Annotated in this window: 109 protein-coding genes and 3 pseudogenes (2 of these 112 only partly in view); 62 read left to right on the top strand and 50 right to left on the bottom strand. The window is 66.3% G+C overall.

All coding sequences use genetic code 11. From position 1 onward, the window contains the following. The 4 genes from ACNQS7_RS03020 to ACNQS7_RS03005 form a co-directional block, all read right to left on the bottom strand. On the bottom strand, positions 1-707 hold the 5' portion of the coding sequence (locus ACNQS7_RS03020) for an SDR family oxidoreductase (RefSeq protein ID WP_418011370.1). It extends 124 nt beyond the left edge of the window; only the first 707 of its 831 coding nucleotides appear in the window; the start codon lies at positions 705-707; its stop codon lies beyond the left edge, outside the window. A 23-nt stretch (positions 708-730) separates the two neighbouring features. Then, positions 731-1186, bottom strand: a complete 456-nt coding sequence (locus ACNQS7_RS03015) for an SRPBCC family protein (protein ID WP_418011369.1) — start codon at positions 1184-1186, stop codon at positions 731-733. Between the two features lie 51 nt (positions 1187-1237). After that, positions 1238-1654 (bottom strand): transglycosylase family protein, encoded by a 417-nt coding sequence (locus ACNQS7_RS03010; RefSeq protein WP_055578961.1) that lies wholly within the window; start codon positions 1652-1654, stop codon positions 1238-1240. 107 nt (positions 1655-1761) lie between these two features. Continuing rightward, the gene (locus tag ACNQS7_RS03005) at positions 1762-2343 is read right to left on the bottom strand and encodes a chorismate mutase (protein ID WP_418011368.1); all 582 of its coding nucleotides are present in this window, start codon (positions 2341-2343) and stop codon (positions 1762-1764) included. 48 nt (positions 2344-2391) lie between these two features. Between ACNQS7_RS03005 and ACNQS7_RS03000 the strand changes: the two genes are divergently transcribed. Continuing rightward, a complete protein-coding gene (locus ACNQS7_RS03000; RefSeq protein ID WP_418011367.1) occupies positions 2392-2958 on the top strand; it encodes a hypothetical protein in 567 nt (188 codons plus the stop codon). A gap of 80 nt (positions 2959-3038) precedes the next feature. On the opposite strand, the gene ag85B is transcribed toward ACNQS7_RS03000, so the two are convergent. After that, complete coding sequence (ag85B, locus tag ACNQS7_RS02995) at positions 3039-4019, bottom strand: diacylglycerol acyltransferase/mycolyltransferase Ag85B (RefSeq protein WP_055578929.1); 981 nt, start codon at positions 4017-4019, stop codon at positions 3039-3041. Positions 4020-4595: 576 nt separating this feature from the next. Between ag85B and ACNQS7_RS02990 the strand changes: the two genes are divergently transcribed. Continuing rightward, positions 4596-5741 (top strand): hypothetical protein, encoded by a 1146-nt coding sequence (locus ACNQS7_RS02990; RefSeq protein WP_418011366.1) that lies wholly within the window; start codon positions 4596-4598, stop codon positions 5739-5741. 4 nt (positions 5742-5745) lie between these two features. Here the strand turns inward: ACNQS7_RS02990 and ACNQS7_RS02985 are convergent, their stop codons facing one another. The 3 genes from ACNQS7_RS02985 to ACNQS7_RS02975 are packed head-to-tail and all read right to left on the bottom strand — an operon-like array spanning position 5746 to position 8631. After that, the gene (locus ACNQS7_RS02985; RefSeq protein WP_418011365.1) at positions 5746-6303 is read right to left on the bottom strand and encodes a YceI family protein; all 558 of its coding nucleotides are present in this window, start codon (positions 6301-6303) and stop codon (positions 5746-5748) included. A 3-nt stretch (positions 6304-6306) separates the two neighbouring features. Then, positions 6307-7320 carry an alcohol dehydrogenase catalytic domain-containing protein gene (locus ACNQS7_RS02980; RefSeq protein ID WP_418011364.1) on the bottom strand — a complete coding sequence of 338 codons (1014 nt, stop codon included), beginning with the start codon at positions 7318-7320 and terminating at the stop codon, positions 6307-6309. Between the two features lie 15 nt (positions 7321-7335). Further along, the gene (locus ACNQS7_RS02975; protein ID WP_418011363.1) at positions 7336-8631 is read right to left on the bottom strand and encodes a cytochrome P450; all 1296 of its coding nucleotides are present in this window, start codon (positions 8629-8631) and stop codon (positions 7336-7338) included. A 204-nt stretch (positions 8632-8835) separates the two neighbouring features. Here ACNQS7_RS02975 and ACNQS7_RS02970 point away from each other — a divergent pair, with 204 nt between their 5' ends. The 4 genes from ACNQS7_RS02970 (at position 8836) to ACNQS7_RS02955 (ending at position 11391) form a co-directional block, all read left to right on the top strand. Then, positions 8836-10242 carry a PE family protein gene (locus tag ACNQS7_RS02970; protein ID WP_418015859.1) on the top strand — a complete coding sequence of 469 codons (1407 nt, stop codon included), beginning with the start codon at positions 8836-8838 and terminating at the stop codon, positions 10240-10242. A 162-nt stretch (positions 10243-10404) separates the two neighbouring features. Next, positions 10405-10812, top strand: a complete 408-nt coding sequence (locus tag ACNQS7_RS02965; RefSeq protein WP_310766654.1) for a hypothetical protein — start codon at positions 10405-10407, stop codon at positions 10810-10812. A 16-nt stretch (positions 10813-10828) separates the two neighbouring features. Then, the gene (locus tag ACNQS7_RS02960; protein WP_418011362.1) at positions 10829-11110 is read left to right on the top strand and encodes a hypothetical protein; all 282 of its coding nucleotides are present in this window, start codon (positions 10829-10831) and stop codon (positions 11108-11110) included. Between the two features lie 62 nt (positions 11111-11172). Then, positions 11173-11391 carry a hypothetical protein gene (locus ACNQS7_RS02955; protein ID WP_055578922.1) on the top strand — a complete coding sequence of 73 codons (219 nt, stop codon included), beginning with the start codon at positions 11173-11175 and terminating at the stop codon, positions 11389-11391. Between the two features lie 3 nt (positions 11392-11394). Here the strand turns inward: ACNQS7_RS02955 and ACNQS7_RS02950 are convergent, their stop codons facing one another. The 3 genes from ACNQS7_RS02950 to ACNQS7_RS02940 all read right to left on the bottom strand — a co-directional run bounded on the left by ACNQS7_RS02950 (position 11395) and on the right by ACNQS7_RS02940 (position 13579). Beyond that, complete coding sequence (locus tag ACNQS7_RS02950; RefSeq protein WP_055578921.1) at positions 11395-12525, bottom strand: nitronate monooxygenase; 1131 nt, start codon at positions 12523-12525, stop codon at positions 11395-11397. A gap of 111 nt (positions 12526-12636) precedes the next feature. Beyond that, positions 12637-13107, bottom strand: a complete 471-nt coding sequence (locus ACNQS7_RS02945; protein WP_418011361.1) for a hypothetical protein — start codon at positions 13105-13107, stop codon at positions 12637-12639. A gap of 76 nt (positions 13108-13183) precedes the next feature. Continuing rightward, on the bottom strand, positions 13184-13579 hold the full coding sequence (locus tag ACNQS7_RS02940; RefSeq protein ID WP_418011360.1) for a hypothetical protein: 396 nt from the start codon (positions 13577-13579) through the stop codon (positions 13184-13186). A 78-nt stretch (positions 13580-13657) separates the two neighbouring features. Between ACNQS7_RS02940 and ACNQS7_RS02935 the strand changes: the two genes are divergently transcribed. Genes ACNQS7_RS02935 through ACNQS7_RS02925 form a run of 3 tightly spaced genes read left to right on the top strand, consistent with a single transcriptional unit; the run spans position 13658 to position 17546 of the window. Then, complete coding sequence (locus tag ACNQS7_RS02935) at positions 13658-15586, top strand: flavin-containing monooxygenase (RefSeq protein WP_418011359.1); 1929 nt, start codon at positions 13658-13660, stop codon at positions 15584-15586. Positions 15587-15590: 4 nt separating this feature from the next. Beyond that, positions 15591-16616: a zinc-binding dehydrogenase gene (locus tag ACNQS7_RS02930; protein ID WP_418011358.1), complete on the top strand. Its 1026-nt coding sequence runs from the start codon at positions 15591-15593 to the stop codon at positions 16614-16616. A gap of 9 nt (positions 16617-16625) precedes the next feature. After that, positions 16626-17546, top strand: coding sequence for a carbon-nitrogen hydrolase family protein (locus tag ACNQS7_RS02925; protein ID WP_418011357.1), 921 nt, complete (start codon positions 16626-16628; stop codon positions 17544-17546). A 4-nt stretch (positions 17547-17550) separates the two neighbouring features. Here ACNQS7_RS02925 and ACNQS7_RS02920 read toward each other — a convergent pair whose 3' ends face one another. Further along, positions 17551-18459, bottom strand: coding sequence for a class I SAM-dependent methyltransferase (locus ACNQS7_RS02920; RefSeq protein WP_418011356.1), 909 nt, complete (start codon positions 18457-18459; stop codon positions 17551-17553). 16 nt (positions 18460-18475) lie between these two features. Continuing rightward, entirely contained in the window at positions 18476-18907 is a 432-nt protein-coding gene (gene dtd, locus ACNQS7_RS02915; RefSeq protein WP_418015858.1) for a D-aminoacyl-tRNA deacylase, read from the bottom strand. Positions 18908-18947: 40 nt separating this feature from the next. On the opposite strand from dtd, the gene ACNQS7_RS02910 reads away from it, so the two are divergent. Further along, on the top strand, positions 18948-19253 hold the full coding sequence (locus ACNQS7_RS02910) for an MTH1187 family thiamine-binding protein (RefSeq protein WP_418011355.1): 306 nt from the start codon (positions 18948-18950) through the stop codon (positions 19251-19253). Here ACNQS7_RS02910 and ACNQS7_RS02905 read toward each other — a convergent pair. Next, positions 19250-19649 (bottom strand): annotated as a pseudogene (locus tag ACNQS7_RS02905) (macro domain-containing protein). The gene ACNQS7_RS02910 and the pseudogene ACNQS7_RS02905 sit on opposite strands and share 4 nt — an antisense overlap. Positions 19650-19889: 240 nt before the next feature. Between ACNQS7_RS02905 and ACNQS7_RS02900 the strand changes: the two are divergent. Further along, the gene (locus ACNQS7_RS02900) at positions 19890-20198 is read left to right on the top strand and encodes a hypothetical protein (protein WP_418011354.1); all 309 of its coding nucleotides are present in this window, start codon (positions 19890-19892) and stop codon (positions 20196-20198) included. A gap of 9 nt (positions 20199-20207) precedes the next feature. Here the strand turns inward: ACNQS7_RS02900 and ACNQS7_RS02895 are convergent, their stop codons facing one another. Next, on the bottom strand, positions 20208-21554 hold the full coding sequence (locus ACNQS7_RS02895; protein ID WP_418011353.1) for an adenylate/guanylate cyclase domain-containing protein: 1347 nt from the start codon (positions 21552-21554) through the stop codon (positions 20208-20210). Positions 21555-22022: 468 nt separating this feature from the next. Between ACNQS7_RS02895 and ACNQS7_RS02890 the strand changes: the two genes are divergently transcribed. The 4 genes from ACNQS7_RS02890 to ACNQS7_RS02875 are packed head-to-tail and all read left to right on the top strand — an operon-like array spanning position 22023 to position 32049. Continuing rightward, positions 22023-29990 carry a PE family protein gene (locus ACNQS7_RS02890; protein WP_418011352.1) on the top strand — a complete coding sequence of 2656 codons (7968 nt, stop codon included), beginning with the start codon at positions 22023-22025 and terminating at the stop codon, positions 29988-29990. A gap of 21 nt (positions 29991-30011) precedes the next feature. Then, the gene (locus tag ACNQS7_RS02885; protein WP_418011351.1) at positions 30012-31307 is read left to right on the top strand and encodes a competence/damage-inducible protein A; all 1296 of its coding nucleotides are present in this window, start codon (positions 30012-30014) and stop codon (positions 31305-31307) included. Between the two features lie 60 nt (positions 31308-31367). Further along, complete coding sequence (locus ACNQS7_RS02880) at positions 31368-31625, top strand: ribbon-helix-helix protein, CopG family (protein WP_418011350.1); 258 nt, start codon at positions 31368-31370, stop codon at positions 31623-31625. Further along, the gene (locus ACNQS7_RS02875; RefSeq protein WP_418015857.1) at positions 31612-32049 is read left to right on the top strand and encodes a TA system VapC family ribonuclease toxin; all 438 of its coding nucleotides are present in this window, start codon (positions 31612-31614) and stop codon (positions 32047-32049) included. The genes ACNQS7_RS02880 and ACNQS7_RS02875 overlap by 14 nt, the downstream gene beginning before the upstream one ends. Positions 32050-32072: 23 nt before the next feature. Here ACNQS7_RS02875 and ACNQS7_RS02870 read toward each other — a convergent pair whose 3' ends face one another. Then, positions 32073-33332, bottom strand: a complete 1260-nt coding sequence (locus tag ACNQS7_RS02870) for a sialate:H+ symport family MFS transporter (RefSeq protein ID WP_310766683.1) — start codon at positions 33330-33332, stop codon at positions 32073-32075. 67 nt (positions 33333-33399) lie between these two features. On the opposite strand from ACNQS7_RS02870, the gene ACNQS7_RS02865 reads away from it, so the two are divergent. From ACNQS7_RS02865 to ACNQS7_RS02855, 3 genes are all read left to right on the top strand, one after another. After that, on the top strand, positions 33400-34467 hold the full coding sequence (locus ACNQS7_RS02865) for an amidohydrolase family protein (RefSeq protein ID WP_418011349.1): 1068 nt from the start codon (positions 33400-33402) through the stop codon (positions 34465-34467). Between the two features lie 35 nt (positions 34468-34502). Beyond that, positions 34503-34901, top strand: coding sequence for a phage holin family protein (locus ACNQS7_RS02860; RefSeq protein WP_418011348.1), 399 nt, complete (start codon positions 34503-34505; stop codon positions 34899-34901). 118 nt (positions 34902-35019) lie between these two features. Further along, positions 35020-35442: an anti-sigma factor antagonist gene (locus tag ACNQS7_RS02855; RefSeq protein WP_055581708.1), complete on the top strand. Its 423-nt coding sequence runs from the start codon at positions 35020-35022 to the stop codon at positions 35440-35442. A 1-nt stretch (position 35443) separates the two neighbouring features. On the opposite strand, the gene ACNQS7_RS02850 is transcribed toward ACNQS7_RS02855, so the two are convergent. The 3 genes from ACNQS7_RS02850 to ACNQS7_RS02840 are packed head-to-tail and all read right to left on the bottom strand — an operon-like array spanning position 35444 to position 37111. Next, positions 35444-35938, bottom strand: coding sequence for a hypothetical protein (locus ACNQS7_RS02850; protein ID WP_418011347.1), 495 nt, complete (start codon positions 35936-35938; stop codon positions 35444-35446). A gap of 49 nt (positions 35939-35987) precedes the next feature. After that, positions 35988-36482, bottom strand: a complete 495-nt coding sequence (locus ACNQS7_RS02845; RefSeq protein ID WP_418011346.1) for an SRPBCC family protein — start codon at positions 36480-36482, stop codon at positions 35988-35990. Continuing rightward, the gene (locus tag ACNQS7_RS02840; RefSeq protein WP_418011345.1) at positions 36482-37111 is read right to left on the bottom strand and encodes a nitroreductase family protein; all 630 of its coding nucleotides are present in this window, start codon (positions 37109-37111) and stop codon (positions 36482-36484) included. Before ACNQS7_RS02840 ends, ACNQS7_RS02845 begins: the two co-directional genes overlap by 1 nt. A 178-nt stretch (positions 37112-37289) precedes the next feature. Between ACNQS7_RS02840 and ACNQS7_RS02835 the strand changes: the two genes are divergently transcribed. Both ACNQS7_RS02835 and ACNQS7_RS02830 read left to right on the top strand, forming a co-directional pair. Then, positions 37290-37979, top strand: coding sequence for a hypothetical protein (locus ACNQS7_RS02835; RefSeq protein ID WP_418011344.1), 690 nt, complete (start codon positions 37290-37292; stop codon positions 37977-37979). Positions 37980-37985: 6 nt separating this feature from the next. Further along, complete coding sequence (locus ACNQS7_RS02830; protein WP_418011343.1) at positions 37986-39425, top strand: class I adenylate-forming enzyme family protein; 1440 nt, start codon at positions 37986-37988, stop codon at positions 39423-39425. Here the strand turns inward: ACNQS7_RS02830 and ACNQS7_RS02825 are convergent. Both ACNQS7_RS02825 and ACNQS7_RS02820 read right to left on the bottom strand, forming a co-directional pair. Further along, positions 39422-40402 carry an NAD(P)H-dependent flavin oxidoreductase gene (locus ACNQS7_RS02825; protein WP_418011342.1) on the bottom strand — a complete coding sequence of 327 codons (981 nt, stop codon included), beginning with the start codon at positions 40400-40402 and terminating at the stop codon, positions 39422-39424. The two genes, ACNQS7_RS02830 and ACNQS7_RS02825, sit on opposite strands and share 4 nt — an antisense overlap. Further along, complete coding sequence (locus ACNQS7_RS02820) at positions 40399-40806, bottom strand: tautomerase family protein (RefSeq protein WP_418011341.1); 408 nt, start codon at positions 40804-40806, stop codon at positions 40399-40401. Before ACNQS7_RS02820 ends, ACNQS7_RS02825 begins: the two co-directional genes overlap by 4 nt. Before the next feature lie 95 nt (positions 40807-40901). Here ACNQS7_RS02820 and ACNQS7_RS02815 point away from each other — a divergent pair, with 95 nt between their 5' ends. Next, complete coding sequence (locus ACNQS7_RS02815) at positions 40902-41768, top strand: LysR family transcriptional regulator (RefSeq protein ID WP_418011340.1); 867 nt, start codon at positions 40902-40904, stop codon at positions 41766-41768. A gap of 11 nt (positions 41769-41779) precedes the next feature. On the opposite strand, the gene ACNQS7_RS02810 is transcribed toward ACNQS7_RS02815, so the two are convergent. Further along, complete coding sequence (locus ACNQS7_RS02810; RefSeq protein WP_418011339.1) at positions 41780-42367, bottom strand: TetR/AcrR family transcriptional regulator; 588 nt, start codon at positions 42365-42367, stop codon at positions 41780-41782. A 159-nt stretch (positions 42368-42526) separates the two neighbouring features. Between ACNQS7_RS02810 and ACNQS7_RS02805 the strand changes: the two genes are divergently transcribed. Beyond that, positions 42527-44089: a phytoene desaturase family protein gene (locus ACNQS7_RS02805; protein WP_418011338.1), complete on the top strand. Its 1563-nt coding sequence runs from the start codon at positions 42527-42529 to the stop codon at positions 44087-44089. Here the strand turns inward: ACNQS7_RS02805 and ACNQS7_RS02800 are convergent. The 4 genes from ACNQS7_RS02800 to ACNQS7_RS02785 are packed head-to-tail and all read right to left on the bottom strand — an operon-like array spanning position 44086 to position 46332. Beyond that, positions 44086-44529: an SRPBCC family protein gene (locus ACNQS7_RS02800; RefSeq protein ID WP_418011337.1), complete on the bottom strand. Its 444-nt coding sequence runs from the start codon at positions 44527-44529 to the stop codon at positions 44086-44088. The genes ACNQS7_RS02805 and ACNQS7_RS02800 overlap by 4 nt on opposite strands. Before the next feature lie 42 nt (positions 44530-44571). After that, the gene (locus ACNQS7_RS02795; protein WP_418011336.1) at positions 44572-45576 is read right to left on the bottom strand and encodes a synaptic vesicle VAT-1 family membrane protein; all 1005 of its coding nucleotides are present in this window, start codon (positions 45574-45576) and stop codon (positions 44572-44574) included. A gap of 28 nt (positions 45577-45604) precedes the next feature. Then, a complete protein-coding gene (locus tag ACNQS7_RS02790; RefSeq protein ID WP_418011335.1) occupies positions 45605-46009 on the bottom strand; it encodes an SRPBCC family protein in 405 nt (134 codons plus the stop codon). Next, complete coding sequence (locus tag ACNQS7_RS02785) at positions 46006-46332, bottom strand: ArsR/SmtB family transcription factor (RefSeq protein WP_418011334.1); 327 nt, start codon at positions 46330-46332, stop codon at positions 46006-46008. Before ACNQS7_RS02785 ends, ACNQS7_RS02790 begins: the two co-directional genes overlap by 4 nt. A gap of 178 nt (positions 46333-46510) precedes the next feature. Here ACNQS7_RS02785 and ACNQS7_RS02780 point away from each other — a divergent pair, with 178 nt between their 5' ends. Together ACNQS7_RS02780 and ACNQS7_RS02775 are read left to right on the top strand one after the other, a co-directional pair. After that, positions 46511-47695, top strand: a complete 1185-nt coding sequence (locus tag ACNQS7_RS02780; protein WP_418011333.1) for a PucR family transcriptional regulator — start codon at positions 46511-46513, stop codon at positions 47693-47695. After that, on the top strand, positions 47695-48399 hold the full coding sequence (locus ACNQS7_RS02775; RefSeq protein ID WP_418011332.1) for an MBL fold metallo-hydrolase: 705 nt from the start codon (positions 47695-47697) through the stop codon (positions 48397-48399). The genes ACNQS7_RS02780 and ACNQS7_RS02775 overlap by 1 nt, the downstream gene beginning before the upstream one ends. A gap of 10 nt (positions 48400-48409) precedes the next feature. On the opposite strand, the pseudogene ACNQS7_RS02770 reads toward ACNQS7_RS02775, so the two are convergent. After that, a pseudogene (locus ACNQS7_RS02770) lies at positions 48410-48783 on the bottom strand (hypothetical protein). Between the two features lie 259 nt (positions 48784-49042). Between ACNQS7_RS02770 and aceA the strand changes: the two are divergent. Then, entirely contained in the window at positions 49043-51331 is a 2289-nt protein-coding gene (gene aceA, locus ACNQS7_RS02765) for an isocitrate lyase ICL2 (protein WP_418011331.1), read from the top strand. Between the two features lie 78 nt (positions 51332-51409). Here the strand turns inward: aceA and ACNQS7_RS02760 are convergent, their stop codons facing one another. Then, entirely contained in the window at positions 51410-55429 is a 4020-nt protein-coding gene (locus tag ACNQS7_RS02760; protein WP_418011330.1) for a PPE domain-containing protein, read from the bottom strand. A 1321-nt stretch (positions 55430-56750) separates the two neighbouring features. Here ACNQS7_RS02760 and ACNQS7_RS02755 point away from each other — a divergent pair. Next, positions 56751-57176 carry a hypothetical protein gene (locus tag ACNQS7_RS02755; protein WP_418011329.1) on the top strand — a complete coding sequence of 142 codons (426 nt, stop codon included), beginning with the start codon at positions 56751-56753 and terminating at the stop codon, positions 57174-57176. Between the two features lie 158 nt (positions 57177-57334). Next, on the top strand, positions 57335-58498 hold the full coding sequence (locus ACNQS7_RS02750; protein ID WP_418011328.1) for an LLM class flavin-dependent oxidoreductase: 1164 nt from the start codon (positions 57335-57337) through the stop codon (positions 58496-58498). Positions 58499-58524: 26 nt separating this feature from the next. Here the strand turns inward: ACNQS7_RS02750 and ACNQS7_RS02745 are convergent, their stop codons facing one another. Then, the gene (locus ACNQS7_RS02745) at positions 58525-58992 is read right to left on the bottom strand and encodes an SRPBCC family protein (RefSeq protein WP_055578578.1); all 468 of its coding nucleotides are present in this window, start codon (positions 58990-58992) and stop codon (positions 58525-58527) included. Between the two features lie 99 nt (positions 58993-59091). On the opposite strand from ACNQS7_RS02745, the gene ACNQS7_RS02740 reads away from it, so the two are divergent. Continuing rightward, positions 59092-59952 carry a lysophospholipid acyltransferase family protein gene (locus ACNQS7_RS02740; protein WP_418015856.1) on the top strand — a complete coding sequence of 287 codons (861 nt, stop codon included), beginning with the start codon at positions 59092-59094 and terminating at the stop codon, positions 59950-59952. On the opposite strand, the gene ACNQS7_RS02735 is transcribed toward ACNQS7_RS02740, so the two are convergent. After that, the gene (locus ACNQS7_RS02735; RefSeq protein WP_418011327.1) at positions 59917-61542 is read right to left on the bottom strand and encodes an ABC-F family ATP-binding cassette domain-containing protein; all 1626 of its coding nucleotides are present in this window, start codon (positions 61540-61542) and stop codon (positions 59917-59919) included. The genes ACNQS7_RS02740 and ACNQS7_RS02735 overlap by 36 nt on opposite strands. A gap of 113 nt (positions 61543-61655) precedes the next feature. On the opposite strand from ACNQS7_RS02735, the gene ACNQS7_RS02730 reads away from it, so the two are divergent. After that, positions 61656-62762: a serine hydrolase domain-containing protein gene (locus ACNQS7_RS02730; protein ID WP_418011326.1), complete on the top strand. Its 1107-nt coding sequence runs from the start codon at positions 61656-61658 to the stop codon at positions 62760-62762. 65 nt (positions 62763-62827) lie between these two features. Then, complete coding sequence (gene lipD / locus ACNQS7_RS02725) at positions 62828-64105, top strand: lipase LipD (RefSeq protein ID WP_418011325.1); 1278 nt, start codon at positions 62828-62830, stop codon at positions 64103-64105. Between the two features lie 16 nt (positions 64106-64121). Here the strand turns inward: lipD and ACNQS7_RS02720 are convergent, their stop codons facing one another. From ACNQS7_RS02720 to ACNQS7_RS02700, 5 genes are all read right to left on the bottom strand, one after another. Continuing rightward, complete coding sequence (locus tag ACNQS7_RS02720) at positions 64122-64838, bottom strand: maleylpyruvate isomerase family mycothiol-dependent enzyme (protein WP_418011324.1); 717 nt, start codon at positions 64836-64838, stop codon at positions 64122-64124. 108 nt (positions 64839-64946) lie between these two features. Next, the gene (locus tag ACNQS7_RS02715; RefSeq protein WP_418011323.1) at positions 64947-65321 is read right to left on the bottom strand and encodes a hypothetical protein; all 375 of its coding nucleotides are present in this window, start codon (positions 65319-65321) and stop codon (positions 64947-64949) included. Positions 65322-65437: 116 nt separating this feature from the next. Next, positions 65438-65806 carry a thiocyanate hydrolase gene (locus tag ACNQS7_RS02710; RefSeq protein ID WP_418011322.1) on the bottom strand — a complete coding sequence of 123 codons (369 nt, stop codon included), beginning with the start codon at positions 65804-65806 and terminating at the stop codon, positions 65438-65440. A gap of 3 nt (positions 65807-65809) precedes the next feature. Next, positions 65810-66514, bottom strand: coding sequence for a thiocyanate hydrolase subunit gamma (gene scnC, locus ACNQS7_RS02705; protein WP_418011321.1), 705 nt, complete (start codon positions 66512-66514; stop codon positions 65810-65812). Positions 66515-66532: 18 nt separating this feature from the next. Beyond that, on the bottom strand, positions 66533-67372 hold the full coding sequence (locus tag ACNQS7_RS02700) for an SH3-like domain-containing protein (protein WP_418011320.1): 840 nt from the start codon (positions 67370-67372) through the stop codon (positions 66533-66535). Between the two features lie 218 nt (positions 67373-67590). On the opposite strand from ACNQS7_RS02700, the gene ACNQS7_RS02695 reads away from it, so the two are divergent. The 3 genes from ACNQS7_RS02695 (at position 67591) to ACNQS7_RS02685 (ending at position 72604) form a co-directional block, all read left to right on the top strand. Beyond that, positions 67591-69417 (top strand): fatty acyl-AMP ligase, encoded by a 1827-nt coding sequence (locus ACNQS7_RS02695; RefSeq protein ID WP_418011319.1) that lies wholly within the window; start codon positions 67591-67593, stop codon positions 69415-69417. A 188-nt stretch (positions 69418-69605) separates the two neighbouring features. Continuing rightward, a complete protein-coding gene (locus tag ACNQS7_RS02690; protein ID WP_418011318.1) occupies positions 69606-71930 on the top strand; it encodes an arylsulfatase in 2325 nt (774 codons plus the stop codon). A gap of 2 nt (positions 71931-71932) precedes the next feature. Next, on the top strand, positions 71933-72604 hold the full coding sequence (locus tag ACNQS7_RS02685) for a GAP family protein (RefSeq protein WP_418011317.1): 672 nt from the start codon (positions 71933-71935) through the stop codon (positions 72602-72604). 22 nt (positions 72605-72626) lie between these two features. On the opposite strand, the gene ACNQS7_RS02680 is transcribed toward ACNQS7_RS02685, so the two are convergent. After that, entirely contained in the window at positions 72627-73367 is a 741-nt protein-coding gene (locus ACNQS7_RS02680; protein ID WP_418011316.1) for a peroxiredoxin, read from the bottom strand. A gap of 98 nt (positions 73368-73465) precedes the next feature. Continuing rightward, positions 73466-74002 carry a hypothetical protein gene (locus tag ACNQS7_RS02675; RefSeq protein WP_418011315.1) on the bottom strand — a complete coding sequence of 179 codons (537 nt, stop codon included), beginning with the start codon at positions 74000-74002 and terminating at the stop codon, positions 73466-73468. A 76-nt stretch (positions 74003-74078) separates the two neighbouring features. Between ACNQS7_RS02675 and ACNQS7_RS02670 the strand changes: the two genes are divergently transcribed. Together ACNQS7_RS02670 and ACNQS7_RS02665 are read left to right on the top strand one after the other, a co-directional pair. Next, a complete protein-coding gene (locus ACNQS7_RS02670) occupies positions 74079-74447 on the top strand; it encodes an STAS/SEC14 domain-containing protein (RefSeq protein WP_418011314.1) in 369 nt (122 codons plus the stop codon). A 57-nt stretch (positions 74448-74504) separates the two neighbouring features. After that, entirely contained in the window at positions 74505-75272 is a 768-nt protein-coding gene (locus tag ACNQS7_RS02665; RefSeq protein ID WP_418011313.1) for a YqjF family protein, read from the top strand. A 71-nt stretch (positions 75273-75343) separates the two neighbouring features. Here the strand turns inward: ACNQS7_RS02665 and ACNQS7_RS02660 are convergent, their stop codons facing one another. Continuing rightward, the gene (locus ACNQS7_RS02660) at positions 75344-75697 is read right to left on the bottom strand and encodes a hypothetical protein (protein WP_418011312.1); all 354 of its coding nucleotides are present in this window, start codon (positions 75695-75697) and stop codon (positions 75344-75346) included. 46 nt (positions 75698-75743) lie between these two features. Next, the gene (locus ACNQS7_RS02655; RefSeq protein WP_418011311.1) at positions 75744-76511 is read right to left on the bottom strand and encodes an SDR family oxidoreductase; all 768 of its coding nucleotides are present in this window, start codon (positions 76509-76511) and stop codon (positions 75744-75746) included. Between the two features lie 18 nt (positions 76512-76529). Here ACNQS7_RS02655 and ACNQS7_RS02650 point away from each other — a divergent pair, with 18 nt between their 5' ends. Then, entirely contained in the window at positions 76530-77006 is a 477-nt protein-coding gene (locus ACNQS7_RS02650) for a nuclear transport factor 2 family protein (RefSeq protein WP_418011310.1), read from the top strand. On the opposite strand, the gene ACNQS7_RS02645 is transcribed toward ACNQS7_RS02650, so the two are convergent. Beyond that, entirely contained in the window at positions 76996-77733 is a 738-nt protein-coding gene (locus tag ACNQS7_RS02645; RefSeq protein ID WP_418011309.1) for a DJ-1/PfpI family protein, read from the bottom strand. The genes ACNQS7_RS02650 and ACNQS7_RS02645 overlap by 11 nt on opposite strands. Positions 77734-77747: 14 nt before the next feature. Further along, the gene (locus ACNQS7_RS02640; RefSeq protein ID WP_418011308.1) at positions 77748-78698 is read right to left on the bottom strand and encodes a GlxA family transcriptional regulator; all 951 of its coding nucleotides are present in this window, start codon (positions 78696-78698) and stop codon (positions 77748-77750) included. Between the two features lie 110 nt (positions 78699-78808). On the opposite strand from ACNQS7_RS02640, the gene tpx reads away from it, so the two are divergent. Beyond that, positions 78809-79303 (top strand): thiol peroxidase, encoded by a 495-nt coding sequence (tpx, locus tag ACNQS7_RS02635; protein WP_055578565.1) that lies wholly within the window; start codon positions 78809-78811, stop codon positions 79301-79303. Here the strand turns inward: tpx and ACNQS7_RS02630 are convergent, their stop codons facing one another. The 5 genes from ACNQS7_RS02630 to ACNQS7_RS02610 form a co-directional block, all read right to left on the bottom strand. Next, positions 79304-79456 carry a hypothetical protein gene (locus ACNQS7_RS02630; protein WP_418011307.1) on the bottom strand — a complete coding sequence of 51 codons (153 nt, stop codon included), beginning with the start codon at positions 79454-79456 and terminating at the stop codon, positions 79304-79306. Between the two features lie 116 nt (positions 79457-79572). Beyond that, complete coding sequence (locus ACNQS7_RS02625) at positions 79573-81207, bottom strand: AMP-binding protein (protein ID WP_418011306.1); 1635 nt, start codon at positions 81205-81207, stop codon at positions 79573-79575. 2 nt (positions 81208-81209) lie between these two features. After that, positions 81210-82262 (bottom strand): acyl-CoA dehydrogenase family protein, encoded by a 1053-nt coding sequence (locus tag ACNQS7_RS02620; RefSeq protein WP_418011305.1) that lies wholly within the window; start codon positions 82260-82262, stop codon positions 81210-81212. Position 82263: 1 nt separating this feature from the next. Beyond that, positions 82264-83493 carry an acyl-CoA dehydrogenase family protein gene (locus ACNQS7_RS02615; protein ID WP_418011304.1) on the bottom strand — a complete coding sequence of 410 codons (1230 nt, stop codon included), beginning with the start codon at positions 83491-83493 and terminating at the stop codon, positions 82264-82266. A gap of 13 nt (positions 83494-83506) precedes the next feature. Next, positions 83507-84457, bottom strand: coding sequence for an enoyl-CoA hydratase (locus ACNQS7_RS02610; RefSeq protein ID WP_418011303.1), 951 nt, complete (start codon positions 84455-84457; stop codon positions 83507-83509). 238 nt (positions 84458-84695) lie between these two features. Between ACNQS7_RS02610 and ACNQS7_RS02605 the strand changes: the two genes are divergently transcribed. From ACNQS7_RS02605 to ACNQS7_RS02580, 6 genes are read left to right on the top strand one after another with little or no spacing between them, the layout of a single operon-like run. Further along, on the top strand, positions 84696-85805 hold the full coding sequence (locus tag ACNQS7_RS02605) for an LLM class flavin-dependent oxidoreductase (RefSeq protein ID WP_065043600.1): 1110 nt from the start codon (positions 84696-84698) through the stop codon (positions 85803-85805). Positions 85806-85827: 22 nt separating this feature from the next. After that, a complete protein-coding gene (locus tag ACNQS7_RS02600) occupies positions 85828-88341 on the top strand; it encodes an FAD-binding oxidoreductase (RefSeq protein WP_418011302.1) in 2514 nt (837 codons plus the stop codon). A gap of 11 nt (positions 88342-88352) precedes the next feature. Beyond that, complete coding sequence (locus ACNQS7_RS02595) at positions 88353-89402, top strand: alpha/beta fold hydrolase (RefSeq protein WP_055578559.1); 1050 nt, start codon at positions 88353-88355, stop codon at positions 89400-89402. A gap of 2 nt (positions 89403-89404) precedes the next feature. Further along, positions 89405-89911, top strand: coding sequence for a flavin reductase family protein (locus tag ACNQS7_RS02590; protein WP_418011301.1), 507 nt, complete (start codon positions 89405-89407; stop codon positions 89909-89911). Continuing rightward, the gene (locus ACNQS7_RS02585; RefSeq protein WP_418011300.1) at positions 89908-90978 is read left to right on the top strand and encodes a 3,4-dihydroxy-2-butanone-4-phosphate synthase; all 1071 of its coding nucleotides are present in this window, start codon (positions 89908-89910) and stop codon (positions 90976-90978) included. Before ACNQS7_RS02590 ends, ACNQS7_RS02585 begins: the two co-directional genes overlap by 4 nt. A 16-nt stretch (positions 90979-90994) precedes the next feature. Then, positions 90995-91765 carry a glucose 1-dehydrogenase gene (locus ACNQS7_RS02580; RefSeq protein ID WP_418011299.1) on the top strand — a complete coding sequence of 257 codons (771 nt, stop codon included), beginning with the start codon at positions 90995-90997 and terminating at the stop codon, positions 91763-91765. 165 nt (positions 91766-91930) lie between these two features. Here the strand turns inward: ACNQS7_RS02580 and ACNQS7_RS02575 are convergent, their stop codons facing one another. Together ACNQS7_RS02575 and ACNQS7_RS02570 are read right to left on the bottom strand one after the other, a co-directional pair. Beyond that, positions 91931-93109 (bottom strand): TetR/AcrR family transcriptional regulator, encoded by a 1179-nt coding sequence (locus ACNQS7_RS02575; protein WP_418011298.1) that lies wholly within the window; start codon positions 93107-93109, stop codon positions 91931-91933. A 56-nt stretch (positions 93110-93165) separates the two neighbouring features. Further along, entirely contained in the window at positions 93166-93558 is a 393-nt protein-coding gene (locus ACNQS7_RS02570; protein WP_418011297.1) for a limonene-1,2-epoxide hydrolase family protein, read from the bottom strand. Between the two features lie 266 nt (positions 93559-93824). Between ACNQS7_RS02570 and ACNQS7_RS02565 the strand changes: the two genes are divergently transcribed. Continuing rightward, positions 93825-95141 (top strand): serine/threonine-protein kinase, encoded by a 1317-nt coding sequence (locus ACNQS7_RS02565; protein WP_418011296.1) that lies wholly within the window; start codon positions 93825-93827, stop codon positions 95139-95141. A 9-nt stretch (positions 95142-95150) separates the two neighbouring features. Here the strand turns inward: ACNQS7_RS02565 and ACNQS7_RS02560 are convergent, their stop codons facing one another. Beyond that, a complete protein-coding gene (locus ACNQS7_RS02560) occupies positions 95151-96329 on the bottom strand; it encodes a LuxR C-terminal-related transcriptional regulator (protein ID WP_418011295.1) in 1179 nt (392 codons plus the stop codon). 116 nt (positions 96330-96445) lie between these two features. Here ACNQS7_RS02560 and ACNQS7_RS02555 point away from each other — a divergent pair, with 116 nt between their 5' ends. The 18 genes and pseudogenes from ACNQS7_RS02555 to ACNQS7_RS02470 all read left to right on the top strand — a co-directional run bounded on the left by ACNQS7_RS02555 (position 96446) and on the right by ACNQS7_RS02470 (position 111554). After that, a complete protein-coding gene (locus ACNQS7_RS02555) occupies positions 96446-97702 on the top strand; it encodes a cytochrome P450 (RefSeq protein WP_418011294.1) in 1257 nt (418 codons plus the stop codon). Then, positions 97699-98115 (top strand): nuclear transport factor 2 family protein, encoded by a 417-nt coding sequence (locus tag ACNQS7_RS02550; protein WP_418011293.1) that lies wholly within the window; start codon positions 97699-97701, stop codon positions 98113-98115. Before ACNQS7_RS02555 ends, ACNQS7_RS02550 begins: the two co-directional genes overlap by 4 nt. 169 nt (positions 98116-98284) lie before the next feature. Then, positions 98285-99058, top strand: coding sequence for an MlaE family ABC transporter permease (locus tag ACNQS7_RS02545; RefSeq protein WP_055578585.1), 774 nt, complete (start codon positions 98285-98287; stop codon positions 99056-99058). 9 nt (positions 99059-99067) lie between these two features. Beyond that, the gene (locus tag ACNQS7_RS02540; protein WP_065163193.1) at positions 99068-99883 is read left to right on the top strand and encodes an ABC transporter permease; all 816 of its coding nucleotides are present in this window, start codon (positions 99068-99070) and stop codon (positions 99881-99883) included. A gap of 5 nt (positions 99884-99888) precedes the next feature. Then, positions 99889-101223 (top strand): MCE family protein, encoded by a 1335-nt coding sequence (locus ACNQS7_RS02535; RefSeq protein WP_418011292.1) that lies wholly within the window; start codon positions 99889-99891, stop codon positions 101221-101223. A gap of 34 nt (positions 101224-101257) precedes the next feature. Then, complete coding sequence (locus ACNQS7_RS02530) at positions 101258-102286, top strand: virulence factor Mce family protein (protein WP_418011291.1); 1029 nt, start codon at positions 101258-101260, stop codon at positions 102284-102286. Further along, positions 102283-103515, top strand: a complete 1233-nt coding sequence (locus ACNQS7_RS02525) for a virulence factor Mce family protein (RefSeq protein ID WP_418011290.1) — start codon at positions 102283-102285, stop codon at positions 103513-103515. The genes ACNQS7_RS02530 and ACNQS7_RS02525 overlap by 4 nt, the downstream gene beginning before the upstream one ends. Further along, complete coding sequence (locus ACNQS7_RS02520; RefSeq protein WP_418011289.1) at positions 103512-104765, top strand: virulence factor Mce family protein; 1254 nt, start codon at positions 103512-103514, stop codon at positions 104763-104765. Before ACNQS7_RS02525 ends, ACNQS7_RS02520 begins: the two co-directional genes overlap by 4 nt. Beyond that, positions 104762-105898, top strand: coding sequence for a virulence factor Mce family protein (locus ACNQS7_RS02515; RefSeq protein ID WP_418011288.1), 1137 nt, complete (start codon positions 104762-104764; stop codon positions 105896-105898). The genes ACNQS7_RS02520 and ACNQS7_RS02515 overlap by 4 nt, the downstream gene beginning before the upstream one ends. Further along, positions 105898-107340 carry an MCE family protein gene (locus ACNQS7_RS02510; RefSeq protein ID WP_418011287.1) on the top strand — a complete coding sequence of 481 codons (1443 nt, stop codon included), beginning with the start codon at positions 105898-105900 and terminating at the stop codon, positions 107338-107340. Before ACNQS7_RS02515 ends, ACNQS7_RS02510 begins: the two co-directional genes overlap by 1 nt. Further along, positions 107307-107843, top strand: coding sequence for a mammalian cell entry protein (locus ACNQS7_RS02505; protein ID WP_418011286.1), 537 nt, complete (start codon positions 107307-107309; stop codon positions 107841-107843). The genes ACNQS7_RS02510 and ACNQS7_RS02505 overlap by 34 nt, the downstream gene beginning before the upstream one ends. Before the next feature lie 5 nt (positions 107844-107848). Continuing rightward, positions 107849-108331: a hypothetical protein gene (locus ACNQS7_RS02500; RefSeq protein ID WP_418015855.1), complete on the top strand. Its 483-nt coding sequence runs from the start codon at positions 107849-107851 to the stop codon at positions 108329-108331. A gap of 10 nt (positions 108332-108341) precedes the next feature. Next, complete coding sequence (locus tag ACNQS7_RS02495; protein WP_418011285.1) at positions 108342-108683, top strand: DUF732 domain-containing protein; 342 nt, start codon at positions 108342-108344, stop codon at positions 108681-108683. A gap of 1 nt (position 108684) precedes the next feature. After that, the gene (locus ACNQS7_RS02490; RefSeq protein ID WP_418011284.1) at positions 108685-109326 is read left to right on the top strand and encodes a CAP domain-containing protein; all 642 of its coding nucleotides are present in this window, start codon (positions 108685-108687) and stop codon (positions 109324-109326) included. Positions 109327-109596: 270 nt separating this feature from the next. Further along, positions 109597-109986: pseudogene (locus ACNQS7_RS02485) on the top strand (DUF222 domain-containing protein); the annotation flags it as partial. Between the two features lie 317 nt (positions 109987-110303). After that, on the top strand, positions 110304-110684 hold the full coding sequence (locus ACNQS7_RS02480; RefSeq protein ID WP_418011283.1) for an Ltp family lipoprotein: 381 nt from the start codon (positions 110304-110306) through the stop codon (positions 110682-110684). Between the two features lie 9 nt (positions 110685-110693). Next, complete coding sequence (locus ACNQS7_RS02475) at positions 110694-111218, top strand: DUF2510 domain-containing protein (protein WP_418011282.1); 525 nt, start codon at positions 110694-110696, stop codon at positions 111216-111218. A gap of 9 nt (positions 111219-111227) precedes the next feature. Further along, positions 111228-111554, top strand: coding sequence for an excalibur calcium-binding domain-containing protein (locus tag ACNQS7_RS02470; protein ID WP_418011281.1), 327 nt, complete (start codon positions 111228-111230; stop codon positions 111552-111554). A 5-nt stretch (positions 111555-111559) separates the two neighbouring features. Here ACNQS7_RS02470 and ACNQS7_RS02465 read toward each other — a convergent pair whose 3' ends face one another. Further along, positions 111560-111737, bottom strand: the 3' portion of a protein-coding gene (locus ACNQS7_RS02465) for a hypothetical protein (RefSeq protein ID WP_418011280.1). 71 nt of this gene lie beyond the right edge of the window; the window shows 178 of its 249 coding nt (coding positions 72-249); its start codon lies beyond the right edge, outside the window — the gene reads right to left on this strand; the stop codon is at positions 111560-111562.

The following is a 111737-nucleotide window of genomic DNA, read 5'->3' as shown; positions in this document are numbered from 1 at the left end:
GTCGGATGCTGGTAGGCCTGCCACGCCACCTCGGCGACGCTGGAGGCCGGCATCAGCCGGAACATCCCCCGCTTGGGCGCGGCAGCGCGCAACTCATCGTGCGTCATCTGAGTTTCCGACCCGTCGGAGTGCTGAGGTGTCGAGGTGAGGATGGCGGTGTCAATCAGGCCGGGCAGCACGTCGGCGACCCGCACGCCGTGGCGCTGCCATTCCACGCTCAGCGCCTCCGTCAGTCCCTTGACTGCGTGCTTGGTCGCCGAGTACACGGCGATGCGCGGCATGCCGTAGGTGCCCGAGGAGGACGACGTGGAGAACATCAGGCTGCCCGGCGCCTTCTTCAGGTAGGGGAGTGCCCCGTAGGCGCCCGTCAGCACGGCCTTGAAGTTCACGTCTACGACCCGCATGGCGGCCTCGTACGGTACGTCCTCGAACCAGCCGCCTTCGCCGATTCCGGCGTTGTTCCACATCATGTCGAGCCCGCCGCCGGCGTTGCCGGCGCAGAAGTCGGCCAGGGCCGCATCCAGCGCAGCCTTGTCGGTCACGTCGACCACCCGGGTCCACAGGCCGGCGCCCAATTCCACACTGAGCGCGGCCAGGCCGGCGTCATTGCGGTCTACGGCGCCGACGCGCCAGCCCTTGCCATGGAACAGCTTGACGCCTTCCCGGCCCATCCCGCTGCCCGCACCGGTGATGAATATCGTCTTCATCGAGGTGATCTCCGCCCAGCCCCTCAGCCTGCTTCGACCACATCTTTGATGCGATGCAGCGTCTTCGTCATGTCTCTTATGTTGCGACGTTTACGTAGGAAGCCTCCCAACACCAGGTAGACGTTGTTGAACGGCGACGGAGCGAGCCGGAAAGACTCGGTGACGTCCGTCCCGTCATGAGTCGGCTCCAGCCGGTAATGCCAGTTGTTCACCACCCGGTCGCCGACCAGTACAGCAAACCCGAATTCGCGACCGGGCTCGCAGGCCGTCACCTCGCAGGTGGTCCAGTACACCGGGCCGATCTCGTTGCGGCGGACGTGGCCGCGGAACCGCGCTCCGAGCTCGGGTCCGGTCGCCCCACCCAACCATTCGGCCTCGAAGGTTTCCGGCGAGAAGCGCCCGGTATTTCGAATATCGGCAATTAATTCCCAGATCTTGTCTGCCGGCGCCGCCATATGAACCGTTGCTGAACCCTCCATAGAAGGATCCAATCACGTCGCGTGTAACGAAACGCGGCGCCCCGCCGATAATCATTGTTTGGGCGTGAACATCCCGATGATCTGGCTGATGGTCTGAGTCAGCGTTCCACCCGGCTTGGGCAGTTGCGCGATCCCCGGACCCATGCCGCCCGCGCTGGCGCACTTCGGCCACGCGCCCGGTCCCTGACCGGCCAGAACCTTATTCGCCACGGCGATTTGTTGCTGCTTGGAGGCTTTCGCGGGGTTGCCGACGCCGCCGTACTCCTCCCACGTGGCTTGCTTGAACTGCAGACCGCCGTAGGCGCCGTTGCCCGTGTTGGCCGCCCAGTTGCCGCCGGATTCGCACTGTGCGACAGCCTCCCAGTTCATGGCGTCGGCGTCGGCGGTGCCGGCGGACAGCGACATGCCGGTGGCGATGAATCCCGCGGTGATGGCGGACTTGATGAGGGGCTTTGTGATGTTCGTCATGCCCGGCATTTCGCCGAGCGTGTTCAAAGCGTTACCCACTAGAAAAAATTATGAGATCAGTTGTCTACCGCAATGAGATTGGCGCAAACGCCGTTCCGGCGGGTGCCTCAGCCGGGTGGCTGAGCCTGGCAGTAGGAAGCGGTCGCCGCCGTAAGCGCACGTTGATACAGGTTGTCCAGACTGCGCAGTCGCGTCACGTCGCTGCGGGCGTTCCGCAGCAGACCCGGGCATGCGGGAGAGTTCAGCAAACCCCAGTTAAGTGATATGTGAGACAAAATCTTAGTGTTCAGGGCGTCGATGGCGGCCCGTGAGGCGGCAAGATCGGCCGGAGCGGGAGACACGGCCGCCGGCGCCAGCTTCCAGTCCGAGAACCGGGAGTACTCGATGGCTTCGGTCGCCGCAATCTGATCGCTGAACACGCGGGCGACGTAATCCGGGTCGACCTGTGCCGAGGCAGCGTCCTCGCGCAGGGTAGCCAGCTCCTGCTGCACGCGAACCGGATCCTCGATGGCGGCGTGTGCGCCCCATTTGTAGGCGGCCACCGGCTCGGCGATCGCCAGCCGCTCGGCCAGCGCATCAACCAGAGCGGTCAGCGGGCCGGCATTATCGGCCCGGCTCTGCGGCGCGGCGCCACCGGCGAGCACGAGGGCAACCGCGACCAGAGCGGCGCGGGACGCGGCGTGCAGCATCGCGGCCCTCCCTCGTCGAGCGTTCAGGTCCTGACGAACAATGGTGGCATGCGTGCAGACTGGTTGCGCTCGACCCAGGCCCGGTCTCTGCTCGCCGCCACCCTGGGGACCTCGCTGCTGCTCGGCGGCACCTTCCTGGCGGTGGACCAACTGCACGCCACGCCCGCCGACGCCCTTGACCGTCCCGGTCCCTCGTTGTCGGACCAGCAGAGCCGGACCCAGGCGGTGGGCGCCGCCCGGGACGTCGTCTCGGCCGCGCGCCTGCGCACGACGACGGCGGGCTATCTGTTGATGTCGTGCCGGGACCGCGACAACCCGCCGTACCAGGGCGCGGTGTACCTGACCTTCACGATTCCCGCCGATACCCGCGCCGACGCGTACCTGCCGGCCGTCGCGAAGGCGCTGACCGCCGGCGGCTGGGTGGAGGGCCTGTCGCCCGGCGGTCACCCGTACAGCAAGTCGATGTCCAAGAGCCAGGTCACCGCGCTGATCTACCGCGACGACGACAACGCGAGCCTGGGTGTGGCGCGGATCTACGGCGAATGCCGCAACACCAGCGATCACCGCACCGACACCACAGGGTGGGTGGACGTCACCGCCGAGATCAGCGGCTGACCCCGCGCGGATGTCCCCTGAACGCACTACTGCGCCTGACGGCCGAAGCCGTCAAGCGCAGTAGTAGCAGTTGTGGCGGGTCAGCCCCGGGCGCCCAGGGCGCCCTGCAGGTCACCCTTCATGGCGACCAGCTGCGCACCCCAGTACTCCCAGCTGTGCGTGCCGTCGTTCTGGAAGTTGAAGACGGCGTTGTGTCCACCGGCCGCGTTGTAGGCGTCCTGGAACTTGATGTTGCTGCTGCGGACGAAGTTCTCCAGGAATTCGGCGGGCAGGTTCGCGCCACCCAGCTCGCTGGGCTTGCCGTTACCGCAGTAGACCCACAGGCGGGTGTTGTTGCCCACCAGCGTCGGGATCTGGAGCGACGGGTCGTTGCGCTGCCACGCCGGGTCGCTGGACGGACCCCACATGTCGGAGGCCTTGTAGCCGCCCGCGTCACCCATGGCCAGGCCGATCAGCGACGGCCCCATGCCCTGGGACGGGTCCAGCAGCGCCGACAGCGAGCCGGCGTAGATGAACTGGGCGGGGTGGTAGGCAGCCAGGATCATGGCCGAGGAACCTGCCATCGACAGACCCACCGCGGCGCTCCCGGTCGGCTTGACGCTGCGGTTGCTCTGCAGGTACGAGGGCAGCTCGCTGGTCAGGAAGGTCTCCCACTTGTAGGTGGAGCAACCGGCCTTGCCGCAGGCCGGGCTGTACCAGTCGCTGTAGAAGCTGGACTGGCCGCCGACCGGCATGACCACCGAGATGCCCGACTGGTAGTACCACTCGAACGCCGGGGTGTTGATGTCCCAGCCGTTGTAGTCGTCCTGGGCGCGCAGGCCGTCGAGCAGGTACAGCGCAGGAGAGTTATCGCCGCCGCTCTGGAACTGCACCTTGATGCTGCGTCCCATCGCCGCCGACGGCACCTGCAGGTACTCGACTGGCAGACCTGGCCGGGAGAACGCTCCCGCGGTCGGCGCACCGCCGGCGAGTCCGATCAGGCCCGGCAGGGTCGCGGCCGCAGCCGCACCGACCAGGAGTCGGCGACCCCAGGCCCGTATCTTCCCGCTCACGTCTGTCATACCTGTGCCCCTTGTCATTATGTCTTTTGTTCCCGGCAGAACTTACCGCGTGACTGGGCCGAATGTCGATTCGGACGCAATCACATTTCAGTTCCATATCGGTTACCGCCGCGGATACAGCAACTGTGTTACCGGAACCCTCGTTGGATCACCGCATTCGTTATAGCCCGCGGCCGACACGCCCGAACGCGACACACGCCGCGACGTTATGCAGGCGTTACGCAGTTGAAATCGGGTGGAGTCGCAAGCCCGCAAGGGCGCGCACCGGTTCGGCGCCGGTGCGGTCCCCGCCGAGCCGAGCAACCATTGCCCGGTTTACCGCCGCCCGCGTGGGCAGTTTTCGGGGTGCCGATTGCGCAGATCACGGGTGTTTGAGAGTCACCTGCAGGTTTCCCGGCAAGTTCAACACCGGCCAAGACGAACGTGCTCCGAGCGCGTAGGCTCGCTCGGAGCAATCCGACTGCAGACAGCTATCCCGGGCAATTCCGGCACTCCCGCGCCCAAGCACCTAGCCCCTTGGTGCCTGTAACGCGGCTGAGCGCGCGGCCGGCTCCGGGAATGATTGAGGTGCGAGATTTGGATACGGTACTTGGGCTATCGGTGACGCCGACCACGGTCGGGTGGGTCCTCGCTGAAGGGCACGGAGCCGACGGCGCCATCCTCGACCACCGTGAAGTGCAATTGCAGGACGGTTCGCAGCACAGCCACGGGGTGCGTGCGGTGAGCACGGCACAGCAGGTGACCGCCGAAGTAATGCGGGCCCGTGAGGTTGCCGAAGCCGGCGACCACCGGTTGCGGGTGGTCGGAGTGACCTGGAGTGACGAAGCCTCGGCCCAGGCCGCCCTGCTGCTGGAATCACTCACCGATGCGGGATTCGACAACGTCGTGCCCGTCCGCCAGCTTGCCGCCGTCGAAACGCTGGCGCAGGCCATCGCGCCGGTGATCGGCTACGAGCAGACCGCGGTGTGCATCCTCGAGCGCGAGTGGGCGACGGTGGTCATGGTTGACACCCACGACGGTGAGACCCAGACCGCCGTCAAGCACGTCCGCGGCGGCTACGACGGGTTGGCGTCCTGGCTCACCGGAATGTTCGACCGCAGCACCTGGCGTCCGGGCGGCGTGGTGGTGGTCGGCTCCCAGCACGACGTCAGCGATTTCTCCTGGCAGCTGGAAAATGCGTTGCCGGTCCCGGTGTTCTCCCAGACCATGGCGCAGGTGACCGTCGCCCGCGGGGCAGCACTGGCAGCGGCGCAGAGCACGGAGTTCACCGACGCCGAACTGGTGGCCGCCGGCGCCGCGGCGCCCGTCGCCGCCGTCCCCGTGCGCTCGCGCCAGTTCGCCGGGGCGGCGACCACCCTGGCGGCCGCGGCGGTGACGTTCGTGGCGTCGGTCTCGCTGGCGGTGGGCCTGCAGCTCGCTCCGGGTGAGGATTCCGCCCCGTCCCGGCCGGCGCACAAGTCCACACCGCCGATGGCCGAGGCGGTGTCTCCCGCACCCGTGCCGCCCCCCGCGCAAGCGGCTCCGGTCGCGCCTCCGGTGCAGCAGGAGCCGGTGCGACTCACCTCCGGCGAGCAGGTTCAGGAATCGGCGCCGGGCGGCGGGCCGACGGCGATCGTGCCCGAGCCGGATCCCGCGGAACCCGCCGATGGCCCGTTGCGGCTCAGCCGCGTGCTCGAACACATCCCCGGCACGTTCGCGGAGCCGGGGCGCCCGCCGGAGTAGCCGCTCAGGCCTTGCGCCGGGTCGCCTCGAAGGACACCGTCACGTCGTCGGCGACTTGCAGCGATCCCATAAGCAGTGAATAGGGTTTGACGCCGAAATCGGACTGGCGAACCGTGGACTGCAGCGACAGGCGCCACGAGTCGTCCAGTTCCTCGGTGTGCAGATCGACGACGTGTTCGCGCTGCCTGCCCCGGATGTGCAGGGTCCCGTGCAGTCGGTAGCCCCCGGGCGTCTCGTCGATGGCGTCAGCGTCAAAACGGATCTCGGGAAACTTGTTGGCGGACAATGACTTCAGTGCATTGGAGCGCACCAGCGTCTTCTCCGGGCCGGACAGTCCCTTGACGCCGCCTTCGCCACTGAGCACCTCGAAGGAATCCACCTCGACCACAAGGTTCGCCGTATCAGGCTGCCCACCAACCCAATTCACGCTCGCCTGCCAGCGGGTCATCGCGATGGTGAGCCGGTGGCCCATCCGCGCCGCGCGGCCGGCAACTCCGGTGTGCAGAATCAACTCGCCGTCGGCAGCATCGAAGGTCCATACGGCGTCATCGTCGATGGCCATGAGTCAGACGGTGAGGACGGTGCGGTAGTGTGCCCGGCCCTGCTCGAGCGCCGCGTAGCCGTCGGCCGCCTGCGACAGCGGTAACTCCTCGATCCAGGCGCGCACACCCGACAGGAGCGCGAAATGCATTGTCTCCTCGACATCTTTCGCGGTCCCCGAGGGATGGCCGATGATGCTGAGCCCGGGGGTGATCAACTGAACCGGACTGATCGGTAGCGGCTCCGGGGTCACCCCGATGGTGACCAGCTCACCCTGGGGCAGCAACCCACCGACCGTATCGGCCATGGCCTGTGAATTGCCCGCCGTGGCAAGCACAACCGCGACCCCGCCCAGGGCGCGGAGAGCTTCGGCGACGTTCCCGGCGGTGGAGTCGACGTAATGGTGAGCGCCCAGTTTCTTGGCGTCCTCGGCTTTGCCGCTACCTCGCGCGATGGCGATCGTTTCGAATCCCATCGCACGGGCCCACTGCACACCCAGGTGCCCGAGACCGCCGACACCGAGAATCGCGACCCGGTCACCGGGCAGCGCCCTGGTGTGGCGCAGGGCGTTGTAGGTGGTGACGCCGGCACACCCCATCGGGGCCGCCTCGACATCGCTGAGCCCGTCCGGAATCCGGGCCAGTGCGGTGGCCGGAACGGTCACCGATTCCGCGTATCCGCCCGGATACTGCCAACTCGGCACCTTTGCGTTGGCGCAGTGGATCAAAATGCCTTTGCGACACGGGTCGCAGTGATTGCAGTTGCCGCCGAACCAGCCGACGGCGACGCGGTCACCTACCGCGAATTCTTCGACACCGTCCCCGAGTTCAGCAATGGCCCCGGCGATTTCGTGGCCAGGCGTCAGCGGCCATGACATGTCGGGGAACCCCCCGTTGACGAAGTGCGCATCGGTGCCGCAGATGCCGCAGGCGGTCACCGTGATACGCACCTCGCCGCGACCGGGAGGCGATGTCTCGACTTCGGCGAGCTCGAGCGGGGCGCCCGCGGACTGAACGTGTACGGCCTTATGAGTGGGCATGTCGCTCTCTGTCGATCAGTGGGTTACCGGGCATTGCTGGCCGGAAGCTGTTCCGTTGGTGTGGTAATCGACCTGCCAGTGCTTGATTCCGTTGAGCCAGCCCGACCGCAGCCGCTCGGGCTTGCCGACCGACTCCAGATCGGGCATCGCGTCGGCGATCGCGTTGAACATCAGGTCGATCGTCATGCGGGCCAGGTTGGCGCCGATGCAGTAGTGCGCCCCGGTGCCGCCGAATCCCACATGCGGGTTGGGATCGCGCGTGATGTTGAAGGTGAACGGGTCGTCGAACACGTCCTCGTCGAAATTGGCTGAGCGGTAGACCATCACCACTCGCTGGCCTTTCTTGATCTGCACACCCGACAACTCGTAGTCCTGCAGGGCGGTGCGCTGGAAGGAGGTGACCGGGGTGGCCCACCGGACGATCTCGTCGGCGGTGGTGACCGGACGTTCCCGTTTATAGAGCTCCCACTGGTCGGGGAAGTCGGTGAAGGCCATCATGCCCTGCGTGATGGAGTTGCGGGTGGTCTCGTTGCCGGCCACGGCCAGCAGGATGACGAAGAAGCCGAACTCGTCGTCGGTGAGTTTGTGCCCGTCGACGTCTGCCTGGACCAGTTTGGTGACAATGTCTTCGCCGGGGTTCTGCGCCCGATCGGCGGCCATCTGCATGGCGTACATGATCAGTTCGACCGAGGCGGTGATGGCGTCGTTGGTGGCGAACTCGGGATCCTGGTCACCCACCATCTGGTTGGACCAGTGGAACAGTTTCATCCGGTCCTCTTGCGGAACACCCAGCAGGCCGGCGATCGCCTGCAACGGCAGCTCGCAGGACACCTGCTCGACGAAGTCGCCGGAACCCTGCGACGCCGCCACTTCCACGATGCGGCGGGCACGTTCGGCGAGGTCGTCGCGCAGGCGTTCGACGGCGCGCGGCGTGAAGCCGCGCGAGATGATCTTGCGCAGGTGGGTGTGCTGCGGGGCGTCCTGGTTGAGCAGAACGAACTTGCCGCGCTCGATCTGCTCCCCGACGGTGCCGTCCTTGTAACGGGGGAGTGCGGTCTTTTCCAGGCTGGAGAACACGTCGCTGCGCCGGGAGATCTCCTTGACGTCCTTGTGCTTGGTGACCACCCAGAAACCGCCGTCATCGAAACCGCCCGCCCCATAGGGCTGCTCGTTCCACCAGATCGGTGCGGTTCGGCGTAGCTCGGCGAGTTCCTCGACCGGCAGACGCTCGGCGTGGATATCCGGATCGGTGAAATCGAACCCGGGCGGCAGGTTCGGCTTTGCTTGCGGTTCGGCTGGCGTCGTTGACAATTGCCTACTCCTCGTAACCGTGTTCACAGGGGCATCCCGTGCCAATAATTCCTTGCTACACCACACTTGGGAAGCCTGGGAGCAAAAGACGTCGAAGCCGAACTGGAACGTGTTCAGGCGGCCCCCCTGATCCGGTGTCCCGACGGGGACTTTCGGCACTAGCAGGCGCGTCACGGCGGCCGTTTCATTGAACCGATGGCCGACATGCTGGTGCTGAACCCGCCCGAAACCTTGGCGACCGCCGCCGCGGATCTCATCGAGATTCGAGCGGCGATCGACAGCGCCAATGCTGCCGCGGCGGCACCGATATCCGGCGTGGTAGCCGCGGCCGGCGACGAAGTCTCAGTAGCCATCGCCAACGCAATGTCGTTGTACGGCAAGCAGTACCAGGCCATCGCCGATCAGGCGACAGCATTTCACGCCCGCTTCAGCGCAGCGCTCGCGTGGGCCGCGAGATCGTATGCGGAGGCGGAGGCGGCGAACGCGTCTTTGGTTGCCGGCTTCTCGCACGCCGCCGGCGCGGATCCACTGGTGGCACTGATCATGGGGGGCACCGACAATCCGCAGCCTATTCCCGAGTACGTGACCGCCATCAATGACGCCTATATCCAGCCCCGTTTTCCGGGGGCACTGCCACAAGGGTTGTTCACGCCCGAGCAGTTCTGGCCCGTCACCGGAAACCTGACGTTCGGCCAGTCCGTCACCCAAGGCGTCGCGCTGCTGAATAACGAGATCAATCATCAGATCAACACGCTGGGCAACTCCGTCGTGGTGTTCGGCTACTCGCAGAGCGCCGCGATCGCCACCAATGAGATCAACGCGCTGATGGCGGCGGGCGCGCCGTATGCGGGCCAGCTGTCCTTCGTGCTGGCGAGCAACCCCAACACTCCCGACGGCGGCATCCTCGCGCGGTTCCCCGGCTTCTACATCCCGTTCATCGACGTGCCGTTCACCGGGGCGACCCCGCCGAACAGTCCCTATCCGACCAGCATGTACGCGATTCAGTACGAAGGTGTGGCCAACGCCCCGCAATACCCGCTGCATATATTGTCCGACCTGAACGCGATCATGGGCTACTTCTATCTGCACGACACCTATCAGCACCTGACGGCAGCCCAGGTCAGTAACGCGCTACTGATGCCGACGGCTCCGGGATACATCGGCAATACCCAGTACTACATGTTGCTGACACAGAATCTGCCGCTGCTGCAGCCGATCCGGGACATTCCCCTGCTGGGGCCGCCGCTGGCCGACCTGATACAGCCGGACCTGCGGGTGCTGGTCGATCTGGGTTACGGCAACATCGGCATCGGCGCCGATTACCCGAACGTGCCCACGCCGGCCCGGCTGTGGCAGGTGATCGACCCCGTCACCGTCACCTTTGACCTGGCCAAAGGGGCGATACAGGGACCCCAGGCCGCCCTGGTCGACTTAGGGTTGTTGCCGCCGTCCTACCTCCCGACCACTTACCCCTACGTTCCGTCCCTGAATCCCGGACTGTCGTTGAGCTTTGGCCAGCCAAGCGTCACCGGGCTGTCCGTGCTGAGCTGTGCGCTCGGATCGATACTGCACTTGATTCCGCCGGTGAACGGCTGCCTGACTCTCGCATAGTCACGCTTTCCGACCTGGTCCGTCGGGCCGGAATGTGGCGCTGAAAATGGCTAAGCCGACGGCCGTGGAATTGGGCTGCGGATACGCCCTTGTGACGACTGCAGCAAACGATATGCTCTTGAGGAACAAGGCACCGGTGCCAGGAAAGGACGAGCGGAAGACATGATTCGCGAATTACTCGCCGCCGCTGCGATCACGGGTTCGATGATCGGGGTAGCGCCGGTCGCCGGTGCCGACAACGGACGTTGGGAGGGTGACGTTCCGGGGATGAACTACGACGCGTCGCTCGGTGCGCCGTGCGACAACTACGAACGTTTCATCTTCGGGCGCGGCCCCAGCGGCCAGGCCGAGGCCTGCCACTTCCCGCCACCCAATCAGTTCCCGGCCGCGACCACCGGATACTGGGTCATCTCCTACCCTCTTCGCGGTGTCCAGCAGATCGGTGCGCCGTGCCCGGCTCCCAACGTGGCGGCCCAGTCGCCGGCCGGACTGCCGATGCTGTGCCTGGGCGCGCAGGGTTGGCAGGAGGGCTGGTTCACCGGAGCCGGTTTCTTCCCGCCCGAGCCGTAGATCCCGGCTGATCCCGATGTCCGCGCAGGCTGCCCCGATTCCACGGTGGCTGCGGTTTGTGCTGGCGTCTGACCGGGCCGGCTCCGCGTGGTACATCGGCACCGGGTTCTTTTTCGCCCCCGTGCTGGCCGTGGTGTCGCCCTGGCCGGCGGTGACCGCCGTGCTGTGGTGGGTTATTGGACTGGCAGGATTGTGGCTCGGTCTTCTCGGAATCGCGATGGCCGCGGGACTGGCCCGAGTGCTGCGCTCCGGCGGCGAGATTCCCGAGGACTACTGGCGCACCCTCGTCGACTACTGACGCCGCCGCCTACAGTCATACCCAACGTCCGCCAACGAACGTCACTGAATAGGAGATCCGCCATGGCCTTCGATCCCAAAGATGCCGTAGACGCCGTCCGCGACATCGCCACGAACGCTGTCGAGAAGGCGTCGGACATCGTCGAGCACGCCAGCGACATCATCCGCGGCGACATCGCCGGTGGCGCCAGCGGCATCGTGCAGAACTCGATCGAGATCGGCACGCACGCGGTCGACCGGGTGAAGGAAGTTTTCACCGGTAAAGACGACGACCTGGACTGAGTGTCAGATAGCCGCAGCGGCGTTCAATTCGTCCAGCCGCGTGGTGGCCTCCAGGTATTCCTGCACCCACCGCTCGATGACGGTGGCGGTCTTCTCCACTTTCTGGAACTGACCGACGACCTGCCCCACCGGGTTGAAAGCCACGTCGACCGACTCATTGGGGTACCTGTTGGTGGCTCGCACCGCCATGCCGGAAACCATGTACTGCAACGGCATTCCGAGCGGCTTGGGGTTGTCCGGCTGCTCCCAGGCCTCGGTCCAGTCGTTGCGCAGCATCCGGGCCGGTTTGCCGGTGAAGGAGCGGCTGCGCACCGTGTCCCGGCTGCCTGCCTTGATGTACGCGGCCTGCTGAACCGGGGTGTTCGAGGATTCCTCGACCATCAGCCACTGCGAACCGGTCCACGCGCCCTGCGCGCCCAGCGCGAGCGCCGCGGCGATCTGCTGGCCGCTGCCGATGCCGCCGGCGGCCAGCACCGGCACCGGCGCCACCTCCTTGACGACCTGCGGCCACAACACGATTGAGCCGACCTCGCCGCAGTGACCGCCAGCCTCGCCGCCCTGGGCGATGATGATGTCGACGCCGGCGTCGGCGTGCTTGCGGGCCTGCGACGGCGAACCGCACAGCGCCGCCACCTTACGGCCCTCGGCGTGAATGTGCTTGATCATGTCGGCCGGAGGGGTGCCCAGCGCGTTGGCGATCATGGTCACCTTGGGGTGCTTGAGCGCGACCTCGACCTGGGGGGTGGCGGTCGCCTCGGTCCAGCCCAGCAGCTGCAGGCTGTCGCCGTCGCTGTCTTCGACCGGAACGCCGTGATCGGCAAGGATTTTCTTGCCGAAGTCCAGGTGCTCCTGGGGCACCATCTTGCGCAGCGTGTCGGCCAGTTCCTCTGCCGACAGGTGCGCGTCCATGCCCTCGTACTTGTTGGGGATGACGATGTCCACGCCGTAGGGGTGGTCCCCGATGTTCTCGTCGATCCAGTTCAGCTCGATCTCCAGCTGCTCGGGGGTGAAGCCGACCGCGCCCAGCACGCCGAATCCGCCGGCTTTACTGACAGCGACGACGACATCGCGGCAGTGGGTGAAAGCGAAGATCGGGAACTCGATGCCGAGTTGATCGCATAGCGCGGTGTGCATGCCTACTCCTGTGGGGCGTGGGACCGATGCCAGAAATTGAAACGTGTTCTAGTTTAATACCAGTATCGCCGACGAGGCCAGCCTGGTCCGGTTTGTTCGAACTAGGCCCCTTCAGATCTGCAGCCCGCGGGTGAGCCACAACGCCAGGAAACCCAGCATGCAGGCGAAGCAGATCAGGTGGTCCTGGCAGACCGCGCGGGCGAGGCGGCTCTGTTCCTCCGGCGGGTCGACACGACTGCCCAACCGGATCGCATTCGGGACTGTGCGCATCAAAGCCAGAGCTACCGGAAGGCCGGCGGCGCCACCCGATATCACCAGCAGCCACACCGGGTCGCGACCGTCGGCGGCCTGAAAACCCAGCGTGCCCAACAAGATCAGCATCACCAGGGCGATCAACCGGCCCATCGGGCGGGAGGTGGTGGTGGCGCGGCGATAGTAGCCCGCGATCGACGCCAGCACGGGCTCGGGCAACTCGGCGTCGGCGTGGGCGTGGGTGTGCTTGAACACCTGCACGTCGAAGATCAGGTCCATCCACAGCACGGCCAGCAGAAAACCACTGCAGGCCGTCAGCAGTGGTGTCATCGCACTCCGCCTCCGATCGTCGCGTCAAATTCTCGTGGCAGCGTCGCGGCCGACGAGAACGCGTTCTTGCCAATCGTCAGCGCCGCTCCTGCCGTCGCGCTCTCACCCGCGCGGCGAACAGCACAGCGCTCAGCACCACTGCCACCAACACCGTCTGCAACGCTCCGATCAGCACGACATTCGCGTCGTACCCGTCGGCCGCACCGACGCACTGAAAGTGCACGCTGGTGCTGGTGCGATTGGACGACTGGGTGTAGCGCGAGGTGCGGTAGGCCAATTCGTACCCGCCCCGGCAAACGAACGCCTGCGTCCAGTAGGCGCTGCCCGGAAACACCGATGTCAACGCGGCCGCGACGCCCATGCAGATCCCGGTCAGCAACGCCACTTTTACAGCAGTCTCACCGGTGCGGTGCGCAGTCACGCGGAGATCCTCGCACGCCTCGCCATGGTCGACCAGCACACTCTTGCTCACGGCGCGGCACCGCGGGTACCGTAAGTCTGCCCAATTACGAAACGAATAGTAGCGTAATTGCAGAAAGGACCGCACTCGATGCGCAGCCGGTACGCCGGAGAACCCTTCACCACTCCTAGCGCGGAAATCGCCGCCGCACTGCAGGACGTCAGCATCCCGACGTTGCTGCTGTCCCTCGTACACATCACCGGCGATCCCCGCTTCATCCGAGACTTCAAACAGATGGGCCTGTTCCTCAACGAGGTACAGGGCTTCATGTCCGAGGAGGACAAGGCCCGGGCGCGGGCCGAGGCGCTGGCGGTGATCGCCGACTACCGTGACCGCGGCTGCCCGGAACCGCCGCCGCTGAGCGACGATCTCATCCGAGAGATGATGGATTGGGCTGCCTGCGAGCACGTTCCCGATGACTACCTGCCGCTGGCGCGGGAGGAGATGGACCTCGAGGGAGTCGACCCACGTCGACCGGCGGCACTGCCGGCCGAGCGCGCGGCGGACTTCCCGGTCGTCGTGATCGGGTGCGGCGAATCGGGCATCCTGGCGGGAATCCGGCTCAAACAGGCCAACATCCCTTTCACCATCATCGAGAAGAACGCCGGTCCCGGCGGAACCTGGTGGGAGAACAGCTATCCCGGCGCCCGGGTGGACGTCGCGAACCACTTCTATTGCTACAGTTTCGAACCCAACAACGACTGGACGCATTTCTTCGCCGAACAGCCCGAGCTGCAGAGTTACTTCACCACGGTGATGGCCAAGCACGATCTCGGCGGTGCCGTTCGCTGGAATACGGAGGTCCTCGGCGCCGCATGGGATGACGCCGCCGGCGTCTGGAATGTGGCACTCCGCGGCGCCGACGGCGACACCAGCATTCAGGCGCGAGCCGTCATCACGGCGGTCGGTCAGCTCAACAGGCCGTATGTCCCCGAAATCGAGGGTGCCGACTCCTTTGCGGGGCCGTCGTTTCACTCCGCGGCCTGGGATCACTCGGTGGACCTCTGTGGCAAACGCGTCGCCCTCATCGGTGCCGGCGCCAGCGGATTTCAGATCGCGCCGGCGATCGCCGGAATCGTCGAGCACCTCACGGTGTTCCAGCGCACCGCGCAGTGGATGTTCCCCAACCCGATGTATCACGACGAGGTCGGCGACGGTGTGCGCTGGGCGATGCGGCACCTGCCCTACTACGGACGCTGGTATCGCTTCCTGCTGCTGTGGCCGGGCGCCGACAAGGGCCTGGATGCGGCGCGCGGCGACCCGAACTACGCCGACCAGGACTACGCGGTCAGCGATATCAACGCCGCCGCGCGAATGATGTTCAGCCAGTGGATCACCAGCCAGGTCGACGAGGGCTCTGACTTGTTGACCAAGGTGATGCCGGATTACCCCGCTACCGGCAAGCGCACGTTGCAGGACAACGGAAGTTGGCTGAAGACGCTGCAGCGCGACAACGTCGACCTGGTCCGGACGCCGATTCGACGGATGACGCCGGGCGGAATCGTCACCGAAGACGGCGTGACGCACGACGTCGACGTCATCGTGTACGCCACCGGATTCCGGCACACCGACGTGCTGTGGCCGCTGAAGATCATCGGCCGCAACGGAATTGACCTGCACGAGCGGTGGGGGAGCCGGCCGTATGCGCATCTGGGCATCACCGTGCCGGGATTTCCCAATCTGTTCCTGGTCTACGGGCCGGGTACGCATCTCGCGCACGGTGGCAGCCTGATCTTCCAGTCCGAACTGCAGATGCGATACATCAACCTGTGTTTGCAGCACATGGCTGAACACCACCTCGTCGCGCTGGAGCCCACCGCCGAAGCCGCCGAGCAGTGGCATCAGCGGACTCAAGCCGAGATCAAGCAGATGGTGTGGTCGCACCCTGCCGTAAAGCACTCCTACTTCAAGAACGCTGACGGCGAGATCCACACGGTCAGCCCGTGGCGGCTCAACGAATACTGGTCCGCGGTGCGCGAGCCGGACTGGTCCGATTTCATTCTGCGACAGGAGAACTGATCCGATGCGCACGGTAGTCATCGACGGGCCCGCCAGTATCCGGGTGGACACCCGTCCCGACCCCGCCCTCACCGGGCCGGACGGCGTGATCGTCGCGGTGCGGGCCGCCGGCATCTGCGGATCCGATCTGCATTTCTACGAAGGTGACTATCCGCTGACCGAGCCGGTGCCGTTGGGCCACGAGGCCATCGGCACCGTCGTCGACGCCGGGCCCGACGTGCGCACCGTCAAAGTAGGCGACGAAGTGCTGGTTTCCTCGGTGGCCGGTTGCGGCAGGTGCCCGGGTTGCGCCACCAATGACCCGGTGATGTGCCACTCGGGCCTGCAGATCTTCGGCGGGGGTGCGCTTCCCGGCGCTCAGACCGATCTGCTCGCGGTGCACGCCGCCGACTTCCAGGTGCGCAAGATCCCCGAGGGCATCAGCACCGAGCAGGCGTTGCTGCTCACCGACAACCTGGCAACCGGTTGGGCGGCGGCCCAGCGCGCCGACATCCCGCTCGGTGGCACAGTGGCGGTCATCGGACTTGGCGCGGTCGGTCTCTGTGCGCTGCGCAGTGCCTTCACTCAAGGGGCGGCAACGGTTTTCGCGGTCGATCGGGTCGAGGGGCGGTTGCAGCGCGCGGTTGACTGGGGCGCCACCTCGGTCCCGTCGTCGACGGTGGAGTCGATCCTGGCGGCCACCGGCGGACGGGGTGCCGACGCGGTGATCGACGCGGTCGCGACCGACGCGTCCCTGACCGACGCGCTCTACGCGGTGCGCCCGGGCGGCACCGTGTCGGTGGTCGGCGTGCACAACCTGCAGCCGTTCCCCTTTCCGGCACTGGCCTGCCTGATTCGCAGCATCACGGTGCGCTGGACCACCGCCCCGGTGCAGCGCACGTGGCCGGAGCTGATCCCGCTGCTCCAGTCGGGCCGGTTGGACGTCGACGGCATTTTCACCACGACGCTGCCGCTCGACGAGGCGGCCAAGGGTTATGCGACCGCCGCGGCTCGTTCCGGCGACGACGTCAAGGTCCTGTTGCGGCCGTGATGTGGCAGCATGGCGTCTATGCGCTGTGCCGCAATCCAACTCGAGGCGGTCCCGGCCGATGTCGACGCGAATCTGGCCACCGTCGAACGTCTGATTGAGGATGCCGTCACAGCGGGCGCACAGACCATCGCCTTGCCGGAGTTCTTCACCACCGGCGTCGGCTTCTGGCCGGAACTGGCCGATGCTTCACTGTCCGCCGACGGCAAGGCCACCGAGCTGCTGATCGCGCTGGCGCGCCGCCATGAGGTGATGATCGGCGGTTCGTTGTTGATCCGGGACACCGACGGAAACGTGCGCAACGCGTATCTGGTCGTGACATCGCAGGGCGTTGCGGGCCGGCACGACAAAGACCTTCCGACGATGTGGGAGAACGCCTTCTACGTCGGCGGGCACGACGACGGCGTCATCGACGTCGGCGGCCTCACGGTGGGAGCGGCGGTGTGCTGGGAATTGATGCGCACCCAGACCGTGCGTCGGCTGCGTGGCCGCATTGACCTGGCGATGACGGGCTCAGGCTGGTGGTCGATCCCCGACTGGTGGCCGCGGGCGGCTTTTCGCCGGATGGAACGGCGCAACGCGTTGACCGCCCGACTGGCGGCGTCGTCGTTCGCGGGCTACGTGGGCGCGCCGGTTCTGCACGCGGCCCACGTAGGCACCGTGCGGTGCCGGATGCCCTGGTTGCCGCTGGGATATGAGGGCCGCTTCGAGGGCGGCACCATGATCGTCGCCGCCGACGGCACGGTGCTGGCGGCTGCGGGCGAGGGTGAAGGGGTGGTGGTGGCGGACGTCTCGACGGGGCGGTGTGCGCCGAGTTCAGATGTGCCTGAACGTTTTTGGCTGCACGCGCGGGGGGCGCTGCCCGCGGCGGTATGGCACTATCAACGCCTGCACGGCCGCCGCTATTACCGACGGCACGTCGCCGCGCGCTGACGGGTCAGCGGGTGGCCGTCACGTACTGCGACCGCATGAAGCTGTCGATCTTCACGTCCACGGGCGGCGGAGTGAGTCCATAACCGGCTTGCAGATTGAGAGTGTTCCGGACCGGCTCGACCGACCATCCGTGCTCCCGGAGCCAGTCCGCCGGATTCGCCGGGTTGTCGTAGGTGAGCGCCGAGAAGTCGACGTCCCCGGACATGTTGACGCCGGGGTGCGACCGTTCCAGTTCAGCGAGCTGGTCGTGATCCAGGCGAGAACCCAGGGCGCCGGTGGCAATCCGACTGTCTGAAGCGCTGTTCTCGTGGATCCGGGCGAACAACGTTTCCTGGGCATCGCCGGTCAGGTAAGGCAGCAATCCCTCCACCGACCAGGCGGCAGGGACTTGCGGGTCGAAGCCCGTCTTGATCAGTTCGACGGTCCAGTCGCCGCGCAGATCCGCCGCCACCTCGACTCGCTGCGCCCTGGGTTTCGCGCCGAGGTCGTCCAGCACCCGCGCTTTGAACTCCAGTACTTTCGGCAAATCGACTTCGAAAACCGTTGTCCCCGATGGCCATTCGAGGCGGTACGCCCGGGAGTCCAGGCCGGCGGCGACGATCACTGCCTGCTGGATGCCCGTTTCGCCGGCGTTGGTGAAGAAGTCATCGAAGAACCTGGTCTGCACGCCGTACAGGCGGGGAAAGGTGGTTTCGTCTTCGGAGGTGCCGGGGTTTTTCAGCAATCCGGTCAGATATGGGTCCGCGGTGGCGGTGATGAAGTGCTGTGCGTACTCGTCGCGCACCAGCGGCCGCGCACTCAGGGCGTGCACCGCGCGCCAACCCGCAACCAGCAGGGCCGTATACCCGACACCGCTGACGATGTCCCACTGGTCGTCGTCGGAACGGAGGGACCCGAAATCAGATGTCGTCATAGGGCGAACGTACCCGTCACAACTCCAGCAAAACGGTCACCGGCCCGTCGTTGGTCAGCTCGACCTGCATGTGCGCGCCGAAGATTCCCACCTCGACGTGTGCGCCCAGCGCGCGCAGCGCGTCGGCAAACGCGGCCACCAGCGGCTCGGCAACGGTTCCGGGTGCTGCCGCATTCCAGGAGGGGCGACGGCCCTTGGCGGTGTTGGCGTAGAGGGTGAACTGGCTGACCACCAGGATCGGCGCACCGACATCGGACGCCGACTTCTCCTCGTCGAGAATCCTGAGCGTCCAGAGCTTTTCGGCCAGACGACGAGCCTGGTCGGGGCCGTCGCCGTGGGTGACGCCGACGAAGGCGAGCAGGCCCTGGCCCGGCGGCCGGATGGCGCCGACCACCTGATCGTCCACCACCACCGCCGCCGAGGAGACCCGTTGCACCAGCACCCGCATGGGCGTCGATGCTGCCATGCCGGCTCGGTAGGCTCGTGAGGTGTCTGTGCTGGTTGCGTTTTCGGTTACCCCGATGGGGGTGGGGGAAGGCGTCGGCGAGATCGTTGCCGAGGCAGTCCGGGTGGTTCGCGAATCTGGGCTGCCCAACAAGACGGATTCCATGTTCACCGTCATCGAGGGCGACAGTTGGGCGGAAGTGATGGCCGTGGTGCAGCGGGCGGTGGAGGCGGTAGCGGCACGGGCACCCCGGGTCAGCACCGTGATCAAGGCCGACATGCGCGCGGGGACAACCGACGCGATGACGCACAAAGTCGAGTCGGTCGAGCGGTACCTGTCCGACGGCTAGGGCTGTATGGCGGTTTTGAATGCCTGCTCAGCGGCCGCTCCGTGGAGCGGGAAGCCGCCCACGCCGGTCCCGAATGCGACCAGGGCTTGCGAACGGCAACCCGGTTCATCGGCCTTCTGCATCGTGCATGTAGTTGCACGGCTGATGATTTCGGCCGAGGTGGGGACGCCGGGTTCCATTGTCGCAGCGTGGATCACGTAGGGAGCGGGCATGTTTCCGGCGGTGGTTTCGACCGCCTCGCCCAAGCCGATCGGCGCCTTCTCGTTCGATTCGCGGTTAATGGGCGATGGCCGTGGCGACCCCGCCGCCGTGCCGCAGCCAGGTGTTGGCGGCGTTGGCGATCGCGTCGACGTCGAGCTTGGTGACGTCGGCTTGTGATACCTCGAGCTCGATCATGGGGACATCATGGGGCATTGCCTCCCGCACTCATCGGCGGCCGGCGCGACTTGCTTCCACTACCGGTCGGATGGGAGTGCCGATCGCTCGATCGGTGCGCGTACCGTAAACCCGATCGCACAGAGCGAAGCGGCAGGAGGCCACCCAATGTTGTTGAAGTCGTCGGCACGCGTAGCGGTGCGGATCTCATGACCGACCCGACCGAAGAGGGTGCTCGCGGGGGTCAGGGCGGCCAGGGCGGTGCCGGTGGTCGCGGGGGCGCGGGCGGTGCCGGCGGCGCCGGTGGCCGCGGCGGTGCCGGTGGCAGAGGCGGTGACGGCGGTCGCGGCGGTGACGGCGGTCCGGGCGGCGCGGGCGGGCCGGGCGGAGCCGGCGGTGCCGGCGGTGAACCGGGCCAAGGTGGTCAGCCAGGTCAGCCAGGAGAACCGGGTCAGCCGGGACAGCCGGGACAGCCGGGACAGCCCGGTCGACCGGGACAGCCGGGACAGCCCGGTCGACCGGGGGAGCCGGGCCGGCCCGGTTAGTCAGCGTGGCGGTCCGCCGACTTAGACGTATCGCTTAAGTCGCCAGCGCATACAACCGCCACACCCCCGGCACACCCTTGAGCTCATGCTCACCGCGCCCGACAAAGGCATGCCGGGATCCGGTCACGATGTCGCGCAAGGTCGAGGACACCAACACCTCACCCGCTCCCGCCAGCGCCGACACCCGCGCCGCGATGTGCACGGCCATGCCGGCGACATCAGTACCGCGCACTTCCACCTCCCCGGCATGAATGCCCACGCGTACGTCGATGCCGAGCACGCGGACCGACCCCACGATCGAGTCCGCACAAGCCAGAGCGGCACTCGGACTGCTGAAAGTCATCACGAACCCGTCGCCGGCGGTGTTGACCTCGTGACCGCCGAATCGCTGGATCTCATGGCGGACCAGCTGGTCGTGATTGTCCAGTAGGTCGCGCCAGCGGTGGTCGCCGAGTTCGGCGGCATGCTGCGTCGAGCCGACGATGTCGGTGAACATGATCGTGGCGAGCGACCGCTCGGATTCGGCGCCGCCCCGCACGCCGGTCACGAACTCCTCGATCTCATCAAGCATCGGCGCGGCGTCGCCCACCCAGTACAGGACGTCGGCACCCGGCAGCTCAATCAAGCGGGATCCGGCGATGTGTTCGGCCAGATAGCGGCCCTGCCCGACCGGGATGAAAACCGCACCCACCCGGTGCAACACCAGCGTCGGAACGTTGATGCGTGCCAGGGTTTCGCGAACATCGGCTTCTGCCAACGCTTTTGCCACCGCTCTGGCCATACTCGGAGGTCCTGCCCGATTGCCGGCCAGATCCCACCAGGAGCGGAATGCGTCATCACCGGCCACCGACGGCGCGACAATGCGTAGAACGTCGAATCCCTGCTCGACGGCGTCGTGCTCGAGCGCGACGGTGAGATACGGATCGAGCAGCTTGGGTTCGGCGCCGACGGGATAATCCGGTGCCCGCAACGCGCGCGCTGTGCCGCTGACGACGACCAGGTTGCGCACCCGCTCCGGATAGTCCGCCGCCAGAACCAGACCGGTCATCGCATGGAAGTTCGGCGCAAAGATGGTGGCCTGTTCGCACCCCACCGCATCCATCACCGCAATCGCGTCTTCGGCCCACTTCCTCGGCCCCAGCATGTCCAGGGTGGGCGTCCGCGACGAGAGACCGACGCCGCGGAGATCAAACCGGATCATCCGGGCGAAGGACGCCAGGCGCCGGTGGAAGCGGTAGAGAGCCGGCTCGTCGTCGATTGAGTCGATCGGAACGAACGGCCCCGGCAACACCAACAGATCCAACGGACCGTCGCCGAGTACCTGGTAGGCGATGTCGATATCGCCGCATCTGGCGTAGCGGGTACGCGGAGCCTGCACCACCGGCACAGGTTAGTTCACGACAATGACGTGAGACCGACAATTACCGAGCGGGGCCGCCAGCAGAGTGCTCATCGGTTGCACAAAGCGAGAATTTTGTCGGCTGCGGACACATCGCAGGACGGGATGTTTATCGCGAACTGATGCAGCGGTAAGACATGTATACATATTTCGATGTTCGACCTGCATTGTCGAGGTCGTTACCCGTAATGCCGAGGTATTTGAATTTATCCTCGAAGCCGCCAGCATCGGCTGGCGCCAAGAACTAGCCACTAGGCGAATTCCATTCTAATTCATAGGATCTGACTCCTCCGAGCGCACACCGCAACGTGTCGTGCGCCGCCTTGAATAGCGAACATTCGAGGGTGCTATTTCGCGTCGAAATCTTACAAACTGCAGATTGATTCGGAATACTGATCACCGCGCGCATTGCTTGCCGGCACCGCAAATCCACCAGGCGGGAGCATCTCTATGTCCTTCGTTATGGCAGCACCAGACTTATTGGCAGCCGCGGCAGCGGATGTGGCCGGCATCGGCTCGTCATTACGCGCGGCGAATGCGGCTGCGGCGGTGCCGACGACGGAGTTGCTGGCCGCCGCCGAGGACGAAGTGTCTGCCGCGATTGCGACGCTGTTCTCCGGCCACGGGCAGGCGTATCAGGTCCTCAACCGGCAGGCGGCAGCGTTCCAGGCCGAGTTCGTCCGGGCATTGACGAGGGCGGAGGTCTCCTATGCGCTCGCTGAAGCGGCGAACGCGTCGCCGCTGCAACCGGTCCTGGATCTGATCAACGCACCCACCAACCTGCTGCTGGGGCGCCCGCTGATCGGCAACGGCACTGATGGCGCGCCCGGCACGGGACAGAACGGTGGCGGCGGCGGGCTCCTCTGGGGTAACGGCGGCAGCGGTGGTTCGGGCGCGCCCGGCGGAGCCGGTGGTGCCGGCGGGGCGGCCGGTCTGCTCGGTACCGGCGGGGTCGGCGGCGCCGGGGGAGTCGGCGGGGGCAGCGGCGGTGCGGGTGGTGCCGGCGGATGGCTGTGGGGCAACGGCGGTGCGGGTGGGGCGGGCGGTACCGGTTCGGTAGGTGTCAACGGTGGCGCCGGCGGGGTCGGCGGCAGCGCACTGTTGTTCGGCAACGGTGGGGTAGGCGGCGCCGGGGGAGCCGGCGGCGCCGGCACGATCGGGACTCCGGGCGACCCAGGCACCCAGACCCTGGCCGGTGCAACCGGCGGTCCCGGCGGTGGCGGCGGGAACGCCGGCTCGGGCGGAGCCGGTGGCAACGGCGGACTGGTCTTCGGTGCCGGCGGGGCCGGCGGCAATGGCGGCACCGGTGGAGCCGGCGGGGCCGGCGGAGTCGGCGGCACGGGCTGGAACGCGACCACCGCCGGAGCCGACGGCGGCAACGGCGGCAACAGCGGTGCCGGCGGCGACGGCGGCGACGGTGGGAACGGCGGGGCCGGCGGTCGTGGCTCGGCGCTTTTCGGCGCCGCAGGAGCAAACGGTAACGGCGGGGTCGGCGGGGCCGGCGGCAACGCGGGCGCACCAGGGGACGGCGGCTCCGGTGGTGCCGGCAACGCCCTGGTCACCGCCGGTGGATACGGCGGCAATGGCGGCAGCCCCGGGGCCGTGGGCAACGGCGGGGCAGGCGGAGCCGGTGCCGTGGCGGGCGCGAGCGGTGCCCTGGGGACCGTCGTCTCCGGTAACGGTGGTGCCGGCGGTTCCGGCGGCCAGGGTTACGACGCCGCCAGTGACCCGTTGGCTGCCCCGGGTACCTCTGGCGGCAAAGGCGGTCACGGCGGCTACGGCGGCAGCTATGGACGCGGCGGCGCCGGCGGGGCGGGCGGCAACGCCACGACCGGCGGCAACGGCGGTGACGGCGGCTACGGCGGCAGCAGCGGTGCGTTCGGCGGTGTCGGCGGCGCCGGCGGTGCGGGCGGCGACGGCGCCGGCACCGGCAACGGCGGCAACGGCGGCGTCGGCGGCGATGCCTCCAACAGCGGCACCGGACCGGCGGTCGGAGGTGCCGGAGGTGCCGGAGGCAACGCCATCGCCGGTCGCGGCGGCAACGGCGGGGGCGGCGGTGTGGCATCCAGCAACGGCGCCGGAGACGCGACCGGCGGCGCAGGAGGAGGCGGCGGTACCGGTGCCGCGGGAGGCGGAGACGGTGGTGCCGGCGGCGCCGCAGCCAACAACGGAACCGGAAATGCGACCGGCGGCGCCGGGGCCGACGGTGTCAGCGCCGGCCTCACGGGCAACGGCGGCAGAGGCGGCGATGGTGGTGGCGGGTTCGTCGTCAATGCGCTGTCTACGGCAAAAGCCACCGGAGGCGTCGCCGGCATCGGCGGCGACGGCATCAACGGCGGTGCCGGAGGAACCGGCGGCTCAGCGTTCAACGCCGGCACCGGGACCGTCACTCCCACCGCCGGCGGTACGGGCGGCTCCGGCTTCGGCGGGACGGCCGGGGCCGGCGGGGCCGGCGGCAACGCGCAGGTCAGCAACAGCGCATCGAGCGTTGCCGCCGTCGGCGCCAACGGCGGAGCCGGCGGCTTCGGCACCAGCGGTGGGCGCGGCGGCGACGGGGGCGGAGCTTCGACGTCGGGCACGGGCAGCGCGACGTCGGGCGCTGGTGGCGCGGGCGGGGAAGGCACCGGCGGCATCGGTGGATCCGGCGGAAACGGCGGCGCTGCGACCATCTCCAACGGCACCTCCACCGCGACCGCTACCGCGGGCGACGGCGGGGCCGGGGGCAAGGCCGCCACGGGCGGAAACGGTGGCACCGGCGGTTCGGTGACGACCAGCGGAACCGGGCACGTCAATCCCGGAGTCGGCGGCCGGGGCGGCGACGGCTTTGTCGGCGCCGGCGGAGCGGGCGGCGGCGGCGGGAACGCGACGGTTACCAACGCGAACTCGACCGTGAGCCCGGTCGGCGGCGCCGGTGGAGCCGGCGGCACCGGCATCGACAACGGCGGCGTCTTCGCCGGGCGCGGCGGCAATGGGGGCACCGCCCAGACCATCAGCAGCAGCTCCACCACGACATCGACCGGCGGCACCGGCGGGGTAGGCGGGAACGCCACCAACGGCAAGGGTGGAACCGGCGGTTCCGGCGGCAACGGTATCCATTTCGGCGCCGGTACCGCCATCGGCGGGGTCGCAGCAGCGGGCGGTACCGGACCGGGCGGGGGCGGAGGCGGCGGCAACGGCGGGTCCGCGGCTAACTTCGGGACCGGCGGCGCAACCGGCGCCGACGGCGCCGCCGGCACCGGCGGAGGCGTCACCGGCAGCGGCGGAGCCGGCGGCAATGGCGGGGATGCGGACGTCAACTCGGGTCCCAGCGCCACAGGCGGCAAAGGCGGGGCCGGTGGCGACGGCACCACCGGTGGGGCGGGCGGCAGCGGCGGCGGGGCAACTAACGGCGGGACGGGCACCGTAGTTGCCGGCGCCGGCGGCGCGGGTGGCAACGGCACGACCGGCGCCGGCGGCCAAGGCGGTAACGGCGGCAGCGCAACCATCCAGAACAACAACTCCGCAATCACTGCCGTCGCGGGTAACGGCGGAGCCGGAGGCACCGGCACCAACGGTGGAGCCGGAGGATCCGGCGGAACGGCGACCACGCTGGGCACCGGCAACGTCACACCCGGCAATGGAGGTGACGGCGGTACGGGGACCACCGGTTTCGGCGGATTCGGCGGCGCGGGCGGCTCGGCGAATATCGACAATCCCGATTCGACGGCCAACGCGGTCGGCGGTGCGGGTGGCGCCGGTGGCAGCGGCGTCAACAACGGCGCGTTCGGCGGGCGGGGTGGCACCGGCGGCTCTGCCACAACCAACAGCAGCAGCGCCACCACGACAGCCACCGGCGGCACCGGCGGTCGTGGTGGAGACGCCACCACCGGCACCGGCGGGACGGGGGGCCTCGGTGGCACCGGCGTTCACGACGGCGCCGGCACCGCGATCGGCGGTGTCGCCGGAGCGGGAGGCACGGGTCCCGGCGGCGGCGGGGCCGGCGGGGATGGTGGATTCGCGCGCAACAACGGGACCGGTGCCGCGATCGGCGGCGACGGTGCTGCGGGTGCCGGCGGCGGAGCCACCGGGGCCGGTGGGAGAGGCGGATTCGGCGGCAACGCGCTGATCGATAACACCAACTCTGCGGCAACGGCCACCGGCGGCAACGGCGGCGCCGGCGCTGACGGCACCACCGGCGGTGGCGGCGGGTTCGGCGGCGCGGCGAACACGTCCGGGACGGGGAATGCCACTGCGGGCGCAGGTGGCAAGGGCGGCGACGGCACCACCGGAGCCGGCGGACTCGGTGGCCAGGGCGGCTCCGCGACAATCTCAAGCACCGCATCCAGCGCCACCGCCGCTGCCGGCAACGGCGGGGCCGGTGGCACGGGCACGACCGGTGGAGGCGGCGGATTCGGCGGATCGGCGACCACCAGCGGCACCGGCAGCGTCACCGCCGGTAAGGGCGGCACCGGCGGCACCGGTACGACCGGTGGGGGCGGCAACGGTGGTGGCGGCGGCGGTGCTACCAGCACCAACCCCGACTCCACGGTCAACGTTGTCGGCGGTACCGGAGGCGCTGGTGGCACCGGCGTCAACAACGCGTTCCAGGGCGTCGGCGGCACCGGCGGCACTGCGCAAAGCAGCAGCAAGAGCGTGACGACTACATCGACCGGCGGCACTGGCGGCGCCGGCGGCAACGCCACCACCGGCACCGGCGGCACCGGCGGCTCCGGCGGCGCCGGGATCCACAACGGAGCAGGCACCGCCATCGGCGGCGTCGCCGCGTCGGGTGGAACCGGTCCCAGCGGCGGCGGAGCCGGCGGGAACGGCGGGTCGGCGAACAACGGCGGAACCGGTGCTGCCGTCGGCGGAGTCGGTGCTGACGGCACCAGTGGCGGAACCAGCGGGACCGGCGGCGCCGGCGGAAACGGCGGTCAAGCACAGGTCAGCAACCCCGCGTCCGGCGCCCAGGCCACCGGCGGCAACGGCGGTGCCGGTGCCGGCGGCACCAGCGGCGGCCGGGGCGGATTCGGCGGCGATGCGATCAACAATGGAACGGGTGCCGTCGCGGCCGGCACCGGCGGCAGAGGCGGCGACGGCACCACCGGCGCCGCCGGCGCCGGTGGCGTCGGTGGCACCGCGCGAATCATCAGCAGCACCTCGTCGCAGATCGCGACAGGAGGTACCGGTGGGGCCGGCGGCAACACCCTGAGCGGGGCCGGGGGCGCCGGAGGCGCCGGCGGCGGCGCGGTGAGCAACGGAGCCGCCGACGCGTTCGGCGGCAGTGGCGGGGCGGGCGGTCAGGGGCCCGCGGCAGGCGGGTCCGGCGGCGCCGGGGGTTCGGCAACGCACACCGGAACCGGAAACGCCACCGGCGGGGCAGGTGCGAGCGGCACGGCCGGTAATACCGGCGGGTCGGGGGGCACCGGGGGCAGCGCGCAGATATTCAACGGCGTCTCATCGGGTACCGCTACCGGCGGCGCCGGCGGAGCGGGCGGCAACGGCAATGTCGGCGGGGCCGGCGGCTCTGGCGGGAACGCTACGACCAGCGGCACCGGCGGAGTCAACTCCGGCGCCGGCGGGGCCGGGGGCAAGGGCACCACCGGCACCGGCGGAACAGCCGGCAACGGCGGGTTTGCGAGCATCTCCAACAACAACTCGACCGCAACGGCTACCGGTGGCGTCGGTGGCACCGGCGGCACCGGCGCCACCAACGGCGGCAACGGCGGCATCGGCGGCTCCGCGTCTACCAGCGGATTAGGCAATGTCGCCGCTGGCACCGGCGGGGCAGGCGGCGACAGCACCGGTGCCGTCACCGGCGGAGGCGGAACGGGAGGTCGAGGCGGCGACGCATCCATCTCCAACTCCAGTTCCGCCGCCACGGCCAAGGGCGGCACCGGGGGCGCCGGCGGCACCGGCGTAAGCAACAGCGGCGTCCTCGGGCGCGGTGGCGACGGCGGTACCGGTCAATCCAACAGTGGGAACGCTGCAACGGCAGCCGTCGGCGGTACGGGAGGCGCCGGTGGCACCGCCACTACCGGCACCGGCGGCACCGGCGGCAGCGGCGGCACCGGCTTCCATTCCGGAGCCGGCACCGCTACGGGCGGCACCGGGGGAGCCGGCGGCACGGGTGCCAGCGGCGGCGGAGCCGGCGGCAACGGCGGCAGTGGCATCAACAGCGGAACCGGCAATGCCGTTGGCGGCACCGGCGCAGATGGAACCGACGCAACCGTCGGCCTCGGCGGCGCCGGTGGAAACGGCGGCGCGGCGCAGGTCAACAACAACACGTCGAACGCGACGGCTACCGGCGGGCAGGGTGGTAACGGTGGCGACGGCTCCGGCGGCGGGGCCGGCGGGTCGGGCGGCGGGGCCTCATCCCTTGGGAAGGGAAGCGTGGTTGCGGGAGCCGGCGGCTCCGGCGGCAACGGCACCACCGGTACCGGCGGAACCGGCGGCGGCGGCGGAACCGCCATCGTCAGCAACACGAATTCCTCGGCTGCTGCGACCGGGGGTAACGGAGGAGCGGGCGGCAACGGCTCCAACGGTGGCAACGGCGGTTCCGGCGGCGCGGCAGTCACCGCCGGAACCGGAACCGTCACACCCGGCAACGGCGGCGCAGGCGGAACCGGCCTTTCAGGCGTGGGCGGGAAGGGCGGTCAGGGCGGCGACGCGAACATTTCCAGCGCCGTGTCCACCGCTACCGCCAAGGGCGGAACAGGCGGTGCCGGCGGTGCCGGCATCAGCGGCGGCCGAGGTGGCGACGGAGGCTCGGGGCAGAACTCGAGCGGTATCGCGACGGCGGCGGCCGTCGGCGGTACCGGCGGAGCCGGTGGCACAGCCACGGGCGCCACCGGCACCGGCGGGGCCGGCGGCACCGGCGGCTTGGCAACTCACACCGGTGCCGGCGGCGCCACCGGCGGCACCGGTGGTACCGCCGGTGCAGGGCCTAACGGCGGGGCGGGCGGCAATGGCGGGACGGCGACCATCAGCGGTGGCACCGGTGCGGCCGCGGGCGGTGCCGGAGCTGCCGGTGCTGATGGAAAGGCCGGTACCGGTGGTGCCGGCGGCGCCGGCGGTGACGCGCAGGTCTTGACCAGCGTCTCGACCGGTAACGCCTCCGGCGGCAAAGGCGGCGCAGGAGGCAATGGCGTCACTGGCGGAGCGGGCGGCAGAGGCGGCGCCGCAACCAATGCCGGCGCGGGTATCAGCACCGGAGGCGATGGTGGGGCGGGTGGAATCAGCACCGCCGGCACCGGCGGGACCGGTGGCGACGGAGGCGCGGCGACGATCACCAACATCAGCTCTGCGGCGCCCGCTAACGGCGGCACCGGCGGCGCTGGTGGCACCGGAATCACCGGCGGCAACGGCGGGGCGGGCGGCGCAGCCACCACCAGCGGCTTGGGAGGCGTAAATCCCGGCACCGGCGGCGCCGGCGGCAACGGGACCGGCGCAACCACCGGTGGTGGGATCGGCGGCCGCGGCGGCGACGCGGTCATATCCAACACCGGCTCCTTCGCAACCGCAAAGGGCGGCACCGGCGGCGTCGGCGGCACCGGCGCCGGTAACGGAGCGATCCAGGGACGGGGCGGCGACGGCGGAAACGCCCTGACAAACAGCACCACCGGCACCACTTCGGCCGTCGGCGGTACCGGGGGAGCCGGCGGCGTGGCCACCAACGGTGTCGGCGGAACCGGCGGCAACGGCGGCCGGGGCACCCACTCCGGCGCCGGCACCGCCGTCGGCGGCCTCGGCGGCAACGGCGCAACGGGCACGTCCGTCGGCGGGGCAGGCGGAAACGGCGGACAGGCCGTCAACAGCGGCACCGGCAGCGCGATCGGCGGCAACGGCGGCGCCGGCAACAAAGGCTCGACCACTGGAAGCGGTGGCGCCGGCGGACTCGGTGGCGACGCTCAGGTCACCAGCGCCACTTCCGTCGGCCCCGCCACCGGCGGCAACGGTGGCGTCGGGGCCCCTGGCGGCGCCAGCGGCGGCAACGGCGGCAACGGCGGCAACGGCGGCAACGCCACGAATCAGGGTCTTGGGTCGGCCAAGGGCGGCAGCGGCGCCGCGGGTGGTAGCGCCAGCAACGGCGTCGCCGGCAACGGCGGGTCCGGCGGAAACGGAATCATCACGCTCACCACGTCAACCGCTTCGGCGACCGGTGGCGTCGGCGGCGCCGGCGGCGATGGCGGCGCGGGCGGAGCGGGAGGCAAAGGTGGGCTGGGCTCCACCGCCGGTACCGGATCCGGTATCGGCGGCAGTGGCGGGTTCGGCGGAGACGCTACGTCCCTGATCGGCAACGGCGGCAACGGCGGTAACGGCGGCAATGCACACATAGGCTCTTCCGGCACCGCGATTGTCGGCGTCGGCGGCACCGGCGGTAACGGCGGAGCATTCGGCAGCAAGGGAAGCAACGGCGCCAACGGAACCGTCGTCTGACACTTGCGTAGGCTCGGCACCGTGAGCGCACGCGCAGGCATCGTGGTCACCGGCACCGAGGTCCTGACCGGACGGGTACAGGACCGCAACGGTCCCTGGCTCGCCGACCGGCTGCTGGAATTGGGCGTTGAACTGGCACATATCACCATCTGCGGTGACCGCCCCGCCGACATCGAGGCGCAGCTGCGGTTCCTGGCTGAGCAGGGTGTGGACCTGATCATCACCAGCGGCGGCCTGGGCCCGACGGCCGACGACATGACCGTGGAAGTGGTGTCCCGCTTCTGCGGCCGCGAACTCAAGCTCGACGAAGCCCTCGAAAACAGAATCGCCGAGATTCTCAGGTCCCTGATGGCGCGCAACCCGGCGTTCGCCGCCCTGATGGAGCCGGGAAAGTTCGAATCAGTAAGGGCGGCCAACCGCAAGCAGGCGATGGTTCCGGTCGGCTCGCAGATCCTCGACCCGGTGGGCACCGCGCCCGGCGTCGTGGTGGCCGGAAAGCCGGCGGTGCTGGTGTTGCCCGGTCCGCCGCGTGAGCTACAACCCATGTGGCACAAGGCAATTGAAACCGACGGCGTACGCGACGCGATCGCCGGCCGTACCGTCTACCGCCAGGACATGGTGCGGATGTTCGGCCTGCCGGAATCCGGACTGGCCGAGACGTTGCGTGAGGCCGAAACTGCCATCCCCGGATTCGCCGCGCTGGAGATCACCACCTGCCTCAGACGCGGCGAACTGGAAATCGTGACCCGCTACGAACCCGACGCCGCGCAGACCTACGCGCAACTGACGCAGTTGCTGCGCGACCGGCACGGCGACCAGGTGTTCTCCGAAGACGGTTCGCAGGTCGACGATCTGGTCGCGCGGCTGCTGGCCGGGCGCCGCATCGCGACGGCGGAATCCTGTACGGCCGGGCTGTTGGCGGCGCGGCTGACCGACCGCCCCGGATCCTCGGATTACGTGACGGGCGGCGTCGTGTCGTACTCGAACGAAGCGAAGGTGGAGTTGCTCGGCGTGGACGCCGCCCTCATCGAACAACACGGCGCGGTTTCCGAGCCGGTGGCCGAGGCGATGGCCGCGGGCGCGCTCAAGCGGTTCGACGCCGATACCGCCGTCGCCATCACCGGCATCGCCGGCCCGGGCGGCGGAACCGAGGAAAAGCCGGTCGGCACAGTCTGTTTCACAGTCGCACGCAGTGACGGTCCGAATGTCACCCGCACGCTGCGGCTGCCCGGCAACCGCTCCGACGTTCGGGAACGCTCCACCACGGTGGCCATGCACCTGCTACTGCGCGCGCTAAGCGATTCAAGTTCGGCTTGAGGCAGCGAACACCATCAGGAGCGAACATCTTGATGCCTGGCAGTGATGCTAAGGTGACACGTGCGCACCACTATCCGAATCGACGACGAGCTCTACCGCCAGGTGAAAGCTCAGGCTGCTCGGACGGGGCGCACCGTAGCCTCTGTCCTTGAGGACGCGGTCCGCCGTGGTCTCCATCCGGCTGAACGGCGAGACGAGGCTGCCTACATAGTCAGGACCTCCGGTAGCGGCGGACTCCGGACGGGTGTGGACCTGTCGTCGAACTCGGCTGTCGCCGAGGCAATGGATGAAGGCGCCGCACTCGATGCTGTGCGTTGACGTCAATGTTCTGGTTTACGCGCACCGGCAGGACCTGCCGGAGAACGCCGAGTATCGACGACTGCTCGAGCGATTGGCTAACGACGACCAGCCGTTGGGTCTACCCGACCTCAGCTTAAGTGGCTTCGTGCGGGTTGTATCCAGCCGCAGAATCTTTCGCGAGCCGACGACGGCGGATGAGGCCTGGCAGGCGGTCGAAGCCTTGCTGGCCGCTCCCGCGGCCATGCACTTGAGACCGGGCGAGCGCCATTGGGGCCTCTTCCGGCGGCTCGCCGGGGACATCGACGCACGTGGTAACGATGTTGCCGATGCTTACCTTGCCGCCTACGCGCTGGAAAACAATGCGACGTGGCTGAGCGCGGATCGTGGATTCGCGCGTTTCCGGCGACTGCGCTGGAATCACCCGTTGGAACTCGAATCCTGATCGTAGACAACCATTTTGGCGACTCAGCTGTTAGCCGGCAGAAACGCACTCTCCGAGGAGCCGAACCGAATTCCGGTGGCGTCCTTGCCGATCAGCGTCAACAACGCCACCATCACCAACACCGGCACGATCGTCGCCGCCAATGCGAACGGGTAGCCGTGCGTTTCGGCCAGGTGCTCCTGGATCGGCAAGTTGAACGCCGCCAACAGGTTTCCGAGTTGATAGGTCACACCGGGATACAGACCGCGGATGGCGTCCGGGGACATCTCGGTGAGGTGCGCCGGGATGCAACCCCAGGCGCCCTGCACGAAGAACTGCATAAGAAACGACCCCAGACACAACATCGCCGCGGTGCGTGAATAGGCGAAGATCGGCACGATCGGCAGCGCCAGCACGGCACAGAACACGATCGTGTAGCGGCGGCCGAACCGCTGCGACAAGGTGCCGAATATGAGGCCGCCGACGATCGCCCCGATGTTGTAGACGATCACGATCCAGCGGGCGGTCGCGCTGGACAGCCCCGCGCCGTGGTCGACGGACGCCTTGAGGAACGTGGGATAGACGTCCTGGGTGCCGTGGCTCATCCAGTTGAAGGCGGTCATCAGCAACACCAGGTAGACGAAACGCCGGATGACCTTGGCGTCGCGCAGCACGTCGCGCACCCGGGTCTGGGTCAGCCGCATCTGGTCCTGTGCGGCTTCCCAGACCTCGGACTCCTCCACCCGATAACGGATGATCAGGCTGATCATTGCCGGGATGATGCTCAGTGCGAACAACCAGCGCCAGGACAGGCCGAATCCGTTCATGACGATCAGCGAAGCCAGACTCGCCAACAGGTAGCCGAACGAATAGCCCTCCTGCAGCAAGCCGGAAAAAAAGCCGCGCCGCTCGGTCGGGACCTTCTCCATGGCCAGCGCCGCGCCCAGTCCCCACTCGCCGCCCATGCCGATTCCGTAGAGCAACCGCAGGATCACCAGCACCGTGAAGTTCGGGGCGAACGCGCACAGGAAGCCCACCACCGAATAGAACAGGACGTCAACCAGCAGCGGGAGCCGTCGGCCGACCCGGTCGGCCCACAGCCCGAACAGCAACGCGCCGACGGGTCGCATCACCAGCGTCGCCGTCGTGACGAAGGCGACCTCAGTCTTGCTGCGGTGGAACGTCTCGGCGATGTCGGCGTAAACCAGCACGACGATGAAGAAGTCGAACGCGTCCATGGTCCAGCCCAGGAAGGCCGCCAAAAAGGAATTGCGCTGATCGCTGGTCAACCGCTGTCTGGTCACGAGAGCATCGTGGCCTACGTGTCGCCATACCGCGAGTCCGGCGCGCGACCGGGTATGTTCCGGATATATGCGGATCATCGATGCCGATGGACACGTCGCCGAGAACTCGACGCTCGCCTTCGAAGCCTTGAAGCGCTGGCCGGATCACGTCCAGCTGAGCAACGATCGGCGGCCGCGCCTGACGATCGAAGGGCGCAACTATCCCGAAGACACCGGCCCTGGTGCCGGGTGCCCACCGGAACACGGCATCACCAAGGCCCCCGACATCAACTGCTCGACCGCCGAGGGTGTGCTGGCTGACGCCGACCGCGACCATCTGGACACGATGGTGCTCTATCCGAGCCTCGGGCTCTGCGTACCAAGCCTCGAAGACCCGGTCTTCGCCGCCGGTTTCGCGCGGCTCTACAACCAGTGGATCGCGGACTTCTGCGAGCCGACGCACGGCCGGCTCCGCGGGGTGGCCGTGACACCGATCGAACACGGTGAGGTGGCCATCGATGTCATGACCGAGGCCAAAGAGCTGGGATTGGTCGCGACGCTGGTTCCGCCGGCGCTGAAGAGCCGCAACCTCGACCACCCCGACCTCGACGATTTCTACGCCGCCGCCGTAAATCTGAACATGCCGCTGGGCATTCACGGCGCGCCCGGCATTCACCTACCGAAGATCGGCGTCGACCGCTTCACCAACTACATCCAGGTGCACTGCATCAGCTTCCCGTTCGACCAGATGACCGCGATGACCGCCCTGGTGTCCGGCGGCGTGTTCGAACGCCACCCCGGACTGCGAGTCGCCTTTCTGGAAGCCGGTGCCGGCTGGGTGCCGTTCTTCATCGATCGCCTGCACGAGCACTACGAGAAGCGCGGTGACTGGATCGAGGGTGGCTGGCGCCGCGATCCGAACGAGTACCTGCGCGCCGGCAACATCTGGGTCACGTGCGAACCGGAAGAGCCGATCCTGCCCGGGGTGATCGACGTGCTGGGCGACGACTTCATCATGTTCGCCAGCGACTACCCGCACTGGGACGGGGAGTGGCCGGAAAGCACCAAGCATTTGCGGAACCGGCCCGATATCAGCGAGCAGTCACGCGAAAAGATCGGCGGGCTCAATGCGCAACGCTTCTATGGGCTGAATTAGGCATTCCGGCGCGGGTTCGGTGGCAGGATCGGCGCATGGTGGCTTTTCTGCTCCGCGCGGCAGTGACCGGACTCGCGCTGTGGGTCGTCACCCTTTTCGTACCGGGGCTGACATTCGTCGGTGGTAACACCACATTGCAGCGGGTCGGCATCATCTTCGTCGTCGCGGTGCTCTTCGGACTGGTCAATGCGATCGTCAAACCGATCGTGCAGATCTTGTCGATTCCGATGTACATCCTGACACTCGGGCTCTTCCACATCGTCATCAACGCATTCATGTTGTGGATCACGGCGCAGATCACCAAAGACACCACCCACTGGGGTCTGCAGATCGACCACTTCTGGTGGACCGCGATCTGGGCGGCGATCCTGTTGTCGATCGTTAGCTGGCTGCTGTCGCTGCTGACCCGCCGGGCCACCCGGAACCGCCGGTAAATCCGGGGTTCTCAACCGGAAAATTCGTGTGGACATCCTATGTTGTCAGCCCCTGTTACACATATGCTGATTAAGCCGTGCTCACGACGCGATCCACACGAAGACGGGAAACTGCCGAATGAAGACTGTCGCGATCGGATCGTCGCCAGCTCCATCGACGACGCGGCTGAGTTCACAACTGGGGGACCCGAACAGCGGTCTGCGGGCGGTTACCGAATGCACCGGGTCAGCGGTGGTCGTTCACGTCGGCGGTGACATCGACGCCAGCAACGAAGTCATCTGGCAGCGGCTGGTGAACCGGAGCGCCGCAATCGCTATCGCACCGGGTCCGTTCGTGATCGACATCCGCGAACTGGACTTCCTGGGTTCCTGCGCGTACGCCGTGCTCGCCCAGGAATCGGTACGTTGCCGCCGTCGTGGCGTCAACCTGCGCCTGGTCAGCAACCAGCCGATCGTCGCCCGCACCATCGCCGCGTGCGGTCTGCGCCGGCTGCTGCCGATGTACACCACCGTCGAGACGGCGCTGGCGCCACCCGCCTAGATCAGGGGCCGTGCGGCGCGAGCAATCCGTTCAGGATTCCCAGGCCGGCCTGCACCTGCGGCCCCGGAGCGTTCGGCGGCGGGGCGTCGCTGGTCGGCTGCCACGGCTGGCAGCCACTCGTCTTGAAGGTCTTGTCGGTCGGCTCGATCTGGACGATCTGAGGCTTCTTGGTCATCGCGTTATCAACGAGCGCGCCGTCGGGGTTTCCCGTGCGCTTCCAGTAGCAGGTGCCGGTGCCGACAGGTCCGGCCGTGCTGTACGTGCCGGGCGCGATGTCTGTGCCGACGGTGTAGATGCCGTCGTGGTCGATAGTCGTCTTGGGTGCTCCCGCCGGGGCCGCCGATGGAGCCGGGGCCGCGCTCGGGGAGGGGGCCGGTGCCGGGGCGGGCGTCGGGTCGGGGTCGGGGTCGGCGGCGGCGATACCGACGGCACCGAACCATCCGGCAACCATCAGCGCTGCGGCGCCGCCGCGAATCGCTAATTGCTTAGAGCCCATAACTAACTAGCCTACCGGGCAGGGCGGCGGATTTCGAACTGTCCGCAGATCAGCTCAGACGGCGCACCGCGCCGGCATAACCGAGCGCGTGCTCGTAGGTGTCGAGATTGTCGCGCGAGATCCGGGCATGCACCGGACGCTCGAGCAGCAGACGCAGCATCGGGTTGTACGCGTGGTAAGTCTCGTGAAAGGTCAGCACGGTGGTGCCGTCGGGCTGCTCGTCGAGCTGGTGGTAACCCTCAGCCCGAGACCACAACGGCTTGCCGATGGCGACATATCTCGACAACTTATTGATCTTCGCCTCGGTGACGGTCTCCCACGACCGCCCCCTGCCACCGGACAGCAGATACCTCGGCACCGGAAATACGCAGGTGCGCACAAGTCCCTCACCCGCCTCGTCGCCCTCGTTGAGGATTTCCATGCTGCCCGTCGGCCAGCTCAGCACGCGTGGCCGCGGGGAGCCCGGCGGCACCGGGGGATGCAACACCCGCCACACCCTGGCCGGCGGGGCGTCGACGTGGAAGCGCACGGTGTAGGACTGCATCAGCTTCCACCCCATTCGTCGAAGAAGGTGATCGTTTCCGCGGGTGGCCGCGCGGCGGGACGAAAGTCGGTCCCGATCGTGTAGGCCACCGGAAACAGTGCGGCCTGAGTGACGGTGCCTGGGATGCCGAGCAGGTCGGCGACCTCACGTTCCTTGGCCAGGTGCATCGTCGTCCAGACCGAGCCCAGGCCACGCGACCGCAAGGCCAGCAGAAAACTCCAGCCGGCCGGGATGATCGACGCCCAGGCCGACGCGGCGACCAGCCGATTGCGTTCGTCGATCGGCTGCAGGAGGCATGGGATGACATGCACCGGAACCTGCGCCAACGTTTCGGTCAGGCCCAACGCGCTGCGGTAGACGCGGCGGGTCTGCGGATCCTCGGCGTTGGCTTCCGCGTGCACCAGGTATTCGGCGCCGACGCTGCGATAGATTTCGGCGATCGCGGCGCGCTTGCCGGGATCGGTGACGACGACCCAGCGCCAGTCCTGTGTGTTGCTGGAGGTGGGCGCCTGCATCGCCAGGCGGATGCATTCCATGATCACCTCACGGCTCACAGGCCGGGTCAGGTCGAGACGCTTGCGTACCGCCCGGGTCGTGGTGAGCAGTTCGTCGACTGAAGCGATATCCATCCGGTCCCTTTCACCAGCCAGCCGGTCCGTGTCTGAAAGTACCGCGAAGGCGTAAATTGACGCGGGCGTCGGCCCCACGTGGACAGGATGCTTTCCTGCTATTAACGTCCTGCCAGTAAGAGAGCGAGCGGGCGTTCAGAAGGCAGCGCCGCGTGGGAGGTCCTGGGCGTTGCTTTTCATGCACGAAGTCCACACGGTGCGAGGTCGCTCCGAGGACGAGTTCGAGGCCGCCTTCCGGGACGGGTGGCTGCCCATGCTGGCGGCCGGCGACGAGGCGCGGTTGCTCTGGTACACCAACCAGGCGCAGGGCAGTGGACCCGCCTACACCGTCATCACCATGACCGCGGTGCGCGACGGAGCGGCCTGGGAGCGGCTGACCAAGCGGGTTCAGCAGGGGGACTTGCGGGACTGGATGCATCACACCGACGAACTGCGCCACGGCGTCGACGCCAAACTGCTGGTACCGCTCCCGTGGTCGCCGATGCAGGAAGTGAGCTTCGACGAGGTGCCGGTGGACGGCCGCGAGCACGAGATGAGCCTCTACATGGAAGACACCATGTGGCCCTATGAGGACAAGTTCGAGGAGTACATCGTCCGGTGCGGCGAGGTGTATGCCCGCAGTCTCGAGCAGCCGTCGTCCATGCTGAAGATGGATGCCTCGTTTCAGCCGGCGCTGGGCAGCCATTTACGCCGCGAAGTCATTCTGATGCAACGGATCAGCCGGCCCGAGGCGCTGCTGGACCTGCTCCGAACCCACATCCCGGCCGAGTACCGCACTCCCGGAACCTGGCTGCACGACGCGCTGGACCTGCGCGACCAGTGGACCAGCCGGCTGCTGCGCACCTCCACCTGGTCGCCCCTGTACTAAGGATCCATGAACCTCGGGACGATCATCGACGCCGCCGCGGTCGCCGATCCGCAGCGGACCGCCCTGATCATCGACGGTGAAGCAATCAGCTACCGGACGCTCGATGAGGCGGCGCACCGTTGCGCCGCCGCATTGACAGCCGCGGGGGTCAACCCTGGCGACCGGGTCGCCGTCGTCGACACGGCGAGCGTGCTGTCTATCGCGTCGCTGCTGGGCACCGCGCGAATCGGGGCGACCGCGGCCCTGATGAACCCCGCGTTGAGGCCCGCGGAGGTGCGGGCCCTGCTCGACAACGCCGGTTGCTGCCCAGTGGCGGTCGCAGGGGACGCGTTCGTAGACCGGCTTCCCGGGTCGACGACGGCACTGACAGCCATCGATCTCGTCGCCGACGACGCGCCGGTGCCGTCGGGCGCCGCCCCGGACGACGCCGATCGCGCCGCGATGGTCCTGTTCACCAGCGGCACCACCGGTTTGCCCAAAACCGTCGAAATCGGCACTCGTCAACTGGCGGCGCGCCTGAACAGGACCTCGCGCCCCTTCGCGCCCGAAACGCCGCCCGTGACGGTGATGATGTGTGTGCCCTACTTCCACGTGGGTGGTTCCCTGGGGCTGCTCGCCAGCCTGTACTCGGGCAACACGCTGGTGGTGCAGCAACGGTTCGACGCCGGCGAATGGCTGCGCCTGGTGTCGCGTCACCGGGTCACCGGCATGTTCCTGGTGCCGACGATGCTGCACCGGATTCTGGAGCATCCCGACTTCGCCGCCGCCGACCTGTCCTCGCTGGCGGCCCTCACCTACGGTGCCGCCGCCGCACCTGCCGCGCTGATGCGCAAGGCGATAGCAGCGCTGCCAAATGTGGCCTTCACCAACGTCTTCGGGCAGACGGAGACGTTGGGCACCTACGCCAATCTGCCACCGCAGGATCATCACGATCCGTCCCGGGCGGGATCGGTCGGCCGACCGCTACCGGGGGTGCAGGTGCGGGTGGTCGATCCGGCCACCGGCGCCGACGTGCAGTCTGGCGAGGTCGGGGAGTTGTGGGTGAACTCGCCGGTCAATACCGTCGCGGGGTGGTTACGGACCGGCGATCTGGGCCGGGTGGATGCCGACGGCTACATCTTTCCCAGCGGCAGACTGCGCGACACCATCAACCGCGGCGGTGAGAAGTTCGGTCCCGTCGAGGTGGAGGAGGCGCTGCGTTCACATCCCGCGGTCAGCGACGTCGCGGTCGCCGGAGTGTCCGACAACGAACTGGGCCAGCGGGTGGGCGCCGCGGTGGTGGCCCGGGTGCCCGTGACGCTCGAGGAGTTGCGGGCGCACTGCCGGGACCTGATCGCCTACTTCAAGCTGCCCGAACGGCTGGCGGTCGTCGACGACATCCCCTACAACGCGACCGGCAAGGTGGACCGCCGCCTGCTGGCCGAGCTGATCTGCCAACGTTCCTAATCGCCGGCCCGGTTGAGGATCCGCGCCGCGTCACGCACCATCGCGGTCACGATGTCCGCGGCCGGCCGAACATCGCGGACGAGGCCCACCGCCTCGCCGACCAGCACGGTGTCGACCTCGAAGTCCTCGGCGGCGACGCCCTCCCGGTAGGTGGTGACGGCCTCGGGCAGCCGTGCCAGCAGCTCGTCCCGGTGGCCGTGCCAGCGCTGAACCAACGCGTTGCTCACCAGCCGCAAATCGTAGCCTTCCGGCCAATGCCGTTGCCGCACAACGTCAAAGACATCAGTACGGATTGTCTCATCCCCGTCAGCCGCGATGGCCCGCCGGTGCGCTGCGGGCGCTACCAGCGCTTCGTCGGACGCCCAGAATCTGGTACCGACCAACACCCCGTCGGCGCCCAGCGCCAGCGCCGCGGCCAGGCCGCGGCCGTCGGCGACACCTCCGGCGGCCACCACCAACGTTTTGGGTGAGCGTTCGGCGACCAGGTCGACGACCTCGGGCACCAGCGCGAATGTGGAGCGGACACTCATGCCGTGCCCGCCCGCCTCACTGCCCTGGGCGACGATGATCTCGGCGCCCGCATCCAGCGCCCGGCGTGCCTGGGCAAGGTTCTGCACCTGGGCGGTCAGGGGAACGCCGGCGCGGTGGATGCGGTCCGCGAACGGCTGCAGGTCACCGAAGGACAGCATCACCGTCGGCGGGTGCTGCGCCAGCACGGTGTCGAGCAGATCAGGTGTCTGCGCCAGGCTCCAGGTAATGAAGCCGTACCCGATGCGAGCACCGTGGGCCTGGGCGATCTCAGACCGCAGCCAGGCCGGGTCGCCGTAGCCGCCACCGACAAGCCCCAGGCCGCCCGCGGCGGTGACCGCCGCCGCCAGCCGGCCACCGGAGACCATGGCCATCGGCGCCAGCAGGATCGGGTGCCCGATGGCAAGGAAGTCGGTGAGGCGGGTCTGCAGGGGCGTCCAAAGCGTCACCGTGGTGCCTCCGTTGCGAGTTCCCCGGTGACGAACTGCGCTCGGCCGTGGCCGAAAGACCAGTCTTCGTCCTGGTTTTCGGTGACCGAGACGATCAGGTCGGCTGGGTCCAGTCCGCATCGCAAGGCGAGGTTCGACGCCAGTAGGTCGTAGAACTTCTGCTTGAGTTCCGGTGGGCGGCGCCGGCTCACCATCTGCACGATTACCAGCGACGGGCTGCGGTCGATGCCGAGGCCCGTATCCAGCGCGATGATTTCGTGCGCCGGATGGGTGCGCACCACCTGATAGCGGTCGCGCGGGGGCACCCCGAACGCTTCGACGACCGCGTCGTGCAGGGCATCGAGCAGCGAGTGCACCTCCGACGGGGTGCGGCCCTCGATGAGGTCGATGTACAGCAGTGGCATGGCGTCCTCCGTTCTCCTGCTCAAGTCAACATCAAGCCAGGCCAGGGCAATCCGGGCGTGAAATGCCTGTCGCGAAACATCTATGCTTTTCAGGCATGACGGATGCGTCGCGCGGCCGAGTGGAGCTGCGCCACTTGCGGGCGTTCGAGGCAGTGGCGCGACTGCGGTCGTTCACCAACGCGGCGGCCGAACTGAGCATCACCCAGCCCGCATTGAGCCGAACGGTTGCGCAGCTGGAGGATGCGCTGGGAGTCCCCTTGATCGACCGGAGTTCGCGGCACGTCGCGGCGACCGTGGCCGGACAGACGTTCTTGGAGCATGTCGAACGAGTCCTCGCCGAGTTGGACCGTGGCTTCGACGCGGTGCGGCGACAAGCCAGCATCCGGTTGGGTTTCAGTTGGCTGCTGCCCGATCCCTGGGCGCAGCAGACGGTAGCCCGGTTCGAGAACAGCACCGGCACCACGGTGCAACTGGTCCGCACCGACGATGCGCTGGCCGCGGTGCAGCAGGGCAAGGTGGAGGTCGCCGTGGTGCGCGGAGAGGTCACCGCGACCGCCGTGCAGGTGGTGCACCTGTTCGACGAGTCGCGGGTGGCGGTGTGCGCGGTCGGCTGTCGGCTGGCGCGGCGATCGGAGTTGGACTGGGCGGAGATCCCTCGATTGCCACTCGTCGTCAACACCACCAGCGGCACCACCGGGCCGTGGTCCTGGCCAGTCGGCGAAGGCCCCGAAACGGTAATAGAGACAACGAACTTCGATGAATGGATTGAGTCGGTCGCTGCCGACCGTGGTGTCGGGGTCATTCCCGACGTCGCGGTGCGGCGCAACATCCACCCGGGTGTGAGGTTCATTCCACTGCGAGGGGCGCCGCCCAGCTCTGTCTCGTTGGTGTTCCTGCCGCGCGCTCGTAACGCGACGTTGCGTCGTTTCGTGGAAGCGGCCGTCGTCAGCACCGGCCGGTGAGCCGGCCCCGATCAGGCCAGCGGCGCCAGCCCGGAGCGAACCAGGTCCAGGCTCTTGGCCACCAACTCGCCGAGATCGCCGGAGCAGCCATTGCGTCCCCAATTCTCCACGGCCACAACCAGAGCCGCGGCCAACGTCGAGCCGGCCACTTCGGCGACCAGGTCGATGCCGGGCACTTCGGCATGCCGGGCGCGGACGAAATCGGTCAGCACGGCAGCGAATGAGGCTTGCACCACCCGCAGGTGGCCGGCGATGCGTTCGGCACTGATCAACTCGGTACGGGCGGTCGCCGCCTGGCGAACCACTTCGAGATCATGGGGGAAGGCGGCGACACTGGCCAGCACCGCGTCGAACAGCGACTCCGAAGCCGGCCGACCGGCCAGCGCCTCGGCCAGCCATTCCAGCTGCGTCTCGTAGTCCTGGAACAGCACCGCCTCTTTGGTCGGGAAGTGCCGGAAGAAGGTTCGTTCGGTGACCCCGGCCTCGCGGGCCAACTCCGTCACCGTGACGTTCGCGAATCCCTCGCGGGCAAAGCTTTTCAGTGCCGCCAGTCGCAGCGCCTCGTGCGTCGACCGGCGACGGATCTCATGACCGTTCATCGCACCAGTCTCGCGCGAGCAGACACAAACTCGCACCAAGCGGCCCTGGCGCGTGCGAGTTTGTGTCTGCTCGGCGCGGAAGACCAGTCAGTACTGACATCTTCCGATTATGTCAGTACTGACATATTCTTGCCATGCGGACTTCGGCGAGGAGGTCAGATGACGGATTACGACGCGATCGTGGTGGGAGCGGGGCACAACGGGCTTACCGCCGCGGCTATCCTGCAGCGGGCGGGTCTGCGCACGGTGTGCCTGGAAGCCAACACCTACGCCGGAGGCATGGCGGCCACCGTCGAGTTGATCGACGGCTTCCGATACGAGATCGCCGGATCGGTCCAGTTCCCCACCGCGAGCCAGATCACCAAAGATCTCGGCCTGGACACGCTACCCACGGTGGAACCGGAGGTGATGTCCACCAACATCGGCGAAAACGGCGAGGAGCCGATGGTCTTCTACCGCGACCCGATGCAGTTGATGACCCACCTGGGGGAGAAGCACGGTTTCGAGGCGGTCACCGGCATGGCCGAGCTGATCGGCTGGAGTCAGGGGCCGGCAAAAGCGCTGGGCCGCTTCGATGTTCGTCAACCGCCGAAGACCCTCGACGAGATGTACGCCTGCGCGGCCAACCAGGCCGAGCGACGGGCGATCCACGAGATGCTGTTCGGATCTGCGATGGACGTCATCGACCGCTATCTGCCCGACAAGGACAAGCACGCCGTGATGCGCGGCATGCTGGCCTTCCTGGCGGTGAACTCGACCTACCGGGGCCCGTATACACCGGGTAGCGCGACCTGCTTGGCCTTCGCCCTGGCGGTGCCCGACAACAGCACCTCGATGATGACCAAGCTCAAGGGCGGCATCGGCGCACTCACCGAACATCTACGCGAGCTTTTCGTCTCGCACGGCGGTGAGATCCGGTTCCGGTCCAAGGTCGAGCAAATCCTCATCGATAACGCCAGGGTGACCGGGGTTCGGCTGCGCGACGGCTCGACGATCACCGCCCCCATCGTGGTCTCCAACCTGGCGCCCGACCTCACCCTGACCGGGCTGATCGATCCCGAACACGTCCCCGCCGAACTCATTTCGCGTGTATCCGACCGCGACCACCGCGCCTCCTTCATCCAGATGCACTTCGCCCTCGACGGACTGCCCGAATTCGCCCCGCCCTATGAGCTGCTGAACGAAGAGGGCATGCAGATGTCGGTCGGCATCTTCGGCTCACCCGAGGAGCAGCAGCGGCACTGGGAGAACTGCCGCCGCGGCGTCGTCCCGGACAACCCCTCGATGGGCCTGCAGATCCCGTCGGTGCACGACCCGGGCCTCGCACCGCCCGGCAAGCATGCCGCCAGCGCCTACGCCTACGCGTTCCCGGTGGAGGTTGCCCGCGACCAGCACGGACACCTCAAAAATGAGATGGCGCAACGAGTTATCGACAAGATCAGCCGGTTCGCCCCGAACTTCAAGGACATCGTGATCCGCCACATCACGTTCGCGCCCTATCACATGAACACCATGTTCGCGGCCCCCGCCGGCGACTTCTGCCACGGCCTGCTGCACCCGGACCTGATGGGGCCCAACCGCCCCGGGCCAAGGGGCTTCCTGGACTTCCCGATACCGATCGCCGGTCTCTATCTCGGCGGCGCCGGCTGCCATGGCGGGCCTGGCATCACCTTCACACCTGGGTACAACGCCGCGTATCAGGCTCTCGAAGACGCGACTTAACCGCCCTTTTTCACCTTGAGGACGCGCTTTCGCAAGCCTTTGGTGGCCATGTCCATCAACACCTTCGTGCCCTGTCTGACAAAGAATCCGGGCACCGGCATGCTCAGTTCGACAGTCAGGTCGAAGCGCACGCGGGTGGAGTCACCGTCGGGGGTCAGGGTGTAGCGGCCGTTCTGTGCCTTCTGCTGTTTGGCCTTGACCAGGCTCCAGCCCACCCCGTCGTCGTGCACGGTGTAGGCCAGCTCCTGCTCCTCGGTGAAACCGACGAGTTTGACGACCTGGCGCGACTTGAGCGGGTGACCCTGGTCATCTCGTTCGAGAACCTCGACCGTTTGGTGCACCGACGACCAGTCCGGCAGAGTCTCGATGTCGAATAACACATCCATGATCTCGTCGGGCGTCGCCTCGATGACGACCTCACGGGACTCGGTGACAGCCATGCCGCAAACATAACCACGCCGGAGCCGGCTGAAACCATCCGGTCAGGGGACCAGCACGACCTTGCCGATGTTCTCCCGGGCCGCAAGGATCCGGTGGGCTTCCGGCGCCTCGGCGAAGGGCACCGCCGCGTGCACGATCGGCGACACCGTACCGTCGTGCAGCGCCTCACTCAGCGGAGTGATCCACGGTTCCAGAGTGCCCCGGTCGTCCCACAACTTGAGCATGTTCAGCCCGATGACGGTCTTGGACTCGGAGAGTTGGTCGATCAGGTTGAAGCCGCGCAGCATCGCCAAGGCGTGTGGCGCGGCCCTGCGCAGCGAACGCTTCTCGCCCTCTTGCATATTCGAGATCCCGTAGCCCACCAGCCGTCCGCCGGGACGCAGCAGATGATAGGACCGGCGCAGCGAGGTGCCACCCAGGGCGTCCATGACGATGTCGTAGGGCTCCAGGCCCTTCCACCAGTTGTCCTGCCGGTAGTCGATCGCACGGTCCACCCCCAGTTCGGTGAGCTTGCGGTGCTTGCTCGGTGATGCGGTGCCGTGAATCTCGGCGCCGGCGGCCTTGGCGAACTGAATGGCCGCGATGCCCACACCCCCGGCGGCGGCGTGGATGAGCACCCGCTCGCCGGCGCGCAGCGACCCGTACCCGTGCAGGCCTGCCCACGCGGTCGCATAGTTCACCGGGACCGCGGCGCCCTGCTCGAAGCTCACCGCGTCGGGCAGCGTCACGGAGTCGGCGGCGGTGACGTTGACGATTTCCGCGTAGCCGCCGAAACGCGTTCCCGCCAGCACTCTTTCACCGACGCGCGACGGATCCACGCCGTCGCCGACGGCGGTCACGATGCCGGCGACTTCATATCCGACGACGGCCGGAAGTTTGGGTGCGTCGGGATACAGGCCGACGCGGGCGAGGTGGTCGGCAAAGTTGACCCCGGCGGCCCGGACATCGATCCGGAGCTGGCCCGGGCCCGGAGCCGGCGGGTCCGGCCGTTGCTGAACCTGCAGTACCGATGGGTCGCCGTGCTTGGTGATGACGACTGCGCGCATTGTCATTCCTCTCGTGGTTGAGTTCGGGTCAGCCGGCTACCGCGATGGCCTCGGCCATCCGGGGAAGAACCACCTCACGCCAGCCCGGTCCCATGCGACCGAAAGCGTCGGCCATCCTCTTGTCACTGAGATCAAAGCCGCTGTGCGACAGGAAAACCCGCGTTCCGATACCCTCTGCCTCGAGGCGCCAGGCGAGTGTCCAGGACGCGGTGAAGCTGTAGACGAAGCGGTGCGGCGGATCCACCTCGAGTACCTTGCACGGCTGCCTGCCGTAGCCGGGCATGTCGAGGCTGAATTCGTGGCCCACGATCGGGGCCACGTCACCCTCTGCCCACCACAGCCGCAGCAGTTGTGGTTCGGTCAGCAGCCGCCACACCTTCTCCGGCGCAGCGGCCACGAACTGGTCCACCTCGATAGCCTGCCGCTCCGTCATTTCAGCTCCTCTGCTGACTCGGCGAGCGCGGCAAGCCTTGCCCGCCAGAACTTCTCGAACGGGTGCAGCCAGTCGCCGAGTTCGGCCAGCGGTTCCGCCGTCAGCCGGTAGATGCGCCGGCGGCCCTGCGCTTCGTCGGCCACCAACCCGGCGTCACGCAACACTTTGAGATGTTCGGCGACGGCAGGCCGACTGAGATCGAACCGTTCGCTGAGCTCTCCGGCGGACAGGGACTGGCAGCTCAAGATCTCAAGAAGCTTGCGACGCACCGGGTTTGCCAACGCAGTGAAGATGCGATCACAGATGCGATCGGGGTTGGCCACCCAGGAACTATATGTCGGGAATTCCCGACATGTCAACTTCTTCCGACACGATGTGGCCACCCATCCGCAAGCCATCTAAGGTCTCAACATGTGACCGACGACGCGGCAGCCGAAGACGTGCACGGCTGTGTCGTTTCGATCGCCTCCCGATTGCAGCAGCAGGTCAACCAGAATCAGTTTGGCGATCTGCACGGCGCTCGTCGCCGAGATGCCGGAACTGTGCGGCGAGGACCGTCCGTTCGAGATGCTCGACGCCGGCGTCGCGGCCAATCTGGACACGATCTTCCAGGCATTGCTGCACGATGTCCCGGTCGGGGAAACCATCGTCCCCGGGCTGGCCATGGACTACGCCCGCCGTCTCGCCCGCCACGGCGTCCCAGTGAACACACTGGTGCGCGCCTACCGACTGGGGCAACGCCACATGACCGAGCTGGTGTTCACCGAATTGGGGGGCCTGCAGATCGAACCGACCACACGGGTGGCGGCGATCGAGGCGATCACCACCGTGGTCTTCGAGTACGTCGACTGGGTTTCAGAGCACCTGGTCGGGGCGTACGAAAGCGAGCACGTGCAATGGCTGGAGCATCAGAACAGCATCAGGGCGATGCGCGTGCGCGACCTGCTCGGCGACGACACCACCATCGCCATCGATACCGCCTCTGCGGCAATCGATTACCCCCTGCACCAACAACACCTGGCGCTAATCATCTGGCACGCGACGGACGACGAGTTGGCCCAGCTGCAACTGTTCATCGACGACTTGGCTGCGGCGGTGGGCACCTCGGCGAGACCACTCTTCGCGGCCGTCGACCGTGCCGGCGCCTGGGTCTGGCTGCCTTTCGAATCCGCACCCGGTCAACTCACCGGCCAGATCCGCGACTACACGAACGCGCGTCCGGAACTGCTGAACATCGCCATGGGCGCCTTGGGTTCCGGCGTGCAGGGCTTCCGGCGATCCCACCGTCAGGCGCAGCGTGCACGGGCAGCCGCGCTGGCAGGGGAGCGCCGGCCACAGGCGTCCAGGCGAGTGCTTGTCGCGGCTACCGATCCCGCGGTGATGGCGGCGGCGTTGTTGAGCAGCAGCATCGGCGAGGTCCGCGGCTGGGTGGCGGACGTGCTGGGGGATCTGGCGTCGGCCACCGAGGACGACGCGGTCCTGCGTGAGACATTGCGGGTGTTCCTGCACCGCGGTTCCACGCACGAAGCCGCGGCGCGGGAGCTCAATGTCAGTTTCAACGACCTGAGGCATCGGGTCGAGCGCGCGGTGATGCGCCGCGGCCGCCCGATCGACGATCGGGCCGACGTCGAACTCGCGTTGTTCGTCTGCCACTGGTATGGCTCGGCCGTGTTGCAGCCGGCCTGATGTATCTCAATTGGGAAAGAATCAGCGACAACGTATTTCGATGCCGGCTGACCTTCTGCGACGTCACGGTCGGCCTGGTCTGCGGACATGACGCGACGCTGCTCGTCGACACCGGAACCACGCTGGAAGAGGCCCGGGCCGTGCAGGCCGATGCCCGACGGCTTGCCGCCCGACCGGTGAGTCACGTTGTGTTGACCCACAAGCACTTTGACCATGTCCTGGGCTCCTCGGTGTTCACCGGAGCCGAGATCTACTGCGCGCCGGAGGTTGCCGACTATCTGTCGTCGGCTACCGATCTGCTGCGGGCCGACGCGTTGGCGCACGGCGCCCACGCGGCGGCGGTTGACGAGGCGATTGCGGCCTTGCGGGTGCCGCCGCACGGAATCTCGCAGCAGGTGCTCGATCTCGGTGGCCGCTCGGTCACGATCACTCACCTGGGCGCGGGCCACACCCGCTCCGACCTGGTCGTGGTGGTTCCCGGCACCCGGCCGGGTGAACCGGTCGTGGTGTTCGCCGGCGACCTGGTGGAAGAGTCCGCTGACCCCGCGGTCGACGCCGACTCGGATTTGGTGGCGTGGCCGGACACCCTGGACCGGCTGTTGGCGATCGGGGGACCCGACGCCAGGTTCGTGCCCGGCCACGGCCAGGTGGTCGACGCAGCGTTCGTCCTCCGTCAACGCGATTGGTTGCGGACGAACGCCTAGAGAGAGCGGGTCAACGCGCAGGCGCGATACACGCGGCGATCAGAGCGTCAGGATCGGTGACGCTGAGCACCAGTACTTTCAGGGTGATCGACTTCCACCAGACACTGGCCGGTACCGGGGGATCCATCGTCAGCTGGACCAGACCCTGGCGCGAGCCGTTGACCAGCCAGCGAGATCCCATGACGTGCACGCCGGCGGTGAAAACCGCTCGTTGCTCACCTCGGCGGTCTTGATCGACGACAAGGGAATATCGGCGGTGAACGCCCATCCCATCTTGACGTGGAGGTTGCCGCCCTCGATCCGCAGTTCGGTGTTCTTGGGCCCGAGCCCGACAGCTACCGCCAACGGTCGATACCACCGGTCAAAGCGCAATTCTGTCTGCACAGATGTGACGGTACGCCTGACCGGCCGACCCGGCGATGGTTTCCCGGACCGCCGGTTTGAATACAAAATCCGTTGCACGAGAACGGCTTCGGCGTTGACTCAGCGCCGGAGCCACGGTGGCGTCCTCAGTGGCAGCTGCCGACCCGTTCGGCACCGCCCGCGGCCGGGCTGCCAAGGCTCAGCCGGTGATCTAGCTCACTCCCGGTGGGCATACACTCACTGCGTCAGGGGAACCGGGGCTTAGGAGGAGCGGAAGGCCATGGCCATCGCTGAAACGGACAACGCGGTCCAATCACCGTTCGAGCAGGATGTCGCCGCCACCCAGCGGTACTTCGAGAGTTCGCGGTTCAAGGGCATCACCCGTCTCTATACCGCCCGGCAGGTCGTCGAGCAGCGCGGCACGATCCCCACCGACTACACGGTGGCGCGCGAAGCGGCCGCCGCGTTCTTCGAGCGCCTGCGCGAGTTGTATGCCGAGCAGAAGAGCATCACCACCTTCGGCCCGTACTCGCCGGGCCAGGCCGTGAGCATGAAGCGGATGGGTATCGAGGGGATCTACCTCGGCGGCTGGGCCACCTCCGCCAAGGGTTCCACCACCGAGGACCCGGGACCCGACCTGGCGAGCTATCCGCTCAGCCAGGTGCCCGACGATGCCGCCGTGCTGGTGCGTGCGCTGCTCACCGCCGACCGCAATCAGGAGTACCAGCGGCTCAACATGACCGAGCGGCAGCGGGCGACGGCCACCCGCTACGACTTCCGGCCGTTCATCATTGCCGATGCCGACACGGGCCACGGCGGTGATCCGCACGTGCGCAACCTGATTCGGCGTTTCGTCGAAGTCGGCGTGCCCGGATACCACATCGAAGATCAGCGCCCGGGCACCAAGAAGTGTGGACACCAGGGCGGCAAGGTTCTGGTGCCGTCGGACGAACAGATCAAGCGACTCAACGCCGCCCGCTTCCAGCTGGACATCATGCGGGTGCCCGGAATCATTGTGGCCCGCACCGACGCCGAAGCCGCGAATCTCATCGACAGCCGCGGCGACGAGCGCGACCAGCCGTTCCTGCTCGGTGCGACCAACCTGAGCATCCCGTCGTACAAGAGCTGTTTCCTGGCGATGATGCGTCGCTTCTATGACTCGGGCGTCGAGGAGATCAACGGCCACCTGCTGTATGCGCTCAGCGACGGCGAATACGCGGCCGCCAATGCCTGGCTGGAGCGCCAGGGCATTCTGGACCTCGTCACCGACGCCATCAACAAGTGGCGCGACAGCGCGGACCTGTCGATCGACGACGCGTACGACGAGGTCGAGTCGAAGTTCGTTGCCGCCTGGGAGGACGCCGCCGGCGTGATGACCTACGGCGAAGCGGTGGCCGAGAAGCTCGAGTTCGGCGAGAGCGAAGGCGAACCCTCCGGCATGAGCCCCGCGGAATGGCGGGAATTCGCCGCCACCGCATCGCTCTACGCTGCACGGGCCAAGGCCAAGGAGCTCGGCGCCGACGCCAGCTGGGATTGCGAGCTGGCCAAGACTCCGGAGGGCTACTACCAGATTCGCGGCGGCATCCCCTACGCGATCGCCAAGTCCCTGGCCGCCGCGCCCTTTGCCGACATCCTCTGGATGGAGACCAAGACCGCCGACCTGGCCGATGCGCGCCAGTTCGCCGAGGCGATCCACGCCGTGTTCCCCGATCAGATGCTCGCCTACAACCTCTCGCCGTCGTTCAACTGGGACACCACCGGGATGACCGACGACGAGATGCGGCAGTTCCCGGTCGAACTCGGCAAAATGGGCTTCGTCTTCAACTTCATCACCTACGGCGGGCACCAGATCGACGGCGTCGCCGCCGAGGAGTTCGCGACCAACCTCAGGCAGGACGGCATGCTGGCGCTGGCCCGCCTGCAGCGCAAGATGCGTCTGGTCGAGTCGCCCTACCGCACCCCGCAGACCCTGGTCGGCGGACCGCGCAGCGACGCGGCGCTGGCCGCGTCGTCGGGTCGCACGGCGACGACGAAGTCCATGGGCAAGGGCTCCACTCAGCACCAGCACTTGGTGCAGACCGAGGTGCCCAAGAAGCTGCTGGAGGAGTGGCTGGCGTTGTGGAGCGAGCACTACCAGCTGGGCGAGAAATTGCGGGTCACCCTGCGGCCCCGCCGCGCCGGCTCGGACGTGCTGGAGCTGGGGATCTATGGCGAGGGCGACGAGCAGTTGGCCAACGTTGTCGTCGACCCGATCAAGGACCGGCATGGCCGCAGCATCCTGCAGGTGCGCGACCAGAACACCTTCGCCGAGAAGCTGCGGCAGAAGCGGCTGATGACCCTGATTCATCTCTGGCTGGTGCACCGGTTCAAGGCTGACGCCGTTTATTACGTGACGCCGACCGAGGACAACCAGTACCAGACCGAGAAGATGAAGTCGCACGGCATCTTCAGCGAGGTCTACCAGGAGGTCGGCGAGATCATCGTCGCCGACGTCAACAAGCCGCGCATCGAGGAGCTGCTGAACCCGGATCGGGTGGCGCTGCGGAAGCTGGTCCTCAAAGAGGACTGACATCCGCCGAGTCTCTATTCCGCACAACGCGATTCGCGCCTGCCCGAGCGGACAGGCGCGAATTGCGTCTAAAGCCCTTTACGTCGTCCCGCGGAAGAACAGACCCGACAGGTTGTTGCCGACATTGGCAAAACCTGAGACGAAGCTGCGCACTGCGAGGTCCAGGACGCCGGTGTTCGCGAAGCCCGATACGCCGCTGCCGAAGTTGCTCACGGCCGAGATCAGGCCGCCCCAGTTCTGGAAACCCGAGCCACCCGTCAGGCCCGGACCATTCGAGTTGTACCAACCAGACAGCCCTGCACCGTTGTTGCCTAACCCGGAGTTGCCGCCGGCGCCGGAGTTGAAGAAGCCCGATGACGGCCCGATGCTCGAGTTGAGATAGCCCGGTGCCGGCGGAATGTCGAATTCGGCGATCAATGTGCTGGGCAGATGGATGCTCGGGATGACCAGTGGTGGCGTGTTGAAAGAGGACAGACCGATCGGCGGGATGGTAATCGGCGGCGTCGAGAATTGCACCGTGGTGAGGTCCGGCAGGGTGAAGGCGCCCAACCCGATCCGACCGATCTCCAACGGCGGCGTCGAGAACGCCGGGGTGGTGATATCGGGCAATGTGAAGGCGCCCAGTCCGATCCGACCGATCTCCAACGGCGGGGTAGTGAACGCCGGGGTGGTGATATCCGGCAACGTGAACGCGCCCAACCCAATCCGGCCGATCTCCAACGGCGGCGTCGAGAACGCCGGGGTCGTGATATCGGGCAACGTAAAGCCACCCAACCCGATCCGACCGATCTCCAACGGCGGCGTGGTGAAGGTCGGCGTCGTGATATCCGGCAACGTGAACCCACCGAGGCCGATCCGACCGATCTCCAACGGCGGCGTCGAGAACGCCGGCGTCGTGATATCCGGCAACGTGAACCCGCCCAACCCGATCCGACCGATCTCCAACGGCGGCGTCGAGAACGCCGGCGTCGTGATATCCGGCAACGTGAACGCGCCCAACCCGATCCGACCGATCTCCAACGGCGGCGTCGAGAACGCCGGCGTCGTGATATCCGGCAACGTGAACCCGCCCAACCCGATCCGACCGATCTCCAACGGCGGGGTGGTGAACGTCGGCGTGGTGATATCCGGTAACGCGAAGCCGCTCAGACCGATCCGGCCGATCTCCAACGGCGGCGTGGCGAAGGCCGGTGTCGTGATATCCGGCAGCGCGAAGTTGCTCGCCCCGATGGGGTTGATCGTCAACGGCGGCGTCGAGAAGGCGGCGGTGGTGATGTCCGGCAACGCAAACGCCCCCAAACCAATCCGGCCGATGTCCAGCCTCGGAGTGGCGAACGTCGGGGTAGTGATCTGCGGCAGAGCAAACCCATCGACGTGTATCGGACTTATGTCGATTCCAGGAATGGTGAAAGTCGGGAGCGTGAAGCCGTCTACGGCGAGCCTTGGAAGGGAGAATCCGAAACCATTGATCTGGCCGCCACCGATGGTGATGGAGCCCGTGCTCAGATAGGCCGGCGGCGCGTTGGAGTACACGGGCTGGTACGGCGGGAGCGTCGTCCAACCGGATTGGTAGTTGCCGCCGATTTGCGGCCACACGCCATTCACAATCGTTTGCAGGGCAGCGATGTTGTTGGGAATAAATAGAATAATGTTGTTGACCGAAACGCCGTTCAGGGTGAACGAGGGTAGGGTGATCACGCCGGAGTTTTGGACTGTCGATATGCCGGGCGTATAGAACGTACCCGTGGTGATGCCGCCGACCGTAATAGGCGGCGTGCGTAAGGCAGGTAGATCAAAGGCGCCAAGCGTGGTGCCGGCCGGGATGGTGAACGACGGCACGGCGAACGAGGGGATGCTCAGGGTGGGCAAGTTGAATGCCCCCAACGCCGTACCCGCCGGGATTGTGAACGACGGAATGTCGATACCCGGGATACTCAGCGCCGGCAGATTGAACGCACCTAACGCCGTCCCCGCCGGAATCGTCAACGACGGCACATTCAACGACGGAATGCTCAAAGCGGGAAGGTCGAACGCACCCAGGGCTGTCCCCGCCGGAATTGAGAATGACGGGACGGTGAACGACGGAACGCTCAGTGTCGGCAGGTTGAACGCACCCAACGCCGTCCCGGCCGGAATCGAGAACGACGGCACATTCAACGACGGAATACTCAACGTCGGCAGATCGAAGGACCCCAGTGCGGTGCCAGCGGGGATCGAGAACGACGGGACGGTTAACGACGGAATACTCAACGTCGGCAAATCAAACGCACCCAACGCCGTCCCCGCCGGAATCGAGAACGACGGCACATTCAACGACGGAATACTCAACGTCGGCAGATCGAAGGACCCCAGTGCGGTGCCAGCGGGGATCGAGAACGACGGGACGGTCACCGACGGGATACTCAGCGTCCCCAGGTTGAACGCACCCAACGCCGTCCCCGCCGGAATCGAGAACGAGGGGATGTCGATGCCCGGGACACTCAGCGTGGGCAGGTTGAACGCACCGAGCGCCGTGCCCGCCGGAATCGAGAACGACGGCACCGTGACCGAGGGAATGCTCAATGTCCCCAGGTTGAACGCACCCAACGCCGTCCCCGCCGGAATCGAGAACGACGGCACATTCAGCGACGGGATACTCAACGTCGGCAGATCAAACGCCCCCAACGCCGTCCCAGCCGGAATCGAGAACGAGGGGATCGTCACTCCAGGCAAACTGGCCGTCGGCAGATCCAAAGCCGGGATCGAGAATCCCGGGATCTCGAGGGGCGGCAACGTCAGATCAGGCGTAGTGATAGCGACGTGAAAGCTGCCCTGGTTAACACCTCGGAAGAAGACACCGTTGTTGGCCTGGCCGGTGTTGAAAAGGCCGTTGTTCATGTCGCCGATGTTCAGAATGCCGGTGTTGAGACTGCCCGCGTTGAGGAAGCCAGTGTTGATTCCGCCGGTGTTGAACGAACCGGTATTGGACGCGCCCGGGTTGAAGCTGCCCATGTTGAAGCTGCCGATATTCACGTTGCCGGTGTTTGCGTCGCCGACGTTGAAGATTCCGCTGTTGAACGAACCGGCATTGAGGAAGCCAGAGTTAGCCGAGCCTGGGCTCCACAGTCCGGTGTTGAAGTTGCCGGCGTTGCCAATGCCGAAGTTGCCGTTGCCCGAGTTGAAGAAGCCGATGTTGCCGTTGCCGGAGTTGAACAGGCCGAGGTTTCCGGTGCCCGAGTTCAATCCACCGATGCCGATCTGGCCGGTACCCGTCAGTCCAATGCCGATATTGCCGGTACCGCTGTTGCCGAAGCCGAAGTTGCCGGAACCTAGGTTGCCGAAGCCGAAGTTGCTGTTGCCCAGGTTGCCCAGGCCGAAGTTGCCGTTACCGAGGTTCGCGAAGCCGAGGTTCGAGACACCGGCGTTGCCCCAACCGAAGTTGAGATTTCCGAGGTTGCCGCCACCCACGTTGTTCTGGCCGGAGTTCCCGTTACCGACGTTCGAGGCGCCGAGGTTGGCAAGGCCGAGGTTGGCGTTGAGGAAGCTGTCCGGCGTGACCCCCGGCGTTGCAGCGGCGGCGGGAATGCCGCCGGCCAGCGCCTGCAGCGGCTGAGCAAACGGCGCCAACGCGGACGCCACTGCCGAGGCACCGGCGTGGTAGGCCGACATCGCCGACACATCCAGCGCCCACATCTCCTCATAGAGCGCCTCGGCGCCCGCGATCGCGGGAGCGTTCTGGCCGAAGATGTTCGACAGCACCAGCGACACAAACTGATTGCGGTTGGCGACGATTAACTCGGGATGGACCATCGCCGATCGAACCGCGTCGAACTCCGCCGCCATCACACCGGCCTGTGCCGCCGACCGTCCGGCCTGCGAGGCCGCCGCACTGAGCCAGCCCGCATAAGGGGCAGCGGCGGCAGCCATCGCGGATGCTGCCGGACCTTGCCATGACGAGCTGACCAAACTCGAGGTCACTGTTCTGAAAGAATCTGCGGCCGAGGCCAACTCGTCGGCCAGGCCCGCCCAGGCGGAGGCAGCGGCCAGCATCGGCTCCGTTCCCGCGCCCGCGAATATCAACGCGGAGTTGATCTCTGGTGGCAGCACAAAAAAACTCATGGTCCGACCTCTCAGGTGGCATCGCTTAAGTTGGCAACTCGCCAAAGAGGAGCGATACAACCGCCAAGGGCCCGAACCCCGCGGTTGCTGTCAAACTCGTCTCGTAGCGGTCAAGCTAGCGGACGCCGGATGAGCCAAGATATCGGATTTATCTAGGCGTGATGAAACCGTTATCTTTTCGTTATGTTGCCATCCAGCGATTGCCAATTTGCTTTACACGAGCACCTCGCCGCACTTATCAGAAGTTGGATGTCAAGCCGAGGGCTCGAGATTCCCAGAGGCCAAAGAGTTTTCGAGGACAACTTGTCGTGGGCGGGCACCGCGACAAAATGGCACGCGCCGTTCAAAGAAAGGCTCATACGAACGATTGGACCGTCACGTATAGGCGGAAATCCCGTCCAGCAACGCAAAACAGCAACGCACCGAATTTCCGCGCCGGCGCTGGAACCCCTGCCCCGGTTCCGCAGCCTACAGCGATCGCGGCGCACAGGAGGCGAAAACACGGCAAAGAGCAGAGACACGTCGGGACGTGCGCCCGACCCCTGCTGGGGCCCAGGAGATGGCCCGGAAGAAAAGACCGACAGGTTGGTTGCCCGCGTTGGCGATGCCTCAGACGGAACTGTTCAGGGCCCAGGTCCAATGCACCGGCGTTGGGGTTCCACGTGCACAGTTCCTGCGGCTGCCAGCGTGGGACCCGACCCGGCACCGGATAGACCAGAGCCGAGTTCGCCTCGGGGGCATCAACGCGTAGTTCATCGTCGACCTCTCTAGTCGCATCGCTCAGCGGGATTGAGTCGGCACCCACACCGGGATTCGCTCACTCTCGACGCCCCGCAGTCCTTCGCCGCACGGTCGTCGTCGTGCCATGTACGGAAGAGAGGCGACGACGATCAGACATCTGTCGCCGTCACGGATGACTGTCCTATCGTTATCATTTCGTTATTAAAACTTTGGCGCTAATGGTCAACTGCTTGACAAAGGCAACGGTGGATTGCCGCAGGCCGTAATCATGTCCAACGAACTTACACTCGGCGACCCATTTCGGTTGAGGCTGAACACCTTTCGCCCGCTCGCCGATGTTCTCGGCGGGCGCGTGAAAATCACAGTCAAGAACCAAAACGTTCCACATAATTGATTAACACCTAATTCCCACACACGGCTGAGCGGATTCGCATGCCGTCGCATAAACCCGGAACCACCGCGCACCAGCTGACTCGGCCCGAGCCTTCGTCGCCCAAGCAGTTTCCACCCGCTGGTTACGGGGTATGCGGCTCAGGCATCCCTGCAAGACGCAAGACGAGAGTGGAGATTGGTAACGCTGATGAGAACTGGAGCTAGAACTACCCTCGCAACCTTCGGCGGTGGAGCCATGCTCCTCATGGCCGTCGCGTGTGGCGGCGGAGATAACAAGGGGCCGAGCAGCAGCACAACCCCGTCGTCGTCGACGACTCAGACGACCGTGTCCAGCACCGTTCCCTCCAGCGGTGCGGCGCCTTCGGAAACCCAGCCCGGTGGCGCACCCGGACCGAGCGGCACCGGCGGCCCCAATGGCGGCGGCGGAAGTGTTCCCGGTGGGCCCACCGGAGGCGGCGGACCCGGTGGCGGCGGCGGTAGCATCCCGGGCGGCCCGACCGGCGGCGGTGGTCCCGGTGGCGGCGGTGGCAGCATCCCCGGTGTCGGCGGTGGCAGCGGCGGACCGGGCGGCGGCGGCGGCTGCGTCGGCAACATCTGCGGCAGCATTCCGTGATCGCGCGCCGCGACTGACGATTCCAAGACGAGGACCGGGGCAACCCGGTCCTCGTTTTTGGTCTGCGGGTCCCGGATAAACGACTCCTCAGCCCACCGTTCCGGTGCGCGTCGTCATCGGGCTAGTGTTCGGGAAGAACCGATCGCAAGGGAGCCCCAATGACGAAGCTCAGGTTCGGATACTTCATCGCCCCATTCCACCGCGCCGGCACCAACCCGACGCTCGCCCTGCAACGTGACCTGGAATTCGTCGAGCACCTCGACGCCCTCGGTTTCGACGAGGCGTGGATCGGCGAACATCACTCCGCCGGCAGCGAGATCATCAGCTCACCGGAGGTGTTCATCGGCGCAGCGGCCCAGCGCGCCAAGCGAATTCGATTCGGCACCGGCGTGATCTCGCTGTCGTATCACAACCCGCTCTGGGTTGCCGACCGGCTGATGCTGCTCGACCACCTCACACACGGCCGCATCATCGGCGGAGTCGGGCCGGGCTCGCTGCCCACCGATTCGTCGATGATCGGGCTCACTCCCACCGACACCCGCGAACTGCTGGAAACCAACCTCGACATCGTCGTCCGGTTATTGGCAGGGGAGACCGTCTCCGCCAAGACCGCCACCCACCAGCTCTACGACGCGAAACTGCAGCTGGCTCCGTACACCGCCGGGGGAATTCCGCTGGCGGTGGCGGCGGTCGCATCGCCGACTGGTGCGCGGCTGGCCGGCAAGCACGGCATCGGCCTCCTGTCGATCGGCGCCACGCTGACGATCGAAGGCTTCGACGCGCTGGCCTACCACTGGGGAATTGTGGAGGAACGAGCCAAAGCGTTCGGCACTCAGGTGGATCGGAGCAACTGGAGCCTGGTCGGGCCGATGCACATCGCCGAGACCGACGAACAGGCCCGCGCCGACGTCAAATTCGGCATCGAGCCCTGGTTCCGTTACTTCCAGAAGGTCGCCGCCTTCCCGCAGATGACGATGGCGGGGGATCGGCTCGACGAGATGATCGACATGATCAACGACAACGGCGCCGGGGTGATCGGCACGCCCGAACGGGCCCGCGAACAGGTGCAGCGGCTGTGGGATCAGTCAGGCGGCTTCGGCTGCATGCTGCAGATGGGCCACGAGTGGGCGAATCCGGCCGCGACCAGGCGCTCGGCCGAACTGTTCGCCGCCGAAGTGATGCCGCATTTCCAGGGCCAGGCACAGCCGACGATCGATGCCGCCGCGCGCGCGACCGAGATGCGCGACGATCTGGCCGCCACTCAGCTGCAGGCGATCGAGCACATGACCAAGAAGTACCAGGACGAGCTGTCTGCGAACTAACGACGAAAACGCCTGCGCCCGAACGGTTATCGCGCAGTCCCGGCTTCACGCTCGGCGGCCTGCACCAGCTTGCCGGCAAAGAACTTGACCGCGCCGCCCATCGCTGCCCGGACCGCCGGCCCGGTCCCGCGAGCCTTCTCGGTGAACGACCCGCTCCAGCGGATGTCGGTGCCACCCGACGGGGTCGGGGTGAGCACTACCTCGCCCTGATAGTCCTTCGCGGGCTGCGGTGAGCCCACCAGCTTGTAGACGTGTCGACGATCCTGCTCGTACTCGACGGTCTCCTCCTGCACGAACACGGGAAACATGCCCAGTTTGCGGATCGCGCCGACTCCGCCCGGCGCCGGGTTTCCCTGCCGTACCCAGCTCGAGGAAACAACGATCGGCTTCGCCCAGGACGACCAGTTGCCGCCGTCGGCCACCAACCGGAACACCGTCGCAGGCGGAGCGCTGGTGGTCTTGTTGACCTCGAACGTGAACTTACGACCCGACATGCCTGACTCCCACCGTGACGACTGCCCGAGACTGTGCTGCCGGGTACCCTACCGGGCCGGTGCGCGCCGTTCCCGCCGGGGATCTGACCGGCCAAAACGATTCCGCGCAACCCCGCACGGAGGCATACTCTCGGTGTGCCAAACGCCGACACCGTATCCGTTCCGCCCACCCCCACCAAGGCCGACGTCGCAGCGGCGCTGAACCTGATCAAGCCGCTGCGAAAGCTGATCAAGCCCAAGGTCTACGGCATCGACAACGTACCAACCGAACGTGCCCTGCTGGTGGGCAATCACAACACACTCGGCATGGTGGACGCTCCGTTGCTGGCAGCCGAGCTGTGGGAGCGGGGGAGGATGGTCCGATCCCTGGGCGACCACGCGCACTTCAAAGTCCCCGGCTGGGGCGATGCGCTGACCCGGATGGGCGTCGTGGACGGCACCCGCGAAAACGCGTCCGAGCTGATGCGCCGCGGCGAGCTGGTGATGGTGTTCCCCGGTGGCGGCCGCGAGGTCAACAAACTCAAGAACGAGCAGTACAAGTTGGTCTGGAAGAACCGACTCGGCTTCGCGCGCTTGGCCATTCAATTCGGATATCCGATCGTCCCGTTCGCCTCGGTGGGCGCCGAGCACGGGATCGATATTGTGCTGGACAACGAGTCGCCGCTGATGGCGCCGATGAAATTCCTGACCGAGAAGCTGCTCGGCACGCCCGACGGGCCGCCGTTGGTCCGTGGTGTCGGATTGACGCCGGTGCCTCGGCCCGAGCGCCAGTACTACTGGTTCGGGGAGCCGATCGACACCACGGAATTCAGCGGGCAGGAAGCCAACGACAACGCCGCACGCAAGGTCCGCGAACGCACCGCGGCGGCGGTCGAACACGGCATCGAGTTGATGCTCGCCGAGCGCGAAGCCGACCCGAACCGGTCACTCGTCGGACGGCTGCTGCGCTCCGACAGTTAGTTGGCCGCCGGACAGTCGCAACCAGCGGTCGGGGTTCAGCTCTTCCAGGAACCGACGGTCGTGACTGACGACGACGAAGGCGCCCTGGTAGGAGGCCAGCGCGCTCTGCAATTGGGCGACACTGGGAAGGTCGAGGTTGTTGGTCGGTTCATCCAGCAGCAGCAGCTGGGGCGCCGGCTCCGCACTGAGCAGGCAGGCCAAAGTGGCACGCAACTTCTCGCCACCTGACAGCGTCGCCACCGCTTGATGGGCCCGCACGCCGGGGAACAGAAAGCGCGCGAGCCGCGTCAACCGATCGGTCTGTGGCATGCCCGGCGCGAACCGGGCGAGGTTTTCGGCCACGGACGAATCCGGGTCTAGTAGGTCAAGCCGCTGCGACAGGTACACAATGTGACCGTGCCCGCTCACAGCGCCCTGCGCGGGTATCTGGCCGGCCATCGCGCGTAACAAGGTCGACTTTCCGGCGCCGTTGGGCCCGGTCAGGGCGAGACGTTCCGGACCTCGGATGGTGAGGTCGACGCCGTTGCCGGCGAACAGCGGCGCACCGCCGCGCCGAACCTGGATGGCGGTTCCGGTGAAGATCGTCCGGCCGGCAGGCACCCGGGTATCCGGCAGATCGACGACGATCCGCGACTGCTCACGCAGCGCACGACTGGCCTCGTCGACACGGACGCCGGCCGCTTCCACGCGTGCCGCGTGCAGGTGATCCGACTTCCCGGCGGACTGCTCGGCACTGCTTTCGCGCTTGTCCAGCAAAGCTTTGGGCAGTCCCAGCTGCTGGCGGTTGCGCACCGCATTGCCGGCGCGCCGGGCGGCACGTTCGCGGGCCTTCTGCCGGTCGCGCTGTTGGCGCTTGAGGTCGAGTTCCGCGCTGCGCAGCTGTTGTTCGGCGGCATCCCGCTGCTGCCGCAACACCTGTTCATAGAACGTGTAATTCCCTCCATAGCAGCGGATCTCGTTCGGGGACAACTCCGCGATCCGGTCCATCCGCTCCAGCAGCAACCGGTCGTGGCTCGCCACCACCAGACAACCGCGGTAGTCGTCGAGGACGCGATAAAGCCGGCGGCGACCGGCCAGGTCGAGGTTGTTGGTGGGTTCGTCCAGCAGCAGCACATCGGGCCGCTGCAACAGCTGGGCCGCCAGGCCCAGCGCCACGATCTCCCCGCCGGAAATGCTGTCCAGCCGTCGGTCCAGCGTAATATGGCCCAGCCCAAAGCGATCCAGCTCGGCGGCAACGCGTTCGGCGATGTCCCAGTCGTCACCGACGGTGGTGAAGACCTCGTCACGGACGTCGCCGCCGTCCAGCGCGTCCAGTGCCGCCAGCACTCGGGCGACGCCGAGAACCTCGGCCACCGTGAGTTCCGGGGTGTAGGGCAAGTCCTGGGAAAGGTAGGCGGTCACGCCGCGCACAGACACGCTGCCTCGGTCCGGTGGAAGGCGGCCGGCGATCAGCTTGAGCAGCGTAGTCTTTCCCGCACCGTTGGGTGCGACGAGACCAGTGCGGCCGTGGTCGAAAGCGAACGAGACGTCCTGGAAAACGTTGGTGCCGTCCGGCCACGAAAAAGACAGATTCGAACACGAAACAGACATGGACGGATCCTCAGGTGCGGAAGGAATGTGACAACGGAATGCGAGCCGAAGCTCACGCTGAGATGTCGTTGCTCCCGTCCATGGCTGCATTCCTAACAACTCTGGCCCACGGCATGCAAACGATTTTCTGTTCGGTGGCATCCCCGCTGCTCTTGTCGCTGACGCTGGTCGCGTGCACTGATCCACCCCCCGGGTCCAGCCCCAAGGGGGGTTCCACTACCACCACAACCTCGGTCGTCAAGGCCGGTAGCAGCCAGAACGTGCTGGATACCGCCGTCAAACCCGACGGGCCGGGTTGCTCGGCCGCGGTCGGCGTCGAGGGAAAGGTTGCCTGGACCGGAGTGGCGGGACTGTCCGACACCGACAACGGCGCGAAAATCACCTCGGAAACGGTGTTCGACATCGCCTCGGTATCCAAGCAATTCACGGCTACCGCCGTCCTGTTGCTGGCTGCCGCGGGAAAGCTGACGGTCGAGGATTCGCTCGCCCAGTACCTGCCGGAGATGCCCCCGTGGGCCGCCAATGTCACTCTCGCGCAGCTGATGCACCACACCAGCGGGATCCCCGACTACGTCGGCCTACTGCAGGAGCAGGGCTTCAGCTACGCCGACCGCACCACCGAGGCCCAGGCTCTGCGGGCCCTGGCGGGCGCGCCGGAGCTGGTGTTCAAGCCCGGCGCCCGCTTCGAGTACTCCAACTCCAACTACCTGCTCCTCGGAGAGATCGTGCACCGGCTGTCCGGCAAACCACTCCCGGACTACCTGAGCTCGGAAATCTTCACGCCGCTGAGCCTGACCATGGTGATGGACCCGATCGCGAAGATCCCCGCCAAAGCGTTGTCCTACACCGAAACTCAGGCCGGCGAGTACCAGGCCGCCGACTCTAAGTGGGAGCAGGTCGGCGACGGCGGCATCCAGACCACCCCGAGCCAGCTGGTCCGCTGGGCCGACAATTACCGCACCGGCAAGGTGGGCGGCCCGAGCCTCCTCGATGCGCAGCTCTCCGGAGCGGTACCGACCGAGCCCGGAAGCGGCGACCGCTACGGCGCGGGCATCTACTCGCTGGCCAACGGGATGCTCGACCACGACGGGGCGTGGGCCGGGTTCGTCACCGCACTCCGTGTCAGCAGCGACCGGCGCACATCGGTGGCGATCAGCTGCAATGTCGACAAACAGGATCCCGAAGCCCTGGCCGACGCGCTGGACCGCATCTGGATGTAACGGCGCGGACAGAAAATTGCCGATCCTGTGCGCCGGGCGCCCCTGAGGCTGCAATCATGCACGGTATGCCGAAAGCGACCGTCCTCACCACCGACAATGGCCTCCCGTCCGGCGTGCAGGGAGCGTGCGATCCGCACTTCCTGAATGTCATTCGCGCGTTCGCCGGGCTCTACCCCGGGAAGATGTTCGGGGGCGGCGGTCTGTCGGTGTATATCGACGGTAAACCGGTCGTCGACGTATGGACCGGCTACTCGGATCGCAAGGGGAAGGTGCCCTGGACCGAGGACACCGGCGCCATGGTTTTCTCCGCGACAAAAGGCCTGGCGGCCACCATCATTCACATGCTCGTCGACCGCGGTCTGCTGGCCTACGATGTCCCGGTCGCCGAGTACTGGCCCGAGTTCGGCGCCAACGGCAAGTCCGAGATCACGGTGAGCGACGTGCTGCGGCATCGCGCCGGCCTGTCCCACCTCAAGGGTGTCGACAAGCACACCATCATGGATCACCTCCAGATGGAGGAGCGACTGGCGGCGGCCCCGGTCGATCACGCCCACGGCAAGACGGCGTACCACGCGATCACCTACGGGTGGTTGCTCTCGGGTCTGGCCCGCGCCGTCACCGGAAAGGGCATGCGCGAACTGTTCCGCGAAGACCTGGCCCGCCCGCTGAACACCGACGGACTGCACCTGGGCCGGCCGCCCGCCGATTCGCCGACCAAGGCCGCGCAGACATTGCTGCCGCAAGCCAAAATCCCCACCCCGCTGCTGGACTTCATTGCGCCGAAGGTGGCCGGGTTGTCGTTCTCCGGGCTGCTCGGCTCGATCTACTTCCCCGGCATCATGGGGATGCTCCAGGACGACATGCCGTTCCTGGACGGCGAACTGCCGGCAGTCAACGGCGTGGTGACGGCGCGGGCCCTGGCCAAGACCTACGCGGTGCTGGCGAACGACGGTGTCATCGACGACACGCGGCTGTTGTCGTCCGAGGCCGTGGCCGGCATGAAGGGCAAGGCCGAGCTATGGCCGGATCTGAATCTGGGACTGCCCTTCACCTATCACCAGGGCTACCAATCATCGCCGGTGCCAGGGTTTTTGGAGGGATACGGACACATCGGCCTGGGCGGGACGGTCGGTTGGGCAGATCCGGAGTCCGGCAGTTCGTTCGGCTACGTGCACAACCGCTTGTTGACGCTGCTGTTGTTCGACGTCGGCTCGTTCGCCGGGCTGGCGCCGCTGCTGACCAGCGCGGTCACCGCCGCGAAAAAGGACGGCCCGCTCGAGGTGCCGCATTTCGGTGCGGCGTACCAGGACTCGGGAGACTACGAGCCGGCGGCCGGCGAGTAATACTCTCGCGCGCGTCCTAGAAGGCCCCGCGAGCCAGGAAACGCCGCAGGGCCACGACGTCTCCGCCGACGCGCAGCCGCTCGACCGGGCAGCGCCCCCAGAGCAGTAACACCAAATCGGACGCTGTGGCGCGCACGGTGGCATCTACGCGACCGTCTGGCACCAGCCGGCATGCGCCGGCACCGGTGCGAACAGTCCAATCACCATCAATGTCGTTGCACTGCAGTCGGATCGACTGGACCGGGCCGTCGAGATCGCGGGACATGCCAGGCAGCACCTCCTCAAGAAACTCCGCGACACCGTCGGCGGCCAGCCGCGGTTCCACCGCCTCGTCCCGACCCAGCGCACCGACGGCATCCCAGCAGTGGATCGCGGTCTCATGCGCGAGGCGACGTTGGACGAATCCCACATTCTGACGATGCCCCCAGGTCCACGCGGGGGCTTCGGGGTGGATGCGGCTGAGCGTGGTGACGGTCTCCTGCAGACCGTCGCGAAACCATTGCACGAGGGCCTGTTCGTCGGGTCGCGCAGGCTCGCGGTAACTCTCGGGCCCGGCGACAGAGCCGGCTGCGACCTGTCGCCAGAAAGTGTGGACGTTGCCGACATGCCAGACCAATTCGGCGACCGTCCATCCGGTGCAGCTCGGCACGCCGCGGTGCAGCCCCGCCCCGGCCACCTCGATGATCCGATCGCCGTCGCGCCGCACCGCGTGGAGATAGTCGGCAGTCTGCATCGGCTTATGAGATCACGTGCGTAGGGCTGAGGACCGCGCCGCCCGGCAGCAGCCAGAACGGCTGCCTAACGAAACCAGACCGAGCCGGGGGAGCGCTGCGCGATCAGTTCACAGCTCGTAGATCAGCAGCCAGACCAAGGCCACCGCGACCAGCAGCAGAACGGCCATGATTGTCCATCGGATGAGCCGCGACTGACCCTGAAACCAGTGGCGCAGTTGCACAAAGCGCCAGTCGGCCCACGCGTACGCTCTAGCGGCCCAGTCCGCTTCGACCGCCATCAGGCGTAACGCAATGAGCAGCGCCGGAATACCCGCCTCGGGAAGCACCACGATCAGCGGGACAGACGCCACCAGCAACAGGCTCCCGAGCACCGCCAGCAGGACACGCACCACCGCGGGCCGCGCGCGGGCCCGCTCCCGGTTGGCATACACCCGGGCCAGGGCGGCCTCGCGCGTCGTGACCGGATGGTCGATTGCGTCCACGGATTACTCCTGCGGTCGATGCGTGTGTGGTGGCGAGCGTCCGTGAACTTTCACAAGCCATCGCTTGGCCGCCGCCGAATCTAGCGGTTCGGCGACAGAATGCCCAGTCGGCGGGTCTAAGCCTCGAGGCGGGCGCGGACCGTGTCGAGCCGTTGACGCAGTTCGTCTTCGCTGATGATGCCACGGGCGAGCAGCGAGTAGGCCAAGGCGACCAGCTGATTCTCCGGAAACGGCAGACCTGCGTAACGGTTGGCCGACAGCTCGTCTTCTTCATCACGGCGTTCTTTGAAGGTCAGGGCAGACCGTCCGTCGCCGTAACACGAGCGGTCCAGCACGTCACACAGCCCGTCCAGGCTGGTCTTCCACGGCGGCAGCGGGTTATCGACGCCGTATCTGGCCGCCAGCACCGGCCAGGTCTGCCGATGCTCCACGATCTCGTCCAGGACTGCGAAGTCGCCTGCAGCGGATGATATTTCGTCCGGCATGGGTCAGGCTTCGACAGGCCGGACGGCGGGGCGCACCAGGGGAGTCACGTTGGTCGTCACCCCGGGTTTGGGTAACGCGACCCCGATCAAGCAGTCGCGGGTGATGATCTCGGCGAGCTGGTCTTCGGTCCATCCCTCGGTTCCCGCCGGGCGCATCGGCATCACCATGAACCGGTGCTTCTGGTTCGAGTCCTCCACCCGCACCTCGACGTCGTCGGGTAGTTGCAGGCCGAACTCGGAGAGCACCTGCCGTGGCCAGCGCACGATGCGCCGCCGGTAGTTGGGGGTGCGGTACCACTCGGGGGAGTTGCCCAGTATCGGACGTGGGTAGCAGGAGCACAGTGCGCAGACGATGACATGGTGCACCGTCGGGGTGTCTTCCAGGATCTTGAACGCCACGAAGTCGCTGGGGGTGCCGAAACCGGTCGGGTCCAGCCATTCGACGCCGACCTCTCTGGCGGCCGCGACCGCGTCGGTCACCGCGAGTTCCTTGAACGCCGGGTCCAGCCACGCCTTGGCCACCAACCGGGCCGCGGGCGTGGGGCCGATCTGCTCGGCGTACTCCGTGAAGACCCGATGGTCTTCGGCGGTGAATAGTCCTTTCTCGATGCACAATTCGCGTAGCGCGATCTCGAGCACTTCGAAGTCGGTGATCTCGTCGACCATGGGTTTGACGGTGCGCTGGTGCTCGTGGTCGTGGTCGGTCATGATCGGATCGCGCTCCTCTCAACCCACGGCTTGCAGCCAGCGCTCGGGGATCTCGGTCTGCAACGTGTCGTTCGGGTGCCCGGTGTAGTTGTCCCACAGCTGCGCCTGGTTGAACCGCACGATGTAGAACCACTCGGGCTTGGCGTCCTCGCGGTCCCACGCCTCGTCCTCGGGTGCCGGGCTCTCGTAGCTGACCTCAGCGATCACACCTTCCGCGCCGCGTACGTACTCCGGAGTGCGGGTGTAGAACATCGCCGGCAGCTCCCGCACCCGAACACGTTGTCCGACTTCGAACTTCGCCTCTCCCGCCTGACCGGAGAAGCGCTGCGGATCGCCGATGCCGGCGGCCTCGATGTGATGCTTATTGCGGGGGACACTTGCGCCGTCGCCTTCGAACTTGGGCCGGGCCTCCGGGTGGCGCCCCTGCAACCCGCCCGCGTACCGCCCCTGCACTTCCGCGAGCCGGTCGGTCAATTCACCCCAGCTGATGTGCTTCTTCTCGATCAGCAACCGGCCGACCGACCACAGCCAGCGGCTGTAGTAGGGCAGGCCCAGGTAGATGGCGCGGCCGACATCGACGTTGCCCAACCGCCGCCGCTCCTCGGACACCCAGATACCGCGCATGCCGAGAACCTCGCAGAGCACATAGGTCATCAACTCCCACTGCTCTTCTTCTTTGTTCTCGTACAGGTGCGGGTAGTCAAGCTCCCCGCCGACGTCGTGACTGGTCTTCATATATGCCAGCCAGTGATCGTGAGTGATCTCGTCCGGGGCCGGCCACTCCGAAACTTCGGGATAGATCGTTTTGAGCCGGGAAACCAGCGCGAGCTGCGCCGCGCGCTCCGCTGCTGTGCTCAATTGGACGCCTCCCGTATGGAGATTTCCACCTGGTCCGACGTCAAAATTACCACTTTCCGGCGAAATCGGTTAGCGGACAAAGCCGCATCGCTCAAGCGATTTCGCGTTCATAGCACGAACATGCGGCACACCCGGAACACGACGCCATGCGGACCGGGTGGCCAGGACCACACCGCAGCTTGCCGGGACCGCCGCAGGCCGGTTTATAGAATGCGCGCATGAATCGCGGTACCGGGTCGACGCCCGCGGCACCTGACGGGCTGCTGCAGATCGAGGATTGCCTGGACGCTGACGGCAACATCGTGCTACCGCCGGACACCACGCTGATCTCGCTGATCGACCGCAACATCAAGTACGTCGGCGACACCGTCGCCTATCGCTTCCTGAACTACGGCGGCTCCGGTGAGGGGCATGCCGATGAAATCACCTGGTCCGAGTTCGGGGTCCGCTTACGAGCCGTCGCCGCCCACGTGCAGCGGTTCGCCGGCCCCGGCGACCGGGTCGCGATCCTGGCACCCCAGAGCATCGATTGGGTCGTCGGCTACTACGCGGCGATCAAGGCCGGAACCATTGCGGTGCCGTTGTTTGCACCGGAACTGCCCGGCCACGCCGAACGTCTCGACACGGCGCTGCGCGATTCGCAGCCGGCGATCATCCTCACCACGGCAGCGGCCAGGGAGGGGATCGAACAATTCCTGGCTGCCCACCCGCAAGTGCACGCACCGCGGCTGCTCGTGATCGACCAGATTCCAGACGAGGCCGAGCGGCTGTTCACGCCCGTCCATTTGGACATGGACGCCGTGTCCTATCTGCAGTACACCTCCGGGGCGACCCGGCCCCCGATCGGAGTGGAGATCACCCACCGGGCGGTGGCCACCAACTTGACGCAGATGATCCTGTCGATCGACCTGCTGAACCGGAACACCCACGGCGTCAGCTGGCTGCCCCTGTACCACGACATGGGTTTGTCGATGATCGGCTTCCCGACCGTGTACGGCGGCCACACCACCCTCCTGTCGCCGACGGCGTTCGTGCGCCGCCCGCTGCGCTGGATCCAGGCTCTGTCGGACAGCTCGCGAATCGGCCAGGTGGTGACCGCCGCGCCGAACTTCGCCTACGAATGGGCGGCGCAGCGCGGCCTGCCGGGGGGCGGCGACGCCATCGACCTCTCTAACGTGGTGCTGATCATCGGCTCGGAGCCGGTCAGCATCGACGCGGTGGCGAACTTCAATAAAGCGTTCGCGCCCTACGCATTACCGCGCACGGCCTTCAAACCGTCGTACGGCATCGCCGAGGCGACCCTGATGATCGCCACCATCGACCACGCCGCCGAGACGTCGGTGATCTACCTCGATCGCGAGCAGTTGGGCGCGGGCCGGGCAGTGCCGGTTGCCGCCGATGCGCCCAACGCCGTCGGCCAGGTGTCATGTGGTCAAATCGCACGCAGCTTGTGGGCGGTGATCGTGGATCCCGAAACCGGCGCCGAGTTGCCCGACGGTCACGTCGGCGAACCGTGGTTGCAGGGCGACAACGTCGGGCGAGGGTACTGGCAGCGGCCCGAGGAGACGCGGCTGACGTTCCGCGCCAAGTTGAGCGCAACTCTCGGCGAAGGCAGCCATGCCGCCGGCGCCAAGATCGACGGCGACTGGTTGCGAACCGGCGACCTGGCCGTGTACCTCGACGGCGAGTTGTATGTGACCGGGCGGATGGCGGATCTGGTGACCATCGACGGCCGGAACCACTATCCCCAGGACATCGAGGCCACCGTCGCCGAAGCGTCGCCGTTGGTGCGACGGGGATATGTGACGGCCGTTGCGGTGCCTGCTGGGTTGGTCGTCATCGCCGAGCGCGCCACGGGTACCAGCCGCGCCGACCCCCAACCCGCGATCGAGGCCATCCGGGCGGCGGTGCTGGCGCGGCACGGTTTGTCCGTCACGGACGTGCGGTTCCTGCCCGCCGGCGCGATTCCCCGCACCACCAGCGGCAAGTTGGCGCGGGTGGCCTGCCGCGCGGAGTATCTCGACGGCACCCTCGGCGTTCGCTAGCGGCTAGGTAGATCGCAACACCTCGGAACCAGATCTGCGCGCGGGCAACGCCATTGGTCACCCGCGGCGCCGACGTCGCGGTAGGGTGCGTTGGCTCCGTCAAAAGAACCGGCCGGCATTGCCGAATTCTCTCCGACCGCCGCCTCCCGCGTGAGACTATCCACGCCATCGGGCAACAAGGAGGCACAGTGGTTGACCTGCCGCGCGCAGCCGAACCATTCGCCGGGGTGATCAGGCCGTCGGCCGCTGAGTCCACCCCGGTCAAACCGACGATCACCCGCCCACCCGAGGGTGCTCCCAACGTCGTCGTCGTCCTGCTCGACGATGTCGGGTTCGGAGCGGCGGCCACGTTCGGCGGGCCGGTGCCGACGCCCGCCCTCGACCGGGTGGCCCGAACCGGTCTGCGTTACAACCAGTTTCACACCACCGCGCTGTGTTCGCCGACCCGCGCCGCGTTGCTGACCGGACGCAATCATCACAGCGCACACATGGGCACCATCTGCGAAATCGCCTACGGCTTACCGGGTTACGACAGCGTGCTGCCGCAGAGCACCGCCACGGTCGCGGAGATCCTGCGGCGCAACGGGTACAACACCGCGTTGTTCGGCAAGGCACATTTCACCCCGACCTGGGAACTGGGGCCGACCGGGCCATTTGACCGCTGGCCCACCGGACTGGGCTTCGAACGCTTCTACGGTTTCCTGGGCGGCGACACGTCGCAGTACGAGCCGGCACTGTTCGACCAGACCACACCCGTCGAGCCGTATCTCGGCCGCGACGACTACCACCTCACCGAAGATCTCGCCGACCGCGCGATCGACTGGATGCAACGTCAACAAACCTCGGCGCCAGGTAAGCCCTTCTTCCTTTACCTCGCTCCCGGTGCCACGCACAGTCCGCACCAGGTATGGCCGGAGTGGTCGGACAGGTTCGCCGGTCAGTTCGACGGCGGCTGGGATGCGTTGCGCGAGAGCATTTACGAACGGCAGATTGAGCTGGGCATCATTCCTGCCGGTACCCGGCTGACGCCCCGGCCAGAACAGATACCGGCGTGGACGGACTACGACGACCGCTACAAACCGGTGGCCCGCCGCCTGATGGAGGTCTATGCCGGCTTCCTGGCCCACACCGATGCGCAGATCGGACGGGTCATCGACGCCATCGACGACCTGGACCAATGGGACAACACGCTGTTCATCTACATCTGCGGCGACAACGGCGCGTCGGCGGAAGGGACGATCCACGGCGCCTGGAGCTCGCCTGCGTTTCAGAACGGTCTGCCCGAGGATCCCGAATGGCTGCTCGCCCATCTGGACGACTTCGGGACAGCGCGGTGCGAAAACCACTACAACGTGGGCTGGGCCTGGGCTCTGGACTCACCGTTTCAATGGATGAAACAGGTGGCCTCCCACTTCGGCGGCACCCGCAACGGGTTCGCCGTGTCATGGCCACGCGGAATCAAGGCCAGGGGCGAGCAGCGCAGTCAGTTTCATCACGTCATCGACATCATGCCGACCATCTTGGAGGCGGCCGGTATCGAGATGCCGGTGCGCGTCAACGGCGTCGAGCAGAAACCAGTCGAAGGAGTCAGCATGCAGTACTCCTTCGATGACCCTGATGCCGAAAGTCGAAGAACCACACAGTATTTCGAAATATTCGGAAACCGTGCGATATACCACCGGGGCTGGATCGCGTCGTGTTTTCACGGCCGGCTGCCCTGGGTGCGTACCGGCAGCCATCCGTTCGGCGAGACCGAACGCTGGGAGCTCTACCACCTGGCCGACGACTTCAGCCAGGGTGTCGATCTCGCCGGCCGGTACCCGGAGAAACTGACGGAATTGCAGACGGTGTTCGACTCCGAGGCCCGCAAATACGACGTGTACCCGCTCAGCGACGCCACCCTGGCCCGGGCGCTGCCGGTCAACCGGCCGAGCCTGCTGGGCGACCGCACTTCGGTCACGTATTACCCCAGTCACGTGCGGATCCCGGAGACGGCGACACTGAGCTACACCAGCACCTCGTTTCGGTTGCGGGCCCACGTGGTGATCCCGGCGGGTGGTGCGCAGGGGGTGCTGATCTGTATCGGTGGCGCGATGGCCGGATGGAGCCTGTACCTGCAGTACGGCGTACCGATGTTCACCTACAACTATCTCGGCCATGAACTCACCACGGTGTCTGGCCTGGAACCACTGCCGGAAGGCCCTGCCACCGTGAGCCTTTCGTTCGATTACGACGGCGGGGGACTGGGCAGGGGGGCGACGGCCTCACTGCTGGTCGACGAGCGCACCGTGGCCAGTGGCCGCATCGAGCGCACCGTCCCGTTCCGCTTCTCGATGAGTGGTGAAACGCTGGACGTCGGAGTCGACACCGGTTCACCGGTGGCGCCGTACGGCCAGGCCTTCCGGTTCACCGGGCGTATCGACCGGATCGAAGCGACCATCGACCCCCGGCCCGGCGATCTGGCGGCGGCGCTGGCCGAGGCGGAGATGCGCTCGGCGATGGGTTCGCAGTAGCGATGTGGGAAAGTCTGGTCCCGCTGATTCTCGGCGGCGCATTGGAACCGATCGAGATCATGATCACGATCATGTTGCTGGGGACACCCGCTCGCCTGCGGGCGGCAGGGGCCTGGATCTCCGGGCATGTCGGCACCAGGCTGCTGCAGGGCCTCGTCTTCGGCACCATCCTCCACTGGGGAGCCCGCGGCGGCGACTCGAAGCACGCTTATCACTGGGTGGTGTCGACGGTTCTGCTGGTCGTTGCCGTGCTGTTCCTGGTGACCGCCGCGCGGGAGTTGCTGAGCGACGACGACCCGAATGCGCCACCCCCGAAATGGATGGCGGTGCTGATGTCGGCGACGCCGACAAAGGCCTTCTTCATCGGGGCGGGTGTCGTCACGGTGTCGGTGAAGGCGTGGGTCTTCACCTTCGCGGCGATCGGAGTGATCGGTAGTGCGGAGATGGGCCGCGTCGGACATATGACGTCGTACATCGCCTTCGTGTTGCTCGCGACAAGCGTGAACCTGATCATCATCGGCGCCGCGGCACTCTTAGGCGACCGGTCACGTTCCGTGCTGGACCGGATGATGCGCTGGCTGCAGGACAAGAACCGGCCCATCGTCGTCCTGGTCGGGTTGATCTTCGGGATATGGTTCGGGCTGAAAGCGTTGCGCGGCTTCGGGATTCTTTAAGTGCTTTGGAATCCTGTAAGTGTCAGCCCACTCGCGGATGGCCACCGACCCGGATCGCGGATTCGATCTGGTCGGCACTGATCTCTTTGGTGCAGAAGAACCAGTCCTCGCACTCGATGCCCTCGGCGCGGCCGTCCATCCGCTCCTTGGCGGTGCCGCAGGAACCCGCGGGCGGCACGATCACCCGGTCTCCCGGGTGCCAATCGGCGGGCGTCGCGACATGGAAGTGATCGGCGGTCTGCAACGCCTTGACCACCCGTAGCAACTCATCGAAGTTGCGGCCCAGGCTCAGCGGGTAGTAGATGACGGCACGGATCTTGCCTTCCGGGTCGATGACGAAGACCGCGCGCACCGCCTTGGTGGAGTCCTCACCTGGCATGATCATCCCGTACTTTCGCGCGACCTCCATCGAGACGTCCTCGATCAGCGGGAAGGAGACCTCCACGTCGTGCATACCGCGGAACGAGATCTTCTCCTTGATCGTGCGTAGCCATGCGATATGGCTGTAGAGCCCGTCGACCGACAACCCCACCAGCATCGTGTTGTAGGCCGCGAACTGCTGTTGCATCGAGGCAAAGGTGATGAATTCGCTGGTGCACACCGGGGTGAAGTCAGCCGGATGAGAGAAGAAGATGACCCACTTGCCGGCATAGTCGGCCGGAAAGTTGATCGACCCCTGGGTGGTGACGGCGGTGAACGGCGGCGCCGGGTCCCCGATACGGGGCATTCCGGCGATCGCGGGAGAGCTCTCGGTGGTGGTCATGGACGGTCCCTTCACGTGGTCTGGCACCATTCCACAACCCGGGTGGGCCGACGGCTAGGGACTAACGCCCTCTGACGCGCGGGTCAACGGTCGTGAATTCAGGGACTGGTTCCCTGGTTGATGATCAGCGGTGGTGGCCCAATCCCTTCATGAGGGTCGGCCTGCGTCTTGTAGAACGGGGGCAGGGTCCCCGCGCCGGCCTCGAACCGGGTGAGATATTCGGCGTCGAACGTCACCCGATACCACTGAATTCCGAGCGACGCCGACACATCCGGGTCGTTGGTCGGGGCGCTTGTGATCGCGGTGACGCGCACGCACTTCACGTGCTGACGCATGATCGAGGAGAAGCTGGCCAGCCCGTCCGCATCCTGTTCCGGTGCCCCCGCGCCATACACGGCACGCACCTGCCGGCCCAGGTAGCCCCACGCCGTGAGGTAATCCTTGCTGTTGACCGCTCCGAAGTAGTCGACCAGAACCTGCTGACCCTTACCGACGGGCCGGGCGTCGGGTTGCCCGTTGGCGCAACCCGAGTCGGCGGCAGCGTGGCCGGCCGGCGCGAACATGCACCCGGCCAGAGTCAGCGCCGCGAACAGGTGCAGTCGCGAGTCCCGAGACAAACGAATATCCACCAGCATATGGATGACTTTGGCCTCTTATCAGCCGGTGTCAAGGGCGCGACCATTACCGAAGCCCATCATCGAGGAGCGCACCATGATCACCTACGAACTGGACGCGGCTCAATCCGTGCTGCTGGTACAACCGGAGTCTGCTCTGGACAAGAGCGATTTCGCCGCACTTGCCAAGGTCGTCGACCCGCACATCGAGGCGAACGGCGACCTCAACGGTCTGATCATCAGTGCGGCGAAATTCCCGGGGTGGGACAGCTTCGGAGCGCTGGTCACTCATTTCCGCTTCGTTCGGGATCATCAGAAGCACATCAAGAAAGTCGCAGTGGTGACCGACTCGCACCTCGGAGATGTGGCCGAACATCTGGCGTCGCACTTCGTCTCAGCCGAGATTCGCCACTTTCCCGCCGGTGAGCAGGACCAGGCGCGGCAGTGGGTTGTCGATGGCGCGTAGGACCCAGCGCCACCATGTGGCCGACCGATTATCGACTGTCCGTGACACGATAGTGCGATGAGCGCTATCCCTTCGGATACCGGCGCCGAGAGGGACCCGGCACTGGCCGGCTACCCGGTGACACCGCCGCTGCTGCCGCGTCCCGTCACATTCGACCAGTACTGGAAGGACGTGACTTTCGCGCACTGGCCGGTGGCGCCGGAGACTGTCGCGCATCTGTACCCGCCCGGCACCCGTCCCGATGTGTTCGCCGACGGAACCACCTATGTGGGGTTGATCCCGTTCGCGATGTCCTACACCAAAATCGGTACGGCACTTCCACTTCCGTACTTCGGCCGCTTCCTGGAGACCAATGTCCGGCTGTACTCGGTCGACGACGCCGGACGCCATGGGGTGCTGTTCCGGTCCCTGGAAACGGCGCGCTTGGCCGTTGTGCCCGTGACCCGGATCGGGCTTGGCGTTCCGTACACCTGGGCGAGGATGCGGATGACCCGGTCCGGCCGTCAGATCACCTACCAGAGCGTGCGGCGCTGGCCCCGGCGCGGATTGCGCAGCCTGATGACGGTCACGGTCGGCGATGTCATCGAGCCGACCCCACTGGAGATCTGGCTCACCGCTCGCTGGGGCGCACACACCCGCAAGGCGGGCCGAACCTGGTGGGTCCCCAACGAACACGACGTATGGCCGTTGCACGAGGCCGAAATCTCAGAGCTGCATGACGAACTGGTGGACGCGGCGGGGGTAGCGCCGGCCGGTCACCGATTGCGGGCAATGTATTCGCCGGGTGTGCAAACCTATTTCGGTCGGCCCTGCCTGGTTCAGTGATCCGTCGCCGAGTGTGAAGTCCTCGACGCGACACGCCGCGGCGGCGTCGCGTGATTCACTCTCGCGCCGGATCAGTAGGCCAGCACGTGGAAGTGACCGCGGGGACAGTCACCTTCGATGCCGGTGTAGGGGTCGTCTTCGAAGGTCCGCCAATTCCAGTGCGCGCCACAGTAAGTCAGCGCACAGTCCGGGCAGTGAAACGGCGCATAGCTGTAGCCGAGGCGATACAACGCGGACGCGTCGGCGTCGGCGATCGCGCGACTCACCAGTTCGATCCACTCCGCCCACACGGGCACGCTGGCAGTTCCGAAGAAGGTTTGCACCGCCACGGCTGCCTGATCGGCCGGACGCTCCATAACGTCCAACTCGGCCAGTGCCTGCAGGGCGGGGTCGGACATTTCGGCGACGGCGTCGGCAGGCCTCACCCACCGCACGTGACCGGCCACCTCGCCGCAGATCGCGCAGCGGAATTCAGGGGAGGCAGTAGCCACCGTCGATCACCAGGTCCGAACCGGTCATATAGCTGGACGCCGCGCTGGCCAGGTACAGGTACAGCCCGTTGAGCTCTTCCGGGCGGCCGATGCGGCCCATCGGGATCTTCGGCTCCCACAGCCGGTGGTATTCGGCGAGTGGTTCGACGAGTTCGGTCATGATGTAGCCGGGGCTGATGCTGTTCACCCGGATGTTGTGCGGGGCGAATTCGACCGCCATTGCCTTGGTCAGGTGGATCACCGCCGCCTTGGACGTGCAGTAGTGACCCACCTGCTGCGGGATGTTGATGATGTGGCCCGACATCGACGCGGTGGTGATGATGGACCCGCCCCGACCCTGAGCGACCATCGCCCTGGCCGCAGCCTGCGCGGTGAGGAAGACCCCCGTCACGTTGGTGCTCTGGATTCGCTCGAACTCCTCCACCGACATGTCCAGCATCGGTGTCACCGAGACGATGCCGGCGTTGCACACCGCGATGTCGATCCCGCCCAACTCGGCGGTCATCCGGTCGACCATGGCAGACACCTGGTCTTGGCGGGTCACGTCGCACGCTATCGGTACGGCCTTGCCGCCGGCCGCCGCAATCTCCTCGGCGAGCGCGCCAAGGGCATCCGAATTCCTTGCGGCAAGACCTAATTCGGCACCGGCTTCCGCGTAGGCCAGGGCCACCTTCCTGCCGATGCCGCTGGACGCCCCGGTCACCAGGGCCTTCTTGCCGCGCAAATCGAAGAGATCCAACACGCTCATGCCTCTAGTGTGTCCGGTATGGGCAAGTTCGCGAAAGCAGAGATCGAAGACGCCGTCCGGCACTACACCACCGTCGTCGAGGGATGCAGCGCCTCGGGCGACTGGCGCCCGTTCGCCGACCTGTTCACCGAGGACGTCGTCTACACCGAGCATCACTACGGAGTTTTCCACGGCCGTGAGGAGGTGCGGCAGTGGATCGTCGACGTCATGGCCCCGTTTCCGCACATGCGGTTTCCGTCGGACTGGACCGCTTACGACGAAGACAATGACGCGGTCGTCATCATGATCAAGAACCTGCTCGACCACCCGACCGACCCGCACGGGGAGCCCTTCTGGTTCCCCAATTGGACCCGCCTGGTGTACGCCGGCGACGGCCTGTTCTCCAGCGAGGAGGACATCTACAACCCCAACCGCGACGCACCTCGGGTGGTCGGGGCCTGGATTCAGGCCGGCGGCAAGCTGGCCACCGACGCGATTCCCGCGCCTAAACGCTGACGGGCTGCCGCTTGCGCCGCCGGGAGCGTGCGGCCGCCAAAGCCTGGTTCCACGCCAACAGCGTGGTGGCTTTCATATTGGCCGGCTTGAGACTGTCCTTGGACAGCAGCGCGGTAGCCGCGGCCTTCGTCGCCGTCGATGCCTTCGACATGTGACCCGAATCGAACGGGGGCTGCGGGTCGTACTCGATGGCGAGCTGGATCGCCTTGGCACGGCCTTCGCCGCCGAGCTGTGCGGCCAGCCAGAGCGCCAGGTCAAGTCCGGCGGAGACGCCGGCGCTGGTGATGATGTTGCCCTCGTGCACGATCCGCTGGTCGCCGACGGGAGTGACGCCGAAGGCCTTCAGCGCCGGAAGGGCGACCCAGTGCGAGGTGGCGCGCTTGTCCCGCAACAGGCCGGCGGCCGCCAGTATGACCGACCCGGAGCACACGGAGGCGGTCCACTGCGCCGATCCGTGGGCCTGCCGGAGCCAGTCGAGCAAACTCTCGTCGCGCGCATGCACCGGGGTCGCGGGCCCGCCCGGCACGAGAATGACATCGGGAGAGGGAGTTTCGGCGAATGAGTGGGTGGCGCCCAGGACGAGCACGCCGGAATCGGCGGTGATCGGCCCGACCTCATGCCAGACGAACCGCACATCGGCGTCGGGCAGCTGACGCAACACCTCGTAGGGGCCGATCATGTCCAACGCGGTGAAACCTGGGTAGGCCACGAAGGCGATCTGGGGCATGGTGGTTTTCCTTTCTAAGCGAATGCTTTTCGGTACTGGTCAGGCGGAATGCCCACGCGGCGAATGAAGTTGCGCCGCATGGTTTCCGCGGTACCGAAGCCGCACCGCGAGGCGATGGCCACGACGGTGTCGTCGGTTTCCTCCAGCTGGCGGCGGGCCGCTTCGGTGCGCACGCGCTCGACGTATTGCCCGGGCGCCTCACCGACCTCTTCGGTGAAGATCCGGGTGAAATGGCGCGGGCTCATGGCCGCCCGCCGGGCCAGTTCGTCGATGCTGTGCACGCCGCCCGGTTCGGCTTCGATGGCTTCCTGCACGTCGCGGATCGACGGACGTTTCGCGCGCGGCATCCACACCGGGGCCGCGAACTGGGTCTGCCCGCCGGGGCGGCGCAGGTAGAGCACCAGCCACCGCGCGACAGTCTGGGCCACTTCGGTGCCGTGGTCGTCCTCGACGAGTGACAGCGCGAGGTCGATACCGGAGGCGACGCCGGCGGCCGTCCAGATCCGCTCGGAGCTGCGGATGAAGATGGGATCCGGATCGACTTCGACGCTCGGGAACTCCGCGGCCAGCTGCTCGGCGAAGGCCCAGTGCGTCGTAGCGCGATGCCCGTCGAGCAGCCCCGCTTCGGCAGCCAGAAACGCACCCGTGCAGACGGTCACGACGCGTCGGGCCCTGCGGGCGACCGCTCTGATCCAATCCAGCAGTTCGGCGTCGGCCCGCGCTGCTTCGACACCGAAGCCGCCGGGGAGCACCACGGTGTCCACCTCGTCGCGCGGGTCGGGCAGCGGTACGGCGCTGAGCGCCAGGCCCCCCGCGGTGGCGATCGGTTGCCCGCCGTTGGCGGCCACGATCACTTCGTATCCACCCTCGGTGAGCAACGATGCACCGGTGAAGACTTCGTAGGGCCCAACCAGGTCGAGCGCCTGGACGCCGGGGAAGCCGGCGATCACGACTGTGCGAGCCATGGACACAGTGTTGGCCACATCGCATCGTGTCGTCTAGGCCATGCACCCCACGAATCAGGACATCGGACCTGGGCGCAGGTCGGTGCGAGGGCTTTTGGCAGACTGTGCCTATGGCACAGATAACCTTGCGCGGAAATGCGATCAACACCGTCGGCGAGCTTCCCGCCGTCGGATCTCCGGCCCCCGCCTTCAGCATGACCGGCGGCGATCTGAGCCCCTTCAGCAGCGATCAGTTCGACGGAAAGCCGGTGCTGCTGAACATCTTCCCGTCCATCGACACCCCGGTGTGCGCCGCCAGCGTGCGGACCTTCAACGAACGCGTGGCGGACAGCGGCGCGTCGGTGGTATGCGTGTCCAACGACCTGCCGTTCGCGCAGAAGCGGTTCTGCGGTGCCGAGGGCATTGAGAACGTCAGTGTGGCGTCGGCGTTCCGGGACAGCTTCGGCAAGGACTACGGCGTCACGATCGTCGACGGTCCGATGGCCGGCCTGTTGGCCCGGGCAGTCGTCGTGATCGGAGCCGACGGCAAGGTTGCCCACACCGAGCTGGTGCCCGAGATCGCGCAGGAGCCCGACTACGACGCCGCGCTCGCCGCGCTCGGGTAGCTAGCCGCCGGGCACAACCACCGCGTCCGCCGCGCGCGGCGCAAGGGGAGGCTGAGCGCTGACCGGACACCCGGCCAGCATCATTCCGCCCATCACGGTCATCAAAAGGGCCAGCACCGCGCGGACCGTGCGCACTCTGTTCCTGTCACTCATGGCTTGCTCCAAGGCCGGCGAATATCGCAATGGCGACGAGATTAGCGCCGGAATGCGGCGACGGGAAGTACTTCATAGCGAAAACTATTGTTGTACAGACATTTTCGCGACGTTGTCTAACAGTTGGACACCGCCTTTTCCAGGCCCAGTAGCCGGGCCGCGTGTACACGCAAGTCGACTTTGCGCACTTTTCCGGTCGCCGTCATCGGATATTCGTCAACGATCTGGACGTAGCGCGGAATCTTGTAGTGTGCGATCCGCCCCGCACAGAAACGTCGCACCGCGTCGGCGTCCAGTGCGGTCCGCCCGGGACGCATCAGGATGCACGCGCAGACCTCCTCGCCGTACTTGTCGTCGGGCACGCCGACCACCTGCACGTCCTGGACGTCAGGGTGGGTGTGCAGGAAGTCCTCGATCTCCTTCGGGGACAAATTCTCGCCACCTCGAATGATCAGGTCCTTCAGGCGGCCGGTCACTACGCAGTAGCCGTCGTCACGCATCACCGCCAGATCGCCGGTGTGCATCCAGCCGTCGTCGTCGAGCACCGCACGGGTCCGCTCATGGTCGCGCCAGTAACCCAGCATCACCGAGTAGGCGCGCGTGCACAGTTCGCCGGGTTCTCCCCGTGGCACGACGCGGCCGGTCGCCGGGTCGATGACCTTGACCTCGACATGTGGATGCGCCCGGCCCACCGTCTCGGTACGGCGCTCCAGGTCATCGTCGACCGTGGTCTGGCAGGACACCGGCGATGTTTCGGTCATGCCGTAGGCGATCGATACCTGAGCCATGTGGAGTTCGTCGATGCAGCGCTTCATCACCTGCACCGGGCAGGACGCACCGGCCATGATTCCCGTTCGCAGTGACGACACGTCGCGATCGGCACGGTCGGGGTGCCCGAGGAGGGCGATGAACATGGTCGGTACGCCGTACACGGCGGTGCAACGTTCCTGTTCGATCGCCCGCAGGGTCGCCGCGGGGTCGAAGCCTGGCGCCGGGATCACCATGGTGGCGCCGTGGCTGGTGCAACCGAGGTTGCCCATCACCATGCCGAAGCAGTGGTAGAAGGGCACCGGGATACACAACCGGTCACCGGGACCGAGGCCGATCTGCTCGGTGACGAAGAACCCGTTGTTCAGGATGTTGCGGTGCGACAGCGTCACACCTTTCGGTGAACCCGTTGTGCCCGAGGTGTATTGGATGTTGATCGGGTCCGACGGACGCAGGGTCGCCATCCGGTCCCGCAAAACCGTGCGCCGCACGCCGGCCGCCCGCCGGCGCAGTCGATCCCAGTCCCCGCCGCCCAGGAACACAACGTCAACCAGATCCGTTGCTTCCGAACGAACTTCGTCCACGATCCGCCGATAATCCGAGGTCTTGAACGCGGCCGCCGAGACCAACAGCCGCGTACCCGAGTGCCGCAACACATGAGACAACTCATGGCTGCGGTATGCCGGATTGATGGTGACCAGGATGGCGCCGACCTTGGCGGTTGCGTACTGCAGGATCGTCCACTCCGGGCAGTTGGGTGACCAGATGCCCACCCGATCACCGCGCTCGATTCCGCTGGCCAGCAGGGCCATTGCCAGTCGATCGACCTCGGCGTTGAATTCGGCATAGGTCCACCTCCTGCCGCTCGGGACGTCTACCAGCGCCTCGGTGCCGGCGTGGTCGTGTGCGGTGCACTCCAGATTGGCGCCGATGGTCTGCTCGAGCAGTGGCGCATCGACCGGGCCGGCAGCGTAGGAACCCACGCCTAGATACCCGCCCGGTCGGCGAGCAGGGCGCGGTGGTGCGCACTGCTGCCGAACAGTGCCGCACCGGTGGTGGCCCGCCGGAAATATAGGTGCAGATCGTGCTCCCAGGTGAACGCAATACCGCCGTGGACCTGGATGGCGGTGCCGGCGCACTGCACGAACGTGTCGGCGGCCTGTGCCTTCACCAGTGGCGCGGCGAGATGCAAATCTTCCCCGGTGGTTGCGCTCATCGCGGCATACATCACCGCAGCGCGGGTCGCGTCGATTTCGATCATCATCTCGGCGCAGGCGTGTTTGACGGCCTGGAAAGATCCGATCGGCCGATCGAATTGCGTTCGGCGACAGGCATAGTCGACCGCCATGTCGAGGCAGGCCTCGGCCCCGCCCAACATCTCCGCCGCCAGCAACACCCGCGCGACGTCGGTGACCCGGTCGAAGGCACCGGGAGCACCCGCGGCCAGCGCTTCGCCGGGGGAGTCGGAAAGCTGTAACGCGGCGACGGGTCGGGTGAGATCGAACGACGGCAAGCGCTCGACGCGGACTCCCGGCGCGTCGGCCTGCACGACGTGCGGCGTGACGCACCCGTTGCGACCGACCGGCACGACGAACAGGTCGGCGACATGACCATGCAGAACCGGGCTGCACTCGCCGGTCAGTTTGCCGTTGCCGGCGGCGTCGGCCGCTGACGGGCCGAAAGCAGCGAATGCCGCCACCTGCTCACCCGACAACAGCCCGGGCAACAGGGATTTACGCTGTTCCTCGTCGCCCATTCGCAGAATCGCTTCCATGGCGAATGCGTTGGCCACGAAGGGGACCGGGGCCAGGCTGCGGCCCAGTTCGGTGCAGGCGATGGCGGTCTCCACGAGGGTGGCGCCCGCGCCGCCATACTCCGCGGGGATGTGCAGGCCCGGCAATTCCAGTTCTCCGCACAGGCGCCGCCACAGCCTGCTGTCGTGACCGTCGGCCGCGCGCAGGTCCGGCACGTGGTCCCGCAGAAAACCGCGCAGCGACGCCCGAAAGTCGTCGTGTTCGGTGCTGTATTGAAAATCCATCTCAGCGCACCGCCTCCCGGCGTGGCTCCCGCGGCAGCCCCAGCAGGCGCTCGCCGATCACCGTGCGCTGAATCTGTGAGCTGCCGGCGTAAATCGTTGCGGCGCGGGAGTAGAGCAGCTCGTCCATCCAACATGAGGGGGAGTTGGGCGTGCCCGCCTCCGGCACGACGCGCGCGCCGCCGTTGCCGGGTCCCGACGGGCTGAGCGCGTCGAGTCCCAGGATCTCGACCGCCAGATCGGTGTAGCGGCGGAAGTATTCACTCCAGATGACCTTGCTGATCGCGGCGTCGGCGCCGGGCAGCTGCCCACCCAGCGTCATGGTGAGGCCCCGATACCCGCGATAGCGCATGATCTGGACACGGGAATAGCACCACGCCAGTGCATCTCGGATGCGCGGTTCGGTATTCACACCGCGTTGTCGCGCCAGCGCACACAGTCGGTCCAGGTCGCGGCCGAACTCGATCGCCACGGTGGTGACCGCCGATCCGCGCTCGAAACCGAGCAGGGTCATGGCGGTCGGCCACCCGTGACCGACGCCGCCCAGCACATTGCCACCCGCTGTGCGGGCGTCGGTGAGGAAAACCTCGCTGAAGGACGAGTCACCGGCGGCGTTGACGATCGGCCGGACCGTGACACCGGGCTGATCCATCGGCACCAGCAGCAGGGACAGGCCCTGATGTTTAGGCGCGCGGGGGTCCGTGCGCGCCAACAGGAATATCCAGTTCGCCGTGGTGCCGGCAGAAGTCCAGATCTTCTGGCCGTTGATCACCCACTCGTCTTCATCGAGCACGGCGCGGGTTCGTACCGCCGCCAGGTCTGAGCCGGCCTCGGGCTCCGAAAAGCCCTGACACCAACGGTCTTCTCCCGAGAGGATGCGCGGCAGGAAGCGAGCCTTCTGCTCGTCGGTACCGACCGTGATCAGCGTGTTGCCCAGCAGATCGATGCCCAGCAGATCGTTCTCCGCGCGCTCGGGGGCGCCGGCGCGGGCGAACTCCTCGGCCAGCACCACCTGTTCGAGTGGGGACAGGCCACCTCCGCCGTACGCGCGGGGCCAGGACACCGCGACCAGGCCGGCCGCGGCCAGGGCCCGCCGCCACTCGGCGGCGAACTCTTCCCGTTCCCGCGGGGGGAGAGCACCGGGCCCGCGCCAGTCCGGAGGCAGCCGCTCGGCCAGGAAGGCAAGGATTCGGCTGCGAAACGATTCCGCCTCGGGCGGGTAGGTGACATCCACGCCGGACCTCGCGTCAGGGTCGCCGCTTGTCGGCGGGCCGGATCTCCGGAGCGCCGCGCCAGTCTTCGAGTCCGTACTCGACGGTTCCGTAGGAGAGCTTTCCGCCGGTGACCTCACCCCAGTGCGCATGGTTGAGTTGGTGGATCTTGAAGCATCCGTCCAGCGCGGTGGTGAATCCCATGGCGTCGACGGTTTGGTTCACCGACTCCTTGATCAGTAGCGCGGCCATGGTCGGCACCTTCGCGATCCGGCGCGCGAATGCGATGGTGCTGTCGGTCAGTTCGTCAGCCGGGAACACCTTGCTGACCATGCCGAGCACGTGTGCCTCGTCGGCTCCGATCGAGTCCCCGGTGAGCAGAAGTTCCTTGGCCTTCCGCGGTCCGAACTCCCACGGGTGGCCGAAGTACTCGACACCGCACATGCCCAGCCGCGTGCCCACCACGTCGGCGAACACGGTGTCCTGGCTCGCGACGATGAGATCGCAGCACCACGCCAGCATCAGTCCGGCCGACAACACGGTGCCGTGCACCTGGGCGACGGTGATTTTGCGGAGGTTGCGCCACCTCTTGGTGTTCTCGAAGTAGTAGTGCCACTCCTGGCGATTGCGCGACTCCACCCCGCCGAAGGTCCCGCCGTTGCATTGATAGGTGGGGTGCTGACCGGGTCCCGGGCTGCGCTCGCGGACGTCGTCGGCGGAGCCGAGGTCGTGACCTGCGGAGAACGCTGGCCCGGCGCCACGCAGGACCACCACCCGAACCCTGTCGTCGGTTTCCGCGCGCTCGAACGCGCTACCCAGTTCCACCAGCAGTCCGCGGGTCTGGGCGTTGCGCTGCTTCGGGCGGTCGAGGGTGATGACCGCGATCAGCCCATCATCAAGCGTCTCGTACCGGATGAAGTGGAAGTCTCCCGCGGGACGCTCCCCATTCGACCGGTGATCGACCGGACCGACCCCGGTGACACTCATGGTTACTCCTTGCTGCCGGCTGCACGCAGAACGGTGACGTGTGCGAGGTTACGCGGATGTTCGTGATTATGTCCATAGCCGATACGCCAATATGTCATGGCTGACCCGGCGAATTACCAAGCAAGAAGCATCTTGTGTACAACGAAGTATCTTGCTAGTACTGTGTATACCTAGAAACGAGCCAACCGCAGCGCGCCGGAATCCCGGCCCGGGCACATACGACGAAGAAGGGTTAACGATGGAGATCGGAATCTTCCTCATGCCGGCCCATCCACCGGAGCGCACTCTGTACGACGCGACCCAGTGGGACCTCGACATCATCGAGCTGGCCGACCAGCTCGGGTATGTCGAAGCCTGGGTGGGTGAACACTTCACGGTGCCGTGGGAGCCGATCTGCGCGCCCGATCTGTTGCTGGCCCAGGCGCTGTTGCGCACCAAGCACATCAAGCTCGCGCCCGGTGCCCACCTGCTGCCGTACCACCACCCGGTCGAATTGGCGCACCGGGTGGCGTATTTCGACCATCTCGCCCAGGGCCGCTTCATGTTGGGCGTGGGCGCCAGCGGCATCCCCGGCGACTGGGCCCTGTATGACGTCGACGGCAAGAACGGTGAGCACCGCGAGATGACTCGCGAGGCACTGGAGATCATGCTGCGCATCTGGACCGAGGACCAGCCGTGGGAGCACCGCGGAAAGTACTGGAACGCCAACGGGATTGCGCCGATGTTCGAAGGGCTGATGAAACGCCACATCAAGCCGTTCCAGAGTCCGCACCCGCCGATCGGGGTCACCGGTTTCAGTGCCGGCTCCGAGACGCTCAAGCTGGCAGGCGAACGGGGTTATCTGCCAATGAGTTTGGACCTCAACACCGAATACGTCGCCACCCACTGGGACGCGGTGCTGGAGGGGGCCGAGCGCAGCGGCCGCACCCCGGACCGCCGCGACTGGCGGCTGGTCCGCGAGGTGCTGGTGGCCGAAACCGATGAGCAGGCATTCCGTTACGCCGTGGACGGCGCCATGGGCCGGGCCATGCGCGAGTACACGTTGCCCACCTTCCGGATGTTCGGCATGACCAAGTTCTACAAACACCACCCATCGGTGGCCGACGACGACGTCACCGCTGAATACCTGGCCGAGAACACCTTTGTCGTCGGTTCGGTGGAGACGGTGGTGGACAAACTCGAAGCCACCTACGACCAGGTCGGCGGGTTCGGCCACCTGCTCGTGCTCGGGTTCGACTACCGGGAGGACCCGGGGCCGTGGAAGGAGTCGCTGCGCCTGCTCGCCGAGGAGGTCATGCCAAGACTCAATGCCCGCATCGCCAAGAAACCGGTCGCCCTGGTCGTCTAGCGCACTCGAGGAAGGGCAACAAATGTCGGTTCGCCAAGTCACTGTCGGCTACTCGGACGGAACAGCCAGGACGATGCCGGTTCGGCCGGACCAGTCGATGCTGGATGCCGCCGAAGAACACGGCGTCGCCATCGTCAACGAATGCCAGAGCGGCATCTGCGGCACCTGCGTGGCCACCTGCGCCTCGGGCAGGTACGAGATGGGCCGCACCGAGGGCCTGTCCGACGTCGAGCGCGAGGCCCGGAAAATCCTCACCTGCCAGACCTTCCCCACCACGGATTGCCGCATCGAGCTGCAGTACCCGGCCGACGACAACGCCGCTCTCCTCGTCACCGGCGACGGTGTGGTCACCGAGGTCGAGCTGGTGTCGCCCAGCACCGCCATCCTGAAGCTCGACGTCTCGGGCCTGGGCACCGCGCTGCGCTTCAAGGCCGGTCAATTCGCGCAGCTGCAGGTCCCCGGCACCGAGACCTGGCGCAATTACTCCTACGCCCATCCCGACGGTCGCACCGAACTGGAGTTCATCATCCGGTTGCTGCCCGACGGCGTCATGTCGAACTATCTTCGCGACCGCGCGAAGCCCGGCGACCGAGTTGCCATGCGCTGCAGTAAAGGCAGCTTCTATCTGCGTCCCATCGTGCGACCGGTAATTTTGGTCGCCGGCGGCACCGGGCTGTCGGCGATCCTGGCGATGGCAGAAAGCTTGACTGCCGAGACGCAGCAGCCGGTCTATCTGCTGTACGGCGTGACGGCCGCGGACGACCTGTGCAAGCTCGACGAACTCACGGCGTTGCGGCGCCGCGTCGCCGCCCTGGAAGTACACGTCATCGTGGCCAATCCGGATGCCGGCTGGGATGGGCGCACCGGCCTGGTCACCGATCTGCTCGACGAACGCATGCTGGCCGGTGGTGACGCCGACGTCTACCTGTGCGGTCCGGCGGCGATGGTCGAAGCGACGCGAACGTGGCTGGACAACAATGGCTTCCAACGCGTGGGCCTGTACTACGAGAAATTCGTCCCCAGTGGCGCCGCACGCCCGCGCACCCCGTCGCGCGTCGACTACTCGGCGGTGGACATCGGTGACGTGCGCCGGCGCGGTCGCGGCACCGCCGTCGTGATCGGCGGCAGCATCGCCGGCATCGCCGCGGCCAAGGTGTGCAGCGAGACCTTTGAACGCGTCATCGTTCTCGAGAAGGACGACCCGCACCGACGCCGGGAAGGCAGGCCCGGCGCCGCACAGGGCTGGCATCTGCACCACCTTCTCACCGCCGGGCAGATCGAGCTCGAGCGCTTCTTCCCGGGGATCGTCGACGACATGGTGCGCGAGGGAGCCTTCAAGGTCGACATGGCGGCCCAGTACCGGATCCGGTTGGGCGGGTCCTGGAAAAAGCCCGGCACCAGCGACATCGAAATCGTGTGCGCCGGCAGGCCGCTACTGGAATGGTGTGTGCGACGCCGGTTGGACGACGAACCACGCATCGACTTCCGCTACGAGTCGGAGGTCACCGACCTGGTGTTCGACCGCGAGAACAACTCCGTCGTCGGGGTCGCCGTGGGCGACGAATCCGAGGTGATCCCGGCAGAATTCGTCGTCGATGCATCGGGCAAGAACACCCGTGTCCCGGAGTTCCTGGACCGCATCGGCATTGGCGCGCCGGAGGTCGAGCAGGACATCATCAACTGCTTCTATTCCACGATGCAGCATCATGTTCCGCCCGAACGGCAGTGGCAGGACAAGGTCATGGTGATCTGTTATGCCTACCGGCCGTTCGAGGACACCTACGCGGCGCAGTACTACACCGACAGCTCCCGCACCCTGCTGTCCACCTCGCTGGTGGCCTACAACTGCTATTCGCCGCCCCGCACCGCCAAAGAGTTCCGCGAGTTCGCCGACCTGATGCCATCGCCGGTGGTGGGGGAGAACATCGACGGCCTGGAGCCGGCGTCCGCGATCTACAACTTCCGCTATCCGAACATGCTGCGCCTGCACTACGAGAAGAAGCGCAATCTGCCGCGCGCCCTGCTGGCCGTCGGTGACGCCTACACCAGCGCCGACCCGGTGTCGGGTCTAGGAATGAGTTTGGCGCTCAAAGAAGTTCGGGAGATGCAGGTGCTGCTGGCCAAGTACGGTCCCGGGCACCGCGATCTGCCCCGCCGCTACTACCGGTCGATCGCCAAGATGGCCGACACCGCCTGGTTCGTGATCCGCGAACAGAACCTGCGGTTCGACTGGATGAAAGACGTGGACAAGAAGCGCCCGTTCTACTTCGGTGTGCTCACCTGGTATATGGACCGCCTGCTGGAGTTGGTGCACGACGACCTCGACGCCTATCGCGAGTTCCTCGCGGTGGTACACCTGGTCAAACCACCCTCCGCGTTGATGAAACCCGGCATCGCCGGGCGGGTCATCGGCAAGTGGGCGCGCACCCGCTTGTCGGGGGAGAAGACGCTGATCGCCCGCAACTACGAGAATCGCTTGATACCAACGCAACCCGCCGACGAACTGGTGGGTGCGGCCGCCGGTGACGGACGCTGAGGAGAGGGAACATGGTTCATCGGATCTTGAACTGCGGCGGCACCCGCATCCACGCTGTCGAAGAGGGTGACGGGCCGTTGGTGATCCTCATACACGGCTTTCCGGAGTCGTGGTACTCCTGGCGCCACCAGATTCCGGCGCTGGCCGCCGCCGGCTACCGGGTGGTCGCCATCGATCAGCGCGGCTACGGGCGGTCGTCCAAGTACTTCCTGAACTCCGCCTACCGCATCAAGGAACTCGTCGGCGACATCGTAGGTGTGGTCGACGCGTACGGAGAGGACCAGGCGTTCGTCATCGGGCACGACTGGGGTGCGCCGGTGGCCTGGACCTTCGCCTGGTTGCACCCGCAGCGGTGCGCCGGCGTGGTCGGCGTCAGCGTTCCATTTGCCGGCCGTGGCGTTATCGGACTGCCGGGCAGTCCTTTCGGTGAACACCGCCCGAACGATTACCACCTGGAACTGGCCGGTGAGGGCCGGGTCTGGTACCAGGACTACTTTTCCGCACAGGACGGCATCATCGCTGAGATCGAAGAGGACGTGCGGTCCTGGCTGGTAGGTCTGACCTACACGGTATCGGGTGAAGGGATGCTCGCGGCAACCAAGGCCGCCGTCGATGCCGGCGTGGACCTGGCCGCGATGGACCCCATCGACGTGATCCGGGCCGGCCCGCTCTGCATGGCACAGGGCGCGAAATTGAAGGACGCGTTCGTATATCCCGAAACCATGCCGTCCTGGTTCACCGACGCCGACGCCGATTTCTACGCGGCGGAGTTCGAGCGCTCCGGGTTCGGCGGACCACTGAGCTTCTACCACAACATCGACAACGACTGGCACGACCTGGCAGACCAGGAAGGTAAACCCCTGACGCCGCCCGCACTGTTCATCGGTGGTCAGTACGACGTGGGCACCACGTGGGGAGCCGAAGCCGTCGAGCGTGCCGGCGAGGTGATGTCGAATTACCGGGGCACGCACATGATTGCCGACGTGGGCCACTGGATCCAGCAGGAAGCACCCGAGGAAACCAACCGGCTGCTGCTGAATTTCCTTGACGGGGTCCGCTAGTCATGGTCGAGCTGGCGACCGATTGTCTCGACGAGACCGCGCTTCGGCGGGCATTCGGATGTTTTCCGTCCGGGGTGGTCGCGGTCTGCGCTCTGCTGGACGGGGTTCCGATCGGCATGGCCGCAAGTTCGTTCACGGCGGTCTCCCTCGACCCGCCGCTGGTGTCGGTGTGCATCCAGCACAGTTCGACAACGTGGCCACGGTTACGGGAGCGGCCCTATCTCGGCGTCAGCGTGCTCGCCGAGGGACACGACGCAGCGTGTATCAGCCTGTCGCGCAAGGCCGGAGACCGGTTCGCCGGAGTCACCTGGACCGAGCGGCCGGGCGGCGCGGTAGTCGTGCACGGATCGACGGCGCAGCTGGACTGCCGCCTGCGCGACGAGATCCCGGCCGGTGACCACCTCATCGCCCTGCTCGAAATATGCTCGCTGCAGGCCGATCCCGACGCCCCGCCACTGGTCTTCCACGGGAGCCGTTTCCACCGCCTCGCCCCCTGGGAGCGCGCGTGAAGACTACCGATGTCCGGGTGCGGCGCGCCATCACCGCGATCGGCACCGGGCAGGCCGTCGTTCTCACCGACGGTGCCGACGGCGACGGTTTCCTGGTCTTCGCGGCCGACGCCGCCACGCCCAGCCTGCTTCACTTCACCGTCCGCCACACTTCCGGTTACGTGCGGGTGGCGTTGCCGGGCAGCGAATGTGCGCGACTGCAGCTACCGCCGATGTGCCACGGCGACAACACGGACTGCGTCTCGGTCGACGTGCACGGAACGGGAACCGGCATCTCGGCGGCGGATCGCGCGAAAACCATTGCGGCACTGGGGTCGGCCGCCACCGTCGCATCTGACCTGCAGCGCCCGGGCCACGTCGTCCCGCTGCAGGCCCGCCCCGGGGGGGTGCTGGAACGACGTGGGGTGGCCGAAGCCGCCACCGACCTCGCACGGCTGGCCGGCCGGGGACGGGCCGCGGGATTGTGTGAGATCGTCTCGCGCCGCAATCCGGTACTGGTCGCCCGTGGTGGCGAGTTGATCGAGTTCGCGGTCGAGTATGGGCTCGCAGTGGTCTCCATGTCCGAGCTGGTGGCCTATCGGCGCCGGACCGAACCCCAGGTGATTCGACTGGCCGAAGCGGTGCTACCGACCTGGGCCGGGAATTCGCGCGTGATCGGCTTCCGCGACGTGCACGACGGCGGCGAGCATTTGGCAGTGATCGTCGGCGCCGCCGATGCGGGGGTGCCGGTGCCGCTGCATGTCCATGTCGAGTGTCTTACCGGAGATGTGTTCGGCTCCAAGGCTTGTCGCTGCAGCGGCGAGCTCAACAGTGCATTGAACAGAATGTCCGCGCTGGGCAGCGGAGTCGTGTTGTACCTGCGCCCGGCCGGACCGCCACGCGCCTGCGGTTTGTTCGCGCGGGATGACGCTGGTGACCCCAACGCGGAAGCCGTCGCCTGGATGCTGCGCGATCTCGGGGTGTATGCCCTCAAACTGGCCGACGACATGCCAGGATTTGGTCTGGTGCTGTTCGGGGCTATCCGTGAGCACGGCGTGGATGCTCAGCCGTGGGCAGTTGCGGGCTGAGAATCGGGGTGGGCATATGACGCATCAAGACCTGGCGGGCAAGGCCGCGATCGTCACCGGGGCCGGCGCCGGGATAGGCCTCGCGGTAGCGCAGCGGCTGGCGAGCGAGGGCTGCCAGGTGCTGTGCGCGGACATCGACGCCGCGGCGGCAGAGACCGCGGCCACCAAGATCGGCCATGGCGCGGTCGGTCACCAAGCCGACGTCAGCGATGAAGAACAGGTCATCGCCATGGTGCAGGCGTGTGTCACGCTGTTCGGCGGCGTGGACAAACTGGTCGCCAATGCCGGGGTCGTTCATTTCGCTTCGCTCATCGACACTTCCGTCGAGGACTTCGACCGTGTCATCGGAATCAACCTGCGCGGCGCCTGGCTGTGCACCAAACATGTTGCACCACAGATGATCAAGCGAGGCGGGGGAGCCATCGTGAACATGTCGTCGCTGGCGGGGCACATCGCGGTCGGCGGGTCCGGGGCGTACGGCATGTCCAAAGCCGCGATCAGCCATCTCAGCCGGATCACCGCGGCCGAGTTGCGCGCGTCCAACGTCCGCGCGAATGCGCTGTTGCCCGCCTTCGTCGACACCCCGATGCAGCAGACGGCGATGACGATGTTCGACGAAGCCCTCGGCGAGGGCGGCGCCCGGACGATGATCGCCCGTCTGCAAGGCCGGATGGCCGCGCCCGAGGAGATGGCGAGCATCGTGGCGTTCTTGCTCTCCGACGACGCGTCGATGATCACCGGAACCACTCAGATCGCCGACGGCGGAACCGTTGCCGCGCTGTGGTGAGCCTCCGTGGCGATCGTGAGCGCGGCGTAGCCGGGCGCTGCGGGTCGCCACCAAACCTCCGTGGCGATCGTGAGCGCGGCGTAGCCGGGCGCTGCGGGTCGCCACCGAACCTCCGTGGCGATCGTGAGCGCGGCGTAGCCGGGCGCTGCGGGTCGCCACCGAACCTCAGGACCGGCTGGTCAGAATCGCCAGTGCGAGCGCGGTGATCTCGTCGGCAACCCCGGAATAGCGGGTCAGATGCCAGGTGCGGGCAACGTCTTCGATGAAGCTGATCGCCGCGGCGACCAAAAGGCGCGCCTCGACGGCCGTGGTCGCCGGGATCAGGTCGGTCCAAACCGACTCGCGGTCGGCCTGATTGCGCAGGTAACTGTCACGCACTTCGGCCGAGGCGTACGACAACTCGGTGACACAGACCGCGACCAGGTCGGGCGCGTCCAGGCTGATCCGGACATGCCCCTCGACAAGCCGACGGAGACGTTGTGCCGCTTCGGATTCCAATCGCAACGCACGGATGGCCTCCAGGCTGCGCCATTCGTCAAGCCGTCGAATGAGGCCGTCCAGGATCGCCTGCTTGGACGAGAAGGAGCGATACAGTCCCGGTCCGGCGATGCCTGCGCCCTTGGCGATTTCGCTGGTGCTGACCGCGGGATACCCCTGCGCGCGAAACAGCCGCGCGCCGGTAGCCAGCAGTGTCTCGTAGCGCGAGAACAGCACATCCGTCTCCGTGCGCGCGCCGAGCGGTTTGAGGTCTGCGACCGGGTCCGTCCGCGCTGCCGCCATACAGGCTTGATAGAGAAGGTTTCTGAGTTCTTCGGCCGGCAGTGTCAGGTTGTGCCGGCCCAGGCTGGTCAGGGTGCTGGACACCGCCCACGCGCGCAGTTCGGAATGCGGCGGGCTCAGACCGGGCACCTCCAGCAGAACACTCTCCCGCATCCCGGCGACGATCGCGTTTATCCGGCGCCGCACCTCGGCACGGTCGCCTTCGTTGAGATATCGCGCTTCTCGCTGCCACAGCACCGTCAGGGCGCGGGATGCCACGGCCGCGGCGATGAGGTCCGGCAGGTCGACACTCAACGGCCGGGGCTCGGGTTCCGACTCGCCATCGGAAAGACGGCGCGCACTCTGGTACTGATCCTGTCCGGTCCGGATCGCCTCGGCGAGGAGGGCCTGCTTGTTGTCGTAGTGCCGGTACAGGGCCCGCGCGGTGACTCCGGCCGCCTCGGCGATGTCCTCGAGCTTGACCGAGTGAAAGCCGCGATCGATGAAAAGACCGACTGCCTGGTCGAGGATCTGTTGTTTACGGTCTTTGGGTCGGCGGCGCACGGGCTGGACGACGGTCTCCATCGAGCCGAACCCCTTTCTGCGCGCCGGAACTACAGATCCTGCCAGAGAAGTGTGGCCTAGAGCCGCAGGCCGCTCTGTGCCTCGAAGTCCGCCAGGTCGAAGTAATCGCTGAAGCGGGTGATCTTGCCATCCTTGACTTCGAATACGCCGGTGACCGGCAGCACGACTTTGCGACCGTCGTTCATGGTGAAGTAGTCGATGCGCTCGGCCAGCACCAGACCGGGCGCTGCAGCCAACGAGACGACATCGAGTTTGGCGTAGGAAAAGGCGTCCAGAAAACCCTGGAAAACGGCGCGAATGCCGTCGATGCCCTCGATCGGCTGGACCGGAACGTTGTGATAAACCGCGTCGTCGGCAAAGCCGCCGCAGATCGCATCGAGGTTGCGCGACTCCCAGGACCCGAGAAAGTCGCGGACGAGCCGTTCGCTGGTTTCCCTGGTTTCGGCCATGGAGGCGGCCCTCCTTCGATCGTCTTGTTCGGAGTAATAATGTACATGATTCTTTACTTACCTGCTAGGACAATGGTGTTCAGCAAGAGAGTGCGGAAAAAAGGGATATAAGTGATGGACATAATGGATAGACTTCTCCACTTATTGATCCTTTGGTCAGCGATCCGCCGCAAGGCAGGGCAGTCACCGCGTGATGCCGCGCCAACTCCAAATAGTTTGAGGCTGAACAGTTTCGATCCGCGCCGGATGTTGCCGGTCGACCCGCGATGACGCTGCAGGCGCCGCTAGAGCAGCCCGTCGCATTGGGTATGGTGAGCGCCATGGAGGGCACGCCGTTTGGGCGTTATCGCCTTATCGAGTTACTGGGTCGCGGCGGTATGGGCGAGGTTTGGCGTGCCCACGACACTCAGATGAGTAGGACGGTAGCCATCAAGTTGCTGCCGGCAAATCTGGCGGACGACAAGACGTACCGGGAACGATTCCGTCGCGAGGCGCGGTCAGCAGCGGGGATCGATGAACCCCATGTGGTGCCGATCCACGACTTCGGCGAGGTTGGAGGCCGTCTATATGTGACCATGCGGCTGATTCGCGGCCGCGATCTGCAAATGCATCTCATGAGCGGGGCAATGCAGCCGGAGCGTGCCGTCCACATCACCGAGCAGATCGCCTCGGCCCTGCATGCCGCGCATGAAATCGGGCTCGTGCATCGCGATGTCAAACCGTCAAACATATTGATTACTGATGAAGATTTTGCCTATCTGATCGATTTCGGCATCGCCCGGGCCGCTGCGGAAACTGGCCTGACCAGTACTGGAACCACCATAGGAACCTGGGCTTACATGGCTCCCGAGCGGCTCAATACAGGACAGGCCGACGCTCGGTCAGACGTTTACGCACTAGCTTGCGTTCTTCATGAGGCACTCACCGGCAGACGCCCCTTTCCAGGAGACAGTCTCGAACAGCAGATCGTCGGGCACCTCACGACGCCCCCTCCTCGGCCTTCGGAGCTACATCCCGGAGTGCCCCAATCGTTCGACGCCGTGGTGGCGACCGGTATGGCCAAAGATCCAGCGAATCGATACGGCGACACGAGAGCCCTGGCCCGCGCCGCACGGGCCGCGCTGACCGGTCAATCAAAGTGGCAAATCACCACGCAACCCACTGTGCCGGCCGCGCTATCGCCGACCAAGCGATTCAGCAGCGCCGATTCCCACCTTATTCCGACTCACCGCATCGAACGTCCAACACCACCAGTTGCAGGAGCCAAGCTGAAGTGGAGCCGAGAAGGATGGCTACACAAGGGCACCCATGAAGTAGCCCCCGATGGTGATCCGCGGGTGCCCAGAACCGTCGATGAGATGAAGAAGGACCGTAACTGGTGCCTCATCGGAAGCCAAGCCGATGTACAAGGCGGCTTCTACCGCCGAGAATTGGACGACGGAACACCAATGGGTGGGCAGCCGACCTACACAGCGACGTGGCACCCAATCAACGGTCCGATGCAGACACTGGCTGCTCACGCCAGTAGCAATCAGGCCTACCAGGCATGCGTGCGCCACCACCAAACCCACCAGCGGCGATAGGCTTGTATTTCAACCCAAGTCGGGCACAGAGGCCAACCGCACATAGGCCGACGCGGCCTCCGCGCGATTGGTCGCGTTGAGCTTGCGCAGCACCCTTTTGACGTGTGACTTGACCGTTCCCGCCGAGATCACCAGCTCGTCGGCGATCTGCTGGTTGGTGCGACCGGCCGCCATCAGCCGCAGCACTTCCACCTCGCGCCGTGTCAGCATGGCCATCACCCGCGTCTGGACTTCCGCCAACGACCTCGCGGCCGGACTGCGTTCAACCGGTTCGATCTTGCGGAGGTCCAGATCGGCGTCCTGCAAGGCGCGGGCGGCCTCATCAGCGGACGCCAACGCACGCAACACTTCGCTGTGCTGCCGGCGCATGCGCTCCAGCAGCACCGTGCGCTCGTAGGCATATCCGAAACCTTCAGCGAAGGCCCACACCGTGTCCCGGTCGATCTCGTCCACGATGCGCCCCGAATAGAGCCGGTCGGCGTGCAGAAACCCGATCACCTTGCCCGTCGGCATCACCGGTGCGGCCACGTACGAGTGCGTCAGCGAGAAGTCCACAATCGGCCGGTTGACGCGCGGGTCGTTGCGGGCGTCCCGCACGATCGCGGGCGCGTGACGGCGGATCATCTGAGTCTCGATCAGCATGTGATCCAGCATCGGCGCCACCGACTGTGCGAACGTGACCATCTTCTCCGCACCCGCCGCATCGTCACCGAAATAGGCTGATTCCATGACCATTCGGCCCTCGTGCACCCGGAACAGCACGGCGCGGTCGAATCCGCACGACTCAACCAGCTCGCGCGGGGCCCGGTCGACGATCGTCGCCACATCATCGACTGCGCGCAGCTTGCTCAACGCCTCCTGCACGGCCAACAGCGCGAAGGTCCGCCGCTTCGCGCCGTCCTCGATCAGCTCCCGTTCCAGTGCGCACAGATCCAGCAGCGATTCCAGCGCATCGGTCGCGGACAGCTTCCCGGCCGCTTCGAGTGCATTGCGTACCACCGAGGCCTTGGCGTCGATAGCTTCGGCGACGACCGCCAATGGGTCGTCCGTAGGGTCGACCCCGCACCCGTCAAACGCGTCGCGGTAGCGGCGAGCGGCGTCGGTCTCCCGCAGCGGTCGCGACTGCCAGCCCGGGTGGTCGCCGTCGGCCAGCGTGCCCAGGATCTGGTCATCGATCACGAAGCTCACTGTCCTCCGGCAAGGGCAGTGAAGCCAGAGAATCCGCAAATTCCCCTCCTACGGGGGCAGGAGTCCTCCCCAACGGGGGATCGCTTTGTCGTCACCGCAGGCCGAAGCTGATCGACATGTCATTCACGACCATTCCAGCCATCGAGATGCTGACCACACCCGATGGCATCGCTAACCCGTATCCCCTCTATGACGAGCTGCGCCAGCCCTCTCCCGTTGCGGGATACCGGGATTGGCCCCCGGGGACAGTGCCCGGGGCCGACGAACCAGTCACTGCCTGGGCCCTGTTCCGCTACGACCAGGTCCACGCGGCCGCCCGCGACAGCACCACGTTCTCCTCGCGGGACCCCTTACAGGAGGCCTCGTCCGCACCCAGCCTGATGCTCGTCAACACCGACCCACCCAAACACGAAGTTGAACGAAAGCTGGTCAGCCAGGCTTTCTCGCCACGGCGCGTCAAGCGCCTCGAAGGATGGTTGAGCGAACTGGTACCGCGCCTGCTCGACGACCTCGGCACCGGTGACGTGGAGGTGATGGAGTTCGCCGCCGAGGTTCCCACCCGGGCCATGGTCCGACTGCTGGGACTACCCGACGGCGACCACGTCCGGTTCCGGCGTTGGGCCAACGCGTTCATGCTGTCGTCGACGCTGACACCGCAGGAGCGCATGGCGAGCAACGAGGAGATGGTGGCGACGTTCGCCACTCGACTCGCCGAGCACACGGCCCGGTTGGCGCAACGGCCGCCCGGCGTCGGTGGGGAGGACGGCGGAGAAGATGTGGAAGACGCCGAGGATCTGATCTCCGCGCTCTTGCGCGCCGAGGTCGACGGGCAGCGGCTGACGCCGGAGGAAATCGTGCGGTTCTGCGTCACGCTGGTCGTCGCCGGCAGCGAGACCACGACGTTCCTCATCGGCAACCTGTTGCACGCCCTGGCACGGGAAACCCAGGTACAGATGCGCGTTCGCGCCGACCGCACCCTACTCAACATCTTCATCGAAGAGACGATGCGGCTCGACGGACCACCACAACGCCTCTTCCGTATCGCCACCCGCGACGTCGAGATCGACGGCAAGCTGATCCGCGCGGGGGACTGGGTGGCATTGTTCTTCGGCTCGGCCAACCGCGATCCCGCCGTGTTCCCCGACCCAGGCCGCCTCGACCTCGATCGGCCGAACATCCGCCAACAACTCTCGCTGGGCCACGGCTTGCACTTCTGCCTCGGCGCTGCGCTCGCGCGGCTGGAGGTCATGTCGGTGCTCAACGCTGTGCTGGATCGCTATTCGACGATCACCCTGACCGACGACCCCGGCTCCAAACAGACCGCCAGCCTACTGACCCACGCGTATGTTCGCCTGCCCCTTCACCTTTCATGACGATCATCGAACGCAATATCGCAGCGACCAGAGCCGTCTACGCCGCGGTTCCGGCGGGCGATTTGCAGACCGCACTCACACACCTGGATCCCGAAGTCCGCATCACCTACTACGGCACCGAAAGCATTCCCTACGCGGGCGATTACCGGGGCATCGAGGAAGCGGTGCGGTTCTTCACCACAGTGGGGCAGCACATCGAGATCGTCGAAATGCAGGCGTGGAAGTTCATCGCTCAGGGTGACGATCTCGCAACCTGGGGGCGACAACGGTTTCGCCGGCCGGCCACCGGACACGAATGGGAATCGGAGTTCGCCCACATCATCACCCTGCGCGACGGTCGCTGGCTGCACTTCCGCGACTTCATGAACTCGGCGCTGACACTGCAGGCTTTCACCCCGGCCGTCAGCCACTAGGGCGGTACCAGCAAGATACATCATTGCCAGCAAGTGGTTATTTGCTTGGCAATTTACCTCACCAAGGCGGAATAATGCGCGTATCGTCTATGGACATGAGCGCCGCGTTCCGCGTACCCTCGCGGATGTCACACGTCCACTTCGACCAGCCCGGGGGGTACGCGGCAACATGGTGATCGCGGTCGGCCAGGCGGCTAAGCCGGTCCGCGCGATCGGCGACTTCTTCGCAATGTCGCTGGACACCTTCCTGGCCATGTTCCGGCCTCCGTTCGCCTGGCGGGAGTACCTGCTGCAGTGTTGGTTCGTCGCCCGGGTGTCAACGCTCCCAGGCATTTTGATGACCATCCCGTGGGCGGTGATTTCGGGTTTTCTGTTCAATGTCCTGCTGACCGACATCGGCGCCGCGGATTTTTCGGGAACGGGCTGCGCGATCTTCACTGTGGATCAGAGCGCCCCTATCGTGACGGTGCTCGTGGTCGCCGGCGCCGGATCCACCGCGATGTGCGCCGACCTTGGTGCGCGAACCATCCGCGAGGAGTTGGATGCGTTGCGCGTAATGGGCATCAATCCGATTCAGGCACTTGCGGTTCCCCGGGTGCTGGCCGCCACCACCATCTCGCTGGCCCTGAGTTCGATCGTGACCGCGACCGGTTTGATCGGCGCCTTCTTCTGCTCGGTCTTCCTCATGCACGTCTCAGCGGGCGCCTGGGTCAGCGGGCTCACCACACTGACCCACACCATCGACGTCATCATCTCGATGATCAAGGCGACATTGTTCGGGCTGATGGCGGGATTGATCGCCTGCTACAAGGGCATGTCGGTGGGCGGTGGCCCCGCCGGCGTCGGCCGGGCGGTCAACGAGACGGTGGTGTTCGCCTTCATCGTGCTGTTCGTGATCAACATCATCGTCACCGCGGTCGGCATGCCGTTCATGGTGTCGTGAGGTGATGCCATGACGATGACTCAAAGCGTTGCGGCCGAATGGAATCGGCTGGGATCCCAGATGCGGTTCTACGTGAGCACCTTGACCGGTATCCCGGATGCCGTCCTGCACTATCGCGGTGAACTGCTTCGGGTGATCGCCCAGATGGGTTTGGGTGTGGGCACTCTCGCGGTCATCGGGGGCACGGTCGTCATCGTCGGGTTCCTGGCCATGACCACCGGGGCGATCGTCGCGGTGCAGGGCTACAACCAGTTCGCCTCGGTGGGAGTAGAGGCCCTGACCGGCTTCGCATCCGCGTTCTTCAACACCCGCGAGATCCAGCCCGGAACGGTGATGGTCGCGCTGGCGGCCACCGTGGGCGCCGGTGCCACCGCGCAGTTGGGAGCGATGCGGATCAACGAGGAAATCGACGCACTCGAGGTGATCGGCATCCGCAGCGTCAGCTATCTGGCGAGCACCCGGGTGCTGGCGGGCGTAATCGTCGCCGTACCACTGTTTTGTGTCGGCCTCATGACGGCCTATCTGGCCGCTCGCCTGGGCACCACGGTCGTCTACGGGCAGGGTTCCGGCGTTTACGACCACTACTTCAACACCTTCCTTCGTCCGACCGACGTCCTCTGGTCGTCCTTCGAAGTCGTCGTGGTGGCCCTGGTGATCATGCTGGTGTGCACCTACTACGGCTACACCGCGCACGGTGGACCGGCCGGCGTGGGTGAGGCCGTGGGCCGGGCGGTGCGCGCGTCCATGGTGATCGCGTCGATCGCGATCGTCATCATGACGCTGGCCATCTACGGCCAGTCCCCGAACTTCCACCTGGCGAGCTAGTCGCGATGAACCGTGGTCCGGGTCGACACCGTCTGCACGACGGGTGGTGGACGCTGATCCTGTTGGCCACCATCGGAATCGTCGTCCTCGTGACGGCGGTGTCCTTCGACGGAACCCTGCGCTCGTACGTACCGGTGACGCTGACCGCGGACCGCTCCGGGCTGGTGATGGACACCGACGCGAAGGTCATGATGCGCGGTGTGCAGATAGGCCGGGTCAGCCAGATCGCTGACGACAAGTCGGGCACCCGGCTCGTCCTGCAACTCGAGCCGGACCAAATGCGTTACATCCCAGCCAATGTCGAGGCGCAGATCAGCGCAACCACCGCATTCGGCGCCAAATTCGTCGAACTGGTCGCACCGCAGCATCCGAGTCGTGCGAGGCTGGCCGCCGGCGCGGCTCTGCACTCGAAGAACGTCAGCACGGAGATCAACACCGTCTTCGAGAACGTGGTCAGCCTGCTCAACGTCATCGACCCGCTCAAACTCAACGCGGTGCTGACCGCGGTAGCCGACGCCGTGCGCGGACAGGGTGAGCGGATCGGAAGGGCCGCCACGGATCTCAACGAAGTCCTGACGGCACTCAACGCCCGCAGCGAGACCATCCGTCGGGACTGGAAGTCGCTGAAGAACTTCTCCGACACCTACGACGCCGCGGCACAGGACATCCTGACCATCCTGGACTCCGCCAGCACCACCAGCACCACCGTCGTCAGCCACGCCAAGGAGCTGGACTCCTTGCTGCTCAATGTCATTGGCTTGTCGAGCTCCGGAACCACCCTGCTGGGCAGGAGCAGGGACGATCTGGTCGCGTCGGTCAACCTGCTGGAGCCGACCACCCGGCTGCTCGGCAAATACAGCCCCGAATACACGTGCTTCCTGCAGGGCGTCACCTGGTACCTCAACAACGGCGGCTACGAGGCATGGGGTGGCGCAGACGGCCGCACACTTCAACTTGATGTGGCCCTGTTACTGGGCAACGACCCGTACGTATTTCCCGACAACCTGCCGCTGGTGGCCGCCAAAGGAGGTCCCGGCGGCAGACCCGGCTGCGGGTCACTGCCCGACGCCAGCAAGAACTTCCCGGTGCGCGAACTCGTCACCAACACCGGGTGGGGCACCGGCATCGACATCCGGCCCAATCCCGGCCTCGGACACCCGTGTTGGGCCGACTATTTCCCGGTCACCCGCGCCGTACCCGAGCCACCGTCCATCCGGCAGTGCCTCCCTGGGCCGGCCGTCGGCCCGAACCCGGGCGGTCCGCCATACGGTGCGGCACTTTACGGGCCCGGGGGAGTGCCGCTGTGGCCCGGAGTACCGCCCGCGGAGGGCCCGCCGTGATCCGAGAAGCAACCACCAGAGCAGGAGAACATCCATGCGGGACAGTCTGAGGGGCGTAGTCCTGCGCCTCGGCGTCTTTCTGGCAGTTTGTCTGCTGACGGCATTCGTGTTGATCGCGGTTTTCGGAGAGGTGCGGTTCGCCGACGGCAAGGCCTACTACGCCGAATTCACGAACGTCTCAAACCTGCGGCAGGGCAAGCTGGTTCGCATTGCCGGCGTGGAAGTGGGCAAGGTGACCAGGATATCGATCAATCCGGACGCAACAGTGCGCGTCGAGTTCACCGCGGACGACTCGGTCACGCTCACCGAAGGCACCCGGGCCGTCATCCGCTACGACAACCTGTTCGGCGACCGCTATCTGGCGCTCGAGGAGGGCGCCGGGAGCCCTGCCGTTCTTCGTCCCGGCCAGACGATTCCGCTGGCGCGAACCAAACCCGCGCTGGATCTGGACGCACTGATCGGTGGCTTCAAACCGCTTTTCCGGGCCCTGAACCCCGACCAGGTCAACGCGCTGAGTGAGCAACTGCTGCAAGCGTTCCAGGGGCAGGGTCCCACCATCAACTCGTTCCTTGACCAGGCCGCGGTCCTGACCAACACGCTGGCCGACCGTGACCAGTTGATTGGGCAGGTAGTCGACAATCTCAACGTCGTCCTGGGTTCGCTTGGCGGCCAGAGCGATCGGCTCGACCAGGCGGTCGTCGCACTCTCCCAACTGGTGCACGGTCTGGCCGAACGCAAGACCGACATCTCCAACGCGGTGGCATACACCAACGCCGCATCGGGATCGATAGCCGATCTGCTGTCCCAGGCTCGCGCGCCGTTCACCAAAGTAGTGCACGAAACCGACCGGGTCGCCGGCATCGCTCTGGCCGACCACGACTACCTCGACAACCTGCTCAACACACTGCCGGACAGATACCAGGCGCTGGTGCGCCAAGGCATGTACGGCGATTTCTTCGCCTTCTACCTGTGCGACGTGGTGCTCAAGGTCAACGGCAAAGGCGGCCAACCGGTGTACGTCAAGGTGGCCGGGCAGCCGACGGGACGGTGCGCGCCGAAATGAAAAGCTTCGCCGAACGCAACCGGCTGGTCATCGGGACGACGGGCATCGCACTGGTCACCGCGGCGGTGGTGGGCGCCCTGCAGTACCAGCACCTACCGTTCTTCGACCACGGCAAGGCCGTCTCAGCCTATTTCGCCGACGCGGGCGGCCTGCGGACCGACAACACCGTCGAGGTATCCGGCTACCCGGTGGGCAAGGTGTCCAGCATCGAGCTCGACGGACCGGGCGTGCTGGTCACGTTCAACATCGACACCGACGTTCGACTCGGCGACCGCACCGAGGCGGCGATCAAGACCAAGGGCCTGTTGGGCAGCAAGTTCCTCGACGTCCTACCGCGGGGCGACGGCCGGCTCACCGGCCCGATCCCGATCGAGCGCACCATGTCGCCCTACCAATTGCCGGACGCCCTGGGCGATCTGGCCACCACCATCAGTGGATTGAACACCAGCCAGCTGTCCGCGTCGCTGGACACGCTGTCGCAAACCTTCGCCGACACACCGGCAGACTTCCGGAACGCGGTCAAGGGGGTGGCCAGGCTCGCGCAGACCCTCGACGAGCGCGATGCCCAATTGCGCAGCCTTCTCGATAATGCGGCGAAGGCGACGGGCGTGCTTGCCAAGCGCACCGACCAGATCGTCGACCTGGTGCGCGACACCAACGCGGTGCTGGCCCAGCTGCGCACGCAGAGCGCGGCGCTGGATCAGATCTGGGGGAACATCTCGGCGGTGTCGAAGCAGTTGCAGGGTTTCATCGCCGAGAATCGTCAGCAGCTGCGCCCGGCGCTGGACAAGCTCAACGGCGTCCTGGCCATCGTCGAGAATCGCAAGGAACGCCTGCAGCAGGCCCTTCCGTTGCTCAATTCCTACGTGATGTCGCTCGGCGAATCACTATCGTCGGGCCCGTTCTTCAAGGCCTATGTGGTCAACCTGTTGCCCGGTCAGTTCGTCCAGCCGTTCATCGGCGCCGCCTTCTCCGATCTCGGACTGGATCCGGCGACCCTGCTGCCGTCGCAACTGACGGACCCCCCGACCGGTCAGCCGGGCACCCCGGCGTTGCCGGTCCCGTACCCGCGGACCGGTCAGGGCGGCGAACCGCGACTGAATCTGCCCGACGCGATCACCGGAAACCCCGGCGATCCGCGTTACCCGTACCGTCCGGAGCCGCCGGCCCCGCCGCCCGGTGGGCCGCCGCCCGGGCCACCGGCCCGGCAACCGGGAGGCACTCCATGACGGCCAGGTTGCGCCGTGCCCGCTCGGTGCTGGCGACCACCCTTGCGCTGGTGTTCGTCGCCGGGGTGATCGTCGCGATGCGGACCGCCGGTGAAACCGAACGGACGGTGGTGGTCGCCTACTTCGACAACAGCAGCGGCCTGTTCGCCGGAGACGACATCCGCATCCGCGGAGTGCCGGTGGGCAAGATCATCAAGATCGAACCGCAACCACTGCGCTCCAAGATCACGTTCTGGTTCGACCCCCGGCACAAGGTTCCCGCCGATGCCAAGGCGGCGATCCTGTCACCGCAACTGGTGACCGGCCGGGCGATTCAGCTGACGCCGCCGTATTCCGGCGGACCAGCCATGGCCGACGGCGCGGTCATCCCGCAGGACCGCACCGCGGTGCCGGTCGAATGGGACGACCTGCGCAACCAGCTGCAGCGGCTCACCGAGTTGCTGAAACCCACTCGCCCCGGTGGCGTCAGCACACTGGGTGCTCTTATCAACACCGCGGCGGACAATCTGCGGGGCCAGGGCGCCACCATTCGCGACACCATCATCAAACTGTCCCAGGCGGTTTCCGCGCTCGGCGACCACAGCAACGACATCTTCGCGACCCTGAAGAATCTGTCAACTCTGGTGACCGCACTGCACGACAGCGCGGACCTGCTCGAGCACCTCAACCAGAACCTGGCCTCGGTTTCGTCGCTTCTGGCCGACGATCCGCACAAGGTTGCCGCGGCGGCCGAGGACCTCAACGCCGTCGTCGCCGACGTGCAGAGCTTCGCCGCGGACAACCGCGAGGCCATCGGCACGGCCTCGGACAAACTCTCGTCGATCACCCAGACGCTCGTCGCGAGCCTCGACGACATCAAGCAGACCCTGCACATCAGTCCGACCGTGTTGCAGAACTTCAACAACATCTTCGAGCCGGCCAACGGATCGCTGACCGGAGCGCTGGCCGGTACCAACATGGCCAATCCAATTGCCTTCCTGTGTGGGGCAATTCAGGCGGCATCGCGACTGGGCGGCGAACAGGCCGCGAAGCTCTGTGCGCAGTACATGGCTCCGATCGTCAAGAACCGCCAGTACAACTTCCCGCCACTGGGGGAGAACCTGTTCGTCGGCGCCCAGGCCAGACCCAATGAGATCACCTACAGCGAGGACTGGATGCGCCCTGACTTCGTCCCGCCGGGTCCGACGGTGCATCCCGACCCCGCGGCGGGCCTGCCCGGCTTGATGCTGCCGCCCGGAGATGGCTCATGAACAGGCTCGTGGCCCTCGTGCTGGCGCTCTCCCTCGCAGTCTCCGGTTGCGCCTGGCATGGACTGAACTCACTGCCACTGCCCGGCACGGAAGGCAATGGGTCCGGTTCCTACCTGGTCTCGGCGCAGATGCCCGACGTCAACAACATTCAGGCCAACTCGCGGGTCCGCGTCGCGGACGTCACGGTCGGCCATGTGACCAAGATCGAGCGCCAGGGCTGGCATGCCCTGGTGACCATGCGACTCAACGGCGACGTCGAGCTGCCGGCGAACGCCACCGCCAAGATCGGCACCACCAGCCTGCTCGGCTCGTATCACATCGAGCTGTCGGCACCGAAAGATCAGGCGCCGCAGGGGAAGCTGAGTGCCGGCGCCGTGATCCCGCTGTCTCGCGGCAGTGCCTATCCGAGCACTGAGCAGACGTTGGCCGCGTTGTCCCTGGTACTCAACGGCGGCGGACTGGGCCAGATTCAAGACATCACCGAGGCATTGAGCACCGCGTTCCGCGGTCGTGAGCATGACGTGCGCAGTTTGATCGGTCAGCTGGACCAGTTCTCCGCATACCTCAACGATCAATCCGGCGACATCATCGCCGCCACCGAGAGTTTGAACCGACTCGTCGGCAAATTCGCCGCTCAGCAACCCGTCCTGGACCGCGCGCTGGCGACCATCCCCGACGCGCTCGCGGTGCTCAATGAGGAGCGCGGTAAACTCGTCGAGGCCGCCGATCAGTTGAGCAAGTTCAGCGCTTTGACAGCGGACTCGGTCAACAAGACCAAGTCCAGCGTCCTCAGTGAATTGGCGCAACTGGGCCCGGTTTTGGAGTCGCTGGCCGATGCCGGTCCGAGCCTGACCCGATCGCTGTCCCTGCTGGGCACCTTCCCGTTCCCGAACGAGACGTTCCAGAATTTTCAGCGCGGCGACTACGCGAATCTGACGGCGATCGTCGACCTCACGCTCAGCCGGATCGACCAGGGGATCTTCACCGGCACCCGGTGGGAGTGCCATCTGACCCAGTTGGAGCTGCAGTGGGGCCGCACCATCGGCCAGTTCCCGAGTCCGTGCACCGGAGGCTTCCGGGGCACCCCGGGCAATCCGCTGACGGCCCCGTACCACTTCGAGCAGGGGCCCTAGTGTTACACCTACCGCGGCGAATCATCATCCAGCTGGCCGTTTTCGGCGTGATCGCGCTCAGCGTACTGGCCGTGACGTTCCTGCACTTCGTCAAATTGCCGGCGATGTTGTTCGGCGTCGGCAGATACACGGTGACGATGCAACTGCCGGAATCCGGTGGTCTTTACGGCACCGGCAACGTCACATACCGCGGCTTCGAAGTGGGCCGGGTGGAATCCGTGCGGCTCACCGACGCCGGCGTCGAAGCGGTGTTGTCACTGAAATCGGGCATCGATATCCCGTCCGATCTCAAGGCGGAGGTGCACAGCCACACCGCGATCGGTGAGTCGTACGTAGAACTGCTGCCCCGCAGCGCCAGTTCGCCGCCGTTGAAAGACGGTGACGTCATCGCGCTGGCCAACACCTCGGTGCCACCTGATATCAACGGCTTGCTCAGCGCCGCGAACTCCGCGATAGCCGCGATACCACGCGACAACCTGCAGACCGTTGTCGACGAATCTTACACGGCCGTAGGCGGATTGGGTCCCGAACTCTCCCGGCTGGTCACCGGTTCGACGACCCTGGCCATCGATGCCCGCAAGAACCTCGACCCACTGCTGACGCTGATCGACCGGGCGCCACCGGTGCTCGACTCCCAGACGCACACCTCCGATGCGATCGCGGGGTGGGCATCGCACCTGGCCACCGTCACCGCGGACCTGCAGGCACATGACGGCGCGGTCGGCGGCGTCATCGACCGCGGCGGTCCGGCCCTGCAGGAAGTGCGTCAGCTGATCGAACGTGTGCAACCGACGCTACCGATCCTGCTGGCCAACCTGGTCAGCATCGGCCAGGTGGCAGTCACCTATCAAAACGACATCGAACAACTGCTCGTCGTGTTCCCGAGGTCGATCGAGGCCGAACAGGCAGGGATCCTGGCCAATCTGAATACCAAGCAGGGATATCGGGGGCAGTACTTGAGTTTCAACCTGAACCTCAACCTGCCGCCGCCGTGCACGACCGGATTCCTGCCGGCCCAGCAGCAGCGCATCCCGACCTTCGAGGACTACCCGGGCCGCCCGGCCGGCGATCTCTACTGCCGGGTGCCCCAGGACTCGCCGCTCAATGTGCGTGGCGCACGGAACATCCCGTGTGAAACGGTGCCCGGCAAACGCGCGCCCACGGTGAAACTGTGCGAGAGCACTGAGCAGTACGTGCCGCTCAACGACGGCTTCAATTGGAAGGGCGACCCCAACGCGACGCTGTCCGGCCAAGGGATTCCACAGCTGCCACCCGCGGCCGCGCCGCTGCCCACGCCACTTCCGATAGCCGCCGCCGAATACGACCCCGCCACTGGCACTTACACCGGACCCGATGGGCGCCAGTACACCCGATCAGATCTGGCTCAACCCGCGCCGAAGGACAGAACATGGCAATCGATGCTGCTGCCGCCGGGCAACTGAAGATCCGGGCCGGAAGAACTCTGTCTCCCCACGGATGGGCGACCGTGTTCGGCGTGGTCGCGGTCGTCGTCCTGGCAACGCTGACGTCCTGGCTCGGTTTCCGCGCCCACCAGTCGCAACAAGCTCAGGCCCAGCGCAATCAGTTCCTGCAGGTGGCCAGGCAGGGCGCGCTGAACCTGACGACCATCGATTGGCAGCACGCCGACGTTGACGTGCGGCGAATCCTGGACGGCGCAACGGGGGAGTTCTACAACGACTTTGCCCGGCGGTCAGGGCCGTTCATCGAGGTGCTGACGCAAGCCAAGGCCAGCACGGTCGGCACCATCACCGAGGCCGGGCTGGAATCGCAGGCCAACGATTCTGCGCAAGCACTGGTGGAGGTGTCGGTGCGGACGTCAAATGCCGGCGAAGCCGAACCGGTTCCACGGATGTGGCGAATGCGGATCACAGTTGCGAAGATCGGCGATCAAGTCAAGGTTTCCAACGTAGGATTCGTGCCATGAGCGCGATCAAGTGGTCGCGGGTGCTCACCTACGGGCTGCTGCCGGCGCTGGCGTTGTCGCTGGCAGCCGCTGCCGGCTGGCTGAAATGGCAGGACACCTCCGTGCGCGACGCGGTTGTGGCACGTGCGGAATCCACGCGCGCCGCCAGCGAGGGAACCGTCGCGCTGTTGTCCTACAAGCCCGACACCGTCCAGCAGGATCTCGATGCCGCACGCGCCAGGTTGACCGGTAATTTCCTGGATGCTTACCGCCAATTGACCCGTGACGTCGTGATTCCCGGCGCCAGACAAAAGCAGATCTCAGCGGTGGCGACCGTCGGGGGAGCCGCATCGGTTTCGGCCACCGACAGTCATGCCGTGGTGTTGCTGTTCGTGAGCCAGACCGTCACGGTGGGCCAGGACGCCCCGACCAGCACCGCATCCAACGTGCGGGTGACCCTCGATAAGCGGGACGGGCGTTGGCTGATCTCGCATTTCGACCCGGTCTGAGGTGATGTCGATGCGCCGGTCCGGCTTTCTCATACTCGTGGGAGCACTGTTCCTCGCAGGCGCGGCACCCCGTGCCAACGCGGATGCGGTGGCCTATCTGGTCAACGTCACCATGCGTCCCGGCTACGGCTTCGCCAATGCCGATGACGCACTGAGGTATGGAAACAGTTTGTGCGACAGGATTTCCGAGGGAAGCAGCTACGCTTCGCTGATCGGCGATATCAAGACCGACTTCAACACCACCGACGAATATCAGGCGTCTTATCTCCTGAGTCAGGCTGTCAACGAGTTGTGCCCCGCGCTGATTTGGCAGCTGCGAAACTCCGCGGCCAACTATCGGATTGGAGACTGACATGCGGCGCCTCATGCTCACACTCTCAGCGCTGCCTCTTGCCGCCGTGGCGGGGGTGCCCTGCGCGCACGCGGACAATAAGCGCCTCAACGACAGCTTGGTCGCCAACGTTTTCACCGTCCAGCACCAGGCCGGCTGCACCAACGATGTCAGGATCAACCCGCAGCTGCAGCTGGCCGCACAATGGCACACGCTCGATGTGCTGAACAACCGAAACCTGAACGGAGATATCGGGACCGACGGATCCGCGCCCCAGGACCGGGCGGCCGCTGCCGGCTATCGCGGGAAGGTCGCCGAAACGGTGGCGATCAATCCCGCCATGTCGATCAGCGGCGTCGAGTTGATCAACCAATGGTATTACGAGCCGGCGTATTTCGCGATCATGTCCAATTGCGCCAACAGTCAGATCGGCGTGTGGTCGGAGAACAGTCCGGATCGGACGGTCGTGGTCGCGGTCTACGGGCAACCGGATGTGGCAGTGGTCCCGCCGTCCAGGCCCTCGTCCGTTGTGCCCGTGCATGAGAACGTTCCCCTTGATCCTCGACCGGATTACGACGCCACCGACGAGATCGAGTACGCCGTCGACTGGTTTCCGTGGATCCTGCGTGGCGTGAACCCGCCTCCGGGAATACCGCCGGAGTAAGTCGCCAGTCATCGGATCGGCTTTCCGGGAGTCGCAGTCCCTGGTGTCACAGGCGTACCAGGAAGCGGCTGGCACTAGGCCGTGGAAAGTGATATCGCCGGTGATACCAATACCTTTCGGGCCGCGCGCGTACATAGAATCCCGCCGACACACCGAGCGCGATGGCAGTGTGTGCACTCTCGGCACCGCGGTTCTCCGTGAGCGAAATACGCCGCTGCTGAGAGGGTTTGGCGCGAAAAGTTGTCAGTGCCCCTTCGTAAAATCGGGGGCATGGCATCGAGTGCGCGTGAAGAGATCGTGGAGGTCTTCGATGCACTCGACGCCGCTGTTGATCGCCTGTGCGACTTGACGTTCGACGCGTTCACCACCCCGGAGTTCCTGCGCGGCATGGAGCGCCTGGAAAAGGTGCACCGGCGGATGCGCACCCCCCAGCACACGTTGATCAACCACCTCAAAACCCAAGCCAACGAAGAGGAACTCGGCGCCAAACTGCCCGCGGCGCTGGCCGAGCGGCTGCGGATCACCAAAGCCGACGCCAACCGGCGCATCGCCGAAGCCGACGACCTCGGCCAGCGCCGGGCACTGACCGGGGAGCCGTTGGCGCCGCTGCTGACCGCCACCGCCGCCGCCCAACGCCAGGGCCTGATCGGCGATGCGCACAGGAGCAGCTGCCTACCCAACAGGATCTCCGTGGCCTACGCGCTGACGTGAAGCGCCTGGACAACAAGCGCGACAACCTGGAAACCCGAGTGCTTCGGCACTTCCCCAAAGCCCCCCACCAGACCCCCCACCGCCCCCGGTGGCCTCGTCAGAGCAAGCGCACCTCTTCCGCTCAGCTCCGAGGTCATCGGGGGCCTTTTGCCGTTTCTGGACTACCGGCATGAAGATGCGAAGAGTTTGCCGATTCGGCCCCTCTGTTGCAAACGCTCGTCGTAGGCTCCCTGCCTGCATCCAGCAAACAGGGAGGTTGAGGGGTCATGTCGGTTCGCAGTGTTCTGGCAATGGTGGTCGTAGCTTTCGGTGTCCTTGGTGTTGCTCCGGGGGCGCAAGCCGCTCCTGCGCCACTCACTCCGCAGAGTCAGCAGAATGCGGTGCGCACGGCAAAGGACTACCTGGACATGGCAGGCTACTCCCGTGCCGGGCTCATCAAGCAGCTGCAGTACGAGGGGTTCTCAGTCGCAGACGCCACCTATGCCGTGGACAGCCTGAGCGTCGACTGGAACGCACAGGCAGTGCGAACCGCGAAGGACTACCTGGACATGTCGGGTTATTCCCACAGCGGACTGGTCAAGCAGCTCATGTATGAGGGGTACACCGCCGCGCAGGCGGAGTACGGAGTTTCTGCTGTCGGGCTGTAGCCCCAGACCATGGAAGTCGCCATCCTGCTCTGGCTGTTCTGCGCGGCCATCGGAGCCGCAATCGCAAAGTCCAAGAACCGCCACTGGTCAGAAGGCCTACTGCTGGGTGGATTGCTCGGCATCATCGGCGTCATCATCGAGCTGTTCATGCGCTCCCTACCGCCGAGTGCACCGCCACCAGGGTGGTATCCCGACCCTGAAGGCAACGGAAACCAGCGGTTCTGGAATGGCACCGAGTGGAACGCCCTGCCGCCCGCCAAAAGCAGCACTTCGAAAGCAGCTGAGCGGACCAAGAAATGCCCCGACTGCGCGGAGACAATCCTAGCCGCAGCCAAGGTCTGCAAGCACTGCGGGTATCGCTACGCCGCTCCCAGCGCGCCCACGGCATCTGGGCCGCGCGCAGTTTCGCAGGGGAAGTTGGTGAAAGTGAAGTGCCACATCTGCCAGCACGTGCAGACGGTTCCACCCAGCGCAGCCACCTTTCCGTGCGAGCAATGCAACGCCAAGCTGAAGCGCCGAACCACCGCCAGTTAGAGCAGCATCATGACCGAATCACCTGCGGGTCCCGAGGGACGCTTCCAACCGACCCCCGAACAGCGCCGCATCATCATTGCGGTGGTGGTGGTGATCATCGCAGTGGTTCTGACGCTCATGGGGGTCAAGCTCGACAGCGCAGAGCGGACTGGCCCACCACCCCGAAGTCCAGTTCTCACTAGCGACCCTGCCACTACCAACCTGCCGCACCACTACAAGAACTGCTCCGAGGCCTGGGCCGATGGCAAGACCAACATCCCCCGGGGAGATCCCGACTACCACCCTGCCCTTGACCGCGATGGGAACGGCTGGGCGTGCGAGAAGGGTAGGGGCTAGCGTTTTCAATCGGGTGCGGATTCAGCCTTCACCATCTCCTCAACTCGCTGCCTGACCACCTTGAGGTGCTCGGCCAACTCCTCTTCAGTGAGCGGTTTGAGGCTGCGCTCCGGCTCTTTTAGGCGCTCCTCCGACATTGAACGCTGTGCACCCATACGCCTAATTGCTTCCACCACGTGGTCC

This window comes from Mycobacterium sp. 23 (assembly GCF_048287075.1).
GTDB lineage: Bacteria > Actinomycetota > Actinomycetes > Mycobacteriales > Mycobacteriaceae > Mycobacterium > Mycobacterium gordonae_B.
Note: the sequence above shows the minus strand (reverse complement) of the source record. Positions and strands in the feature narration are given on the sequence as shown.

Excerpts from the sequence above, each read along its gene's own strand:
- ACNQS7_RS03015 (WP_418011369.1), bottom strand. The coding sequence starts at position 1,186 with ATGGAGGGTTCAGCAACGGTTCATATGGCGGCGCCGGCAGACAAGATC.
- ACNQS7_RS03010 (WP_055578961.1), bottom strand. The coding sequence starts at position 1,654 with ATGACGAACATCACAAAGCCCCTCATCAAGTCCGCCATCACCGCGGGA.
- ACNQS7_RS03005 (WP_418011368.1), bottom strand. The coding sequence starts at position 2,343 with ATGCTGCACGCCGCGTCCCGCGCCGCTCTGGTCGCGGTTGCCCTCGTG.
- ACNQS7_RS03000 (WP_418011367.1), top strand. The coding sequence starts at position 2,392 with ATGCGTGCAGACTGGTTGCGCTCGACCCAGGCCCGGTCTCTGCTCGCC.
- ag85B (WP_055578929.1), bottom strand. The coding sequence starts at position 4,019 with ATGACAGACGTGAGCGGGAAGATACGGGCCTGGGGTCGCCGACTCCTG.
- ACNQS7_RS02985 (WP_418011365.1), bottom strand. The coding sequence starts at position 6,303 with ATGGCCATCGACGATGACGCCGTATGGACCTTCGATGCTGCCGACGGC.
- ACNQS7_RS02980 (WP_418011364.1), bottom strand. The coding sequence starts at position 7,320 with ATGCCCACTCATAAGGCCGTACACGTTCAGTCCGCGGGCGCCCCGCTC.
- ACNQS7_RS02970 (WP_418015859.1), top strand. The coding sequence starts at position 8,836 with ATGCTGGTGCTGAACCCGCCCGAAACCTTGGCGACCGCCGCCGCGGAT.
- ACNQS7_RS02965 (WP_310766654.1), top strand. The coding sequence starts at position 10,405 with ATGATTCGCGAATTACTCGCCGCCGCTGCGATCACGGGTTCGATGATC.
- ACNQS7_RS02960 (WP_418011362.1), top strand. The coding sequence starts at position 10,829 with ATGTCCGCGCAGGCTGCCCCGATTCCACGGTGGCTGCGGTTTGTGCTG.
- ACNQS7_RS02955 (WP_055578922.1), top strand. The coding sequence starts at position 11,173 with ATGGCCTTCGATCCCAAAGATGCCGTAGACGCCGTCCGCGACATCGCC.
- ACNQS7_RS02950 (WP_055578921.1), bottom strand. The coding sequence starts at position 12,525 with ATGCACACCGCGCTATGCGATCAACTCGGCATCGAGTTCCCGATCTTC.
- ACNQS7_RS02945 (WP_418011361.1), bottom strand. The coding sequence starts at position 13,107 with ATGACACCACTGCTGACGGCCTGCAGTGGTTTTCTGCTGGCCGTGCTG.
- ACNQS7_RS02935 (WP_418011359.1), top strand. The coding sequence starts at position 13,658 with ATGCGCAGCCGGTACGCCGGAGAACCCTTCACCACTCCTAGCGCGGAA.
- ACNQS7_RS02930 (WP_418011358.1), top strand. The coding sequence starts at position 15,591 with ATGCGCACGGTAGTCATCGACGGGCCCGCCAGTATCCGGGTGGACACC.
- ACNQS7_RS02925 (WP_418011357.1), top strand. The coding sequence starts at position 16,626 with ATGGCGTCTATGCGCTGTGCCGCAATCCAACTCGAGGCGGTCCCGGCC.
- ACNQS7_RS02920 (WP_418011356.1), bottom strand. The coding sequence starts at position 18,459 with ATGACGACATCTGATTTCGGGTCCCTCCGTTCCGACGACGACCAGTGG.
- dtd (WP_418015858.1), bottom strand. The coding sequence starts at position 18,907 with ATGCGGGTGCTGGTGCAACGGGTCTCCTCGGCGGCGGTGGTGGTGGAC.
- ACNQS7_RS02890 (WP_418011352.1), top strand. The coding sequence starts at position 22,023 with ATGTCCTTCGTTATGGCAGCACCAGACTTATTGGCAGCCGCGGCAGCG.
- ACNQS7_RS02875 (WP_418015857.1), top strand. The coding sequence starts at position 31,612 with ATGCTGTGCGTTGACGTCAATGTTCTGGTTTACGCGCACCGGCAGGAC.
- ACNQS7_RS02865 (WP_418011349.1), top strand. The coding sequence starts at position 33,400 with ATGCGGATCATCGATGCCGATGGACACGTCGCCGAGAACTCGACGCTC.
- ACNQS7_RS02860 (WP_418011348.1), top strand. The coding sequence starts at position 34,503 with ATGGTGGCTTTTCTGCTCCGCGCGGCAGTGACCGGACTCGCGCTGTGG.
- ACNQS7_RS02855 (WP_055581708.1), top strand. The coding sequence starts at position 35,020 with ATGAAGACTGTCGCGATCGGATCGTCGCCAGCTCCATCGACGACGCGG.
- ACNQS7_RS02850 (WP_418011347.1), bottom strand. The coding sequence starts at position 35,938 with ATGGGCTCTAAGCAATTAGCGATTCGCGGCGGCGCCGCAGCGCTGATG.
- ACNQS7_RS02845 (WP_418011346.1), bottom strand. The coding sequence starts at position 36,482 with ATGCAGTCCTACACCGTGCGCTTCCACGTCGACGCCCCGCCGGCCAGG.
- ACNQS7_RS02840 (WP_418011345.1), bottom strand. The coding sequence starts at position 37,111 with ATGGATATCGCTTCAGTCGACGAACTGCTCACCACGACCCGGGCGGTA.
- ACNQS7_RS02835 (WP_418011344.1), top strand. The coding sequence starts at position 37,290 with ATGCACGAAGTCCACACGGTGCGAGGTCGCTCCGAGGACGAGTTCGAG.
- ACNQS7_RS02830 (WP_418011343.1), top strand. The coding sequence starts at position 37,986 with ATGAACCTCGGGACGATCATCGACGCCGCCGCGGTCGCCGATCCGCAG.
- ACNQS7_RS02820 (WP_418011341.1), bottom strand. The coding sequence starts at position 40,806 with ATGCCACTGCTGTACATCGACCTCATCGAGGGCCGCACCCCGTCGGAG.
- ACNQS7_RS02815 (WP_418011340.1), top strand. The coding sequence starts at position 40,902 with ATGACGGATGCGTCGCGCGGCCGAGTGGAGCTGCGCCACTTGCGGGCG.
- ACNQS7_RS02810 (WP_418011339.1), bottom strand. The coding sequence starts at position 42,367 with ATGAACGGTCATGAGATCCGTCGCCGGTCGACGCACGAGGCGCTGCGA.
- ACNQS7_RS02805 (WP_418011338.1), top strand. The coding sequence starts at position 42,527 with ATGACGGATTACGACGCGATCGTGGTGGGAGCGGGGCACAACGGGCTT.
- ACNQS7_RS02800 (WP_418011337.1), bottom strand. The coding sequence starts at position 44,529 with ATGGCTGTCACCGAGTCCCGTGAGGTCGTCATCGAGGCGACGCCCGAC.
- ACNQS7_RS02795 (WP_418011336.1), bottom strand. The coding sequence starts at position 45,576 with ATGCGCGCAGTCGTCATCACCAAGCACGGCGACCCATCGGTACTGCAG.
- ACNQS7_RS02790 (WP_418011335.1), bottom strand. The coding sequence starts at position 46,009 with ATGACGGAGCGGCAGGCTATCGAGGTGGACCAGTTCGTGGCCGCTGCG.
- ACNQS7_RS02775 (WP_418011332.1), top strand. The coding sequence starts at position 47,695 with ATGTATCTCAATTGGGAAAGAATCAGCGACAACGTATTTCGATGCCGG.
- aceA (WP_418011331.1), top strand. The coding sequence starts at position 49,043 with ATGGCCATCGCTGAAACGGACAACGCGGTCCAATCACCGTTCGAGCAG.
- ACNQS7_RS02760 (WP_418011330.1), bottom strand. The coding sequence starts at position 55,429 with ATGAGTTTTTTTGTGCTGCCACCAGAGATCAACTCCGCGTTGATATTC.
- ACNQS7_RS02755 (WP_418011329.1), top strand. The coding sequence starts at position 56,751 with ATGAGAACTGGAGCTAGAACTACCCTCGCAACCTTCGGCGGTGGAGCC.
- ACNQS7_RS02750 (WP_418011328.1), top strand. The coding sequence starts at position 57,335 with ATGACGAAGCTCAGGTTCGGATACTTCATCGCCCCATTCCACCGCGCC.
- ACNQS7_RS02745 (WP_055578578.1), bottom strand. The coding sequence starts at position 58,992 with ATGTCGGGTCGTAAGTTCACGTTCGAGGTCAACAAGACCACCAGCGCT.
- ACNQS7_RS02735 (WP_418011327.1), bottom strand. The coding sequence starts at position 61,542 with ATGTCTGTTTCGTGTTCGAATCTGTCTTTTTCGTGGCCGGACGGCACC.
- ACNQS7_RS02730 (WP_418011326.1), top strand. The coding sequence starts at position 61,656 with ATGCAAACGATTTTCTGTTCGGTGGCATCCCCGCTGCTCTTGTCGCTG.
- lipD (WP_418011325.1), top strand. The coding sequence starts at position 62,828 with ATGCCGAAAGCGACCGTCCTCACCACCGACAATGGCCTCCCGTCCGGC.
- ACNQS7_RS02720 (WP_418011324.1), bottom strand. The coding sequence starts at position 64,838 with ATGCAGACTGCCGACTATCTCCACGCGGTGCGGCGCGACGGCGATCGG.
- ACNQS7_RS02710 (WP_418011322.1), bottom strand. The coding sequence starts at position 65,806 with ATGCCGGACGAAATATCATCCGCTGCAGGCGACTTCGCAGTCCTGGAC.
- scnC (WP_418011321.1), bottom strand. The coding sequence starts at position 66,514 with ATGACCGACCACGACCACGAGCACCAGCGCACCGTCAAACCCATGGTC.
- ACNQS7_RS02695 (WP_418011319.1), top strand. The coding sequence starts at position 67,591 with ATGAATCGCGGTACCGGGTCGACGCCCGCGGCACCTGACGGGCTGCTG.
- ACNQS7_RS02685 (WP_418011317.1), top strand. The coding sequence starts at position 71,933 with ATGTGGGAAAGTCTGGTCCCGCTGATTCTCGGCGGCGCATTGGAACCG.
- ACNQS7_RS02680 (WP_418011316.1), bottom strand. The coding sequence starts at position 73,367 with ATGACCACCACCGAGAGCTCTCCCGCGATCGCCGGAATGCCCCGTATC.
- ACNQS7_RS02675 (WP_418011315.1), bottom strand. The coding sequence starts at position 74,002 with ATGCTGGTGGATATTCGTTTGTCTCGGGACTCGCGACTGCACCTGTTC.
- ACNQS7_RS02670 (WP_418011314.1), top strand. The coding sequence starts at position 74,079 with ATGATCACCTACGAACTGGACGCGGCTCAATCCGTGCTGCTGGTACAA.
- ACNQS7_RS02665 (WP_418011313.1), top strand. The coding sequence starts at position 74,505 with ATGAGCGCTATCCCTTCGGATACCGGCGCCGAGAGGGACCCGGCACTG.
- ACNQS7_RS02655 (WP_418011311.1), bottom strand. The coding sequence starts at position 76,511 with ATGAGCGTGTTGGATCTCTTCGATTTGCGCGGCAAGAAGGCCCTGGTG.
- ACNQS7_RS02650 (WP_418011310.1), top strand. The coding sequence starts at position 76,530 with ATGGGCAAGTTCGCGAAAGCAGAGATCGAAGACGCCGTCCGGCACTAC.
- ACNQS7_RS02645 (WP_418011309.1), bottom strand. The coding sequence starts at position 77,733 with ATGCCCCAGATCGCCTTCGTGGCCTACCCAGGTTTCACCGCGTTGGAC.
- ACNQS7_RS02640 (WP_418011308.1), bottom strand. The coding sequence starts at position 78,698 with ATGGCTCGCACAGTCGTGATCGCCGGCTTCCCCGGCGTCCAGGCGCTC.
- tpx (WP_055578565.1), top strand. The coding sequence starts at position 78,809 with ATGGCACAGATAACCTTGCGCGGAAATGCGATCAACACCGTCGGCGAG.
- ACNQS7_RS02630 (WP_418011307.1), bottom strand. The coding sequence starts at position 79,456 with ATGAGTGACAGGAACAGAGTGCGCACGGTCCGCGCGGTGCTGGCCCTT.
- ACNQS7_RS02620 (WP_418011305.1), bottom strand. The coding sequence starts at position 82,262 with ATGGATTTTCAATACAGCACCGAACACGACGACTTTCGGGCGTCGCTG.
- ACNQS7_RS02610 (WP_418011303.1), bottom strand. The coding sequence starts at position 84,457 with ATGAGTGTCACCGGGGTCGGTCCGGTCGATCACCGGTCGAATGGGGAG.
- ACNQS7_RS02605 (WP_065043600.1), top strand. The coding sequence starts at position 84,696 with ATGGAGATCGGAATCTTCCTCATGCCGGCCCATCCACCGGAGCGCACT.
- ACNQS7_RS02600 (WP_418011302.1), top strand. The coding sequence starts at position 85,828 with ATGTCGGTTCGCCAAGTCACTGTCGGCTACTCGGACGGAACAGCCAGG.
- ACNQS7_RS02595 (WP_055578559.1), top strand. The coding sequence starts at position 88,353 with ATGGTTCATCGGATCTTGAACTGCGGCGGCACCCGCATCCACGCTGTC.
- ACNQS7_RS02590 (WP_418011301.1), top strand. The coding sequence starts at position 89,405 with ATGGTCGAGCTGGCGACCGATTGTCTCGACGAGACCGCGCTTCGGCGG.
- ACNQS7_RS02580 (WP_418011299.1), top strand. The coding sequence starts at position 90,995 with ATGACGCATCAAGACCTGGCGGGCAAGGCCGCGATCGTCACCGGGGCC.
- ACNQS7_RS02575 (WP_418011298.1), bottom strand. The coding sequence starts at position 93,109 with ATGGAGACCGTCGTCCAGCCCGTGCGCCGCCGACCCAAAGACCGTAAA.
- ACNQS7_RS02570 (WP_418011297.1), bottom strand. The coding sequence starts at position 93,558 with ATGGCCGAAACCAGGGAAACCAGCGAACGGCTCGTCCGCGACTTTCTC.
- ACNQS7_RS02565 (WP_418011296.1), top strand. The coding sequence starts at position 93,825 with ATGACGCTGCAGGCGCCGCTAGAGCAGCCCGTCGCATTGGGTATGGTG.
- ACNQS7_RS02555 (WP_418011294.1), top strand. The coding sequence starts at position 96,446 with ATGTCATTCACGACCATTCCAGCCATCGAGATGCTGACCACACCCGAT.
- ACNQS7_RS02550 (WP_418011293.1), top strand. The coding sequence starts at position 97,699 with ATGACGATCATCGAACGCAATATCGCAGCGACCAGAGCCGTCTACGCC.
- ACNQS7_RS02545 (WP_055578585.1), top strand. The coding sequence starts at position 98,285 with ATGGTGATCGCGGTCGGCCAGGCGGCTAAGCCGGTCCGCGCGATCGGC.
- ACNQS7_RS02540 (WP_065163193.1), top strand. The coding sequence starts at position 99,068 with ATGACGATGACTCAAAGCGTTGCGGCCGAATGGAATCGGCTGGGATCC.
- ACNQS7_RS02535 (WP_418011292.1), top strand. The coding sequence starts at position 99,889 with ATGAACCGTGGTCCGGGTCGACACCGTCTGCACGACGGGTGGTGGACG.
- ACNQS7_RS02530 (WP_418011291.1), top strand. The coding sequence starts at position 101,258 with ATGCGGGACAGTCTGAGGGGCGTAGTCCTGCGCCTCGGCGTCTTTCTG.
- ACNQS7_RS02525 (WP_418011290.1), top strand. The coding sequence starts at position 102,283 with ATGAAAAGCTTCGCCGAACGCAACCGGCTGGTCATCGGGACGACGGGC.
- ACNQS7_RS02520 (WP_418011289.1), top strand. The coding sequence starts at position 103,512 with ATGACGGCCAGGTTGCGCCGTGCCCGCTCGGTGCTGGCGACCACCCTT.
- ACNQS7_RS02515 (WP_418011288.1), top strand. The coding sequence starts at position 104,762 with ATGAACAGGCTCGTGGCCCTCGTGCTGGCGCTCTCCCTCGCAGTCTCC.
- ACNQS7_RS02505 (WP_418011286.1), top strand. The coding sequence starts at position 107,307 with ATGGCAATCGATGCTGCTGCCGCCGGGCAACTGAAGATCCGGGCCGGA.
- ACNQS7_RS02495 (WP_418011285.1), top strand. The coding sequence starts at position 108,342 with ATGCGCCGGTCCGGCTTTCTCATACTCGTGGGAGCACTGTTCCTCGCA.
- ACNQS7_RS02490 (WP_418011284.1), top strand. The coding sequence starts at position 108,685 with ATGCGGCGCCTCATGCTCACACTCTCAGCGCTGCCTCTTGCCGCCGTG.
- ACNQS7_RS02480 (WP_418011283.1), top strand. The coding sequence starts at position 110,304 with ATGTCGGTTCGCAGTGTTCTGGCAATGGTGGTCGTAGCTTTCGGTGTC.
- ACNQS7_RS02475 (WP_418011282.1), top strand. The coding sequence starts at position 110,694 with ATGGAAGTCGCCATCCTGCTCTGGCTGTTCTGCGCGGCCATCGGAGCC.
- ACNQS7_RS02470 (WP_418011281.1), top strand. The coding sequence starts at position 111,228 with ATGACCGAATCACCTGCGGGTCCCGAGGGACGCTTCCAACCGACCCCC.